The organism is Vibrio porteresiae DSM 19223 (genome assembly GCF_024347055.1).
GTDB lineage: Bacteria > Pseudomonadota > Gammaproteobacteria > Enterobacterales > Vibrionaceae > Vibrio > Vibrio porteresiae.
Map to the genome: position 1 here is coordinate 57,672 of NZ_AP024895.1, position 115,343 is coordinate 173,014.

A 115,343-nucleotide genomic window follows, 5' to 3' on the forward strand; every position below is an offset into this window, starting at 1 on the left:
TGACATCCGCCAAGGAGTGCGTTTTAGCGCGCAGCAGTCAGGGGCATTAATCGAATGTGGCATTTCAAAACAAGGATTGGAAACATTAAGTGGACAAGTGATTGTCTCAGCGCAACAAGCGATGCAGATTTTTACCGCTTTTCGCTTTGATATCGAAGAGATGGCTGAAGAGCTCATCGAAGATGAACTCTTCAGCGATGAGGGGACTATCGAGATTAACGTGTCACTGGCTTAACTGCGGTTAAGTACTCTTGGCGAGTCGCCACATAGTTTTGTGCTGACTTGAGTAGAAACTGTTTTTCTTGATCGGTTAAGGGGCGAGCCTGCTTTACTGGGCTCCCCATATAAAGATAACCACTCGTCAATGTTTTCCCTGGTGGTACCAAACTACCGGCTCCTACCATTACATCGCTCTCTATTATTACACCATCTAAAACAATCGCGCCCATACCGACTAACACGCGATCATGGATCGTACATCCGTGTAGCATCACCTTGTGCCCCACGGTTACATCGTTACCAATAATTAAAGGATAGCCGTTGGGGTTGGCTGGGCTTTTATGCGTCACATGCAGCACGCTACCATCTTGTATATTTGAACGCTCGCCGATTTGAATATGATTCACATCCCCGCGTGCCGCGACGAGTGGCCAGATACTGGCTTGAGAATCAATTCGCACATCTCCTACGATAACTGCGCTTTCATCTATATAAACATCATCTTTAATCGTTGGCTCAATACCTTTATAGCTACGGATGGGATTCATGTACGCTCCTTAGTTTATCTAGCGGCGATATTTTGCCAGTTTTTGTCTATAAATAGTGCGTTGTGGGTGAAAAGTATTCAAACAAATAAAAAATCAAAAAAAACGTAAAAAAGCGCTTGCCAATGTGAGCCTGATCTCTATAATGCCCCCTCGCTGACACGGCAAAGCTCAAAACGAGCTGAGCAAGAGTTAGCAAGGTTAGTTAGCAAGCTGAAAAGCCTAGAGAAAAAATTTAAAAAAGTGTTTGACACGAAAATTTATCTCGCTAAAATGACCGCCTCTTTCGTTGCGAAGTAACTCGCAAAGTTGAAAGAAAGCTCTTTAACAATTTAAACCTATCAATCTGTGTGGGCACTCGTTGATGATAATCATAGCTTCTTAGGAAGCAAGATGGTTTCAATGAACTGAGTGACCAATTAAGATTTCTTTTGGAAACATTAGGGGTCTTAGCACAGTCAATTTATTCAGTATTCATTGAGCCGAAAAAACTTTTAATTGAAGAGTTTGATCATGGCTCAGATTGAACGCTGGCGGCAGGCCTAACACATGCAAGTCGAGCGGCAGCACAGAGGAACTTGTTCCTTGGGTGGCGAGCGGCGGACGGGTGAGTAATGTCTGGGAAGTTGCCCGATAGAGGGGGATAACCATTGGAAACGATGGCTAATACCGCATAACCTCGCAAGAGCAAAGAAGGGGATCTTCGGACCTTTCGCTATCGGATACGCCCAGATGGGATTAGCTAGTTGGTGAGGTAAGGGCTCACCAAGGCGACGATCCCTAGCTGGTCTGAGAGGATGATCAGCCACACTGGAACTGAGACACGGTCCAGACTCCTACGGGAGGCAGCAGTGGGGAATATTGCACAATGGGCGCAAGCCTGATGCAGCCATGCCGCGTGTATGAAGAAGGCCTTCGGGTTGTAAAGTACTTTCAGCAGTGAGGAAGATGGTGAGATTAATACTCTCATCATTTGACGTTAGCTGCAGAAGAAGCACCGGCTAACTCCGTGCCAGCAGCCGCGGTAATACGGAGGGTGCGAGCGTTAATCGGAATTACTGGGCGTAAAGCGCATGCAGGTGGTCTGTTAAGTCAGATGTGAAAGCCCGGGGCTTAACCTCGGAATCGCATTTGAAACTGGCAGGCTAGAGTGCTGTAGAGGGGGGTAGAATTCCAGGTGTAGCGGTGAAATGCGTAGAGATCTGGAGGAATACCGGTGGCGAAGGCGGCCCCCTGGACAGACACTGACACTCAGATGCGAAAGCGTGGGGAGCAAACAGGATTAGATACCCTGGTAGTCCACGCCGTAAACGATGTCTACTTGGAGGTTGTGGCCTTGAGCCGTGGCTTTCGGAGCTAACGCGTTAAGTAGACCGCCTGGGGAGTACGGTCGCAAGATTAAAACTCAAATGAATTGACGGGGGCCCGCACAAGCGGTGGAGCATGTGGTTTAATTCGATGCAACGCGAAGAACCTTACCTACTCTTGACATCCAGAGAATTTAGCAGAGATGCTTTAGTGCCTTCGGGAACTCTGAGACAGGTGCTGCATGGCTGTCGTCAGCTCGTGTTGTGAAATGTTGGGTTAAGTCCCGCAACGAGCGCAACCCTTATCCTTGTTTGCCAGCACGTAATGGTGGGAACTCCAGGGAGACTGCCGGTGATAAACCGGAGGAAGGTGGGGACGACGTCAAGTCATCATGGCCCTTACGAGTAGGGCTACACACGTGCTACAATGGCATATACAGAGGGCGGCTAACTTGCGAAAGTGTGCGAATCCCAAAAAGTATGTCGTAGTCCGGATTGGAGTCTGCAACTCGACTCCATGAAGTCGGAATCGCTAGTAATCGTGGATCAGAATGCCACGGTGAATACGTTCCCGGGCCTTGTACACACCGCCCGTCACACCATGGGAGTGGGCTGCAAAAGAAGCAGGTAGTTTAACCTTCGGGAGGACGCTTGCCACTTTGTGGTTCATGACTGGGGTGAAGTCGTAACAAGGTAGCGCTAGGGGAACCTGGCGCTGGATCACCTCCTTAATACGAAGATTATTGCGATGAGTGTTCACACAGATTGATACGGTTTAGAAAGCAAAGAGTATCTTAGTGTCCCGTTCGTCTAGAGGCCTAGGACACCGCCCTTTCACGGCGGTAACAGGGGTTCGACTCCCCTACGGGATACCACGTGGGTCGTTAGCTCAGTTGGTAGAGCAGTTGACTTTTAATCAATTGGTCACAGGTTCAAATCCTGTACGACCCACCATTTCCTTCCACAGGAAATCAAATAATGTGGGCGATTAGCTCAGTTGGGAGAGCACCTGCCTTACAAGCAGGGGGTCACTGGTTCGAACCCGGTATCGCCCACCACTCTCTAAATATTTTTGGAAATCAATTCCAAACCAGTTCGGTAAAAAGAGCCTGGTTCGGATTTTTGACCGCCGAAAATCTTTAGAAAGTGCTGAAAATGTACTTTTGCTCTTTAACAATTTGGAAAGCTGACAAAACAATATTTTATTTCAATGAAATAGAAGATTGTTTGTAAAGTTCTCAATTGTCTTCGTTAAGAAGACAAACAAAAACACATTCAAGTGTTCTTGGATTTACTTTTTAAGTAAACCTTTTGCTTCTGCTTTTTCAAAGCGGAGATAAGAGGAAAATTGAGTCCGGCAATATCGAGTCTGCAACATGTATAAAAATGCAGACAAACCTTGGTGACTTGTTCATCAACTCGAAACTTTTTTGGGTTGTATGGTTAAGTGACTAAGCGTACACGGTGGATGCCTTGGCAGTCAGAGGCGATGAAGGACGTACTAACTTGCGATAAGCGTAGATGAGGCAGTAAGAGCCACTTGAGTCTACGATTTCCGAATGGGGAAACCCAACTGCATAAGCAGTTATCTTTAACTGAATACATAGGTTAAAGAAGCGAACCGGGAGAACTGAAACATCTAAGTACCCCGAGGAAAAGAAATCAACCGAGATTCCGAAAGTAGCGGCGAGCGAAATTGGATTAGCCCTTAAGCTTATTATGCGTCAGGCGAAGGCTCTGGAAAGGGCCGCGATACAGGGTGATAGCCCCGTAGCTGATAACGCACAGTAAGTGAAAACGAGTAAGGCGGGACACGTGTTATCCTGTCTGAACATGGGGGGACCATCCTCCAAGGCTAAATACTCCTGACTGACCGATAGTGAACCAGTACCGTGAGGGAAAGGCGAAAAGAACCCCTGTGAGGGGAGTGAAATAGAACCTGAAACCGTGTACGTACAAGCAGTAGGAGCCTCCTTTGTGGGGTGACTGCGTACCTTTTGTATAATGGGTCAGCGACTTATATTCAGTGGCAAGGTTAACCGTTTAGGGGAGCCGTAGGGAAACCGAGTCTTAACTGGGCGCACAGTCTCTGGATATAGACCCGAAACCGAGTGATCTAGCCATGGGCAGGTTGAAGGTTGAGTAACATCAACTGGAGGACCGAACCGACTAATGTTGAAAAATTAGCGGATGACTTGTGGCTAGGGGTGAAAGGCCAATCAAACTCGGAGATAGCTGGTTCTCCCCGAAAGCTATTTAGGTAGCGCCTCGGACGAATACTACTGGGGGTAGAGCACTGTTAAGGCTAGGGGGTCATCCCGACTTACCAACCCTTTGCAAACTCCGAATACCAGTAAGTACTATCCGGGAGACACACGGCGGGTGCTAACGTCCGTCGTGAAGAGGGAAACAACCCAGACCGCCAGCTAAGGTCCCAAATTATAGCTAAGTGGGAAACGATGTGGGAAGGCTTAGACAGCTAGGATGTTGGCTTAGAAGCAGCCATCATTTAAAGAAAGCGTAATAGCTCACTAGTCGAGTCGGCCTGCGCGGAAGATGTAACGGGGCTAAGCTATAAACCGAAGCTGCGGCAATGCAATTTATTGTATTGGGTAGGGGAGCGTTCTGTAAGCCGTTGAAGGTGAGTTGTAAAGCTTGCTGGAGGTATCAGAAGTGCGAATGCTGACATGAGTAACGATAATGGGGGTGAAAAACCTCCACGCCGGAAGACCAAGGGTTCCTGTCCAACGTTAATCGGGGCAGGGTAAGTCGACCCCTAAGGCGAGGCAGAAATGCGTAGTCGATGGGAAACGGGTTAATATTCCCGTACTTCTTACAATTGCGATGGGGGGACGGAGAAGGCTAGGTGGGCTTGGCGACGGTCGTCCAAGTTCAAGTGCGTAGGTTGGGTGTTTAGGCAAATCCGGACACCTAAGACTGAGACACGATGTCGAGCACCTAAGGGTGTGAAGTCATTGATGCCATGCTTCCAGGAAAAGCCTCTAAGCTTCAGATTGTAAGGAATCGTACCCCAAACCGACACAGGTGGTCGGGTAGAGAATACCAAGGCGCTTGAGAGAACTCGGGTGAAGGAACTAGGCAAAATGGTACCGTAACTTCGGGAGAAGGTACGCTCTCGACGGTGAAGTCCCTTGCGGATGGAGCTATTGAGAGTCGCAGATACCAGGTGGCTGCAACTGTTTATTAAAAACACAGCACTGTGCAAAATCGTAAGATGACGTATACGGTGTGACGCCTGCCCGGTGCCGGAAGGTTAATTGATGGGGTTAGCGCAAGCGAAGCTCTTGATCGAAGCCCCGGTAAACGGCGGCCGTAACTATAACGGTCCTAAGGTAGCGAAATTCCTTGTCGGGTAAGTTCCGACCTGCACGAATGGCGTAATGATGGCCACGCTGTCTCCACCCGAGACTCAGTGAAATTGAAATCGCTGTGAAGATGCAGTGTACCCGCGGCTAGACGGAAAGACCCCGTGAACCTTTACTACAGCTTGGCACTGAACATTGAGCCTACATGTGTAGGATAGGTGGGAGGCTATGAAGCGAAGACGCCAGTTTTCGTGGAGTCGACCTTGAAATACCACCCTTGTATGTTTGATGTTCTAACTTAGTCCCATTATCTGGGACAAGGACAGTGCCTGGTGGGTAGTTTGACTGGGGCGGTCTCCTCCCAAAGAGTAACGGAGGAGCACGAAGGTGGGCTAATCACGGTTGGACATCGTGAGGTTAGTGCAATGGCATAAGCCCGCTTAACTGCGAGAATGACGGTTCGAGCAGGTGCGAAAGCAGGTCATAGTGATCCGGTGGTTCTGAATGGAAGGGCCATCGCTCAACGGATAAAAGGTACTCCGGGGATAACAGGCTGATACCGCCCAAGAGTTCATATCGACGGCGGTGTTTGGCACCTCGATGTCGGCTCATCACATCCTGGGGCTGAAGTCGGTCCCAAGGGTATGGCTGTTCGCCATTTAAAGTGGTACGCGAGCTGGGTTTAGAACGTCGTGAGACAGTTCGGTCCCTATCTGCCGTGGGCGTTGGAGAATTGAAAGGGGCTGCTCCTAGTACGAGAGGACCGGAGTGGACGAACCTCTGGTGTTCGGGTTGTGTCGCCAGACGCATTGCCCGGTAGCTAAGTTCGGAATCGATAACCGCTGAAAGCATCTAAGCGGGAAGCGAGCCTTGAGATGAGTTCTCCCTGGCGCTATAAGCGTCCTAAAGGGTTGTTCGAGACTAGAACGTTGATAGGCAGGGTGTGTAAGCGTTGTGAGGCGTTGAGCTAACCTGTACTAATTGCCCGTGAGACTTAACCATACAACACCAAAAGGGTTTTGTAGGACTCGATTAAGACACTTGAATTGTGTTGAGACTTGAAACAGCTTTCTAAATTAAAGAATTTGCTTGGCGACCATAGCGATTTGGACCCACCTGATTCCATGCCGAACTCAGAAGTGAAACAAATTAGCGCCGATGGTAGTGTGGGGTTTCCCCATGTGAGAGTAGGACATCGCCAGGCTTTAATACTGCTTTTAGGTCTTAAGATCTAAAAGCGAAACTGAAGAACTAGCATTATTTAAGTAAGACTATTCTTTAGTGACAATTTGTGGAGAGATGGCTGAGTGGTTGAAAGCACCGGTCTTGAAAACCGGCATACGTTAATAGCGTATCTAGGGTTCAAATCCCTATCTCTCCGCCACATTGGAAAAGCCCGCTGAGAAATCAGCGGGCTTTTTTCATATCTACAGCAAACGCATGGGCATGAAAAAAGCCAATCGTATTGGATTGGCTGACGGTATTCTTGAGTTTGCAGAACAGAGCCTAGCTAACGATACTGCGTTTTGCAGTAACTTCCTTCCATAACGCTCTTACCAACGGGTCATCCAACTGAGAGCGCTTACAACAGACACCCAGTTTGAATGGTTTAATCGGCGCGACAGAGAGGCGCTGGATTTTGTCACGCACTGGGCTATTGTTGATTACTACATCGGGAGCGATCCCTACGCCACATCCCAACGATACCATGCTGACTAAAGCTTCATTACCGGCAATTTGAGCATAGATGTTTGGCTTCACTTTCATTTTTTTGAACCAATTATCCGCACGTTCTCGTGATGTCCCGGTTTGCGGAAGAATAAAAGGAATCTTGCTCCAGTCTGGGTGCTCTTTTTGTAACTCTTCAACAAAACTGCTGATCCCTGCAGGACCTATAAACGACAGCGGTATTTCGCTAATAGTGGCGAACTCTACTTTGGAAGGTAGTTGATCAGGCATTGCCGATATCGCAATATCAGCCTCATCAGTCAGCACCTTCTCAATGGCTAGTGCTGGGTCACCTGTGAGCAGTTTAAACTCGATAAAGGGGTGTTTGAGGCGAAATGAGCTAAGCAGTTCGGGTAGATGACTGTAACTTGCTGTCACCGAACAAAAGAGGCGAATTTCACCTTTCAAATCGGCGTCTTCATTATTAATGGATACTTGAAACTCTTTCCAGTCGTTGACGATTCGCATCGCAACAGGAAGTAACTGAGAACCTATTGGCGTTAGTTCAACACTGCGGTTATCACGAACAAAAAGCGGATGCCCTACATCTTGCTCTAACTTCTGTACTTGACGACTGAGTGCCGATGGGCTGACGTGCATCGCTGCGGCCGTTTTACTAAAGTTGCGGCTCTCACATAGATTGAGGAAGAGCTTAAGTGTCTTGATGTTCATCCTATTCCTTATCATGTTGCATTTATTGCAACAACTAATTGTGAATATATCACTTTAAGCAATCCTCTGTCTGAATTAGTATGAATTTATTCGGTGCCACATTAAGAGCACCCAGAAAGACGGAAAGTATCAAAGGAGCATCCAATTATGGCGAACTATTTCAATACCTTGAATTTACGCGAGAAGTTAGACCAACTAGGTCGTTGTCGTTTTATGGCACGTGAAGAATTTGCAAACGAAGCTGACTATCTCAAAGGTAAAAAAGTCGTCATCGTCGGTTGTGGTGCTCAAGGTCTTAACCAAGGCTTGAACATGCGTGATTCTGGCCTAGACGTTTCTTACGCGTTGCGTGCAGCTGCGATTGCTGAAAAACGTCAATCTTTCAAAAATGCGAAAGACAATGGCTTTGTGGTTGGCACTTATGAAGAGCTAATCCCACAAGCTGACTTGGTGATGAACCTGACACCAGACAAACAGCACAGCAATGTAGTTGAAACTATCATGCCGCTGATGAAAAAAGGCGCTGCACTTGGCTACTCTCATGGCTTCAACATGGTTGAAGAAGGCATGCAGATTCGTGAAGACATCACCGTTGTGATGGTTGCACCTAAATGTCCTGGTACAGAAGTTCGTGAAGAATACAAACGTGGCTTTGGTGTTCCAACTCTTGTTGCTGTTCACCCAGCGAACGATCCAAATGGCGACGGTCTAGAAATCGCTAAAGCTTGGGCTGCTGCAACTGGTGGTCACCGTGCTGGCTGTCTACAATCTTCTTTCGTTGCTGAAGTAAAATCTGACTTAATGGGCGAACAAACCATTCTATGTGGCATGCTACAAGCTGGTTCTATCGTTTGTTATGAAAAAATGATCGCTGATGGTATCGATGCCGCTTACGCTGGTAAACTACTGCAGTTCGGTTGGGAAACTATCACTGAAGCGCTGAAATTCGGTGGCATCAGCCACATGATGGATCGCCTATCTAACCCAGCGAAAATCAAAGCATTTGAGCTTTCTGAAGAGCTAAAAGGTCTTTTGAAACCTCTTTACTACAAACACATGGATGACATCATCTCTGGTCACTTCTCATCAACTATGATGGCTGACTGGGCGAATGACGATGCAAACCTACTTGGCTGGCGTGCAGAAACTGCAGAAACTGGTTTTGAAAACTACCCAGAATCTAATGTAAAAATTGCAGAACAAGAATACTTCGATAACGGTATTTTGATGGTGGCTATGGTTCGTGCTGGGATTGAACTAGCATTTGAAGCGATGACTGCTTCAGGCATCATTGCAGAATCAGCTTACTACGAATCACTACATGAACTACCACTGATTGCGAATACTATCGCTCGTAAACGTCTATACGAAATGAACGTGGTAATTTCAGATACTGCTGAATACGGTAACTACCTATTCTCTAACGTTGCAACTCCACTGCTACGTGAGAAATTCATGCCTAACGTATCAACTGATGTGATTGGTAAAGGCCTAGCTTCTGCTTCTAACCACGTTGACAACACTCGTCTAATCGAAGTGAACCATGCACTACGTCAACACCCAGTTGAACAAGTGGGTGAAAAACTGCGCGGTTACATGAAAGACATGAAACGCATCGCTGTAGGCGACTAATTTAAAGTAGCCTTATCCGCCAATGAGATAAGGCACTATCAAAATAAAAAGTAAACACAACATAGTAAGACAAAAGGCTTGGTCAATGACCAAGCCTTTTTATTTGTAGCGTTTAACGCAGATGATAAAGCGATTTTAGCGCCGCAATTATTCGTCTTTGGTGGCTAGCTTGGCTTCAATCTCAGCCAGCTTCTTTTCCATCTCGGTCAATTTTTGACGAGTACGAAGCAGCACTTGAGTTTGCACATCAAACTCTTCACGGCTGACTACATCGAGTTTGTTCAATTGGCCTTGAATCACTTGACGGACTTTTTGTTCAACGTCTGCGCCTAACTCTTTGACTGGTTGCGGCATAGATTCATGAATTTGTTTCGCAATTTGCTCTAGTTTCTTTGGATCAAACATTCGAGGTACTCCTATCCTTTATTGTTGCATTCTATGCAATTCAGAGGGGAAAGTCGTCAGTCACGATAAAAAAAAGGCCACTTAGTGGCCTTTGGAATATCACCGAGTCATTCATAAAACATCTATTTTTTATGATGGTGGGAGGCTAAAGCTTCATCAATACGCGCTAGCTTTTCGAGATCTTTATCTTCCACAAACACGGGCAGTGGTTTGTGTTTCTCAGCCAAGTAGCTATAGATGACCGGCAGAACAAACAAGGTGAAAATGGTACCAATCCCAAGACCTGCCACAATAACGATACCGATACTAAAGCGCTGTTCTGCTCCAGCACCGGTGGCGTACATCAGCGGTATCAGACCGGCAATCATGGAACCTGTTGTCATGAGGATTGGACGCAAACGTACTTTGGCGGCATGCATAACCGCATCAATACGTGAGCGTTTGTTATGTAACTGTTCTTCTTTAGCAACTTCACAGATCAAAATACCGTGCTTGGTAATCAAGCCAATTAAGGTAATCAGGCCAACCTGTGAGTAGATATTCATGGTGGCAGCTCCCCAAGCAAGCGCAATCAAGGCACCGCAAATCGCAAGTGGCACCGAAACCATGATGACCAATGGGTCGCGTAACGATTCAAATTGGATCGCTAGAACCAAGAAAATCACCGCTAAAGCGAGAGCGAATGTCGCGTATAACGCACTTCCTTCCGTTACGTATTGGCGAGCTTCACCCATGTAATCGTGACTATAGCCTTTCGGTAAATCGGTTTTAGCCACATCTTCAAACCAGCTCACTGCATCACCCATGGCAATCCCTGGTGTTGGAACGGCACCAATGGTGGCAGAATTAAGCTGATTAAAGTGTGGCAGTGAACGCGGTGCAGCCACGACATCAATCGATACTAAACTACCTAGTGAAATAAGCTCACCGTCATTGGCTCGCACGTAGTATTGCTTCATCGACTCTGGGTTAAGGCGCCATTTACGTTCTACTTGTGGAATCACTTCGTAAGAACGACCGTTCAAATCGATACGGTTAACATAGCCATCTGCCATCATAGTCGATAGCGTGGTCGCAATGTCTTGCATGGTGACACCATAGGCACCTGCTTTGTCTTTATCGATCTGAATTTTCATCGTGGCAGAGTCAAAGTTCAGATCCAGATTCGAATACACAAACTTAGGATCGCGCGATACCTTAGCCAAGATGTCGCTCGCAATCGTAAATAAGCTCTCAAATGAGTTTGGTGTGGTAATGACAAACTGAATCGGCAGCCCTGAGCCTGCACCTGGCAGTTCGGGCATTTGGAAGGCAGTTACCGCCATACCGGGAATATCTTTGATTAAGTTTGAAACACGTTGAGTGATATCACTTTGCCCGGTTTCACGCTCACTCCAAGGAACTAAAGAGGCAATACCTAGTGCTTGGTTAGTATTGGGTACGCCGGTAAACACCTGTGCAAATTGCACTTCAGGTTGTTCAGAAAGGACCTTATTGACATCGTGCATCGTATTAGACATGTAATCTAGGTTAGCGTTGGAGGATGCGGTGCCAAGCAACATCACAACGCCTTTGTCTTCTGCTGGTGCCAATTCACTAGGAATAAAACGAAACAGTAACGGCAAACTGAGAAATGCGATGGCAGCAAATCCAAGTACAACTGGACGATGTTGCATCACGGCATGCAGCATGCGATCGTAACGTTGCGTCAATTTATCTAAGGTGCGATGCACTGCTTGTTCAAAACGCGACGGCTCTGCTTTGCTGCGTAGCATTTTTGCACACATCATTGGCGATAGAGTGAGTGCGACTATCCCAGACACAAATACTGAGCCTGCCAGCGTTAATGCAAATTCCTTAAATAGCGATCCGGTTACACCACCCATTAGCGCAATCGGTGCGTACACTGCAGCCAGTGAGAGAGTCATGGCAATAACCGGAATCGCAATTTCGCGAGTACCGATGATCGCGGCTCTAAATGGCGATTGTCCTTCTTTGATATGACGGTCAACGTTTTCAAGAACCACGATGGCGTCATCGACCACTAGACCGATGGCTAGCACCATAGCTAGTAGTGTCATCAGGTTCCAAGAAAATCCTAACGCTTGCATCACCATGGCTACGCCAATCAATGACAGCGGAATGGTGACGATAGGAATCAACACGGCACGTAACGACCCTAGGAACAGGGTAATAACGATCAATACAATGACAGCGGCTTCAACGATGGTTTTAATCACCTCATGAATCGATTCATTAATAGCAATCGTTGAGTCGTACAATACGTTCATTTCGATATTGCTTGGCATGTTGCGTTTTAACTCCGGTAGAGTCTTTAGCACATCTTTAGCAATATTGATCGGGTTCGCGCTTGGCGTCGCATTGATGGCCGCTACAACAGCTTCATTGCCATTCGCACTTGCTCGATAGGTATCGTGGCTTTTAGCCAGAGAGACCTTGGCAATGTCTTGGAGACGAATCACACGACCGTTGTCGTTTCTCACCACCAGTCTTTCTAGCTCTGTCGTATCCGATACCTGCGTATTGGCATCACCGTTATACAACACGTATTCGCCAGTCGCTTGACCCGCAGCAGATTGATAGTTGTTGGCGCTAAGCACGCTCATGACATCGGTTGCTGTCAGTTTCAATGCCGCCATTTTGGCCGGATCTAACCAGACGCGCAGGGCGTATTTCATCCCGCCGTACAGGTCTATGCCACCGACACCATTAATCGAATAGAGCTGAGGGTTGACTACACGCTCTAGGTAATCGGTGATTTGACTAGAGTTCAGCTCAGGGCTGGTAAAGCCGATATACATAACCGCAGTTGTTGAACCGGTCGACATCGTAACACTCGGGTCTTCCGCTTCACGAGGTAGCTGAGAACGCACCGAGTTGGTTTTGGCCAATACGTCGGCCAAAGCTGCATTTGGGTTGGTATTGAGCTTCATCGTGACGGTGATCGTCGATAAGCCCAATACAGACTGAGATGTCACATAATCAATATTGTCTGCTTGAGCAATCGCCTGCTCTAACGGTTGGGTGATAAAACCTTGAATTAGGTCCGCACTTGCCCCGTAGTAGCTGGTTGTCACCGTAATGACCGTATTGGTCATATCTGGGTATTCTCGCACCTGCATTTTGAACACCGCTTGCAATCCCAATAACGCGATCAGAAAACTGATCGAAATTGAGAGCACGGGGCGTTTTATAAAAATATCAGTGAAACGCATACAAGCTCCTAAAGCATAGGGGTTTGGCTAGGTGTTGCTGTGGCGTTGCTCTCAACCACGTGTACTTTCACACCGTTACTAAGACGTACTTGGCCGGATGTCACGATCTGCTCGCCAGATTTCACTCCTGAGAGAATATGAGCCACGTCATGAACACGTTCACCCACTTTAACCACACGCTGCTCAACTCGTTTTACGCCTTCTTTTTCGGTGATGACGTAGATGCTATCGCCATATAGGGTGTACGTGATGGCGGTTTGCGGCAGAGAAATTTGGTCTTTTAACGCGGGGAGCAGGATGCTTGCCCGTGCAAACATGCCACTACGCAGTAAACCGTCACTGTTTGGAATGTTAGCTTGTACTTCAATCAACCCGCTTTGCTCGCTGACTGCAGGTTCAATCGCGGTAATGGCACCACGAAATGTTTTATCTGCATAGGCATCAACGGTAATGTCGATAGCTTGATCAAGATGAATTCGGGAAATATCGGTTTGTGGAACGGTGAAACGTAAACGCATCATACTGATATCTTCAAGGCGCACGATGCTTGTTCCTGGTTGGACATATTGTCCCAAAAACACATTGCGAATACCGACGATACCAGCAAATGGAGCTTGAATTTCACGACGGTCAATAGTGGCTTTTAGGCTTTCAATATCCGCATTTAGAGACAAATATTCCGCTTTAGCATCATCAAACGCTTCTTGAGATACGGCGCCACGGTCGTACAACCCTTTGTAACGTTCATACTTCGCTTTTGCTGCTGGTAAGCGCGCTTGAGAGCTAGCTAAGGTTGCTTGTTCTACCGATGAATCGAGAACGAGGAGAGGCTGGTTTGGGGTCACATTAGTGCCGGATTCAAATAAGATCTCTTTAATCACGCCACTGCTTTGTGATGTCAGCGTTACCCCTTGATTAGGTTCAATAAAACCAATGGCTTGAATCACGGGAGACCAGGCTTCCGCTTTCGCCGTTGTCATCGTAATAGGAAAGTCTGGTTCAGGTTGATTGGCCAGATAATTGCTGATCATGTGCTGTTTAAAGAGATTAAAACCTATCACGCTACCGAACAGCAGTACGGCGATAAGTAACATAATCAGGGTCCACTTTTTCATTGGAAAACTCCGATAATTGAAATAGATAAGTCTATTTACGTCCTGAACTGATCGATGACATACCGATTCGTTAGGTGAATAGGGCTCGTCATTATAGTTCAAATAACCACCTACTTTACAATACATGTGTACAGTAAAAAGTAAAAAATTATGTCAGTTCTGCATGGCAACTCCTAGCCAGTGCCATTATCATTAGCGGCCTAAGAAGAGGAATAAGTACGATATGAAGCTGAACCCAAGACAAGATGAAGCCGTGAAATACGTATCCGGCCCCTGCCTCGTGTTGGCAGGAGCGGGCTCAGGTAAGACTCGTGTTATTACCAACAAAATTGCCTATTTGGTTCAGAAATGCCGTTATAAAGCGCGAAATATTGCTGCGGTTACTTTTACCAATAAAGCGGCGCGAGAAATGAAAGAACGTGTTGCCCAGACATTAGGCAAAGCGGAATCAAGAGGCTTGATGGTCTCGACTTTTCATACCTTAGGTTTAAATATCATTCGCCGTGAATACAAACATCTAGGCTTAAAAGCTGGTTTTTCTCTCTTTGATGATCAAGACCAGATGGCTCTTCTCAAAGAGCTCACTGAAAAGCAACTCGATGGTGATAAAGACCTGTTAAAGCAGTTATTGAGTACGATCTCTAACTGGAAAAACGACATGGTGACACCAGAACAAGCGCTTGCTCAGGCGATGGGAGAGCAACAGCAGTTGTTTGCCATGTGTTTTGCCATGTACCAAAAACAGATGCAGGCTTACAACGCACTCGATTTTGATGATTTGATTTTAATGCCAGTGCAACTGCTGCGTACTAATGAAGCGGTGCGTCAACGTTGGCAAGCTAGAATTCGTTACCTTCTCGTCGATGAATACCAAGATACCAACACCAGCCAGTATGAACTGGTAAAGCTTATAGTTGGTGAACGCGGTCGACTAACCGTGGTGGGTGATGATGACCAATCGATCTATTCATGGCGCGGAGCTAAGCCACAAAACTTGGTGCTATTGGGGCAAGATTACCCTGACTTACGTTTGATCAAGCTGGAGCAGAACTACCGTTCTACCAGCCGTATTTTGCGTGCGGCTAACATCCTTATTGCGAACAACCCACACGTGTATGAGAAAGCCCTCTTCTCTGAGATTCCTGACGGTGAAAAGCTCAAAGTGATTACCGCAAAAAATGAAGATCATGAAGCAGAGCGGATCACCGCGGAAATTATCGCGCACAAGTTTCTTAATCGTACCGAGTATCGGCAATATGCGGTGTTGTATCGTGGTAACCATCAGTCTCGCTTGTTGGAAAAGAGCCTGATGCAAAACCGGGTGCCTTATAAGATCTCCGGTGGTACGTCGTTTTTTGCTCGCGCTGAAATTAAAGACATCATGGCCTACTTACGCGTGCTGGTTAATCCTGACGATGACAATGCCTTTTTGCGTATTGTGAATACGCCACGTCGAGAAATCGGCCCTACGACGCTAGAGAAGTTGGGTAGTTATGCCAATATGCGTGGCAAGAGCCTTTTTGCAGCGAGTTTTGAGTTGGGGTTAGAACAGCATCTGACTGGTCGAAGTCTCGAAAACTTAAGACGTTTTACGCAATGGCTGGTTTCGCTTGCGGATAATGCCGAGCGTGGTGATACCGTTGAAGCCGTGCGAGCGTTGGTACGAGATATTCACTATGAAGACTGGCTGCATGAAACTTCGTCTAGCCCTAAAGCGGCTGAAATGCGCATGAAGAACGTTTCTGATCTATACACTTGGATTACTGCCGACTTGCAAGGGGATAACCCTGATCAGGAAGAAAAGTCACTCAAGGAAGTTGTACAGCGCCTTACTCTGCGTGACATGATGGAGCGTGGTGAAGAGAACGATGACAGTGATGCCGTACAGTTAATGACTTTGCATGCGTCTAAAGGTCTTGAGTTTCCTTATGTGTATCTCATGGGAACTGAAGAGGGGATTTTGCCGCATCAAACCAGTATTGATGAAGATAATGTCGATGAAGAGCGTCGCCTGATGTATGTAGGGATTACACGCGCACAGCGTGAATTAACCTTTACTATGTGTAAGGAGCGTCGTCAGTTTGGTGAACTGCTCAAACCAACCCAAAGTCGTTTTCTTGATGAGTTACCCTACGACGATGTGGAATGGGAAGTGAAGAAAAAACCACTTTCCCAAGAAGAGCGAATGGCTAAAGGACAGGCCCATATCGCTAATTTACGCGCCATGTTTAAAAAATAGATACTTTTCTGGATTCTACAGTTGGAGATTTTGTGAATTTCTCTGTGGAGTCCAGTCACAAATTTGGTGTCTTGATCAATGAGTTGGGGCGAATGATAGGTGCATAAATGCATGAATGTGGTATTATTGCGCTCCATTTGACGAAAAAGACGTCAATCGGTAAAAAAAGTTGAAAAAGTACTAGACGACGTAGAGTGATATCCGTATTATTCCACTCCGCCGATAGGGCATGCGCCCGTAGCTCAGCTGGATAGAGCGTTGGCCTCCGGAGCCAAAGGTCGAAGGTTCGAATCCTTTCGGGCGTACCATTCTCGGAGGGAATATCGGTAAAAATTATGGTGGCTATAGCTCAGTTGGTAGAGTCCCGGATTGTGATTCCGGTTGTCGCGGGTTCGAATCCCGTTAGCCACCCCATTCGTCGGTGAATAGCGCAGTTTGGTAGCGCATCTGGTTTGGGACCAGAGGGTCGGGGGTTCGAATCCCTCTTCACCGACCACTATTTAATAGTTAGGCTTTTATAGCGTGACTAGTTCGGCAAGCAGCCGGTAAAACACAAATTGATGGTGGCTATAGCTCAGTTGGTAGAGTCCCGGATTGTGATTCCGGTTGTCGCGGGTTCGAATCCCGTTAGCCACCCCATTTGTCGGTGAATAGCGCAGTTTGGTAGCGCATCTGGTTTGGGACCAGAGGGTCGGGGGTTCGAATCCCTCTTCACCGACCACCATTCAAAGCCTCAGCAGAAATGCTGGGGCTTTTTTGTATCTGCAATTTTTAGTGTTTGTATTGCTTGTCCATCAGATATCGGTCGGGCTGTAGCCCAGTTGCTTGGTAGCTCGGTGCATCATCTCCCTTTGCGCCGAACACTATTCAAAGCCTCAGACTTAGGTGTCCCCAACTAAGCGTTCTTTTTATCTACGTGATCTCATTATGGTTTATTCAGCGTGAAGGGAGCTGCTGCACACTCTGAGTATTGCTCCCTCTAAGATCATCATCCCGATAATCCTCATCGCTACTCCTGTTATATGTCAATCATTATGCAACTGGCTTAATTAATAAGTGTATTGATATAAACAGTGACGTACTTTGCATAATTGTGCAATTTGAATGAATGATATTTTGTTGGTGTTAGAGCAAGATCTAGTTAGTCATTCGGTAGAGAGGAATGGTAAAAAACGGCTGTATACGCACTATTTATGCGTATGTTCTGACAATAGATATTGGGGCTTTATGTTGTTATCGATAAGTCTTGTGGTTGAATTCGCTATATCTTAACCAATGGTCGATAGGTAATTTTAAATATGAGCGATAAATTTTATTTATTGTTTTACGCTTATAAATGATTAGTGCCTCTACTCTAATGCAAAATTATCCATATTTATTCTTTTATATTGTTCGGCATTAGTGAGATTCATTAGTGATAATATCTGAGTTGTTGCCGGATTTTTCTGTGCCATAAGAAAAACCTAAAAGTTTACATATGTGTTTAATTTTGCATATATATTCGACAAAGTTCCTTTTAAATGCATCTAAATCGAGTTTTTATACTGTTGTAGTTGCTTTTATGTGAGATATTTGACAAATTGATGGGCTAATAAGTGTCAGCATATTGTACTGACAAGAATGGATTCACAAATATCTAAGCCAGTAATTATGGATAGGCTTAGATACTCAGACAGGGCAGAAAACTGTCGTAGCAGTAGAGGTCTGGTTTCAATGTCTCTTTTAGAAGTTAATAACCTACGGATTGAATATCCGTCGCGTCATGGCGTCTTTGCGGCCGTAAAGTCGTTATCGTTTTCAATTGAACGTGGCGAAATCGTCGGCGTTGTTGGAGAATCGGGCGCAGGTAAATCAACGGTAGGGAATGCCGTTATCGACTTACTTAGCCCTCCTGGCCATGTTGCCAGTGGCGAAGTGTTCCTTGATGGACAAAAGATCTCTGGCTTAAGTGATGAAGAGATGCGCAAGGTTCGTGGATCGAAAATTGGTTTCATTTTCCAAGACCCAATGACATCGCTAAACCCGCTGTTTACCATCGAACATCAATTAAAAGAGACTATTCATACCAATATGAAGGTCAGTGATAGTGAAGCGTACGAACGCGCGCTTTCTCTGATGAAGCAAGTTGGTATTCCGCAGCCAGAAAACCGTCTCAAACAATATCCTCACCAATTTTCAGGCGGCATGCGCCAACGTGTTGTGATCGCGATTGCTTTGGCTGGTGAACCGGATCTCATTATTGCCGATGAGCCTACCACCGCGTTGGATGTTTCAATCCAAGACCAGATTTTAAGCCTGATTCGTCAACTGTGTATCGAACATAACGTTGGTTGTATGTTGGTTACTCACGATATGGGTGTGGTTTCTAACGTGACTGATCGTGTTGCGGTCATGTATCGTGGTGAGTTGGTGGAGATTGGCCCAACGGAAAAAGTGCTTGGTCATCCAGAGCATCCTTATACCCGCAGTTTGATTTCAGCAGTACCACGCTCTGATATTAAGCTCGACCGTTTCCCTTTGGTGAGTTATATCGAAGAGGCGTCAGAGCACCAGCCTTTGGATATCAAGCATCACTGGTTAGGTCAGCGTGAAGAGCATCGTAAATACTCAGGTCCTCTTTTGAATGTAGAGAACGTGAACCTACGTTTTGTGACAAAAGATTCTCTATTTGAAAGCCGCCGTGAATACATCCAAGCGTCCAATAATGTGAGTTTCCAAATTCATGAAGGGGAAACGTTTGGTTTGGTAGGCGAGTCGGGTTCTGGTAAATCAACAATTGCTCGTGTTATTGCCGGGTTGTACCAACCCAATGATGGTAAAGTGACATTCGAAGGTGTGGATTTAACAGCGCTTAAATCGGAAAAAGAGCGTCGCCCACTACGCCGTGCAATGCAGATGGTGTTCCAAAACCCATATACGTCAATGAACCCGCGGATGCGCGTATTTGATATTGTGGCAGAGCCAATCCGTTTTCACCGTTTAACCAAAAATGAAGCTGAAACTCTCAGTGTCGTGAATGACTTACTGGAACATGTCGGTTTAGGTAGCGAAGCCGGGTTAAAGTATCCGCATGAATTTTCTGGCGGGCAGCGCCAACGTATTTCTATCGCGCGCGCATTAGCGACCCGCCCACGACTATTGATTTGTGATGAGCCTACATCCGCACTGGATGTGTCGGTACAAGCTCAAATACTGAATTTGTTGAAAGATTTGCAGGCTGAATTGGGCCTTACCATGTTGTTTATTAGCCACGATTTACCTGTGATTCGTCAGGTGTGCGACCGTGTTGGTGTCATGCAGATGGGACAGTTGCTAGAGGTTGCACCAACGGAGCAGCTCTTTACGCAACCGCAACATCAATACAGTAAGCATTTGATTTCACTCATGCCGGAATTTACCGGATTGAGAGAAGAAGTGAAGACCGCGGCTCGGGTCTGAGAGTCTTTGAGTCAATTTAATTGTTTCTGAACAATCAGAATAAAAACAACTTACAACAACTAGGGACGAAATCCCGCATAAGGAGTTATGCAATGAAAACCATGAAAAGCAAGATAGCTTTAGCTTTGATGGCGGCTGGACTCAGTTTCGCTGCTTTAGCGGCTGATATCACTGTTGCCTATGACGCAGATCCAGTCTCATTAGACCCTGAAGAACAGCTATCTGGTGGTACGCTTCAATTATCTCACATGGTCTTTGATCCACTAGTTCGTTATACCCAAGACATGAAATTTGAACCTCGTTTGGCAACCAGTTGGGAACGTCTTAACGACCGCACCATGCGTTTCCACTTACGTAAAGGGGTGAAATTCCATTCAGGTAACGACTTTACAGCTGATGATGTTGTGTGGACATTCAACCGTCTTAAATCTTCTCCAGATTTCAAAGGTATCTTCGACCCTTATGAAAAATTGGTTAAAGTAGACGACTACACTGTTGATTTGGTTGCAAAAGGCCCATATCCATTGGTGCTACAAAACGCGACTTACATTTTCCCAATGGACAGCAAGTTCTACTCTGGCAAAACTGCAGATGGCAAAGACAAAGCTGAAATCGTAAAACACGGTAACTCATTTGCTTCTACTCATGTTTCAGGTACAGGCCCATTTGAAGTAACTTACCGTGAACAAGGTGTAAAAACCGAGTTCAAACGTTTTAAAGATTACTGGGATAAAGATTCAAAAGGTAACGTTGATGATCTGACTTTGGTGCCAATCAAAGAAGATGCAACTCGCGTTGCTGCTTTGCTTTCTGGTGACGTAGACATGATTGCACCTGTTGCTCCTAGCGACCAACAACGTGTGAAAGATGCCCCTGGTGTGGATTTAGTCACTCTACCTGGTACCCGCATCATCTCTTTCCAATTGAACGAAGCATCTAACCCAGCACTGAAAGACAAGCGCGTTCGTCAAGCGATCGTCTATGCGATTAATAACGAAGGTATCGTGCAGAAAATCATGCGTGGTTTTGCTACCACTGCTGGTCAACAGTCGCCAAAAGGTTATGTGGGTTACAACCCAGAGTTAACTCCTCGCTACGATTTGAAAAAAGCGAAAGAGTTAATGAAAGAAGCTGGCTATGAAAAAGGCTTCAGCATGACCATGATCGCACCCAATAACCGCTACTTAAATGATGCAAAAATTGCTCAGGCAGCAGCGGCGATGTTGTCAAAAATCGGCATCAAAGTTGATCTAAAAACCATGCCTAAAGCGCAATATTGGCCTGAGTTTGATAAATGTGCGGCAGATGCACTGATGATCGGTTGGATGTCTGATACAGAAGACTCTGCAAACTTCACTGAATTCTTGACCATGACTCGTAATGAAGAGACAGGTAAAGGTCAGTACAACTGTGGTCACTACTCTAACCCAGAAGTCGATAAACTGATCAACGATTCTAACGTTGAAACTGACCCAGCTAAACGCGGCCAAATGCTACAAAAAGTAGAAGCGATTCTATACAACGATGCAGCATTCGTTCCGCTACATTGGGAAAACCTAGCATGGGCTGCGAAATCTTCTCTAGATATCAAACCTATTGTTAACCCAATGAACTTCCCTTACTTCGGCGACCTAGTGGTAAAAGAATAAGTCGAGTCAGGTGAATTCTAGCGGCGATAGTCGTTAGTCGCGTTATCATGTGCGCCTCATTTTTTCAGTCGAATGAGGCGCCCTTTTCAGACTGAAAGAATTTCTGTTACTGAAACTCAGTAACCCTGTCATGGATAGTTAAGGGGCAAGGAATGTTTTCGTTTCTGGTCAAGCGCCTGTTTCAGGCACTGATAGTGATGTTTGTGATCAGTATAGTGGCGTTTGCCATTCAGGATAACCTGGGTGATCCGCTACGCGAGCTAGTAGGGCAATCCGTGTCTGATGCCGAGCGTCAAGCATTGCGGGATGAGCTTGGTCTCAACGATCCGTTTATCACTAAATATCAACGCTTTATTGTCGGCGCGGTGCACGGTGATTTAGGTACGTCTTACTTTTATAAACGCCCTGCGTTAGATGTTATTTTAGATAAGCTGGTGGCCACACTGGAATTGGTGTTTGGTGCCTCAGTTATCATCATTGCCTGTTCGATACCGCTGGGAGTGTATTCCGCGATTCATCCGAAAAAGTGGCTTACCAAAGTGATCATGGCGGGGAGTAGTATCGGTATTTCGATCCCAGTCTTTTTGACCGCTATCTTGCTGATGTATGTCTTTTCTATTGAGTTGGGATGGTTACCGTCCTATGGCCGTGGAGACACGTCGAATTTATTAGGCTGGCAGTCGGGTTATTTCACTATTGATGGCCTCAAGCACCTCGTTTTGCCATGTATTTCACTCGCATCGATCATGTTGCCACTTTTTATCCGTTTGGTACGTTCTGAAATGTTAGAAGTGCTCAGTTCGGAATACATTAAATTCGCTCGAGCGAAAGGTTTGCCAACCAACAAAATTCATTATCAGCACGCTTTGAAAAATACCCTATTACCCGTATTAACAGTGGGTGGTGTGCAGCTTGGATTGATGGTGGCCTACACCATTTTGACCGAAACAGTATTCCAATGGCCGGGCACTGGCTTCTTGTTCTTAGAGGCGGTAAACCGCGTGGATACCCCGTTGATTACCGCTTACGTTATTTTCGTTGGGTTGATATTCGTGGTAACCAATACGGTTATTGACCTGTTGTATGGGCTAATTAACCCAACGGTGAACTTAACTGGTAAAGGAGCGTAATCATGAGTCAAGTAACTGCCGCTCCATCACGTTGGGAGCGTTTTAAACAATCCGATTTTCTCTATTATTTCTTGCATGACAAAGTGGCGATGTTCAGCTTTGCCATCTTTATGGCGTTCGTTATTTTGTCGGTGCTGTCACCCTTGATTGCGCCAACCAACCCATATGATTTAACGTCGATAGACATCATGAACTCTGAGTTACCACCTGCATGGTTAGGGGGGGATAGTCAGTTCTTGCTCGGTACGGATGACCAAGGGCGAGATATTCTTTCGACAATGCTTTATGGCTCACGTTTGTCACTGACCATTGGCTTTCTCGCTGTGGCTCTGCAGCTGTGTATTGGTGTGTTTGTTGGGTTATGTTCTGGCTATTTTGGTGGACGTATTGATAGCTTCTTGATGCGCGTAGCGGATGTGCAGCTCTCTTTCTCAACTATGATGGTGGCGATCATTGTCTCGGCGATTTTTAAAGCCAGTTTTGGTGACCAACTCTACAGTGAGTACGCCGTGGTCATGCTAGTCTTTATTATCGGCTTTGCAGAGTGGCCGCAATATGCTCGTACGATTCGTGCTTCCGTATTGGCTGAGAAGAAAAAAGAGTATGTTGAAGCAGCAAAAGTAATGGGCTTTAGAGCTCCGCGAATTATGTTCCGTCATATTTTGCCAAACTGTCTATCGCCTATTTTGGTTATCTCTACCGTGCAAGTGGCAAATGCCATCATGTCCGAGGCGGCACTTTCTTTCCTTGGCTTAGGTTTGCCGGTCGATCAACCATCATTGGGTTCGCTAATTAACATCGGCTTCTCGTACATCTTCTCAGGCTCTTGGTGGATAACCGCGTTTCCAGGGATTTTGCTGGTGGTTCTAGTGCTAGTGATTAACCTGCTTGGTGACTGGTTACGGGATGTGTTCAATCCCAAATTGTACAAAGGATAAGCGGATTTGTTTGATTTTATTAGTGAAATCTAACTAAACTAGAGCCGTAAGTGTTAATTACGGCTCTTTTTTTGCATTCTGATTTTAACCAGCTAAACACTTGCCGTTTTAAATGGAGATGAGAATGGAAAACACCCCCAGATTTCCCCTAGCATGGTTGCTTAGCTTTTCCTTAGCCGCTGCGCCATTTGCTATGCCTTCAAATGCTCAGGCTCAAGATTTTTTGTGTGATGCTCATCAGGCAAGTAGTGATGAGTTACCCGTCCTTGATAAAGCGTGTCCTATTGGTCAAGGACTGTGGGGGAACAGCAAACCCAAAGATCCCAATGCGCAGTTTTGGATTCAATGCGGCATGCTAGATGGTCGTCTGCCCCTGGAAACAGCAAAGCCTCTCTATCGTCAAATCACGACCGATATTTGGCTCAAACCAGAAGATAAAGGGACTCGTTGTCTTATTGGCCCATATAAAGAGTTTGCTGCAGCTCAAGCTGATCTTGCTCGCGTACGTTCATTACCCAATTACAAACAAGCTTTTATTCGTGAAGTCTCGCAACATGTCACGACCTCTCCTGCCGTTACCAAACCGGTAAGTGTAACGCCTGATAAGGCAAAGCCTGTGACGCCATCAAAAAAGGTGACCACCAAAATGCTCCCGGAGATTAAACCGAAAGTTACGAGAGTAGTGGTGCCGAAAACAACCGGTAAAGCTGTTGCAGCGGCTAAACCAGTGCCTAAAGTGATGCCGAGTATCCGTCGCCAAACCGAAGTCGATGGTCTTGCATTTGCGCTACCGTATCTCAATGATGAAAAAATTCAGTTTTATATGGAGTGGGATCTGCCTTGGAACCGACTCAATTATGATGACGCAGAGAAAATGTGCAGTCAGATTAAGATGCGTTTAGTCACCGAAAATGAGTGGCAACAGCTGCTGGATGCGAAAGTGATGGAAAGTGGTAAGTGGCCAATGAATCTACCTTACTGGGGATGGAATAAAAAAGGGCTATTTACCAATGGTAAGACGACGACTTTAAAAGGTTCTTCATTGCTGAACGTGATTTGTGTGGTGAAGCGTAGTTAACTCGCTGAGTCGAAAAGATACCCAACAAAAAGCCCCGCATGCGGGGCTTTGCTATTGGCATCAGAACAGTAGGATTAGTACTGATCTTTGACTTCTTTAACTGCTTCATCAACGGAAGTTGATTTCTCATGGTCTGCTGCAGTCCAACCACCACCTAATGCTTTGAATAGGGAGATACGGCTAGTAAGCAGGTTCAAGTGAGCGGATAGTTCACTTTCACGGGCACTGAACAGAGAGCGCTGAGCGTCTAACAAGTCGATATAGCTGTCGTTACCTTTCTGGTAACGCATTTGTGCTAAGTCGTAATAATCTTTGTTCGCATCTAAGTTGGCTTTCTGCGCTTTCCACTCTTCCATGTAGTATTCCTGACCTAGCAAGGCGTCAGACACCTCTTTAAAGCCAGTTTCAATCGCTTCTTGGTAAGCAATCACAGAAGATTGTTTTGCAATTTTTGCCACATCTAAGCTTGCTGAGTTGCTGCCCCAATCAAAGATTGGCAATGAGATTGAAGGTGCAAATGTCCAGTAACCAGAATCGGAGCTAAATAGGTTGCTCATTGAGCTACTCATTGTCCCTGCTCCAGCGGTTAGGCTGATAGTCGGGAAGAATGCCGCACGAGCAGCACCGATATTGGCGTTGTTAGCTTTTAACGTATGTTCAGCCGCAAGGATATCTGGGCGATGTAAAATCAGGTCTGAAGTGACACCGGTTTTAAGTTCAGACAGCATCTTGCCATCTTCATCAGGAAGACGGTCACGATTTTCCCATTTGACTGGAGCACCAACGAGCTGACGCAACGTGTTTTTCTGTTGAGCGACGGCGAGTTTGTATTGCGCTGCAGTAGCACGAGCACTGTGGAGTGCCGTTTTACTTTGTGCAAGGGTAAGTGCATCGCTGTAACCCGCTTTGTAACGAGTTTCAACCAGTTGCAACGTTTGTTGATACGCTTTTACAGTATCTTCAGTAAGTTCCAACAGCTCTTGGTCAGTAATCAATGTCATGTAAGCAGAAGCTACTTCAGCCACTAAACTAATCACTGCGCTGCGGCGACTTTCATCAGAAGATAGGTAAGACTCTAATGCTTCATCACTTAAGCTTTTCACGCGGCCAAATAGGTCAAGTTCATAGCTGGTGATGCCCAATGTCGCTTGATCGGTTGTGCTGTAGTTTTTACCAGCACCGGTATACGCATCGGATGTTCTAGTACGAGTAAAACTACCCGCTGCGTTTAGACCAGGATAACGAGCTGCATCTTGAATACGGTATTGCGCTTTTAAGGTCGCAACACTAAGGACTGTTTGCTTCAAGTCTTTGTTGTTTTTCAGCGCGGCTTCAATCAGCTGTTGCAGATGTTCATCGGCCATGAAATTGCGCCAATCTGGTAGGGCAGTTTCCGCTTCTTTTTGCGCGCTCGTTTCTGACCAACCCTGTTGCTCGGTTGTTGAGCCTGGTTGGTCATAGTCTGGTGCCATGCTACAGCCGCTAAGCGCGGCTGCAATGATCAGTGGTAACAGTTTAATTTGCATCTTTGGTCTCCTCTACCGGAGTGCTTTCACCAATTTTATGCGGTTTGGTTTTGAATAGGCGCATAACAATGACGAAGAATACCGGTACAAAGAAAATCGATAGAATCGTTGCTGAAAGCATACCACCTACCACACCCCAACCGATGGCGTTACGGCTTGCCGCACCAGCACCAGTACTCAAGGCTAGAGGTAACACACCTAAGATAAACGCAAAGGATGTCATCATGATTGGACGAAGACGCATACGACACGCATCTACCGTCGCTTTAATCAAGTCCGTACCCTCATCGTAAAGTGCTTTCGCAAATTCTACGATCAAGATGGCGTTCTTAGCTGACAAACCAATGGTGGTTAACAAGCCCACTTGGAAGTAAACGTCGTTTGATAGACTCTTCAAGGTTGCTGCCAATACCGCACCCAAGATACCTAGTGGAACCACTAGCATAACTGAGAATGGTACACTCCAGCTCTCGTATAGTGCCGCTAGAGAGAGGAATACAATCAACAATGAAATACCGTATAGCAAGCCAGAATTAGCTGCTGATTGGCGTTCTTGGTAGGAAATACCACCCCATTCAACACCAATACCTGCTGGTAACTTCGCAACGATTTTTTCAATTTCTGCCATCGCTTCACCGGAACTGCGACCTTGAGCCGCTGCACCTTGGATGTTCATTGATGGAGAACCGTTGAAACGTTCCAAACGAGGTGAACCGTAATCCCAGTGATAACTTGCAAAAGCACCAAATGGAACCATTTCACCATCACTGTTACGTACGTGCCACAATTCCAAATCTTTTGGATTCATACGGTAAGGCGCATCGGCTTGAACGTATACTTTTTTGATACGGCCATTGTCGATGAAGTCGTTAACATAACTTGAACCCCAAGCGGTCGAAAGCATCGAGTTGATGTCACTGACGGCAACGCCCATCGCCATGGCTTTTTCATAGTCAATATCTATGTTGAACTGCGGACCATCTTCCATACCGTTTGGACGAACAGAGGTCAGGATTGGATCTTGAGCCGCCATACCTAACAATTGGTTACGCGCTTGCAGCAGTTTGTCATGGCCTAAGTTACCACGGTCAACCAAGTATGCGTCAAAACCACTTGAAGTACCTAGGCTAGGCACTGCAGGCAAGTTAAAGGCGAATGCTTGAGCTTCTTTAATTGTAGAGAAGAATCCCCAAGCGCGACCAATCATGGCATTAACTGACTGATCTGGATTAGGGCGTTCACTCCAGTCTTTCAGCTTAACGAAAGCCATCCCCATGTTTTGACCGCTACCTGCAAAACTAAAGCCTGCGATAGTAAAGATAGAATCAATGTTATCTTTCTCTTTGGTGAGGAAGTAATCGTTGATCTTCTTATTCACTTCCAGAGTACGCTCTTGGCTAGCTCCAGTAGGTAAGGTAACCATTGCCATGATAACGCCTTGGTCCTCTTCAGGAAGGAATGAGGTTGGTAGGCGTTGCCACAACATCGTCAAACCACCAACGATGACCACATAGACGATCACATAACGCAGTTTTTTCGATAGGCTCTTAGAAACGAAACGTTGGTAACGGTCAGTTCCTGAGTTAAAGGCGTTGTTGAACCAAGCAAATGGGCCTTTAGTGATATGAACTTCACCTTTGCTGCGTGGTTTCAAGATGGTTGCACACAATGCTGGGGTCAAAATCATGGCCACCAACACAGATAGAATCATCGCTGATACGATAGTCAAAGAGAACTGACGATAAATCGCACCTGATGCGCCACCAAAGAAGGCCATTGGAATGAATACCGCACTCAATACAAGAGCGATACCAATCAGAGCCCCGGTGATTTGTCCCATGGATTTACGTGTGGCTTCGAGCGGCGACAAGCCGTCCTCTTCCATAACACGTTCCACGTTTTCCACCACCACGATGGCATCGTCCACCAGCAAGCCGATGGCCAGCACCAGACCAAACATGGTCAAGGTGTTAATTGAGTAACCAAAACTTGCCATAATACCGAAGGTACCCAACAGCACCACTGGTACAGCGATGGTTGGAATCAAGGTAGCACGGAAGTTTTGTAGGAACACAAACATAACGATAAAGACCAATACAACCGCTTCAATCAGGGTGTGTAATACTTCTTCAATCGAAATTTTAATGAAAGGAGTGGTGTCATATGGGTACACTACTTTCATTGAACTTGGGAAGAACTCTTGCAGCTCTGCCATTTTTGCTTTTACTAGCGTAGCGGTATTCAGTGCGTTAGCGCCACTTGACAGTTTGATAGCGATACCACTAGCGTAGTTACCATTAAACTTAGCAACTGCGGAGTAGCTTTCACCACCAATTTCTACACGACCCACATCTTTCACTCGTACTTGAGATCCATCGTTTTGTACAGTTAACAGAATGTTCTCAAACTGTTCTACTGTGCTGAGTCGGCCTTGTGCGGTAATGGTTGCGCTAATTTGTTGACCTGGAACCGCTGGAGTACCACCAAGTGAACCCACAGAGACTTGAGTGTTTTGGCTAGAAATCGCAGAGGTAACGTCACTTGGTGTTAGACCAAACTTGTTTAGTTTGTTTGGATCTAACCAAATACGCATTGAGTGCTGCGCACCAAATACTTGAACGTCACCTACCCCTTGAACACGGCTAAGTGAGTCTTTTACGTTGGATACCACGTAGTCAGACAACTCATAGTTGTTCATTGAGCCATCGGTTGAGATAAAACCAACCACCATCAAGAAACTATCGGTTGATTTGGCAACGGTAATACCATTATCTACGACAGAGTCTGGCAGAGTCGATTCCACCGCACTCAGTTTGTTTTGTACTTGTACCTGCGCAATGTCAGGGTCAGTACCAGTATTAAACGTCAACTGGATTTGGAAACTACCAGAAGAGTCACTACTTGATGACATATAAAGCAGGTTATCGATACCGTTCATGTTCTGTTCGACAACCTGGGTTACGCTACTTTCCACCGTTTTCGCTGACGCACCAGTATACGTACCGGAGATAGTCACGGACGGAGGAGCAATTTGCGGGTATTGCTCGATAGGCAAGGTTTCTACGGATAGAATCCCGCCGAGCATGATGAGAATCGCGATAACCCACGCAAAGATGGGTCTATCTATGAAAAAACGAGCCATAAAACAGAGTCCCTATTTTTTGTCTACTGCTTTCGGTGCGACTAAGCTACCGGTTTGGATTTTTTGTAGGCCTGTTACGATGACCTGTTCACCGTCTTTCACGCCACTAGTTACCAACCAGTTTTGACCAATCACTTGATCTGCCTCGACAACGCGGTCTTCAACTTTATTGTCACTGCTTACGATGTTGATGTGAGCACGGCCTTGAGTATCACGAGATACAGCGGCTTGTGGAACGAGGAAAGCATTCGCTTTGTAGTCCACAGGAACGGTTGCACGTACGTACAGGCCAGGTAGAAGAGTGTCGTCTGGGTTAGGTAACAGAGCACGGATGTTAACGGTACCAGTAGTTTCGTTAACGGTGACATCAGCAAACTGTAGGGTTGCTTCTTGTTTGATCTCTGTGCCGTCATCAAGGGTTAGCTTAATGCCGCTCAGTTTTTGGTTCTCTTGACTTGTTTCTCCGCTTTGCGCTTTAGCACGCTGACGCAGTTTCAACACAGTGCTACTAGGTTGAGAAAGGTCAACATAAAGTGGGTCTAACTGTTGAATAGTGGCTAAAGCAGTAGTTTGGCTAGCGGTAACCAATGCACCTTCAGTCACACTAGATTTACCAATGCGGCCAGAAATTGGTGCTTTAATTTTGGTGTAGTCCAAATTAATTTGCGCTGTTTTAACCGCCGCTTGAGCTGCAAGAACAGAGGCTTGCGCAGCGCGGTAAGTTGCCATCGCATCTTCGTAATCTTGCTCACTGATTGCGCGGTTTTTCACTAGGTCAGCATAGCGGTCAGCTTGAAGCTTTGATTTTTCTAGAGTTGCTTGAGCAGAAGCTAAATCTGCTTTTGCACTTTCTAGGCTCGCTTCGTAAGTCGCTGGGTCGATTTGATAAAGTACGTCGCCCTGTTTAACAGAACTGCCTTCAACAAATAGACGTTTAATGATGATCCCTTCAACTTGTGGGCGAACTTCGGCAACGCGGTAAGCACTTGTACGTCCTGGAAGTTTATCAGTGATTTCAACTGGTTGAGGGTGTAGAACCACAGTATCAACGGCGACAGCTTGTGGTTGTTGGGAAGTGACGTTTTCTGAGGTTTCCTTTTGGCAACCTGTCAATGCCAACGCTAAACCTATGGCAATCATAGAGTTGCGGTATCTAGGCAAGACTTTCGTCATAGTTTATCTCCTGATAACAATTGTTATGGTGCTCACCGCTAACTTTAGTTGCAAGTAACAACTTATAGGACAGATTAAGCACATTAGTCTTTCTAAACGTGAATTACGGTAAGTGAAGAAATTAGACAGAATACACAAATTCTAGTCGAAGGAGGGTTAATGCGTGGTTAACACTCCCTGTGACTGCCCGCTTGTATTGCATCATGCTTGTTAGTATGAAATTTAAACAGAATAACGTTTCAGATGCATTTCGCAAGGCATTTAACATCGGATAATCTGCCTGTTTTAACTGCATAACTCAATGCGCACTCTCAAAATTAATCACTTGATTTATAGTAATAACTCAGTACAAATCAAAATTGATAAGAGTATAAATCTGAAAATTATTAACATGATAAATAATTATACTGTTTACCTGTGCTGTAAAATGTTACGTAGACGATAACTCTCTTTCACTATGTTTACCGAGTGAAAACGATAAAAAAGTAAACTAGAGTAAAAATAGGAGAGAAAAGAGTAAAAAGCATGGCTAAACAGGTAGCCATGCTTGCAGAAAGGGTTGCGACTTAACGCATTGTTACAAATTCTTCAGAGCCTGTTGGGTGGATAGCAACAACAGAATCGAAGTCTGTTTTGGTTGCGCCCATTTTCATTGCTACGCCAAAGCCTTGGATCATTTCATCCATAGCAAAGCCAATGCCGTGGAGGCCAACAACTTTCTCTTCAGGGCCCGCACAAACCAGTTTCATTTTGCATGGTTGACGATGTTGAGTAACCGCTGTGTACATGGCTGTAAAGCCTGATTTATACACTTTTACGTTCGCTTCGCCATATTGAGCAATCGCTTCTGGTTCGGTTAGACCGATAGTGCCAATCGGTGGGTGACTAAAGACCACGGTTGGAACCAAGTTGTAGTCCATTTTCGCGTCTTTTTTACCGTTGAATAGGCGCTCAGATAATTGACGACCCGCTTTAACAGCGACTGGAGTCAATTCAATGCCGCCTTCCATGATGTCACCAACACAGTATATGCCCGGAACATTGGTATTTTGGAACTCATCCACTTTGATGAAACCACGGTCGTTAGTGGCAACACCAGTCGCAGATAAGTTGATGGCATCTGTGGTTGGCTCACGACCGATCGCCCAAATCAGTTGGTCGACATTTTGGCTATGGCCATTTTCAAACGTCACCGTTAGGCTGCCGTCTGCTTCTTTAACCACTTCTTTAGGAATGCTGTGGGTATGCAGTTTTGGTCCTTCAGTGTTCATCACTTCAACCAATGTTTCGATGATCATTGGATCGAATGAACGCAGAGGTGATTCTTTACGACAGAATAGGTGCGTTTCAGTGCCAAGGGCATTCAACACGCCAGCGATTTCAACCGCAATGTAACCCGCACCAATGACGGCAACGCGTTTTGGCTGTTCGTTCAAATCGAAGAAGCCATTTGAATCAATACCGTATTCTGCACCAGGAATAGCTGGAATACTTGGGCGTCCACCAACGGCAATAAGAATGTGGTCTGCGGTGTATTGTTCACCGTTCACTTCGACTGTTTTTGCATCAACAAATTTCGCAAAGCCTTTGATCACTTCGATTTTGTTGTTACCAAGAACACGTTCGTAAGATTGGTGAATACGACCAATGTAAGCTTGACGGCTTTCTACGAGTTTTGACCAATCGAACTTGTGGATTTCTACGTCGAAGCCGTAATCAGCAGCGTATAGGTTCATGGCTTCAGCCACTTGAGCACCATGCCACATCACTTTCTTTGGCACGCAGCCAACGTTGACACAAGTACCACCAAGGTCTTTAGTTTCAATCAGCGCTACTTTAGCACCGTACATGGCTGCTCGGTTTGCAGAAGCGATACCGCCGCTGCCGCCACCAATACAGATATAATCGAAATGCGTTGCCATTACTTTCTCCATTTGTTGGCTAACTTAGTTATCGCGTTGAGCACGAACTCTGTCTAAGCTGACCATTTTTCATTCATAATCTTGTGAGATTGGGGTTCTTGGGAGTAACTCAAGCGAACCCACAAATTTTCATCTCACAGCGGTTATTCGGGAACAATCCACTCTACTTTATAGTGACCAGTTGCTGGTGCAATAGCTTCTTTTAGGAAAGGTAAAATAGTTTGCATCTGGCTTTCCAGTTTCCACGGTGGGTTAATCACGATCATGCCTGATGCCGTCATACCACGTTCGTTGGTGTCTGGTGACACGCCCAGTTCAATTTGCAGGATTTTACGGATACCTAAGTTTTCCAGACCTTCGATCATGTCTTCGATATCGCAGCGGTTTACTACCGGATACCAAATGGCATAAATGCCAGTTGCCCAACGTTTGTAGCTTTGACCGATAGCGTTAACCACATCGCGATACTCACGAGCCAGTTCATACGGTGGATCAATCAACACCAAACCGCGACGCTCTTGCGGTGGCAAGCTGGCTTTTAAGCGCGCGAAACCATCTTCTTTGAAGATATGAACTTGGCGATCACGAGCAAACTCTTGTTCCAATAAAGGATAGTCGCTTGGGTGCAGTTCTGTCAGCACCATGCGATCTTGAGGACGCAGGTGAGCGCGCGCCACACGTGGCGAACCAGGGTAGTAGCGCAATTCGCCATCTTGGTTGAGTGCTTTAATCGCATCAAGATAGTCTTGAATGTCCTCTGGTGTTTGAGGTTGTTGCCAAATTCGCGCAATACCTTGTTTGTATTCACCGGTTTTTTCTGACCATTCATGAGTCAAATCGTAACGGCCAACACCTGAGTGTGTGTCGTGATATACAAAAGGTTTCTCTTTTTGTTGCAGAGATGTCAGGATAAGACTTTGCACAATGTGCTTGACCACATCGGCGTGGTTACCTGCGTGGAAACTGTGTCGATAACTTAGCAAATGATACTCTCAGAACCCCAATTGGGCGTTGATGGTTAAATCTTGCCTGATTATATACTCAAAGCATGAGATTAGTCACAGCCGGGCAGGGATTCTTCTATTTGTGACGCTATCTGATTCCCTCCCATTGAAAATTACTTAATCTACCTATATTTAAAGATACATAACGGTCATTGTTGGCCTGCCGTTTTACTGAAAAAGGAACGTAATATGTCTAATCCACTTCTTACTTTTACGGATTTGCCACCGTTCTCAGCCATCAAGCCTGAGCATGTGAAGCCGGCGGTTGAGCAAGCGATTGAAGCATGTCGTAAAAAAATCGAAGCAGTTCTCAAAGATAACACTCATCCTACGTGGGATAACCTTATCGCACCGATTGAAGAGGTGGATGATCGTTTGAGTCGCATCTGGTCTCCAGTTGGCCACTTGAACTCAGTGATGAACAGTGAAGAGTTGCGTGAAGCGTACGAAAGTTGCTTACCGATTTTGTCTGAATATGGTACTTGGGTTGGTCAGCACAAAGGGTTGTTTGAAGCTTATAAAGCGATTCGCGCGAGTAAAGAGTTTGATTCGCTGACTCAAGCACAAAAGAAAACCATTACCAACGAATTACGTGACTTTGAATTGTCCGGTATCGGTTTGCCTCCGACTGAGCAAAAACGCTACGGTGAAATCAGCAAGCGTTTGTCTGAATTGGGCTCTAAATTCTCAAATAACGTGCTCGATGCCACTATGGGTTGGACCAAGCATGTAACTGACGAGAAAGAGCTTGCAGGTATGCCCGAATCGGCTTTGGCAGCGGCTAAAGCGGCGGCGGAAGCCAAAGGTCTGGAAGGCTTCTTGCTGACATTGGATATCCCTTCTTATCTGCCAGTAATGACTTACTGTGATAACCAAGAGCTGCGTAAAGAACTTTATGAAGCGTATGTGACGCGCGCGTCTGATCGCGGTCCAAATGCTGGTAAATGGGATAACTCAGAAATCATTGCGGAAGAGTTGAAACTGCGCCACGAAATTGCGCGTATGTTGGGCTTTAACTCTTACAGCGAAAAATCACTTGCCACGAAAATGGCAGAAACCCCAGATCAAGTGCTTAAGTTCCTAAACGACTTGGCTCTGAAAGCAAAACCACAAGGTGAGCGCGAAGTTGAAGAGCTGCGCCAATTTGCGGAAAAAGAGTTTGGCGTGACTGAACTGCAATTGTGGGACATCGCTTACTACAGCGAAAAACAAAAGCAGCACCTATTCCAAATTTCTGATGAAGAGCTACGTCCTTACTTCCCTGAACAGAAAGTAGTGAATGGTCTATTTGAAGTACTGAATCGTGTCTTTGGTATGAAAGTGGTCGAGCGTAAAGGCGTGGACACTTGGCACGAGTCAGTGCGCTTCTTTGATATCTTCGATAGCAATGAACAGCTGCGTGGTAGTTTCTATCTTGATCTCTATGCTCGTGAACACAAACGTGGCGGCGCTTGGATGGATGATTGCCGAGTGCGTCGTTACACTCAATCTGGTGAGCTGCAAACCCCAGTGGCTTATCTAACCTGTAACTTCAACCGTCCAGTAGGTAATAAGCCTGCGCTGTTTACTCACGATGAAGTGGTGACTCTGTTCCACGAAACCGGTCATGGTATCCACCATATGCTGACTCAAGTCGGTGTTGGTTCTGTTTCAGGTATCAACGGTGTGCCTTGGGATGCGGTTGAACTGCCAAGCCAGTTCCTAGAAAACTGGTGCTGGGAAGAAGAAGCACTGGCGTTTATTTCAGGTCACTATGAAACAGGCGAGCCACTGCCAAAAGAGATGCTAGACAAAATGCTAGCAGCGAAGAACTTCCAATCAGCGATGTTTATTTTGCGCCAGCTGGAATTCGGTTTGTTTGATTTCACTCTGCACACGACCTACGACCCAGAAGTTGGCCCTCGCGTGTTGGAAACTTTGGCTGAAGTGAAACAGAAAGTGGCGGTATTACCAAGCCTAGAGTGGAACCGTTTCTCCCATGGCTTTAGCCATATCTTCGCTGGTGGTTACAGTGCGGGTTACTACAGCTACCTATGGGCAGAAGTACTTTCTTCAGATGCGTTCTCACGCTTTGAAGAAGAAGGGATCTTCAATAAAGAAACCGGCCAAAGCTTCTTGAACAACATCCTAGAAATGGGTGGCAGTGAAGAACCTATGGAGCTATTCAAACGCTTCCGTGGTCGTGAGCCACAAATTGATGCACTACTGCGTCATGCGGGTATTGCTGCTTAAGTAAGTGATTCTCTCGAATGCAAAAAGCCCCGTTTAAATTACGGGGCTTTTTTATGAGCGATGCGCTACGCCTTGATTATGCAGCGCTTGGTGAAACAGTGACGCTCATTGATGTATCGGTATAGCTCACGCTAATGTCGTAAGCGTTACCTTGCGCATCGGTTGCGGTCACGCTACCAAAATCACCACTCAGCTCATCTCCAGCTGACAACAGTGTGTAGGTTTGTGCCGCTGTCAAAGTTGGAACAATGAGGTTCAATACACCTGCAGTTTTGATTTGTCCTGATGCTGAGATTTGAGCATGTTTTGACAGGTCGAGAATCAAAGTGCCAGATTCCATCACATAGTCAGATACGTTCAACACACCTTTATCACTATCGCTGCTGCCTGCCGTGATGGCGACTTTCACCGTGCCCGCATTTTGGTAGAGCGTTGAAGAGCCAAACGCGTTGGCTGAGGCTGCAACCAGAGTGCCTTCATCAAGTAATGTACCGCCAGAGTAGGTGTTGTCGCCTTCTAAAGAAAGTGCACCTGTCCCCGTTTTATGTAGGCGACCTGCTCCGGAAATGTCATTGCGCCAGCGGTCAAATGAATAAAAACCACCTTGGCTGCCATCCATATACAGCTCAACGTCACCAGTAAATTTGCCATAGCCATCAGCAGCATCGACTAAGTTGATGCGACCCCAGCCACGAGATTTGTTGATTACTGGGTAGTTGGAATCGATTTCTGTGGTCGCTAGAACTGCACGACGCTGTGCAGCTGAAAGGTAAGGTAGGCGACTTGCTAATAACACTTCTGCACCTTTTGGTACTTCCACATCATTGCTCTCTTCGTCTAACTTACTGAAACCATAGGTAAGATACGCACGATAACGCTCTTTCATCGCTGAGTGGTCTGAATACGCGTCGGTTGCAGAACATGGATTGGTACTGTCGGTGCTGCAATGAGCATAGTCGTACAGGGAATCGTAATCTGAGCCCATTTTTTCTGTGAAATAAGCATTTGCTTGTTCAACAGCAGCTTGAGCGATAGCGCTATTATCGCTGTCATACAGTGTTGCTGCCGTCACTGCTGTGCCCATAATACGCCCCCCGATCACATCCAGAGGAGAGTGCATTGCTGCCACGATGCGGTTTTCTCCTAGATCGGCGGCTCGTGCCACCATCTCTTGGAAACGCTCAGGCATCGCATAAGCAAACCCAAGACCACGGTCGAAGGCTTCAGTGGTGTGTCCACTTGGGAATGCACCATCTTTGGCGCGCCCAGACACCCAGTCAGTTCCCGCAACCCCAGATGTCGCGCCTGAGTAACCTTCGCTATAGCTAGTGGTACTGTTTTTGGTGTAAATGGTGCGCGCGGCACACAGTAAGCCTTTCATCGGTGTCACGATGGCCGATGTTGGGCGGTCGTAATATTTGGTCTCATCAAGGGTCGTGCCATCTGCTGCTACACAGCTGTCGGTCTGCAATTCACTTGCCGTCGTGAAGGCCGCAACCGAGTAATCACTCTCCATGCGCCAAGGACGCGGTGACTCAAAGTGGTATTTAGGTGCTTCTGTTGATGCGCCGTAGGCTGCAATGGTGTTCAGTAAAGTGACGACAGAGCTTAAGTCGGTGTCAGACGTGCTGCCATAGCCTGTTCTTAGGCTGCTAACCCCTTCAACATCATACAATTCATTTTGATAAGTGGTATTGATGACATCAAGGGTTTTGCCGTTGATCACCACGTTGTCGTTACTGTCGGTACTGTATGGAGAGGTCGAGCCTGCGCCCGTGCGATACTCGGTAGCCCAAGGTCCTAAGCCGGAGGTAAGGCTGTAGCCTTTATCGCGTTGGTCATCAAGGTAGGCGAGTGTCATGGCGGCTTTGTCACTGCGATCAATATCGGCAGTGGTTTGCCCTTGGCGAGTGAGGCTAGCAACGTAGTCGAAGTTTTCTTGCCAAATCGTTGAGTCCAACGTGGCTTCATTCGCAAAGCTCAGTTGCAGCGCAATACCGGTACTATTCGATGCGCCACCAGACACACCGGCTATCCCATTCACTGAAGTTAATGCGCTATTGCCGTTATTGGCCCAAGTGTCATCACCTAGATACCAAATCGAATCGAATCCGCTCAGAATTTGCAGAATAGGGTTGTAGTCTTGCATGTAAGCGACGGTGTTCGCTTTGTTGTTGGTTGTTGGAATATCACCATCGACAACCGCTACCTCAGTACCGGTGAGTGTTGGTTCTGCAACCACTTGTTCTCCCAGCAGTGATTGAGGGGCTGAAGGTAAAGTGGTGTCATCGTTATTACATGCAGTAATCGCACAGGCGATCGCCGTCATAGTGAAGAGGCGCGCAGGAGTCATTTTCATCATTGGTCCACGTATCCTTACGAAATAGGAGTAAATCAGTGTAAAAATGTCAGCATTTACGCTGACATTGTCTGACAAAGTGCGGGGAAAAATAGCAATTTGAAATGACGCTAATGTGACTTTGCAGGGAAAGAGTATGTTGTCATGTAAATTTAATTATTTGTTTATATTGAACATTTAAGTTTCACGTTTTTGTCATGATGTTGAGGTGGTTAGAATCAGTGATGTTTGATAAGGGAATCTGGGCTGACGAGTGATAAGCAACTAGGATATTTGCGGGGTTTGACCTGCATGGTCATTCTATAAACAATATCTTAGTAAAAATAGATCACTGAATAGGAGTGATACGATGAAAACATGTATTAAAGGCGTATTGCTGTTGGCCGTTCTATTGTCGATGTCAGGTTGTATTCCAATGCCGGGAATGCCTGGTGGTGGCGGTCCACACTTTGGACATCTAATGCCAACTAACGCACCTTCTATGCCTCATTAGTAGGCAAACTCGTTTATGTTCACACTTTCGTTATACGAAGGTGTGAACGACACACCTCGTTAAAAACACGACTCAACAAAAAGAAATTGCCTACAAGGCGAGCATCTTGCGGTTATTTGGGGTTATAATCTTCTCCATTATGTATAAATAACCAGTAGCCTTAGCCATGATGGATCCTTCTCTTTTACTCGACGGTTTAAATGACAAACAACGCGAAGCGGTAGCTGCTCCACTGGAAAACATGTTGGTGTTAGCTGGCGCGGGTAGTGGTAAAACCCGTGTTTTGGTGCACCGTATCGCATGGTTGTTGTCAGTTGAACAAGCCTCTCCTTTCTCGATTATGTCGGTGACGTTCACCAACAAAGCGGCTGCAGAAATGCGTGGGCGTATTGAAGAGCTGATGCAAGGCAACGCTTCTGGGATGTGGAATGGTACATTCCACGGTATTTGTCACCGTATTCTCCGCGCCCATTACCTTGACGCTAAGTTGCCAGAAGATTTTCAAATCATCGATTCTGAAGACCAGATGCGTTTATTGCGTCGTTTGATTAAAGCGCAGAATCTCGATGAGAAGCAGTGGCCTGCTCGCCAAGTCTCTTGGTGGATTAATGGCAAAAAAGATGAAGGGTTACGCCCATCTCACATCGATGCGTATCATGATCCGGTGACGCAAACTTACCTCAAGATCTACAGCGCTTATCAAGAGGCGTGTGATCGCGCCGGGCTGGTGGATTTTGCCGAAATCCTGTTGCGTTCTTTAGAGTTACTGCGTGATAACAAATTTATTCGCGAACATTACCAAGCGCGCTTCAAACATATCTTGGTGGACGAATTCCAAGATACTAACAACATTCAATATGCTTGGTTGCGTACCATTGCTGGTAAAGATTCCCATGTAATGATTGTCGGTGATGATGATCAGTCTATTTATGGCTGGCGCGGGGCGAAAATCGAAAATATTGAGAAGTTCACCTTAGAGTTTCCAAGCGTCAATACCATTCGTTTGGAGCAAAACTATCGTTCAACCAAAACCATTTTGGAAGCATCGAATACCCTGATTTCCAATAACACGGAACGTATGGGGAAAGAGTTGTGGACGGACGGTACTCAAGGGGAGCCGATCTCAGTTTACTCAGCGTATAACGAACTGGATGAAGCCCGTTTTGTCGTCAATAAAATCAAAGATTGGCAAGATAAAGGGGGAGCACTGCAAGACTCCGCCATTTTGTATCGTAATAACGCCCAGTCGCGTGTGCTTGAAGAAGCCCTAATTCAATCGAATCTCGCGTATCGCATATACGGCGGCATGCGATTCTTCGAGCGCCAAGAAGTGAAAGATGCCCTGAGTTACTTGCGTTTGATGGCTAACCGCCATGATGACACGGCATTTGAGCGTGTGGTGAATACGCCAACACGTGGCTTAGGTGATAAGACGTTAGACACCGTTAGAATGGCGGCTCGCGATCGCGGTTGCACTTTATGGGATGCGAGCGTGGCGTTGCTTAATGAGCAGGTTCTTGCCGGTCGTGCAGCTTCCTCATTAAGTCGCTTTATTGAGCTGATCAATGCACTTGAAGATGACACGGCGGAGTTACCGCTGCACGAGCAGACCAACAAAGCTATTCATGCATCGGGTTTGTACACCATGTACGAACAAGAAAAAGGTGAAAAGTCCAAAGCGCGTATTGAAAACTTGGAAGAGTTGGTGACTGCGACGCGTCAGTTTGAAAAACCGGAAGAAGCTGAAGACATGACCCTGCTGACCGCGTTCTTGACCCACGCAGCGCTTGAAGCGGGTGAAGGTCAGGCGGATGAGTTTGATGATGCGGTGCAGTTAATGACCTTGCACAGTGCAAAAGGTCTAGAGTTTCCACTAGTCTTTATGGTCGGTGTCGAAGAAGGCATGTTCCCAAGTCAAATGTCTGCTGAAGAAGCAGGACGTTTGGAAGAGGAGCGTCGCCTTTGTTATGTAGGCATGACTCGCGCGATGGAAAAACTCTACATTACTTACGCAGAAATGCGCCGTCTGTATGGTCAAGACAAATACCATAAACCGTCGCGCTTTATCCGTGAGTTACCGGAAGAGTGTTTGGATGAAGTGCGCATGAAAGCCCAAGTCAGTCGCCCAGCAACCGGCGGACGATTTAGCCAGACTGCAGTGAAAGAGAACTTTAATGAAACAGGGTTTACTCTAGGTTCTCGCGTTAAACATCCTAAGTTTGGTGAAGGCACTATCATCAATTTTGAAGGCAGTGGTCCACAAAGCCGCGTACAGGTTGCCTTTAATGGTGAAGGGATTAAGTGGTTGGTGACGGCTTACGCCAAATTAGAACGTGTGTAAGCCTATTACGCTAACTAACTGAACAGTGAATAGTCTAAAAACGTCAGTCCTAGTGGCTGGCGTTTTTTATTGCCGTTAGACCACCCTAATCGAGAAGTTCTATCTGATAGTAAATACGAGGCAAAGAAAAACCCCGAGGGCAAAGCCCATCGGGGTTATAGTCTTACTTGCAGCAATCCGGCTACTAAGTTGCTCCCTGCATCAATTCCTTGATAAGTGCGCTGTATTCCGTCAGCTTAATCCTTTCATCGCCTTCCTAGCGGTGTCCTTGTTTGACCTGTCCTGGTCTGCTAACTATCCCAATTAGCTCTCATCACTTGTTCCCTGAGCGGTGTCCCTTTACATCTTCCTGATGTTAAGTCCTTGCCTCGTCCAGAGGTGTTCCATTGTCTTTCCCTAGTAGCTACCATCCTAGTAACTAATGAGTCCATTCAATGTTCCACTTTGCTATCCGTGCCGATCGTTCATCCTGAGCAACCGAATCTTCTTCCTGAAGATGACCAAATCCTTGGTGATTTCCTGTTCCGTGTCAGCATCCTACCGACGAGATTCATCTTACTCAATTCCCTAAAACGAACAACGGCAGTTTGAGAGATTGTTTGATGTGAAATCGAATACATTTAACGTGTTTTTATATTTTTCAGTAACTTATAAAATATAGAGGCAATTAACCCCATGTAAAAAGAGATATTTCCTCACACCTTTGTAAGAGATCTCTCACAAAGGTGTGGGACGATCTGCCATTACTCAGTTATTCACCAATCGAGATACCTTCACGGCGAGGATCGGCAGCGCCTTCCAAACCGTGATCTGTCACACGAATTGCATGTAAACCGGAGTTGAGATCTTGCACTTTAACCTCATAACCTTGGGCTTCAAATTGAGGAACCCATTTTTCTGCCGATGTGCCTTTCTCGATTTCCATTTGACCAAAGCGGTTGAGAATGTGCGGCAGGCTCACTGCTTGTTGAATATCCATTCCCCATGCTAGGTGGGCAACCAGAGATTCCGCTACATAACCAATGATGCGACTGCCACCAGGTGAACCAATCGCCATGTAAGGTTTTTTATCATGCAGAATGATCATGGGTGACATAGAGGAGCGAGGACGTTTACCCGGTTCAACTCGGTTAGCCACTGGCTTGCCATCGACTTGCGTACGGAACGAAAAGTCGGTCAGTTCGTTATTCAGGATAAAACCATGCACCATCAAGCGTGAGCCAAACACGTTTTCAACGGAAGTGGTCATAGAAACGACGTTGCCATCGCGGTCGATGATGTTGAAGTGGCTGGTACAAGGTAGCTCAATCGATTCATCAGGGCTACGAACTTGGGCTTGCTGCCATTCTGGTTTACCTGGTTCCACTTTGGTTAGCGCTTTACCCGGTTGAATCAGCTCAGCACGTTGCTTGAGATAATCACGATTAAGCAGCCCTTCTTTAGGAACAGGAACATAATCTTCATCAGCGATGTATTGGTCGCGGTCAGCGAAAGCAAGACGGGAAGCATCTGCAATCACTTGCCATGAACGAGCATCATTTGGCCCCCATTTCGGCAAATCGAAATATTGGGTCATCGCCACAATCTGTCCAACAGTCATACCGCCAGAGGTAGGTGGCCCCATGCCGCAGATATCATAGCTTTCGTAACCGGTACAAACCGGTTCACGCTGCTTAACTTGGTAAGTGTCGAAGTCTTTTTGGCTTAATACGCCAGGGTTACCTTTGGCTGTTTGCACATGTTCAACGATATCTTGTGCAATTTTGCCCTGATAGAAAGCATCCGCACCGCCTTTGGCGATGGCTTTTAAGGTTGCTGCGTATTCAGGGTTTTTCAGCAATGTCCCTTCGGTTTTTGGTGACCCATCAGCATTAAAGAAGTAGCGACGGGTATCTGGATAACGACTGAGTTTCTCTTGGTCGCCAGCAATCAATTGCGCGAGACGAGGACTGATTTTAAAACCGTTTTCTGCCACTTTCGCGATCGGTTCAATCAGTTTTTCCCAAGGAAGTTTGCCATAGCGTTGATGTGTTTCCCACAGTAGTTTCACCACACCTGGGGTTCCTACCGAGCGGCCACCGACAACGGCATCATAAAATTTGAGAGGCTCGCCTTTCTCATCCAGGAACAAACTTGGTTTGGCATCTAAAGGGGCAGTCTCCCGGCCATCAAACGAGGTTAACTTCTGTTTTTTGGCATCCCAATACACCATAAATGCGCCACCACCAATACCAGAGGATTGAGGCTCAACTAACCCTAGCATCAGTTGCATTGACACCATGGCATCAATGGCATTGCCCCCTTCTCGCATAATTTGTGCGCCCACTTCTGAAGCGTGAGGGTTAGCGGCGTTCACCATCCAGTGCTTTGATGTCACCAGTGATTTGTGTTCAGTACCAGTACTTTGCTCAGGCGCAAAAGCATCGGTCGCTTGACCAACAGCGTACGCTGTTGAGGTGATGGCTAGTCCGGATAGAGCAAGCCATTTCATCATCCACTGCATGTGTATCTCCTTGTTTTGATAAGACTTGGAAGATTGACAGCGGATGAGAAAAAGGTCTAGAGCCAAAATGATAAATAATCGTTCTGGTTCATATTCTTTGGCTATATCAGATAATCGACATATACAGAATGATCGCGCCTACCGAGGTAAAGAGTAGTCCGCACAGCCCATCAATGTACTTCGCCACTTTGTGCAATTTTTGTTGTAATTTGGCGGTGGAAAGTAGCCAAGCTAACAGACCAAACCACCCAAGTGACAGGCTCCAAAGAATGACTAAAGCGGCGCCTTTGCTGGGTAATGACATATCGCTAGGAATCAAACTGGAGAGCAAGCTGATAAAAAACACTAATGCTTTGGGATTGAGTAAATTGGTCATGTAGCCACGAGTAAAGGCGATACGACGACTTGATACGCCACTTTGGGTTGAAATCGCTGTTTGTGCCGTTGGCGAATACCAATGACGAACTGTGCCATAGAGCGCGGTAAGTCCAAGATAAAGCAAGTAGCTGCCACCCGCAAAACGCACTAAAGAAAATAAAGTGGGATGCAGATGAACCAAATAACTCACGCCAGTAAGGCTTAAGATCGAGTGGGTTAAAATGCCAAATGACAACCCTAAGGCGATGTAGAATCCGGTTTTTCTTCCGTAACGAGTGGCATTTTGTACCACCAAAGCAAAGTCCGGCCCTGGGCTTAGCAAAGCAATAAAGTGGACAGTAGCAAGAGTCAGTAAAGCGTGTAAGTCATTCATCGAGTTTCTCCTAATGAGCGGACATTGTGTCATTCAGAGAAAAAGGGGGATTGTAAAAAAGTGACTGTTTTACGCGCTAGGGGTGAAGGATGAAAACAGAAAATGTCGGGTTTGATTAACGAACATCAGAAGGGCGAACGCCAAAAGAGTGTTTAAACGCTTTACTAAAATGGGCTTGGTCATAAAAACCGACTTGCAGCGCAACATCGGTGCCAGCGACTTTGGATTTTAATAGTTTCATTGCTTGCTCCAAACGTAACCGTGATAGCCAAGCATAAGGTGTCATGCCTGTGGTTGCTTTGAAGTGGCGTTGAAACTGAGTGGGCGTGAGATGGCAAATATCCGCTAATTGCTTTAGTCGAATCGGTTGATCTAAATGCGCCATAAGATACTCGCGCAGTGAGTCTAACGTCTTTTTGCCTAAACGATGGGGCCTCTTAGGGACAATTTTTCCGTAGCGGTTAACCAAGTCACCAAAGCCCTCTAGTGGTAAACAATCTTGTGCGAGCTGGCAAATGTCACCGCAATGATGACCAAGTAATTGATGAATCGTTACTAATTTTGCAAACAGTTCAGGATCGCGCACAATCGATGATTGAAAACTCACCAAGTTATTTGGGCTGGTTAAGTCGAGTTGTGTATCAAACCAATCTGGATGAATGGCGAACACACGAACGTGATAGCCAGAATCTAAAACAGAATAGCCATCGTGCAATTCGTCGGGAGGCATGATGATCAGCTCACCACCACCAGCACACTGCGTTGTGCCGCGATATTGAAATTTCTGCTGACCGCTAGTGATGAGACCGAAATGATAGTCGAGATGGTAGTGACGTGAGAAAGCAAACTTCTCATAGTTGCCTTCGATGAGGCTAATGGCGTCATCTTCTGTGCTCAGATAATTGACTTGGTCCATTGCGTTTTATCACCCTGCTTCACTATCGAAATGGTTTTCGTAAGCCTAGCAGGGTGAAAGAGTCTCGTCTTGTAAAAAACGATCACTTCATTGGTGTAGCGACAATCGGTGCACTGCGACGGCTTTTCACCAATCCATCGATACTGAAAATCACCAAGGCACCCCAAATAAAGGCAAACGTAATGGCTTTACTGAGGGCAAACTCTTCGCCGTACACGACCACGGCAAGCAAGAACATTAAGCTTGGGCCAATGTATTGGAAAAAGCCGAGTGTGGATAAACGTAAACGTGTGGCTGCGCCAGTAAAGCACAGCAGCGGTAAGGTGGTTAGTACACCTGCAAACACCAATAAGGCGTTCAGTTGCCAAGCATTACTGCTTAAGTCACTGGTAGGTGAATCAGCAAAACAGAGCAAGTAAATTGCAGCGACAGGGAACAGAATCAGTGTTTCGATAAACAGTCCAGTTTTCGCATCGATGCTGACTTTTTTACGCAGTAAACCATACACCGCGAATGTTGCTGCAAGAGAGAAGGCGACTAATGGTACAGAACCAAAAAGTGCGATTTGAATGCCCACGCCAATGGTAGCGAGTGCTACCGCAAACCATTGTAAGCGGCGCAATCTCTCGCCAAGGAACACCATGCCCAACAGAACGTTTAACAGAGGGTTAATGTAATAACCTAAACTCGCTTCCAGCATATGCCCAGAATTAACCGCCCAGATGAAAATCAGCCAGTTACTTCCTACAAGCAGTGAAGTGATGGTGAGGTAAAGCATGGTGGTGGGTTGGCGCAGTAGGCGCACCACTCGAGCCCAGTTGCGTCCAACATGGATAAGACCCGCGAGCAGGAAGAATGACCAAACTACGCGATGACTCAAGATTTCTAATGGTGCAACCTGCTGAATGGATTTGAAGTAAATCGGTGCAATGCCCCATATGACATAGGCAGCAATAGCAAGCAACGCGCCTTGGCGAGTTGACTGTTGTTCGGGAGTCATAAATAAGTGATCTCGAGTAAATAAAAGGGGAAAAACTGTGCGACGCGGGGCAATTATATCGTGGCGGATCGAAACCGCTACTAATTTGCGGTTTTATTCACCATCGAACCCCACTACAATATTGAGCCTTATATCTTGAGTGAACCCTTTTTGCTCAGGCGAACAACAGAGACTTCCATGACTGCCACTTTATCTGCTGAACATCCTGATTCCTCATTTTCTCCTGAGTCGGTACTGCGTGACGTATTTGGTTACCAAACTTTCCGTATCGGCCAAAAAGAGGTGATTGATGCAGCGGTGGCGGGACAAGACAGCTTAGTCATTATGCCAACGGGTGGTGGTAAGTCGCTCTGTTATCAAATACCAGCGTTGGTGCGTGGTGGGTTAACTCTCGTTATTTCGCCTTTGATCTCTTTGATGAAAGACCAAGTCGACCAGCTCAAAGCCAATGGTGTGGCTGCTGAATGTGTCAATTCCACCATGTCTCGTGAGGCGCTGATTTCGGTCTATAACCGTATTCATACCGGTCATCTCAAACTGTTGTATGTGTCCCCTGAGCGTGTGCTGACCAATGAGTTCATTGAGCGCTTGCAGTCGATTAATCTGTCGATGATTGCGGTTGATGAGGCGCACTGTATCTCACAATGGGGTCACGATTTTCGCCCTGAATACGCCGCATTAGGACAGCTAAAACGTCTGTTTCCTCAAGTACCGATGATGGCGCTAACCGCAACCGCTGATGACGCAACCCGCAGCGACATTTTAAGTCGTTTGAATCTGCAAGAACCGCATGTCTATTTGGGCAGTTTCGACCGTCCGAATATTCGCTACACCTTGATGGAAAAGCACAAGCCAGTGGCGCAAGTGGTGAAGTATCTCACCACGCAACATGGTCAGTGCGGCATCATTTATTGTGGCAGTCGCAAGAAAGTGGAAATGCTGACGGAGAAACTGTGCAACAACCACATTCGTGCCGCGGGCTATCATGCCGGTATGGATGCGGATGAGCGGGCATGGGTACAAGAAGCGTTTCAACGGGATGATCTTCAAATCGTCGTGGCAACCGTGGCCTTTGGTATGGGCATTAACAAACCCAACGTGCGCTTTGTGGTTCATTTCGATATTCCACGTAACATCGAATCGTACTATCAAGAGACGGGCCGAGCCGGTCGTGATGGTTTACCTGCGGAAGCAGTCATGCTTTATGACCCAGCCGATATTATTTGGCTGCGCCGCATGCTAGATGAAAAAGACGATGGTCCACAAAAGCAGGTGGAAACCCATAAGCTCAATGCGATGAGCAGTTTTGCCGAAGCGCAAACTTGTCGCCGCCAAGTTTTGCTTAATTACTTTGGTGAGTATCGTGAAAAGCCTTGTGGTAACTGCGATATTTGCCTCGATCCGCCGAAACATTTTAATGCTACGGTTGAAGCACGAAAGGCACTCTCATGTGTCTATCGCGTCACTCAAAACTTCGGTATCGGCTATGTAGTGGAAGTGTTGCGTGGTATGCAAAACATCCGTATCCGTGAAAATGGCCACGATAAGATTTCCACTTATGGCTTAGGTCGCGACCACAGTCATGATTATTGGGTGAGTATTTTCCGTCAGCTTATCCATAAAGGCATGCTGCATCAGAACATTACGCGTAACTCAACCTTGCAACTCACCGAAGAAGCTCGGCCTCTGCTGCGTGGTGATGTGGAACTTGAACTGGCAGTGCCACGTTTAGATACCGCAGCAAGAGCAGCAAAATCAGACAAGTTAACCAGTAAAAATTACGACAAGAAGCTATTTGCCAAATTGCGTAAGCTGCGTAAATCGATCGCCGATGAAGAAGAGATTCCACCTTACGTGGTGTTTAGCGATGCGACCTTAATTGATATGGCGGAAATATTGCCGACGTCGTATGGGGAGATGTTAGCAGTCAATGGTGTCGGTCAGCGCAAATTGGATAAATATGCCGATCCATTCTTGGATTTGATTCAGGAGCATTTGACCTATCATGGCTGAGTTTGCACTTAAAGCGTACCACGCTGAGCAAGGTGTCGTGGAAGTGGCAGTTGCCAATGTTTCTGTCGAAATGCTTCCCCAATTAGGCGAGCAGTTGGTTGGTTATCTGGATGCGCGAATTGTCGACCAGCAGCAGGACGCCGATCTCTACACTTTGCTGGTGGATTTTGAAGGCACTCAGCTTTTCCTCAAAGCGGAACACTACAGTGAATCTGTCTGGTTTGAGGCGCTAGCGCCGCAGAGCGCTCAGGAAGAACTCGCGTTTATTGCTCAGTTACTGCAGCGTAATCAATAAAAACGCCTCGAGTTTCGAGGCGTTTCTTAAGAATAAACAGTTTCTTACAGGCTACCGATAAATCCACCGGTTTGATGGTTCCACAACTGAGCATACACACCGTTGAGGGCTAACAACTCTTGGTGAGTTCCTTGCTCAATGATTTTACCCTCATCCATTACGATCAGACGGTCCATTGCCGCAATGGTCGATAGGCGGTGAGCAATCGCAATCACGGTTTTGTCTTCCATCAACACTTCCAAGTTTTCTTGAATGGCGGATTCCACTTCAGAATCGAGCGCGGAAGTGGCTTCATCCATGATCAAAATAGGTGCGTTTTTCAGTAGCACACGAGCAATGGCAATACGCTGTCTTTGGCCACCAGACAATTTCACACCACGTTCACCCACTTGAACGTCGTAGCCGTTATTACCCATCTCATCTTTCAAATCTTCAATAAACTCATGGGCATGAGCTTGTTTGGCTGCTTCAATAATCTGTTCCATCGACGCGCTTGGATCACCATAAAGGATGTTGTCTTTAATTGAGCGATGCAGCAAAGAAGTATCTTGGGTGATTAAACCAATCTGACGGCGCAGTGATTCTTGGGTAACGCCCGCAATTTCTTGTCCATCAATGGTAATCGCGCCCGATTGGATATCGTAAAAACGCAGGAGCAGATTCACCAGACTGGATTTGCCTGCGCCTGAACGACCCACAATACCGACTTTCTCTCCCGGCTTGAGTTGCAAATCCAACTGATTAAAGATGGCTTTACGTTCGTTATAACGAAAATCGACCTGATGAAAACCAATCGCACCTTGCGTCACTTGCAGTGGTTTCGCCTGCTTAGCATCGGTAATTTCAATGTCATTCGAGATGGTACGAATACTGTCTATCACGGTACCAATACTTTCAAACAGAGCGCGAATCTCCCACATGATCCATTTGGACATGCCCTGTAAACGCAAAGAAATGCTGATCACAATCGCAATCACACCTACGGTGACCGACTCATGTAACCACAGGTGAATGGAGAGGGCTGCAACAGAAAACAGCAGTAAGTAGTTGATGATATCGACACTATAAAGTAGCGCCGTTAGGGTGCGCATTTGACGATATACCGTCTGTAGAAACTGCTTCATACCTGATTCGGCATAGTCGGTTTCACGCTCTGCATGGGAAAACAGTTTAACGGTGGTGATGTTGGTGTACGTATCGACAATACGGCCAGTCATGGTCGACTGAGCATGAGCTTGTGCTGTGGAAATTTCTTTCAGGCGAGGTAAAAAGTACATCTGAATCAGGGCGTAAATCACCATCCAAATCAAGATAGGTACAACCAACACCTTATCGGCTTGACCAATCATCACTAGCATCGAAATGAGATACACCACAATGTACACCGTGAGATCGACCAGTTTCATCACGGTTTCTCGTACTGCGTTAGCACTTTGCATGACCTTAGTGGCGACTCGACCGGCAAAGTCACGTTGAAAGAAACCAATACTCTGTTTTAGCAGGTAACGGTGCACTAACCAACGAATCGACATTGGGTAGTTGCCCAAAATAGTTTGGTGCAGCAGCATCGAATGGACGAAAGCCAAGATCGGCATACCCACTAACACCAACAGCGCCATCATGGTCAAGGTGTGGCCTTGCTCTGCCCAGAAGTTATCGCGGCTTTGGGTGCTAAGGATATCAACAATATCCCCCATGTAACGAACTAAAGTCACTTCAGCAATAGCGACACAGGCACTGAGGATCGACATTGCCAGAAGGGGCTTTTCAAAACCACGCGTGTAGTAACGACAAAATCCAAAGAGGGTACGGGGCGGTTTCTGCGGGTCCCGTTGTGGAAACGCTTCAGTAAGACTTTCAAACCATTGGAACATGAGTGGACCTTTGTTTTGCATCAAATCGATGCGAAGTATTGGGTTACTGACTTTTCATCAAAGCAATAATCAGTAAAATAACGAATTCCGTATAGTAATGATAATTAAAACAGTTCTCAATATTGCCGACGAGGTGCGGGAGCTGGGAGGTCTAATCGATGTATACGTTGTCAAACGTAGAAATGATACGTGGCGGCAGAGTAATTCTCTCTGTTGATCAACTCTCAATTCCCACAGATAAATTAACCGTTGTTCTGGGCCACAATGGCTCAGGTAAGTCGACGTTAATGAGTTTACTCTCTGGCCAACAAGCACCTGATGCAGGACAAGTTCAACTTAATCAACAAGATGTAACTAAGTTTGATGCTAAGTCTTTAGCTAAACAGGTGGCATTTTTGCCGCAGAAGCTGCCTGCCAGTGCGGGATTAACGGTACGTGAGCTTGTTCGTTTAGGGCGTTTCCCATGGCGTGGCGCACTCGGTCGTTGGCGCAAAGAAGATGCTCAGATTATTGACACCGCGATGGAAAAGACGGGTGTAACCCCTTTCGCTGATACGTTAGTGGATGAACTCTCTGGCGGTGAACGGCAACGAGCTTGGGTTGCGATGCTACTTGCACAAGAATCGCCAGTGTTGATTTTAGATGAGCCGACCTCTGCGCTCGATATTCAACACCAATATCAGCTGATGGCATTACTAGCGGAACTAAACCAACAGCAGAACTGTGGCATTATCGTTATTTTGCATGACCTTAACTTAGCCTTGCGTTACGCCACTCATATTGTTGCCTTGAAGCAGGGGCGTATTGCGTTTTCTGGCGCTGCCGATGAGCTCAATGATGAAGAACGCTTATCCGATCTGTATCAAACACCGATTAGACTGATTCCTCACCCTCGTCCTGCGGATGATTCAACCACGAACAAGGTAGCGATAGTATGCGCGTAATGAAAAAACTCTCCATCCGTATGATGTTGCTGTGCTGTTCTATGGTTCTGAGTGCTCAAGTCTTTGCTGCGCCTATTACCGTTACCGATAGCCTTGGTCAACATACATTGCCTGGTATTCCGAAGCGAGTTGCGGCTTTAAACTGGGATATTCTAGAGCAAGTTATTGAGTTGGGTGTTACGCCCATTACTGCTACGGATATCGATTCCTATAAAGATTGGGTTGTCAAACCAGAGATTCCTGACAGCACTGAGAGTGTAGGGACTCGAGCAGAACCTAATTTAGAAAAAATCGCTCAGTTAAAGCCTGATGTGATTTTAATCTCTGATGCACAAAAAGAGCTGATGCCACGGTTACAGCAAATTGCGCCAGTCTTGCTGTATGCCAATTTTTCTGAGCAAGACAACCAAGGTGAAGTGGCGATCAAAGAATTTAAACAGCTTGCTCATCTGTTGGGTAAAGAAGCGGTTGCTAAACAGAAGCTTGAGCAGATGGATCAGCGCTTTACTGAGCTTAAAGCCCAATTGCATGACCATTTTGGACCTAAACTACCATCAGTGGTCACCATGCGTTTTGCCAATATGACATCAACCTTTATTTATACGCAAAACTCCATGGCTGATTATGTTTTAACGAAGCTCGGTTTAACCAATGCCATGCCCCTGCCTCCAGCCAAATGGGGTATCACGCAAAAGCCGATTGCTGATCTGCAGCATGTGACTCAAGGCTATGTGCTCTACATTCTGCCATTTGCCCAAGAAAAAGAACTGCAAAAGTCCTTTTTGTGGCGTGCTATGCCTTTTGTGCGCAATCATCACATCCAGTCGGTTGAATCGGTGTGGAGTTACGGCGGTGCGATGTCTTTGATGTTCACTGCTGAAGCCTTTACCGACAGCTTATTGAAGATGGCGCCGCAATCATGAATTGGAAAACACTCAGTGTTGGGGTGATGTTGGTCTTGTGTGCCACCCTAGCCAGTGTACAGATTCAGCAAGCCTTACCTTGGTTTACTCAATGGCATCTGCTGATGAATCCGCAAGATGCAGAATCGTTTAATGATTTCAATTTTGTCTATGCCCAATTGCCCCGAGCGGTCATGACATTAATGGTCGGCGCTATGCTGGGTCTGGTTGGTAGTTTGATGCAGCAGTTGACGCAAAACTCGCTCACGTCACCATTAACCATGGGAACCTCATCTGGTGCATGGTTGGGATTGATCATTTTAAATATCTGGTGGCCTGAAGCGGCGAAAGATTCCAGTGCGATTGTTGCGATGGCTGGCTCTTTGATTGCGTTTGGTTTGATTTTGTTGATCGCTGGCATGGAAAACATGACTGGTTTGCCGTTGGTTATCTCCGGTATGGTGATCAACATTCTGCTGGGTGCTATCGCTAGCGCAGTAGTTTTGTTGCATCAAGAATACGCGCAAAACGTCTTTATGTGGGGCGCTGGCGATTTGGCACAAAATGGTTGGGAGTGGATTGAGTGGTTGTGGCCACGTTTGCTACCGGCAGTTTTACTCTTAATTTTTGCTCCGCGTATTTTGACGCTATTACGCCTTGGTCACGAAGGGGCACAAGCTCGCGGTTTGTCAGTCATTCCGGCTTTCTTCATTTTAATGATCGTTGGTATATGGCTGGTATCGGCTTCAATTACTGCTGTAGGACTGATTGGATTTGTTGGCCTTCTCACACCAAACTTTGTTCGTGCTCTTGGCGCCAGAACGCCGCAACAAGAACTGCTTGGCAGCTTGGTTTTCGGTGCGCTACTGCTGTTAGTGACCGATATTTTGGCCCAGTCGATGAGCATGTGGCTTGGACAAGTAGTACCTAGCGGTGTAACAGCCGCAGCCATTGGTGCTCCAGCATTGATTTGGTTTAGCCGTCGTAAACTGAAAGCCCAAGATGGGCTAGCTGTGCAATTACCGGGGTCACTAAGCGCAATGAGTTGGCGATTAGTGACGTTATTCATCGCTCTTTTTGTGGTGGGCGCACTTTGTTATTTCATGGTGCAACCTAGTGATGCCACGTGGCAGGTGGCGCTACCGTCAGAATATCAATGGATACTGCGTTGGCCACGGGCACTGACGGCAATAGGAACCGGTATTGGCTTGGCGTTAGCTGGCACGATTTTACAGCGGATGATCTACAACCCGCTCGCCAGCCCAGATATTTTAGGGGTTTCCTCTGGTGCGACTTTCGCTTTAGTGTTCTCAAGCTTGTTCTTTGGTCAATCACTGTTGTCTATGCAGTGGGGCACAGCGTTAGTAGGCAGTATGGTGGTATTGGCCATTATGTTGTTCCTTGGTCGACGCCATCAATATGCGCCCTCAAGTGTGATTTTAACTGGTATTGCTCTTTCCGCTTTACTGCAGGCGTTTGTGCAGTTCTGTTTGGCGAAAGGCAACCAAGATAGCTACCAAATACTGCAATGGTTGGCGGGGTCAACCTATCGTGTGACGGGTTCGCAAGCACTGCTATTGGTTGGGCTAATTGCGGTCATGTTGGTGCTGAGTTTAGCGTCATCGCGCGGTTTAACATTACTGTCGATTAGCCGTGAATTTGCTCAAGCTCGCGGTCTGAATACCTCGTTAATGTCATTGTTATTGCTCACGTTAGTGGCCCTTTTGTGTGCTGTGGTCACTGCCACCATGGGACCTGTTTCCTTTGTTGGCTTAGTGGCGCCGCACCTAGCGCGAATGCTGGGGGCGCAGCACTCGCGGTCACAGCTGTTATTAGGCAGTTTGATTGGTGCAACGGCTATGTTGTGGGCGGATTGGTTGGGGCAAGTCATGCTTTATCCGAACCAAATTGCGGCAGGAACCCTCGTTGCGATTATAGGTGCGCTATACTTCTTAGGACTGCTGATATTTAATCGTGTTCGGCAGCGATTAGCGTTTTAATCCCCAGATAAAAAGGAGAAACACGGACTGTTTCTCCTTTTGTTTTTTTTGCGGTTCCATAAATCCTACCTATTTTATGCTCAGCGTTCTTATCCCATTGATAATGCGTGGTTATTCTACATGTTGCATTGTTGAAAACCATTCTCATTACCATTAATATAATTGGTAATACAAATTATTATTATTAACAATTCATTCATAATTATTCTCAAGCAGGGGTTACCATGTCATCTTTTCGTCTATCTCGTGTCGGGATGGGAGTGCTTATGGCGCTTTCTCTCGGTTCAACCGTTTCTGCTCAAGCGGCGGATGCAACTACAGATAAAACAACGTCTTCAAGTGATCAGGTAGAAACCATTACGGTTCACGGTTCACAAGTTGATATTGGTGGCGAATATCAGGGTGGTCAGGTAGCTCGCGCGAGTCGCGCTGGATTGTTAGGTAATGTGGACATGATGGACTCGCCATTTTCCACAACCAGTTACACATCTCAGTTAATCGCAGATCAACAAGCGAAAAGTGTTGCGGATGTTTTGCAAAACGACCCAACAGTACGTGTTGCTAAGGGCTTTGGTAACTTCCAAGAACTGTACATGATTCGTGGCTTTAACGTTTACTCAGATGATATGACGCTAAATGGCGTCTACGGTATTTTGCCACGCCAGTTTGTTGCCGCAGAAATGATGGAACGTGTTGAAGTGTTCCGTGGTGCTAATACCTTCCTCAATGGTGCCGCGCCTGGTGGCAGTGCGATTGGTGGATTGGTGAATATCGTTCCTAAGCGTGCCGGCAGTGAACCGCTAAACCGAGTTACATTGGGTACCCAAACCGGTGGTCAAGGTTATGCTGCGATGGATTGGAGTCGCCGTTTTGGTGCAGAACAATCAGATGGTCTGCGTATTAACATTGTTGGTCGTGATGGCGAAGATGGTGTTGATGATCAAGATACTCAATTGGGCGCGATGAGCATTGGATGGGATCACCAAGATGATAAACTGCGTTTATCTGCTGACTTTGGTTATCAAGACAGTCATATCGACAGTCCTCGTCCAAGTGTAACGCCAAGTGGTAGTGCTCCTTCTACACCGAATGCATCATCAAACTATGCTCAAGATTGGACCTACACTGATGAAAAACAACTGTTTGGAGTGGTTCGCGGTGAGTACGATTTATCTGACACTACGACAGCGTGGGTAGCGGTTGGTGGTCGCCACGGCAAAGAACACAACTTGTTGGGGAACCCAACATCCGACAGTTCTGGAAATGTCACGATTTATGCTTATGAAAACGTACGTGAAGACAACATTATTTCCGCAGACTCTGGTATTCGTCATGAGTTTGAAACCGGGGATATTGGTCACTCTCTCGTACTTTCAGCCTCTGCTTATCACGCCGCATTGGCGAATGCTTATACTATGACTAGCTCATACAGCGCTGGTTCACTTTATGATTATTCGCAATCTGCTCAGTCAACGTCTGTCGCATACAGTGGTGGCGATCTGGATGATCCAGAAGTGACTGAGCGAGACAACTATTCCAGCCTTGCTTTGGCTGATACGTTGTCCATGTTCGATGATCAAGTCAAATGGACGATCGGTGGACGTTATCAGCGTATCGATGTCACAACGTATGATTACAATGGGAAAAATGGCGATCAATACGCTAAAAATGCGGTAACTCCGTTCACTGGTGTTGTTTATCAGCCAACGTTGGAATGGTCACTTTATGCAAACTATGCAGAGTCACTATTACCAGGTGATACGGCTCCTACTACGCATACCGTAAGTGGGTCTGCAGTGCCTGTTACCAACGCTGGTGAAGTCATGTCACCATTACGCTCTAAACAGTACGAAACTGGTGCAAAATACGATAACGGTTCATATGGCGCAACCGTCAGCCTATTCCAAATCAGCAAACCTAGTTACCGTTACTCTGGTAATACTTATACTGACAATGGCGAGCAGCGTAACCGAGGAATTGAGCTATCTGGATTTGGTCAAGTCTTTGACCAGGTGAAAGTGTTAGGTGGCGTAACGTTGATCGATGCTGAACTTGTTAAAACAAGTGATGGTTCTGATGAAGGCAACAATGTGATCGGTGTGCCTGAAGTCACCGCAAACTTGAACTTAGAGTGGGCGACGCCATTTGTTGATGGTCTGACTTTTGAAGGCCGTACTGTTTACACCGGTTCTCAATATATTGATGAGTCAAATGATAATAAAATCCCATCTTGGACGCGTTTTGACCTAGGTGCTCGTTACAAAATGACGGTAGATAAGAAACCACTGACATTACGTGCACGTGTTGAGAACGTGACCGATAAAGATTATTGGGCATCTGCTGGTGGTTACCCAGGCAGTAACTATCTAGTACAAGGTGCTCCTCGTACAGTCATGATTTCAGCAAGTTACGATTTCTAATCGCTTCTCAAATATTCAAGCCAGTCCAAGTGACTGGCTTTTTTATGGGTTGTATAGAGCTGATATTCTGAAGTTGGAATCGTTCTCAAAAAATGACAGAACAAAATGCTGTAAATGTGATTTTCTATATAAAACATAATGTTGTAATGTGATTTTTATCCAACAAATAGTAACCGTAAAACCATTCATGTTATTTATCATTTATCTTGCGTCAGCCATTAATTGTGATGGTAATGAGTAGAGATCACAGGATGAATAAACAGTCTATTTTTCGCTTAACTGCATTGGCGTCGGGCATGATGGTTTTACCGAATGCTTGGGCTGGTGTAGAGGGATATGCTTCGCTAAACGGTGGCACAACTGGCGGCGAAGGCGGTCAAGTGGTGTATGCCACCACAGGGACAGAAATCAATGAAGCAATGTGTAATCGCGCGAGTGATGATACTCCGCTGATCATTTATGTCACTGGCACTATCAATCATGCGAACACTGAAAAAGCTTCTGGAAGTTGCAGCACGTCGGATACTGCTATCCAATTTAAAGGGGTGAGCAATATCTCTTTGATTGGTAAAGGTGAAGCTCTGTTCGATGAGATTGGTATTCACCTGCGTGAAGCGTCTAACATCATTATTCGTGATGTACACGTGCGTAATGTGAAAAAATCTGGCTCACCAATCTCTAACGGTGGTGATTCAATTGGTCTAGAGAAAAACGTGCATAACGTTTGGATTGATCACAATGAACTTGAAGCGTCTGGCGGTGAAAAAGATGGCTATGACTCTTTGATTGATATGAAAGCGACAGTGCAATATGTCACTGTGTCGTATAACTATTTACACCATTCAGGACGTGGTGGTTTGATTGGTTCTAGCGATAACGATACCGAAAATACTTTTATTACGTTCCATCACAACCGTTATGAGGATATCGATTCTCGCTTGCCCCTTTTACGTCATGGAACGGTACACGCTTACAACAACTACTATAAAAATGTCTCAAAGTCTGGGATGAATCCGCGTATCGGTGGGCAAATCAAAGCGGAACATAATGTCTTTGAAAATGTGCAAAACCCGATTGGTACTTTCTATACCGACGATATGGGCTATTGGGATATCAGTGGTAACAAGTTTATTGACGTGACTTGGTTGGATAATTCGACCAACCATCCTGCTGGCCCAGATCCTGTTTCCACCACCTCAATTTCAGTTCCATACAGCTACGATGTCGATAACGCAGATTGTGTCGTCTCAGTTGTGTTGGCAACAGCGGGTTATGATAAAGACGATGCGGTTTCATCGGGTACATGCAGTACTGATTCCCAAGCGAGTAATGCTTCTGATCAATCCACTGAAACGGGAACGGAACCAGCGGATAGCTCGGCTACCGATGACAGTGATTCATCTGCGACAGCGACCAGCACCAAAGAGCTAGGTGATAATCTATCGTTGAATGCCAGCTCTGATGGTAACGGCAAATCTCATGGTAGCTATGGCGATGTGCGTGATGGTGATATCACTACTTATTGGGCTCCTAAAGGTAAAACTGGCCGTGTATCAATTAAGTGGGATAGCCAACAAACCATCAATACTCTTGTGATTACGGAAGCGAGTGACTTTGCAGAGCAGATTACCGGATGGCAAGTCGTCAACAACGATACTGGTGATGTATTAGCGACTGGCACTGCAGCGGGCACTATCACCTTTGCTGATGTGAGTTTAAAGAAAGTGAACTTTGTGATTACGTCAAGTTCAGGTAAGCCAACTGTGGCTGAGTTTGAAACTTACTACGCTAAATAACCTCATCTTTACTTAAGTATTTGGAGCGGAGAATCTGGTGTTTTTCATCAAATGCTCTGCTCTATTCCTTTTTTTGAACCTATCTATCAATGACTCAGTGGTATTGTTCCTGTTTTGGGAACTCCATTCCGTATCTCAATATTCTGACACTTTCTCGATGTTCAAATGACATCTGGCTGTTTAGGATCGTTCCCGATTTGTACCATGTTTGCTCTATCAGAGTCTCAATGGTGCATCTGTAGCTATGGATGATATGTAAGCAATGCCATATGATATAACATAACAATTTGTAGGGTTATGCTACAGAAAGCTATGTTGATGTAGGTGAATGAAACACAAATCGCGTTGCTAATTCATTTCATCATGTGTGTATTTAACGTCGACCGACACTTACTCAGGTGAGTAACGGGCGCCTTTTCTTCTGATAATCATGAACCATTTTATTGAACATCAAAACGATGAATGTGTTGTTTATAATGACAGTGGTGAGGTATTACTTGCCTTAATGGGCTCGCTACAACCCGTCTATGGGATTGATAGAACGAGTGTTTACTGCTTTGAATATCTCTCTGAAGTGTCATTCAACCGTGGTGAAGAATACGGGTTCGGTAATCCATTTCTTGAGATGGATGAACGGAGTATGCGTAATCTTGTGTTATGTCAGTTAAAACATGGCGCTAAGTTTGTTGAGCAATACCATCAGAAAGTCGCATTCAATGTCGACACAGAAGATCTCAGTAATGATGAATTTGTCGCTCAGCTAGTCAAGCTATGTCCTGCTAATTTGATTTTGGAATTGAATGGATATTATCTCGACTCGAGCGAAGCCCCATCCTTTATCACTAATGTCAAAGCACTAAAACGACAAGGGATCGAGCTTTGGCTGGATGGTTACGATCCAAGAAACTCACGTCATAACCAGTTTTTAAAGCTGAAGCTGTGGGATGGCATTAAGCTTGATGCGGATTTTTCTTCTCCTCTTATGCAAACGAAAGCACCTCTGAGTATTCTCGATAAGCTAAAGACTTACGCCGAAAAAGTGATTTTAACTGGCGTATCCCGTCCAGGTGGAGAGCTGTTTGCTAAAGGTCGTCAGCTTTATTCGCAAGGTAACTTTTATGGTTATCCAATCGCGATTGGGGATATCGAAGAATTTTTTGTCGCTGAGAGATGCTATTCCTAATAATAGTGATAGTTTTTATTTTTAGAGCTATTACTCTGAATAAAATTCAACGATACGGTTAATTTGTTAATTTCTATAAAATTATTAAATGCAGCATATGTTCCTAAATTAGTTGAATCAATTATATAAGTTTACGATCTGCAGAAAATTATCGAGGAGAACAAGCTACCCAAGTTGCGAAAGAGTGTGGATTTAAACACTACTCCTATTTTTCACGGGTATTCAAAGAACACTATGGCATAGCACCTTCTGAGATAAAAAAGCAGAATTTCCTTTTCTCTGAATAACCCATAGAAAAAGCCCTTGTAAACAAGGGCTCGATTTTAAACTCGATTATCCTAATCTTATTCGATGTTCTGGATCTGCTCGCGCATTTGCTCGATAAGCACTTTGAGTTCAACACCAGATGCTGTGATATCAGTGCTGATGGATTTTGACGCTAGCGTGTTCGACTCACGGTTAAACTCCTGCATCATGAAATCTAAGCGACGACCACATGCGCCACCTTTTTTCAGGATGTTGTGTGCTTCTTTCACATGAGAGTCTAGGCGGTCTAACTCTTCTGCTACGTCAGATTTTTGTGCTAATAGGATCATCTCTTGTTCAATACGAGTTGGATCCATTTCCACTTTTGCTTCTTCGAACTTAGTCACTAGACGTTCACGTTGCCAATCAATAATTTCTGGCATGCGAGCGCGCACTTTTACGACTTCTTCGCTAATCGCAGTCAGACGTTGTTCGATCAGCTCTTTCATGTTCGCGCCTTCACGACCACGAGTTTCAATAAACTCAGTGACTGCACTATCGAATCCATCCAATAAAGCCTTATTGATCACATCCATATCTTGTTCAGGGGTTTCCATTACGCCTGGCCATTGCATAACTTGGAATGGATTGATGCGGCTAAGCTCACCAGTCATATGCATGATTTGGTTAGCGGCTTTAATGACTTGCTCTGCGAGTGCTTCATTAATGATCAGATCACTTTGTGCGGCTTGGTTTGCTTCAAATCTCAAGCTGCATTCTACTTTACCGCGAGCTAAGCGTTGACGAAAACGCTCGCGCAGCACAGGCTCTAGACCGCGGAACTGCTCTGGTAAACGGAAGTAGGTTTCTAAATAACGCTGGTTAACCGAACGAATTTCCCAAACGGCACTGCCCCAGTCACCTTTCACTTCTTTGCGTGAATACGCGGTCATGCTGTAAATCATCAATGTGTCCTTAGCTTCAAACTTAAAAGGCAATTTCTAAACTTGGCTCATAGTAACATAGAATAAGGCCAAGGAATTAGCTTACCGATTTGGAGTGGATAAAGGGAAAAGGTTTTCTACCATATAGTGATAGTTGATGGGGTAGGAAGCGATAGGAAATTCCGCTATAATCTGCGCCCAATCGATTACATCTCACCCAACTAAGGCAGAGAAATATGCGTCCAAACAACCGTGCGGCTGATCAAGTTCGTCCTATTAAAATCACTCGCAATTACACCGCTTATGCAGAAGGTTCTGTATTAGTCGAGTTTGGTAATACTAAAGTGTTATGCAATGCCACGGTTGAAGAGAGCGTGCCACGTTGGCTTAAAGGCCAAGGTAAAGGTTGGGTGACCGCTGAATACGGTATGTTGCCACGTGCAACGCATTCACGTACACGCCGTGAAGCAACCAACGGTAAACAGGGCGGCCGTACGATGGAAATCCAGCGCCTGATCGCACGTAGCTTGCGTGCTGTGGTTGACCTTGAAGTCATGGGCGAAATCATGATTACCGTTGATTGTGATGTGATTCAAGCGGATGGCGGCACTCGTACTGCATCGATTACTGGTGCATGCGTTGCAATGGCCGATGCGTTTGCTTTGCTGGTGAAACAAGGCAAATTGAAAAAGAACCCGATGAAAGGTTTAGTGGCTGCCGTTTCTGTAGGTATTTTAGGTGACGATGTTCTGTGTGATTTAGAGTACGTTGAAGATTCTAATGCAGATACCGATATGAATGTGGTGATGACCGAAGAAGGTAAGATGATTGAAATTCAGGGTACCGCAGAAGGTGAACCGTTCAGTCACGAGCAGTTAATGCAATTATTAGAGAGCGCCAAGAAAGGCATCGCTGATATTGTTCAAGTGCAAAAAGAAGCACTGGCCAGTTAGTTTTTAAAATAGCTCCTTATTTAAGGGGCTATTTTTTTGCGTTTTTCTCACCACCAGGGGGAAATGGTTTGGACGCCATCCGGTGGTGGGAACACATTCAAAAGAGCACATTAGGTAGGAAGAGAGAGATTAAAATGAAAGCGTACCAGCGTGAGTTTATTGAGTTTGCCCTAGAGCGTGAAGTGCTGAAATTTGGTGAGTTTACTCTGAAATCCGGACGTAAAAGCCCATATTTCTTTAACGCTGGTCTGTTTAATACCGGAAGTGATTTGGCTCGTCTAGGCCGTTTTTATGCAGCAGCGTTGGCTGATTCTGGCATTGAGTTCGATGTGCTATTTGGCCCTGCGTATAAAGGGATTCCAATAGCGACAACCACAGCAGTCGCATTGGCGGATCACCACAACATCGATACACCATACTGTTTTAACCGTAAAGAAGCGAAAGACCACGGTGAAGGCGGCAACTTGGTGGGGAGTGCTTTGGCAGGACGTATCATGCTGGTTGATGATGTGATTACCGCAGGTACCGCCATTCGTGAATCGATGGACCTTATTCAACATCATGGCGCAGATTTGGCCGGCGTACTTGTGGCGATTGACCGCCAAGAAAAAGGCAAAGGCGAATTGTCAGCGATTCAAGAAGTGGAACGTGACTTTGGCTGTAGTGTGATTTCGATTGTTAGCCTAACGGATTTGATCGCTTATCTAGAAGAGCGTGGCACCAATGCTGAGCAGCTAGAAGCAGTAAAAGAGTACCGTGCTCAATACGGTATTTAATGATCTAAGTTGAATGGTTTATTCTGTATTCAGAATAAAGTGCACTAAGACAAAGCGCCCAGTAGGGCGCTTTTTTTGTTCGATGGTCATCGCCTATTTATAACGGCGTCCAACTTTGTAATCAGGATTGGATTCGTGTTTAAAGCGGCGGTGCAGCCACATCCATTGTTCTGGTGCGCGCAGAATAAGCTCTTCTACAAACTTATTCATGTAACCTGCAGCGGCAACTGCGTCTCTTTGAGGAAAATCAGCATCGATGGCTTTGTCGGCCATGATGTCGTATTTCCCTTGTTGGTTTCTGAAACCAGAGCCAATTACAATGCCGCACTTACTGAGTTTGGCCAAAATACTGGTCCCCGTTGTTGTGCAGGCATCTTCTACCGCAAATAACGGCACATAAGCCGCGTTCTTTTTGCCATAGTCATGATCAGGTAAGTAAAACAGGCGGTCTCCTTCACGCATCACACGCACCATCTGTTTTAGATCTTTACGGTCAACGACGCGATTACCATTGTGAGTACGCCCCCAATACTGAATAAAGTTATACGCTGGGTTATCGTGTGGGCGAAAAACACCATAACCAGATAAACCAATCACAGCGAAAGCGCGAGCCGTGATCTCTAGATTCAAAGCGTGGACACAGCAGAGAAGCACGCCCTTACCCTGTTCTTCATAGTCACGTAGAGGCTGAGTGTTATGCTCGATGATATGACGTTTAAAACGGCATGTCGGCCAAAACCAAGCAATGCCGGTTTCAACCAAACCAGCGCCCGTATTTTTGAAGTTCTCTAGGACAAAGCGATCAATTTCAATCTGGCTCATCTCGGGGAACGCCAATTCAAGATTTCGTCTTGCTGTGCGCACACGGCCTTTAGCAAAGCGCATCGAGAATTTACCCAATCCTCTCCCCATCGCGAGTAGCCATGAATAAGGCATTGCATTCACAAAGAGTGCCAGCAGGCCAAAGCCAATCCATACTCCCCAGTACTTTGGAGCTAATAGCGCATAGGTGAATTTGGGATTGTCTAAATTTACGTTTTGATTCATTCGTGTTACTTACATATTGAATTCTTAAATTTGAACAAATTTCGTTCTATTTCGGGGTTCTTACAAAAGTTGAGCGCTAAGTAGTGCCCAATACTGGTCGAAGTTTTCAGTAGGAAGGTATTTAAAATCGGAGCGAACAAAACGGTTGAGGCTACCTTCTACTTGACCAAGCAATTGTGCTGCAAGAATGCTTTCATCGACAGGAAATGACTTGCCTTCACGAATTTTACGTTCACGTAAAATTTGGCGTAGTGAGGTTTCAATCCGTTCAAAAAGCTGGTTAATGCGTTCACGTAAGCGCTCATTTTCAAACATTAGAGCATGACCAGAAAGTATTCGTGTTAAGCCTGGGTTACGTTCAGCGAATACCAGCAATAGCTGCAGTACGAGACGGATACGATTTAATGTGTCTTTTTCTTCATCAAAAATACGGTTAATTCGGGTCATTAACGACTCTTCGATGAATTCTATGAGCCCTTCAAACATGCGGGCTTTGCTTGGAAAATGGCGATAAAGAGCCGCTTCGGATACACCGACTTGTTTTGCCAGTTTGGCGGTTGTGATGCGCGATGCACCTTCATGTGACTCCAACATCTCAGCTAAGGCTTGGAGAATTTCTTCACGACGATTCGATTTCTTAGTGCCGGCCATAACCCGATTTTTCCTTATGCTTACCACTACGTTATCTTGAGAACTTTGATCGTTGATAGGACGTATTGAGCTCAATACGTCCTGCGCTGTTACTCTAAAGCTTGTTATTAATTAATAGCATCAGGGACTGCGCGAGTTGTGCTTTACTTGCTAAAGGCAAGCTTTGCTCACAATCACGACCATAAATGGTGAGCGCGTTATCGTTACTATTGAACCCCTGACCTGCAATAGAAACATCGTTCGCACAAATCATGTCGAGATTTTTCTTAAGCAATTTGCTGCGAGCGTATTTTTCTACGTCCTGCGTTTCTGCAGCAAAGCCAACCGTAAACGGTCGGTTTTCTGTCATCGCACCAACGGAGGCAACGATATCAGGATTTTTTACCATAGTAATGACAAGGTTATCATTCTCGTCGGTTTTTTTGATTTTGTGCTCAGCAATCGACTCAGGGCGATAATCCGCCACTGCGGCGCAGCCGATGAAAATATCGTACGATGCGGCATGATTCATCACCGCTTGGTGCATGTCGACTGCCGAGATGACATCTATGCGCTGCACTCCAGCCGGGGTTGCAAGAGACACTGGACCTGCGATAAGTGTGACTTTGGCACCTAGGTTTGCCGCTGCCTCTGCAATGGCAAAGCCCATTTTGCCTGAACTGTGGTTCGACAGGTAACGAACGGGATCGAGCGCTTCACGAGTTGGGCCAGCCGTGAGCAACACACTTTTTCCGTCAAGAGGCTTTGGGCCGAAAAAGGCCTCACAGCGATGGACTAATTCCATTGGATCGAGCATACGACCAGGACCTACATCACCACACGCTTGTTCACCGGCATCAGGACCCCAAATGGTGTAACCGCGGCGAGTGAGTGTTGCGAGATTCTCTTGCGTTGCCACATTGCGATACATCTGCTGATTCATCGCAGGAGAGACAACCACTGGCGCATCCGTTGCAAGCACTAACGTCGATAATAGGTCATTGCCCATCCCCGCACTGACACGCGCAATTAAGTCAGCTGTTGCTGGTGCGAGTAGCACTAGGTCTGCCCATTTCGCGAGCTCAATGTGACCCATGGACGCTTCCGCTGCAGGATCAAATAAGCTATCAGAAACAGGTTTTCCTGATACCGCTTGCATGGTTAATGGAGTGATAAAGGCTTCCGCTGCTTTGGTCATAACCACGCGGACTTCTGCACCGCGTTCAATCAGGCGGCGTGTTAACTCTGCACATTTGTAAGCAGCGATACCGCCGCTGATACCAAGCAGAATTTTCTTTCCTGCTAATGTTTGCATTCTGGGTTCCTCAAAAATTCTGAGCGCTATGCTAGCACAACTCCCAAAATATGTCAGAGCCAGGCTAACTCCTCATCAGAAAACAAAAAAGATCGCTAATTGAGTAAAACATAAACGACGTCAACCTTATTGAATCTCGAATGTGAGATAGTTACTTATAAACAACTCGTTGCATTTGAGCCGATTCACGCCTGTTGCAACGAAACGCTGCTACCTTCCTTAGCTCACCGCTATCGTAAGGACATAATAAGAACAGAGAATTCAAAGGAAATTGTATGGCGATCTCGTTACGAAGTAAGACCAAATTGCTGCTGTTGACCGTTATTCCGCTGGTGATCATCACTTCGATTGTCACATGGGTGTTTTATCGCAGTGGCGTGCAAAATCTAGAGCAAGAGTTAACGCAATATCGTCATGACCTTATTGAAACGCGCAAAGCGGAACTGAAATCTTACATTCTGATGGGCGTCACAGCAGTGAAACCTTTATACGATGCCGATCAGCATGGTGAAAACCAGGCACTGGCAAAACAAATACTCAAGGCGATGCGATTTGGTGAAGATGGCTATTTCTTTGGCTATAACTCGCAAGGTGTCACGGTATTGCATGGGATGAATGTGAGTTTAGAGGGCAAAAACCTATACGGGCTAAAAGATGAAAATGGTTTACTGGTGATTCAAGAGATTATCAAAACCGCCAAAGAAGGTGATGGTTACCTTGAGTTCTCTTGGAATAAGCCCTCGTTACATAAAGCAGTACAAAAATTGGGTTATCAACAATATCTATCTAAGTGGGATTGGATTTTAGGGACGGGCGTCTATATCGATGATATCGACCATCAAGTAGCCTCCTATCGTGCGAACCGAGAAGCGCAGCTTTATTCTCAAACTTGGTATGCGATTGGCTTATCTGTGTTCGGTTTAATCATTACGATTATTGTGGTGAGCTGGATAATATCCCGTGGCGTTAAACCACTAAAACACATTGCTGAATCTTTACAAGATGTAGCAACAGGTGAGGGAGATTTAACCGCTCGTTTAGCCGTAGAAAGCCAAGATGAAATTGGTGATGCTGCGCGAGCCTTTAACCAGTTTATGGATAAAATTCACTCGATGATCAAAGAAGTAAGTCGCGCTGAAACAGGCATCGCGCAAGCGGTGGTATCACTCAATCAACAAAATGCTCAAGCCAATCAACAGATGAGCGAGCACAGCTTAGAAACCGATAAAGTCGTGACGGCCGTGACCGAAATGAGTGCCACTGCGCGAGAAGTGGCACAGAACACCAACTCTACGGCACATGCGATTGAATCAGCCAACGAGCAAATATCGGCAGCACAACATGAAGTAAATGATGCCGTCAAAGGTATCGATGCGTTAGTCAAAGAGGTCAATACCACATCGGATGCGATTGCTGAATTGAGTGCGCAAGCAAGCCAAATTACCAAGATTCTCAGTGTGATCGGTGATATTGCTGAGCAAACCAATTTGCTTGCTCTTAATGCCGCAATTGAAGCGGCGCGTGCAGGTGAGCAAGGAAGAGGTTTTGCTGTGGTTGCAGATGAGGTGCGTTCTCTTGCGGGAAGGACGCAAGTCAGTACCCAAGAAATCGGTGATATGTTAGGTACACTAAATCACGGTGTAGAAAAAGCAGTGAAGAGTATGCAGGTGAGCCAAGAGCGTGGTGAGCAAACAGCTAAGGATTCTCAAGCGATTCGCAGCAGTTTATCGGGGATCGCACAAGTCGTGAGCACGATTCAAGAAATGGGTATCCAAACCGCCTCCGCAGCTGAAGAGCAAAGCTTAGTGGCGGAAGACATTAATCAAAACTTGGTTCACATTCAGCAAATCGTCAATGAATTAGGTGAGGGTGTGCATCAGTCGGTCGAGATTGGTGAATCGCTTGCCGCCTCAGGGAATGAAATGAGTGCATTGGTCGGACACTTTAAGATCTAAGTTAAGTGAAGTGACTCGAAAGGATCGCCAGGTGTCATTGAGCTTCTAGCATATTTTTGTCCTGATAGGGCTTCTTTTTAAGGAGCCCTTTTTTATGAAATTAAAACAGTTGCCCAGCGATTCGCTTCCACGGGAAAAATTGCTTAAGCGAGGCGCTCATTCATTATCTGATGCTGAGTTATTGGCCATTTTTTTACGCACAGGAACGCCGGGCATGAATGTGCTAACGTTGGCCGATCACTTACTGAATGATTTTGGCTCACTTCGCGCGCTCTTCTGTGCTTCTCAAGAACAATTTTGTTTACGTAAAGGCTTGGGGGTTGCAAAGTTTGTCCAACTCCAAGCGGTAGTGGAGATGACGCAGCGCTTTCTCGCGGAAACCTTGCAACGGGGTGACGCTTTGACTAGCCCTGAACAAACCAAGCTCTATCTTTCCAGCGTACTGCGCGATCGCCAACGAGAAGCCTTCTATTTGCTGTTTCTCGATAATCAGCATCGAGTCATCCAAGATGAGATTCTCTTTGAAGGTACTATTGATTCCGCCTCTGTTTATCCGAGAGAAGTGGTGAAGCGTGCGCTGCACCATAATGCCGCTGCAGTTATTTTGGCTCATAACCACCCATCAGGTATTGCTGAGCCGAGCCAAGCCGATCGCCGCATTACGACTCGGTTAATTGACGCGCTTTCATTAGTGGATATTCGGGTATTAGATCATTTCGTGGTTGGGGATGGAGAAGTTATCTCATTTGTTGAACGCGGTTGGATTTAAATAAAAAAGAATGGAATGATTAAAATCTAACCGAAACAAAAAATTTCTACGAAAAATTCTGAAAATTTTCATGATCAAATTTATCCATATCACTAAGGATTAAAGATCTGGTTATAAAAGAGGGAATTTTTACAAAAAATCGGAGACTATCCCACCGTTAACCCCAGTAATAACAGTCATTCTAAGTGGCGTTTTTTTCAACAAACTAAAAATCTGTAGCCAAAAAAATGTTGGAGTTAGGCTAAATAAATCCTAAAAAACAACGAGCTTGGCAGATAATCTCCATTTTGGTAGCGATATAATTAACTTTGTAAAGCGCGTCATAGTATTAGCTTATGTGACTCTATTACTTTTTCCCTTGTTAGTTGGCTAAAATCTGATACTATTCGCAAACATTTTTAAACCCCAACTCAGCTCGCCAGAGAAAAAAGATCAGTGAATCCTGCAAAAAGGATCTGTTCGGGTCTTGAGCAATGCATGGCAAGTTAGTATAATGCGCGACCTTTGATAGCCTTGTATGGATTTACCATAATGGTTTTTACCTCTGAACGAGGTTCGGCCAAGCAAGGTTGATATCGAGCTGAAACGATTTGGAGAAGACATTCATGTCCCGAGTATGCCAAGTAACTGGTAAGCGTCCAGCAACGGGTAATAACCGTTCACACGCAAAAAATGCTACTAAGCGTCGTTTTCTGCCGAACCTACAAACTCATCGTTTCTGGGTAGAGAGCGAAAAACGTTTTGTTAAATTACGCCTATCTGCTAAAGGCATGCGTATCATCGACAAGAAAGGCATCGATGCTGTTCTTGCTGATATGCGTGCAAACGGCGAAAACGTTTAAGAGGAAATAGACCATGGCAAAAGGCATTCGTGAGAAAATCCGCCTAGTATCTTCAGCAGGTACTGGCCACTTCTACACTACTGACAAAAACAAACGTAACATGCCAGGCAAATTTGAGATCAAAAAATTTGATCCAGTAGTTCGCCAGCACGTTGTGTACAAAGAAGCTAAAATCAAGTAATTGGTTAAAGCCTCTTTACAGAGTGTGTAAAAAAACCCAGCCTTACGGTTGGGTTTTTTATTATCTGGACTTCACTCTTTACCTTTCGCTATAGTTTCAGGCAGTACGTCTGTCGTGAACATTATCCAATTCAAAGACGTATGGCTGTGTTTAGGAGCGAGGATTCCCCATGCGTGTATCACCATCAAGACGACGCCGCTGGAACAATATTATGATTGTTTTGGTGATTGTATTTATTGGTGTTCTTAATTTGCCCACATTCATCAAAGCCTACTTGCTCGATCCACCTAAAGCAGAGGTATCCACTTATCCTTATGTACTTAATCATGATAAGCCTCTCCAGCAGCTTAACTTTGCCCAGTTTTCGTTAACCAAAAACTCTCAGGGAGAGTGGCAAGCGAGTCAAACACTCTCTATCACACCAAATGAGCTTGTCGCACATTGGCAAGAGCTCAAAGGTACAATTATTGATGACAAGACCATGAAATCACTCGAAACCAAACTAGGTAATCCTGCAACGGTGGAAGTGTGGTATCAAGGTCAGGAAGAACCACAAAGGGTCACCTACTATCAGTCTGATAAGTTTTGGCTTTTTAATACTTGGCAAGGTCAATGGGTTGCGATTTCTGTAGCGAAAAGTTATATCATTCCTCATCAAGCTAAATAGTTGTGCACTGTTGTGTTTACATCGGTATGTGTTTTTGCCTAAGGATATACAATGCCAGAATTGCCTGAAGTTGAAGTTAGCCGCCAAGGTATTTCACCTTACTTAGTTGGAGTGAAAGTGAAATCCATCGAAGTGAGAACGCCCAAACTCAGATGGGAGATTCCTTACGACTTGAAAAAGCTTGAAGGGCAGGTGATTCGCAATATTTCACGTCGAGCAAAATACCTATTACTATCAACAGACGTGGGGACTGCGATTGTGCATTTAGGCATGTCCGGTTCTTTACGGGTACTCGATGCGCCGATGGCTCCTGGTAAACATGATCACGTTGATCTCTTTATGAGTAATGGCAAAGTTTTACGTTATAACGATCCGCGCCGGTTTGGTGCGTGGTTATGGTGTGATAATGGTCAAGAACATGCGGTACTCGCCAATCTTGGACCGGAACCATTAAGCCATGATTTTACTGCTGACTATATGATAGAACGAGCGAAGAACAAGCGCGTGACGATTAAGCAGTTTATTATGGATAACAAAATGGTGGTTGGTGTTGGCAATATCTACGCGAACGAGTCGCTGTTTACTTCGCACATTTTGCCTTATAGAGAAGCCGGTTCTTTAAGCCAAACCGAGTGGCAAACCTTAGTGCAAGAAATCAAAGCGGTATTGGCCCATTCGATTAAACAAGGTGGAACTACCTTGAAAGATTTTGCTCAAGCAGATGGTAAACCTGGGTATTTTGCCCAAGAGTTGCGAGTCTACGGAAAAGCTGGTCAGCCATGCCCAGAATGCGAATCTGAGATAGCAGAGCAAAAAATCGGACAAAGAAATACCTTTTTTTGCCGTGTGTGCCAACGATGAACCATTAGTGGTAACTTTTGAGAGGGATTTTTCATGAAGTATTTGGTGACTGGTGCGGCTGGTTTTATTGGTTCTGCTGTTGTTCAGCGTCTCTGTACGTTAGGTCACCAAGTAGTAGGAATCGATAACTTAAACGATTACTACCCAGTTTCTCTTAAGATGGATCGCTTAAAACGCATTGAGCATGAACTCTTTACCTTTAAAGAATTGGATCTTGCCGATAGAGAAGGAATTGCTGCGCTATTTGCTACCGAGCAATTTCATCGTGTTATTCACCTTGCGGCTCAAGCAGGTGTGCGTTATTCCATTGAAAATCCAATGGCGTATGCCGATAGTAACCTAGTGGGACACTTAACGATTCTGGAAGGTTGCCGCCACAACAAAGTGCAGCATTTGGTGTATGCCTCTTCTAGCTCTGTTTATGGTTTAAATCGCAAGATGCCATTTGATACCTCTGATTCTGTGGATCACCCAGTATCTCTTTATGCGGCAACCAAAAAAGCCAATGAGATGATGGCCCACAGTTATTCTCATCTGTATAACTTGCCAACGACAGGCCTACGCTTTTTTACAGTTTATGGCCCGTGGGGACGTCCAGATATGGCTCTGTTCAAATTCACCAATGCGATTGTCAAAGGTGAGGCGATTGACGTCTACAACAATGGTGACATGCAGCGCGACTTCACTTATATCGATGATATCGTTGAAGGCATTCTACGTATTCAAGATGTTATCCCTACTCGCCAAGAGAATTGGAGTGTTGAGGAAGGATCGCCAGCCAACAGTTCAGCACCTTATCGGATTTACAATATTGGTCATGGTAGCCCAGTAAAACTGATGGATTATATTGAAGCTCTGGAAGAGTCATTAGGTGTTGAAGCGAAGAAAAACTTTATGCCGATGCAGCCTGGTGATGTGTATGCCACTTATGCCGATACCGAAGATTTGTTTGAAGCGATCGATTATCGACCACAGGTGAAAGTCAAAGAAGGCGTTCAAGCCTTTGTCGATTGGTATAAAGAGTATTACCACTGCTAAAAACCGATTAAACTTCATCGTTTATTTCTTTCAGTTGATGTTCCTATCATCAACTGAAAGAGCATCGCTAAGATATCCACTTTCCAGACTTTTTGGTAACATAGCTTAAGTTCTTTTCTTACTTATAGTTATGAAATCATGAAATTTCCTAAGCTCGCAAAGTCACTTGATAGAAAATTTGGCGCTCTGAGAAAACAGTCTAATTTTTTGAACAGATTGTACAACCATCTTTCAGATATTAACGTTGAGCATAGTTTTCACTCGGCAAAGACCCAGGCTGAAATCAAGAAATTGGCCGATGATGCGGTCGCCAAACTTCTTGAGCCGACGGCCGCTGTATCCTCATCGAACTATTTACCCAAAATTGTCTGGATGTTCTGGCATTCTGGGTTTGATAATGCCCCTGAGGTGGTCAAGCTCGGCGTGATGTCTTGGCAGAAAATGAACCCAGACTATGAAGTAAGGTTGCTCGATAACAGTAATATTCACGAATACCTCGGATTCGATTTACTTCAAGCATTCAGAAACACATCGGTAAGATGTTTGCTGCCGATTAAAGCGGATATTTTGCGGTTATATCTACTTAGTCGTTACGGTGGTATTTGGGTGGATGCAACAACATTCTGCTTAAAGCCATTGAGTGAGTGGTTACCAACAGCATTAGCTCCGTGTAATCTGTTTAATTTCAAGCAAAAGAACAACCCAACTCGTCCAATTGAAGTATGGTTTATTGCTGCACCTAAAGGGTCACCGATCATTAATGATGTTCTAAAGCAGTATATTGGCTATTTGACGAAACCACGCCAATTGACCTTGTTTATTTCCGGCAAAGTCCCTCTATTGGAAAAAGTGATTACAGAAGATGAAAAACAGAAGCCACTCGATGGCTCTGTATCGGAAAGAGCAGAGGTTTTTGGGTTTATGCCTTATTTTTCAATGGGATATTTCTTTTATCAAGCTTTGGCGAAACATCTGTCAGCAGAGCAATTGACTATTTATCTTCGTAACGATGAAGACGGCAGAATGACAAACAGTTATGCATTAACCAAAGACCCGTTTCCGGCATTTGAAAATGCGTATGTTTCAAAACAAACCTACCTATCGTCTTACATGAGCAGTGAGTTGTTTGCGCAACGAAAAGCGGTTTTATTCGAAAAATTGAATAACACCGAATCAGAATAATTCCGTTGTTTATTGCCTAACTATTTGAAAGCACCTGCATCTTCAATGGTGCTTTCGTCCATTTATTTTCTTTCATTTATTTGTAATAATTTGCGACCTAATTAGCTCATAGTTAAAGTTTTTCAGATAGAATTATGAGATGTCATACAAACGTCATTGCGCGTGCAAATGAAAATCTAATGGTAGAGAAATAGAAAACTATGACAAAAATAGCGATTTTCAACGTTGGTCGTAAGTGTTTTGGTAATACCGTATTGCAATTACCTTTTTTTATTGCATTGAAGCAGCACTACCCAGATTGCCATATCACGTTATTTACGTCTCAACAAACGAGCCAAGTCCTGCTTTTTAATGGTTGTGTCGACCAAATCATCTCAGATAGAAAAGTCTCACCAGTGCGGTTAGCGTCACTGCTCAAATCGGGTGGGTATGATCTTTTATTTAATTTAAGACGAACCAGTGGGCGTATCCATTTAAGTTGCGCTCTCAGTGGTATGAGCAACAAGTATGCTTATACAACCAATCGTTTCCATGATCTTTATTACCGAAAAAATGTGGTGTTTGACAAATGCACCATGTACCCAGCGGTGGCGTACTTATCCTTATTAAACGATGTGACCGATAGCCAATACAAAACGGATATTATTCGAACCCTAATTCCTGCGTCTGACCAACGCCCTAATGCGCTTACATTGCTTCCAGGGGGAAGCTCTCATCCGAAAAAATGGCCGATTGGGCATTATATTAAAGCGGCAGAATTGCTGGTTTGTGATGAGCAGATGAGGAACAAAATAAAGCAGGTCAACATTGTCTTAGGTCCTCAAGAAGAGGAATACCTAAGCCAAATTCCAGAGAGTATTGGTGCTATCCCTGTGTGCATTCACAAACAACCTAACGTAAAACAACTGGTTGAGTTGGCTTCACAAAGTGTACTTGCATTATCGAATGATTGTGGCCCTGGACATATATTCCAAATGAGTAAAGTTCCAATGGTGGTGTTATTTGGTTGGATTGACGGTGTCTCCCCATACCATGTTATTCAGGAATGGTTTTTAAGCCATGATAACTCATGTGCAGTAACTCCTGACTCCGACCAAAAGAGCATAGAAACCATACCTGTCAATAAAGTTGTAGGTATGGCTAAAGTGGTGGCTACTATAAAAACTAACAGTACAAACTAAAAAAGCCTATCAAATGAAAAGCAATCGATAGAAGAGTATTTTAGTTAATACTCTTTTACGAAGTGAGAATATGTTGAAAAGCACGATTGATGCGTTTTAGGGTCTGCTTATAGGTATAGGTTGGGAAAAGAATCCCCACTTTGATAAAGTTGGCGAACCCGATACCATCAATCAAAATGAGTTCGTATTCTCCAAGAGCATTAGATCGTAAGCAGATGTTTTGTAAACGTAAATCCGTTACAGAAACCGGTACTGCTAACATTCTGTCGCGAAAGCGAATGGCCGCATCGCGAATCTTACTCATATCCAACGAGATATCACTGTCTAATAATGTCAGTAAGTTATTCGCCACACTGCCATCTTGTTCTAACACTAATTCGCAGACTAAACCTGGGCCTTGATTGGTCTCAACCCATTCAAGAGGTTTCGCGACAGGTGCCTCTTTATTCGCAAGATAGCGACGTGCATAGCGATACTCACGCACACTTTCATCGACTCTGCGTTTTTGGTGATAACGGACTTTGATGCATCGGTCGGGGAACTCTGGATGTTGATAACAGATTCGTTCTGAGCCCTTCCCGATGATGTTTGCATGGGTTAGGTCAATCATGATTGCACCTTTTTCTCGATTGCCTCCGCAATGAACTCAGGGACAAAAGAGCGGATATCACCACCGTGGATGGCTACTTCTCTCACAATGGTCGATGAAAGAAACATGTATTGTTCAGTCGGCGTAAGGAAAATGCTTTCTAAATTGGGTTGCAGATGACGATACATGTTAGTTAGACCAAACTCATACTCAAAATCGATCGTAGTGCGCAAGCCGCGAATCAATACATCCGCTTTTTCTTGCTTTACAAAATCGATCAGTAGACCAGAGAAACCTTTCACTGAAACATTTGGCATATGCTTGGTCACTTCGGTCGCTTGCTCTACGCGTTCTTCTAAAGTGAACATGGTCTTTTTAGAAGGGCTTGCGGCAATACCAATCACCACATCATCAAAAAGATTAGCGACACGTTGAATGATATCGAGATGACCGTTGGTCAATGGGTCAAAGGTACCCGGATAAACGACTTTCTTAATCATAATGAGTCAATTCTTTCGTAAATGTCCTGATAAAGCTTCGCAGTATGTTCGATCCTAAACTCCTGCAGCTTTTCTAAAGCACCTGTCGCCAATGTTTCACGTAACTGAGCATCCTCTTTGATAGTCAGAATAGCATCGGCTAATGCTTGATAATTACCTGGTTCAATAAGCAGACCAGATACGTGGTCTTCAATAATATCTGGAATACCTCCTGCGCGACTGGCTGCAACGGGTAATCCGCTGTGTAAACCTTCTAAGATGACAGAGCCTAAACCTTCAGTATAAGAAGGATGAACTTGCATATCTGCCGCAGCAAACCAAGTTCCCATATTGCTCTGTTTGCCCATAAAGGTCAGATTGGAGAGAGAGCCTGCTTGCTGTTCTAAGTCAGCTCGTTCTTTGCCATCACCGAGTAGAGCAAAATGGATATCTGGATGTGTCTTTTCTAGCAGTTTTGCTGCACCAATAGTCACATCAAACCCCTTGTGTTTCAGCATATTGGCTGCGTGAATCACGAGAAATTTTCCGGAAAATTGCGTTTGAATTTTCTCTAAAGCGACAGCATCAACCGGATAGGTAACCGGAGAGCTGGGTATTTTAAATGTCTGAATATTCGGGTAAGCGTCATGCACTTTTTGTACTATGTCACTGCTTAACCCAATCACCGCATTGGCATTTGAATAAGCCTGTGTCGCTAACCATTTCTTTTTCATCACGTTATCGATTCGACGCGTCACAATATACGGAATCTTAAACAGTAAATGCTGTAGCCACGCCCAATAAATTGCTCGCCCCTCATGGACATGAATGAGCTGACAATCCTGAGTGATATCGCGGCGATGAGAGCGCAAATAATGCGTGGCTAACACCAAGCGACAATCCAATTGCCGAATGGCTTCCGCAAAAGGGCTTTTGGGATTGGCGACGACAGTCAGTTCATATCCCATCGCGATTTGTTGCTTAATCAGCTGCAAGGTTTGGTTTTCACCACCATGATAACCAGACGCCAGATTGACGTGACAAATCTTCATTGGGTTTACCAAACTTTATTAAAGTCTTCTTGGGCGAGGACTTTAGGATCACGTTGATATTCAAGTAGTTTTGCGTATTTCAGATAACTATTCACTGCAGAACTCAATGCGACTGTCATGCCATCAACACCACCGAGAAACCCACGTTGTAGAATGTATTTACGAAAGAAGGCGCTTAAACCGTGGGTAAAAGGAGACAATGCGGTTGCGCGTTTGCCTTTTTGGTACATGATTTTGGCTGCGCGACCACTAAAGTTGCGTCCTGGCTTAGCAAACAGTTGGCCAAGATTCTCAAATGAGTAGTGGATTAAGTCACAGTTTAAATGTTTCGGATTGCTGGCCTGAACAGATGCGTGCTGTTTCACTTCAGAGAATTTGGTTTTCTGACGATTATAGAGACGAATACAGTAGTCAGGATACCAACCGCACTGTTTAATCCAGCGGCTACCAATGTAATTGCGGCGGCGAAAAGCAAACGCATCATGCTCGGTATGAGTAAGATCGAGTTTTTTGATCTGCTCAATGGCTTCTGGAGTTAAGCGTTCATCGGCATCAATGCTCAGAACCCAATCATTACTTGCGTGCGGAAGACCCACGTTTTTTTGAAAACCGTCGCCTAAGTAGGATTGCTCAACCACAATCGCTCCCATTTCACGGGCAATTTCTTGAGTTGCATCGGTACTTAATGAATCCACAATAATTACTTCAGAGCAAACGGTCTGGAGTGATTCAATACACTCTTTGATGTTCTTTGATTCATTCAGTGTAATGACAATGCCTGTAATCATTTTTATTCTCTCTAATTTCCAGTGAAAAGCCCGCCAAGGCATGGAGATTGGTCGGCAATATTAGCGATTTTATCGCCACAAGTCTTGCATAACCTTGTCAAACATTGCTTTGACCTGCTCTACGGATATTCTTTCCATGGCTCGTTCATCTTTGACTCGTGTCCGCCAATCAAGCTCTTCGAGTGGCGTATTAGGGTGTTCTATGGCTATCGCTTCTTGATAGGCCGAAACAACATAATGACGAAAACAGTACGGGCCAGTTCGTTCAGGATTATGGTGAGCATAGAGACCTATCACCGGAGTTCCCATCGCATTCGCCATGTGGGTTGGGCCAGTATCTGGAGCAATCACTAAATCTGCTTTATCCAATAAGGCTAACATCTGCTTAATCGAGCTTTTGCCCACCAAATTAGTCACTGGGCTTTGAATTTGCGCTAACACAGCATCGCACAGCTGGGTTTCAACCGGTGATGGACTGCCAGCAATAATGACGTTGAAATCATGAGCTGCCGCGTAATCCACTAATTGTGCATAGCCTGTTGCTGTCCAGTTTTTATAGGCCTTACTTGCGCCGGGAACCATAATCAAATTGCGCTTAGTCGAGTTTAGCTGTGCTTTGGCCCATTCACCGTCTTGCTGTGAGTAAGATAGCTGCCAAGTGGGCGTCATATCGGTCACACCCAAGGTATGACCAAAAGCCAGTAACCCATCAAGCACGTGTGGTGTTGATGGCGAAGGCACTTTGACGTTGGTAAACCATGTTTGGAAATCTTGGCTTCTCACTGCATCAAAGCCTAATTTGTATCGGGCTTTTATGCCTAACGTCGCAACGCTAGCACGTAAGGCATATTGCATGTGTAACAGTGCATCAAATTGGCGACCTTTTAGGTGGCTCCAAAGCTTACGATACCCTTGCCAGCCTTGTTTTTTATCAAATACCACCACTTCTACTCCTGGAAGATCGCAGATTAATTGCGCTTCCAGTTTTCCGGTTATCCAAGTGATCTGCGTTTGTGGCCATGTACGTTGAATCGCCTGTACTGCTGCGACGGTATTACAGACATCACCAATAGCGGAAAGACGCAAAATACACAGCGATTGTGGTGCAGAAGTAAACAAAGTCATGGTGTCTCACTTGAAAATCAATCTAATGGCAACAGGGTATTTAAGCAGTACGCTTTTATTTTCATATAAGGGCGTTGATTTTATTGCGCGCGTTACTAAGCGTCTACTCATTTACCCTTAAACTATGGCAATAATGACCAGCAATGCTTTGATTGTATTAGATGAAAAATCCTTTGTGGACTAAAAATAACCGAACGGAAGTTAATTTACGGTTAAGCTAGACACTTGTATAGCAAATTTTTCGTTCAACAAAGATAAGATAGTGACGAGCTTGTTGAGTTTTAGGTAAACTGCGTTACTTCTTGACCAATAAGGAAAGAGTGAGCCTGTGAAAAGAGTGCATCCTTCGGCGAACCAACAAATTTGGTATGACGAAAATCTATTTAGTGGTGACCCACTGCAAGCATTTGACCCGAGTTATTGGCAGCAGCAACAAAAAGTGACCGGCAGCGCGCAAGGTCGAGGAACCACGTGGTTTGTCGAGTTAGCCAATATTGAAGGTGCACTGCGCCACTATCGTCGTGGAGGGTTGTTTGGCAAAGTGGTCAAAGACCAATACTGGTTTCATTCATGGGAACAAACGCGTAGTTATCAAGAATTCATTTTATTACAAAAGCTTAGCCAAGCAAATGTTAATGTACCTCGCCCGATTGCCGCTCGAGCTGTTAAAAATGGTCCTTTTTATCGCGCCGATTTACTCAGTGAAAAAGTACCTAATGCCAAAGACTTGGTGGATTTACTTTGTTCACAGCCGCTTAATCGAGAGATTTATCAAAAGATTGGACAGATGGTGCGTCGTATGCACAATGCTGGAGTAAACCATACCGATCTCAATATTCACAACATCCTACTCGATGAGAACGAGAAAGTTTGGATCATCGATTTTGATAAATGTGGCTTTGCTTCGCTAGGTGGTGAATGGGCAGAGCAAAACTTGGCTCGTCTTAAACGCTCATTTCTTAAAGAGCAGCCAAAATTTCCTACTCATTGGTCTTTAGAATGCTGGCAATGGTTGCTGGAAGGTTATCAGCAGTCCAAGGAAAATAGTTAGTTTCTGAGTTGTTTCTCTCTACTGAGCTTGTCTTTGGGCAGGCAAATGAAAATAGGTTTCTGTTATGAAAGACGTTAAGGGTAAGTACACAACCTTAGGGTTGTTTGCTCTGGTTAACGCGTTGATAGCGATTGCAATCTCGACGCGCTATTTCCAATATTTGCCTGTGATACCTACCGATAGTGTTGGCTTTACCTATTTGATAACGGCGGTTCTTGGCCATGTCTCTATGTTGGCTGGTGTGATTGCTCTGATCGGTTTAGTGGTGATGTGGCTGCCATTCGGGTTGGCACGTTGCCTCATTGCACTGCTCGCTACCCTCGCGTTGGCGACGCTAACCATCGATACCTTCGTGTTTGCCCAATACCGTTTTCACATTAACGCGGTTGTGCTCAACATGGTGCTATCTGGGCAGATCGTTGAATTCGCGCTACCCACTTGGCTAAAAGTGATCGGTGGCTTTGTCGCATTGTGGTTGGTGCAATGGTGGCTAGTTGGCTTTACTCATCGTTATCTCACGCCAATTCGTTGGCGATTTGGTAAAGCATTTAGCTGGTTGATGGTGATCTGCCTGCTAGTGGCAAATGGTATTCATGTCTGGGGTTCAGCGAATGGTCGTCAATCGGTTCTGATGACGGATCGTTACTTACCACTGTTTTATCCGTTAACGGCTAACTCACTGATGAAAAAAATGGGGTGGGTTGATCTGCAGGCGTTAGAGAACGAGAAGTCACTGAAAAACAGTAAGAAGCGTAGTGATCTCAATTACCCGCTGACTCCACTACAAACTCAGCCTGTCACTAAGCCACTCAATATTGTCTTTTTGGTTATTGATTCATGGCGTTACGATAGCTTCACTCCTGAAGTCGCTCCTAACTTATGGCGTTATGCACAGCAAGGCCGTATTTATCAGCATCATATTTCTACAGGTAATGCGACTCGCGCAGGTATTTTCGGCTTATTCTACGGCATCCCGTCTACTTATTGGCAGGCGTTCTTGGCAAACCAACGTTCACCAGTGTTGATGGATCGTTTGCAACAATTGGGTTACGACATCCAAGCCTTTGGTTCGGCAAAAATTACGAACCCAGAGTTTAACCAAACGGTATTTCGCAATGTGCCAAATTTGCGCTTAGAGTCCGATGGTGATTCACCTTACCAACGTGATGAGGATGTGAATCACGACTGGATGCAATGGTTTGAACATCGTGATACGTCTAAACCAAGCTTTTCATTCTTATTCTATGATGCTCCGCATGGCTACGATTTCCCTGCTGATTATTCTCCGACCTTTGAGCCAATGCTTAAAGATGTCGATTATCTGAAGCTTAACAATGACTTTGATCCAAAGCCATTTATGAACCGTTATAAAACCTCTGTTCATTTTACCGATGGCTTAGCGGGGAAAGTATTGGATAAACTCAAAGCCAGTGGTCAGTTAGACAATACGGTAGTGATTATCACCGGTGACCACGGCCAAGAGCTCAACGACAATAAACTGAATTATTGGGGTCACAACAGTAACTTCACCAACTATCAGGTTCACGTACCGTTTGTGGTCATTGCTCCAGGAGTTAAACCGGGTGAAGAACTGAATTTGACCAGTCACCAAGATGTAGCCCCAACGCTATTGCATCACTTCCTTGGTGTCACTAGTCCAATTCATGATTATTCGACAGGCGTTGATTTACTCGACCCTGTAGCAAAACGAGATTGGATTATCTCAGCCAAATACAGCGGTTATGCAGTGATTACGGATAAAACGATTTTGGAGGTCTCTTCGGCGACTGGGACCTATGAGTTGCTGGATAAAACGAATCGACCGATCAGCAATGAGCAGCCCAACTTCTCACAACTGCAAGCGGCTTTGGAAGAAATCAGTCGTTTTAGTAAGTAAATCACGCAGCCCGACACGCTTTGCATGTCGGGCATTTTTTCTTTTGTGGTAAAGTGTGGACCTAAATCAGACGAACCATGAATGAAACATCCTTATGTTCCGTATTTTCTATACCTTACTGATTACCTTAATTTCGCCTTTGGCGTTGTACTCCTTACTGAAAAAACGCAGTGATAAACCAGCTGTTGGAGAGCGTTGGAAGGAGTATTTCGGCTATGTTTCCCCACTGATACTCGACGAGTCCAACCAAGCGATAATTTGGTTGCACACCGTCTCTGTGGGAGAAGTGCTTGGTGCCACCGCCTTTGTCCGCACACTAAAACAGCGTTATCCGCACCTTAAAGTTGTTATGACCACGACAACCACGACTGGCGCAGAGCAAGTCAGTAAGTTAGGTGATTTGGTTGAACATCGCTTTATGCCACTCGATTTTCCTTGGGCGATTCGTCGCTTTATTCGCACCATTAAACCGACTCAGTTGCTGATCATGGAGACAGAGCTGTGGCCAAACACCTTAGCCGTCGCTAAACAAATGAACGTTCCTGTCTCAGTGATTAATGCTCGTTTGTCGCAGCGTTCTGCTCAGCGGTATCAAAAAATAGCTGCGATTGGCCGTTTCCTTGCCCGTCATATCGAACATATTTACTGTTTGCATCAAGATGATGCTGAGCGTTTTCAAGGATTAGGCTTTGCTGCTGCGCAGGTGACAGTCACGGGTTCATTAAAATTTGATATTCAAGTGTCAGAGCAAGTGATTGAGCAAGGGATTCAATTAAGAGCGGAATTAGGCGCGAATCGTCCTGTATGGGTTGCTGCAAGTACCCATCAAGGGGAAGACGAACCGTTACTCGAAGTACATCGTCAAGTATTAGCCACAGTACCTAATGCATTGCTGGTGTTGGTTCCCCGTCATCCTGAGCGGTTTAAAAGTGTTGCTGAGCTGGTTTCATCTCAAGGGATGAGGTGTGTTCGACGCACCAGTTCACAGCCAGTGGATGAGCATACTCAAGTATATTTGGCCGATACCATGGGTGAGATGATGACGGTGCTCAGTGCAAGCGATGTGTGCTTTATGGCCGGTAGCCTACTGGGTGATAAGGTCGGGGGACATAATTTGCTTGAACCTGCCGCACTGGGTTTACCAACGATTACCGGACCAAGCTATTTTAACTTCACTGACATTACCCAGCAGCTCTTGCAAGCAAAAGCGACCACGGTGTGCGAAACACCTGATCAAATCGCTACCACTTTGATTATGCTATTGAACAACCGATCTGCGCGGACAATACAGGGGCAAAGTGCCCAGCAGGTGGTTAACAAAAACCGTGGTTCAATTGATAAAACGTTAACAGGATTATTTCCCCATGAAGCAGCTTGATTACCAATATCCACTCGCGCCGGATTGGCAACTTCCTGTAACGATTGATGCCAGTGGTCGTCTCGTTTTTAACAAAGATGAAGTGCCTGAATTGGATACGATGACTGTATTGCTAGAGTTTGGCTATGCAGCGAAAAGTAAGAAGAAGATGGGCGTGATCTTGTTGTCCCAACCCAACTATCAAGCCGAAGGGCGAGAGTGCGAGCAGTATTTTGAACCTGGCCAATCAGGCAAGCGCTATGTGAACTTGTCGGCTTTTGATCATCTCGATGAGTTAATCCTTAAAGCCAATGATTGCCTGATGGGTGAACAAGCGCGTTTAGTCGGCTTTCGTAATCCCGATTTAAAGCAAGGACCGATTTTGATCGTGGCTCCTCATGCTGATGATGCTGAGTTAGCGGCTTATGGTCTGTACGCGAAGCATCATGAGAACGTGTGGATCGTGACCTTGTATGCAGGTGAAACCCTGCAAAAACTGGATAAGCAGTATATCCCTAATCTTGATACAAAACGTGATGAGGGTATTGCTCGTAAGGCGGCTATTCGTCATTGGAACAGCATGACCACGCCGTTACTTGCCAATGTGCCATCTAAGCAATTAGTTAACTTGGCGTATACCGGAGTAACGGTAGATAACCTTCATTCTGCGCCACACACTGAAATTCCTTACGGTGTATCAGGTTGTAATCCAAGCCACTTTCGTCAATGGAACGGCGTACCTCTTGCCAATGATACCAAAGGCGAAAATTCGCCTCAGGCAATGATCGATGATTTAGCGCAGCTGCTTAATATCATTAAGCCCACGACTGTACTGGTTACCGACCCTGAAATCGATCCTCATCCTGAACATCGCGCTGCCGCAAATGCGTTAGCACTTGCTATCGCTCAAAGTGGTGACGCACCAGAGCAGGTTTTGCTTTATATCAACCACTTAAAAGATATCCACGATTTTCCTTATGGACCAGAGCATGTGACGAGCGCTCTTGCTCCCAATTATCAAGAATTTCGCCAGCTCAAAACAGTGAAAGTGTTCAGCCAGTCATTATCGCTAGCGACTCAGAAAGACAAAGTCGTGGCGTTAGATTCAATGCATGACTTACGTGCAAAAGACCGATTTGAGAAGAAACTAAAACGCTGGTGGAAAGAAAAACGCTTTGGTTACGGCTACCGTTACTATGGTAATCATGCGTATTTCCAAACACACATCAAAGCGGCGGAAGTGTTTACAGTGGTTACTGGTAAGGACTTTAGTGAGCAGTTACTAGCGCGGTAATGCTGTAATCTGTTTTACCTTCTTTAAAAGGATGGTCGTGAAGGGAGCTGTTGCGCGCCGAAATTACTGTATTCGTGGTATTTTTCTGGTCTTTGGTTTTGAAGCGTTTGTATTAGCTTCAGTGGAAGCCAAATAAAATACGCAGGGATTAAAATTTTATTTATTAATTTTAGTTTATTGTTTTACAAGGATAAATTAGGTTTGTGCGCATAATCCCCCCTCTAACTCCCCCCTTAAAACCAAGGGGGGAGAACCGGATCGAGCATGTTGTGATTTTAGCGCTCACCGTCACGTTCTAGTACTGGATTTATTTGTAGTAATTGCTTGAAATGGCATCAATTTTGATAGCTGAGGTGGTCGCAGTTTCAAGCATATCTGAACCCAGTGCTCTGGCGCATATCTCGATCTGGCTTCCTCCTTTTTTAGAGGGAGGGCTGGGAGTTAGCGCGCGATTAAGTTGATTTAATTTAATAAAAACAATTAGTTATAAAGGGCTTTAGCAAACTCACGAATAAAGGAATTGACGATTTGCTTGCCATCAAATTGGGCTAGCGAACGAGCCACGCAGTCATTATAAGAATCGCTTTGGATTGCATTAAGACCAAACCACATTTTTTCCGCTAAAGCTTCAGGTGTCATATCGGCCAAGTACTGGTCCAGTTCTCCCTGCATAATTTGAGAAACACCGCCTGGGCAGCGGGTGGCAACAACGGTTGTACCACAAGCAAGCGCTTCAATGATTACCATACCAAGCCCTTCAGACTTAGAGCTGAGAACAAATAAATCGGCATGATAAAACCACGCATAAGGGGGATTTTGTGCCCCTTTGAAAAAAACACGATCGCGAAGTTGCAGTTCATCAACTAGTTTCTCTAAAGAGTCTCTTTCTTTACCATCCCCAACCAAAACCAAATCTTGAGTGACCTCATGGGATTGAACTAACCGATGATAAGCTCGAATCAAAAGAGGGAAGTTTTTGACAGGGTTTAGTCGTCCAAGTCCTAACAGATAAGGTCTAGGATGAAGTGCATCACGAGACCCCATAGGGTGTTCAGCTATACGGTCAAATTCGATTGGATTGCTGATCAATGCAGTTCTCTCGGGCACAAATTGATAACGTTGTACCATTTGCTGGAAGTTATCCATTACGCCTTGAGAAATGCATACCATCTTGCGTTTGCCATACAAACGAGAAAAAGCCCAGCGGGAAAGAAAACCATAATGCTCTTGGGCTTGCACACTTTCACACACAAACACAAAACGAGAATCTTGTAATGGCCAGACATGTTCAAAAGTGCCATGACCACGAAAGATAATTAAATCAAAAGGTTTTCCTGCTTCTTGCTCCATCTGAGCCAATTTGTTCGCAAACACTTTTGCTTCAGCATAAGCAAAAAAGAGCGAATACGTTTTACGCATCAAAAGGTTAGATAGGCGACAAAGGATCAACCATAAAATGCTGATACCAGTCTGCAATACACCTTTTTTTACGTCTATCAAAGAGACAGGAATCGCTGGGTTTTCTGGCCTCAACTCGACACGACGATTTTTGAGATAGATAAGATCAACCTCATGACCATCATCATGGCAGGCGCTCGCTAGGTTGACTGCGACACGCTCCATTCCGCCGATTTTAAGACTGTTAACGACCACAGCTATTTTCATAACATATTACTCTGCTTGATGATTTTTCTTGAGTGAGGAAGCTAAGTAGAAGGTATACAAACACCCAAAAATGATATTGTGAGTGTAGACACCAAACGTCCGTGAGCTGAAGGTTTCAAAGAAGTTAACAACCAACCAGAACGCCATAAACATCATGGCAAAGACGGTAAATGATGTTAGCTCTGGGCGTTCTCTCTGCACGATAAATAACGAACGGATAAGCCAGTAGTACATGGTATAAATCAACAATAGACCGACAATCCCATAAGAGACCAAGGTTTCTATATGAAAATTATGTAAGTGGCCGAATTCTGCTTTTAGCTCAGGAGGAAATTTATCTGACTGCTGAATCACTTGTTTAATAGCGGAGGCGCTGTTGCCTAAAATTGGATGCTCACCAATCCAATGTGAAGCTTCAATCCAAGAGTTGACCCTGATGCCGATACTGGTCATTGGAATATGTTGCCAATCACCCGAAATAATGGTGCTTATCACCGAGTTTTCAGTATCAACACGTTTTTCAACGATTGACGACGTACAAAACAGCCCAATCAATAAAGCAATGGTTAAATACAGGCCGACGAGGACTTTGCCTCGACAGCGCTGACTATGAAAAGAGAGAAATATAGGAAGGACAACTAAAGCAACAGTTAGGGCTAACCAAGCTTGCCTTGATTGAGAGACGACCAATAACCAGGTTAGACCTGATAGAGCAAATGTATTCAATATGAGTAAAACAATCTTATGCAGTTTTTTAAGGTCACTGGTTGCTCCCCAGTAATAGTTAAAGCCACACACTATCATGCCAACGCCAGCAAACATCGAAGTGAACTGAGCGTTTTTAATATCAAAATCTGCGCGAATACCAGATAGTGCTCTTAGCATATCCTGATGGAAATCAGGAGCAAAAAACAATGCGACGTAGATACCTAGCACAAAAGTACCAAGCAGAGTTAAAACGCGACGAGTGGACCCTTTTAACCAATACGCAATAAACACAAAACTAAACAATTTGGCAAGGCGATCTAATGTTGGGATATCTCTAGCAAATTCTGGGTGTGTATAGAGAGCATTAGCCCAACTGAGAATCTGCGCAATCAGCACTAATCCGAGTAACTTCACCATAGGATCACGCATCAGCGTTTTTCTTTCGGTGATTAATAAGGGAGCCGAAAAAATCATAAAAAGGGTAAATAGGTTTCTACCAATACTTTCAAAACCAACAGAGACAAAAGCGATAACACAAAGCAGTACCAAAATGGTCTGGTGTACCGTTCTATGTCGATAAAAACGTTGAAGAGTATTTAGATAACTCTCTGGCCGAGGCGATTTATTCATGGTGTCAGATGGGTTCATTATTTAAACATTACTTAGTAAAACGGATTGATTTGCCTTGTTGTTATTGTATCGGCAGCAATCATAATTTATTCAATAGGAACGATTAAAGAAATCACATGCTGACTACTCAAATCGGTTAAACAGCGCAAATGCCCAAGCGGACATTGACGTTGAAAGCAGGGGCGACACTCTATATCGGTACTAACGATATTCACCTTATCGGTGAGTGGTGGAGTGTAATCAGGAGAAGTGGATCCATAAATGCCGATAACGTGACAACCGACAGCAGCAGCAACGTGCATTAACCCCGAATCGTTGCTGACTACGGTTTTGCATGCACCAAGAAGATCCACAGCTTGAATCAAGCTGGTAGCTCCTGCCAAATTATGCAGTTTTGTTCGTTGTTCTTCGCCAACGAATTGAACGATCTCTTCACACGTCGCATGGTCTTTTTTTGAACCAAACAGCCAAACTTGATAGCCTTGTTTAACTGCGTGCTGGGCGACTTCTGCGTAGTGTTTCGTTGGCCACTGTTTCGCTGGGCCAAATTCTGCACCAGGGCAAAGGCCAATCACTGGGTTATCCAGGTTCAATGCCAATTGATGTAGAGCCTGTTGCTGAGTCTCTTGGTTCACTGTGAGCTTAGGTATTGGCAATGTTGATAACCCACCTAATGAACTAGAATCGACCATTTCTTTTTTAGGATGAGCTAATGCGACTAGTCGCTCTACCATATATTTAAATAAGTTACGATTAGGGCGAATATCATTCAATAAGCCATAGCGCATTTCCCCTTTCCAACCAATACGTTTTGGAATTCGAGCAAAGAAAGGGACCAATGCGGATTTGGCTGAACGAGGTATAACATAAGCTCGGTCATACTGTTCTGTACGTAACTGACGACCAATGCTGTAACGAGTTTTGATATCAAAAGCACCATGTTCCAGAGGCATTTCTAATGCATGGCGAACTTCTGGCATGCGCTCAAGGATCGGTTTGCACCAACCTGGAGCTAATACATCAATGATAAGTTCCGGATCTTGTTCCTTTAGGCGCTTAAATAGCGATTGTGACATCACCATATCGCCGACCCATGAAGGGCCAATAATTAACACTTTGCTCATTTTGTATCACTTTTTTGTAATTGAGCCTTTGCTTCTCTATAAAAGTCGCGACCGTCAGGTTGAGTTTTCAACAAACGCAACGTCCACATATATTGCTCTGGTGACTGAGAAACCGTCTGTTCGATAAACTGGTTCATCATGCGAGCATCTTGCTCTTCAGATTGCGTAGGAAAATCACCAAAAGCTGGGTAAATATCCACGGCGTATCTCCCAGTTTTTGCGTCTATTGAAGTAAACACAGGGACAATAGCTGCTCTTGAGAGTTTAGACAATTTTCCTAGTCCTTTCAGAGTTGCTTTGGTTGTCGCAAAAAAATCCACAAAAACACTGACATCGGCACCGTGGTCTTGATCGGGCAAATAGTAGCCAAGATAGCCGTCACGAACCGATTTAATAAAAGGCTTCACTCCATCGTCACGTTCGTGCACTTTGCCACCATATTGGACTCGTTGACGATGCATAAGCCAATCTTGAACTTCGTTTTTTTGTTTTTTAGCCATTGCGGCAACGGGCAAGTCTAAAGAGGCGAGCAGAATAGCGGGAATATCAATGGTCCAATAGTGTGGTACCAATAGAATGACATTCTTACCTTGCTCTTGTGCGGCTTGGATATGCTCTAGACCGCGAATATCACATTGTTGCCGTAACCAGTTACGACTTTTTAGTGTCAGTAAGCCAAAACCAGTAAGGAATACACCCGCAGTAATCAAGGTGTTGAGCAGTATCTGCTCTCGCTCTTCAACGCTTTGTTCTGGGAAACAATGCGCTAAGTTTGTGCGTGCATTAAGCATCGTGCCTGTTTTCTTTTTGATCATCTTATTGGCTAACTTGGTTGATAACCAATAGCGAAACTGATGAGGAAGTAAAGAGAACGGGATCCACACAACCAAAGTTAACCAGGTACCCCAGTATTTAGGCGCGAAAAAACGCCAAGTTAACCGCGGGTTATACGCTTTAGGGTCGAAATCATCACGAGCAGAAGAAGGCATGTAAATCTCAAATCTATAACTAGTTACACTAATAAATGAGTCGGTAGTATAGCAGTCAGGTACTGAGAAGGAAGATAAGTTGATTAAACAAGAGGCTATTTTTGCGTAAATAGTCGCTTTAGATATTGAACAATGGGGTTAGTGGGAATAGCGGCTAGCGAACATGTCACTAACCGCAAGTTTAGATCAGTTAGTCGTTACCAAACAAATCACGGGTATAGACTTTGCTTTCAACATCAGCCAACTCTTTTGCCATGCGGTTTGACACGATGACATCGGCTTCTTGTTTGAACGCGTCTAAGTCACGAACGACACGAGAGTTAAAGAATTGGTCTTCTTTTAGCACTGGTTCGTAAACGATAACTTCAATACCTTTTGCTTTAAGGCGTTTCATAATGCCTTGGATAGAAGAAGCACGGAAGTTATCTGAGCCTGACTTCATGATCAGACGATAAACACCAACCACTTTAGGTTTGCGTTTGAGAATGCTATCCGCAACGAAATCTTTACGGGTACGGTTAGCTTCTACAATCGCATTAATAAGGTTGTTGGGAACGTCATGATAGTTAGCTAATAACTGCTTAGTATCTTTAGGTAGGCAGTAACCGCCATAACCAAATGAAGGGTTGTTGTAATGAGAGCCGATGCGAGGATCTAAACCAACACCTTCAATGATTTGACGAGCATCGAGGCCGTGAACTTCAGCATAAGAATCTAGCTCGTTAAAGTAAGCAACACGCATCGCCAAATAGGTATTGGAGAACAGCTTAACGGCTTCGGCTTCCGTTGAATGAGTAAAGATGACTGGAATGTCCTCTTTCTCAGCGCCTTCAACCAGTAAATCAGCAAAAATTTTTGCCCGTTCACTTTGTTCGCCAATGATAATACGAGATGGGTAAAGGTTATCGTATAGCGCTTTTCCTTCACGCAAAAACTCTGGCGAGAAAATAATGTTGTCGCAGTTCAACTCTTCTTTGATACGAGCGGTATAGCCTACTGGTACAGTAGACTTAATGATCATGGTAGCGTGAGGGTTAATGGCCATCACGTCTTTGATCACTGCTTCTACTGATGACGTATCAAAGTAGTGAGCTTCTGAGTCATAGTTCGTTGGAGTGGCAATAACGACGTATTCGGCATCGACATAAGCTTCATTTTTGTCTGTCGTTGCTACGAAGTTTAGCTCTTTGGTACTTAAAAAACGCTCGATCTCTGAATCAACTATTGGAGATTGCTTTTTGTTAAGCATTGCCACTTTTTCTGGAATGATATCCAGAGCCACTACTTTATGATGCTGAGATAGAAGCATGGAGATTGATAACCCCACATACCCAGTACCTGCTACTGCAATTTTCATATTATTAAGCCTTAAGATATTGAAAATTAATTTGTATCGCTTCTAGCCATTAATGATTTTCATGTATTCAGCGACACCTTCAGCTACGGTCTTAAATTGAACGTCGCACCCAGAAGCGCGCAGTTTTGTTAAGTCCGCTTGTGTAAATTCTTGGTACGCACCTTTTAGATGTTCTGGGAATGGAATAGTTTCAATCGTGCCTTTACCGTGATGCTTAATCACTGCGTTAGCCACTTCCTCGAAAGATTCCGCATTACCCGTACCACAGTTAAATATGCCGGAAACACCATGTTCCATAAACCAAAGGTTTACTGCGGCTACGTCACCCACGTAAACAAAGTCACGTTTAAACCCTTCACTACCTGCAAAGAGCTTTGGATTTTCGCCTGCATTCATTTGATTATTCAAATGAAACGCGACAGAGGCCATTGAACCTTTATGGTTCTCACGTGGACCATAAACATTAAAGTAACGGAAACCAGTAACTTGCGACAGAGTTTCGTTATGCTCTTGGGCATCTTGCCACAAACGACGCACATAATTATCAAATTGCTGTTTGGAATAACCATAAACATTTAGAGCACCTTCATATTGAGGTTCCTCAATAAACGTAGTGGTTTCGCCATAAGTGGCAGCAGAAGAGGCATAAAGGAAAGGAATTTCACGATCTAAGCAGTAGTGCAATAGCTCTTTAGAGTACTCATAGTTATTGAGCATCATGTACTTACCATCCCACTCAGTGGTGGCTGAACAAGCACCTTCATGGAATACCGCATCAATCGGACCAATATCATCGCCGGCCATGATTTGAGTAATAAAATCATCACGATCCATATAGTCTGCTATCTTTAAATCGACCAGATTTTTAAATTTACGGCCGTTTTTAAGGTGATCCACCACGAGAATATCAGTGATGCCACGAGCGTTGAGTGCTTTTACAATGTTGCTGCCAATCATGCCAGCGCCGCCAGTTACTATAATCATAGAGATTCCTAAGTCCGTTGAGTGATGAAAATAGAGGCATTATATCGACTAAAAAAAAGCATGTAATCACAAAACTCATGGTTTCAGTGCTTTAGACTCGCCCAATAAAATGTAATCAGTTACAATTAAAACAGTTAAATATCGATGATAAATCAAACTAGATAGCTTTTGGAGTGCTAAGTTCCAAGGGCGGTAGCGTTCCCAATCAGGGAAACCGCATGAACATCCTTGATTTTAAAGGGCTGAACTAAGCACAGAATTCTTTATATCACCACGATTTTTATTGACCTTTCTCGCATGTTTTTACATTTACAAAGGAGCGATTTGTAGATCATTTTCATTGTCAGGGCAAACGCATGAAACCCCTTGGTTTTAAAGGCCTGTAGAAAAGGTTATTTTTGGAAGAGCCGTTCGGTTTACCATCATTACATAAACCTTAAATCACAATAAGTTAATCGATCATGATGATCAACAAGTTCCTTATTATGACTTTGTGATCTGATAGCCTCACTATCAATCACTTAGTTTAACTCATGGATAAAAAATCGTTGTTTGAGCATCTTTCTATCGTAAGAGATTTTCGTCAAGACTGGAAAGTCGACCATAAATTGACAGATATTTTGTTCCTAACCGTTTGTGCCGTGATTGGCGGAGCAGATGGTTGGGATGAGATAGAAGATTTTGGTCGAATTCACGAGTCTTGGTTTAGAGCCAGAGGAGAGTTTGAGCAAGGCATACCGAGTCGAGATACCATTCGGCGGGTGATGAGTAAGATTAATCCATCGAAGTTGCAACAAGCCTTCATTGCTTGGATGAAAACGTGTCATGAGCTAACGGGCGGTGACATTATTGCCATTGATGGTAAGACATTGAGGCGCTCTTTCTCAAAAGAACACAGTGCCATTCATATGGTCAGTGCGTTCTCGGTGAAAAATTCGATTGTGTTAGGACAAGTAAAAACAGAAGAGAAGTCGAATGAGATCACCGCCATCCCAGAGTTATTGGAGCTACTTGATATAAGCGGTTGTTTAGTGACGTTAGATGCGATGGGTTGCCAAACAAAAATAGCCAATAAAATCATCGAGTCCGGAGCGGACTATTTTCTGGCGGTCAAAGGGAATCAAGGTCGATTGGAAGAGGCATTTATAAAGCACTTTCCGATGCCCGCAATCCTGACATGGCGCGGAGACAGTTACGTGACCACGAACAAAATCGAGCATGGACGGCAAGAGCAGAGGCTTTATATCACCAGTGACTTATTTGATGACTTTGTAGACTTGGGCTTTGAATGGCGAGGCATGAAGACATTGGGAGTCTCGATGTACATGCGCAGCAATCCTGGTGAAAAACCGAATGCAGATGAGATATTTATTCGTTATTACATCAGCTCAAGGACATTGAGTGCAGAGCAATTTGCCGAGTCTATCCGTAGTCGTTGGCATGTAGAAAATAAGCTGCATTACAAGTTGGATGTGGGGTTCAACGAAGACCAAAGTCGGATACGAGCAGACGATGGATCAGAAAATTTTGCTAGGATCCGCCATATGTGTATTTCACTACTTTCGAATGAAAAGACGTTCAAAGGAGGAGTGAAACGCAAAAGGAAAATGGCTGGGATGAGCGAAGCGTATTTAGAGAAGGTACTTGCAGCCCTTTAGGGATGGGCCAGGGAAACCGCATGAACATCCTTGATTTTAAAGGGCTGAACTAAGGATAGAATTCTTTATATCACCTGGATTTTTATTGACTTTTCTCGCATGTTTTTACATTTACAAAGGATCGATTTGTAGATCATTTTCATTGTTTTCTAATGGTTTCGTATTAAAAAACGGAGCCTTTTCATGACCAGTTTAGCGAACCCATTTATGCATTTTTCAGCCTTAACCGATTACCGACAAACGGGGAAAGTCACCCACAAATTATCAGACATTATTTTGCTGACAGTTTGTGGTGTTTTATCGGGACAAGATACATGGGAAGGCATCGTTGATTTTGGTGAAATGAGACGAGATTTTCTCAATCATTATGGCGATTTTTCAGCGGGTATTCCGTCAGCAGATACAGTGGCAAGAGTGGTGGGTTTACTCAATCCGAAAGAGTTTCAATCGGCCTTTATTGATTGGATGAAAGACTGCCATGAACTCACGAAAGGAGAGGTTGTCGCTGTTGATGGAAAGACGGTGAGAGGGTCTTACAATAAAGCCAAGGGTAATCAAGCGATCCATATGGTTAACGTGTTTGCGACAGCGAATGGAGTTTGCTTGGCGCAATCCAAAGTGAACGAGAAAACCAACGAGATCACGGAGATACCTAAGCTACTGGAAATGTTAGATATTGCTGGTTGTTTAATCACAATCGATGCGATGGGGTGTCAACGAAAAATAGCCCAGAAAATCGTGGATAAAAGCGCGGATTACTTGCTGGCAGTGAAAGGAAATCAGGGTAGTTTAGAGCAGGCATTTAACGACTACTACAAGCCTTCGATGTTGATGAAGTTTGATGGTGATAGCTACTCAAGTCAGGACAAAAGTCATGGTCGATTAGAGACTCGATGTGCACTGGTGAATGAAGACTTGAGTGTGCTAGGTGACCTTGAGTACGAATGGCCGGAATTGAAGTGCATGGGCATCATGGTGAACGTTAGACAAGAAAGCGAGCACGCTTCAGAGAAAGAGGTGTCAGTCCGCTACTATATCAGCTCAAAAAAATTGAGTGCAGAAGAACTGCATAATGCGAGCAAAAGTCATTGGTTAGTGGAGTCAATGCACTGGCAATTAGACGTGGGTTTTAGAGAAGATAAATGCCGCATCAGAGTAGATGATCGAGCCGAGGAATTATCGAGGATCCGTCAAGCTTGTTTTAACTTATTGAAGCAAGAAACGAGTGCGAAAGGTGGCATCCAGCGTAAGAGAATGCGTTGCGCGATGGATGAAAATTACTTAAGTAAGGTTCTCGGAAGCCTTGAATGACGGGGATGTTCATGCGGTTTCCGTGAGGGATGGGCACCTTCATGCTTTTGCCCTGTTCACTTACAAAGGAGCAATTTGTAAATTATTTTAATTGTTTTTAAATGGTTTCATACTTTAAACGGGGGTTACAGACAGGGCAAACGCATGAAACCCCTTGGTTTTAAAGGCCTGTAGAAAAGGTTATTTTTGGAAGAGCCGTTCGGTTTACCATCATCAAATAAACCTTAAATCACAATAAGTTAATTGATCATGATGATCAACAAGTTCCTTATTATGACTTTGTGATCTGATAGCCTCACTATCAATCACTTAGTTTAACTCATGGATAAAAAATCGTTGTTTGAGCATCTTTCTATCGTAAGAGATTTTCGTCAAGACTGGAAAGTCGACCATAAATTGACAGATATTTTGTTCCTAACCGTTTGTGCCGTGATTGGCGGAGCAGATGGTTGGGATGAGATAGAAGATTTTGGTCAAATTCACGAGTCTTGGTTTAGAGCCAGAGGAGAGTTTGAGCAAGGAATACCGAGTCGAGATACCATTCGGCGGGTGATGAGTAAGATTAATCCATCGAAGTTGCAACAAGCCTTCATTTCTTGGATGAAAACGTGTCATGAGCTAACGGGCGGTGACATTATTGCCATTGATGGTAAGACCTTGAGGCGCTCTTTCTCAAAAGACCACAGTGCCATTCATATGGTCAGTGCGTTCTCGGTGAAAAATTCGATTGTGTTAGGACAAGTAAAAACAGAAGAGAAGTCGAATGAGATCACCGCCATCCCAGAGTTATTGGAGCTACTTGATATAAGCGGTTGTTTAGTGACGTTAGATGCGATGGGTTGCCAAACAAAAATAGCCAATAAAATCATCGAGTCCGGCGCGGACTATCTTCTGGCGGTCAAAGGGAATCAAGGTCGACTGGAAGAGGCATTTATAAAGCACTTTCCGATGCCAGCAATCCTGACATGGCCCGGAGACAGTTACGTTACTACGAACAAAATCGAGCATGGACGGCAAGAGCAGAGACTATATATCACCAGTGAGTTATTTGATGATTTTATAGACTTAGGCTTTGAATGGCGAGGCATGAAGACATTGGGAGTCTCGATGTACATGCGCAGCAATCCTGGAGAAAAACCGAATGCAGATGAGATATTTATTCGTTATTACATCAGCTCAAGGACATTGAGTGCAGAGCAATTTGCCGAGTCTATCCGTAGTCATTGGCATGTAGAAAATAAGCTGCATTACAAGTTGGATGTGGGGTTCAACGAAGACCAAAGTCGGATACGAGCAGACGATGGATCAGAAAATTTTGCTAGGATCCGCCATATGTGTATTTCACTACTTTCGAATGAAAAGACGTTCAAAGGAGGAGTGAAACGCAAAAGGAGAATGGCTGGGATGAGCGAAGCGTATTTAGAGAAGGTACTTGCAGCCCTTTAGGGATGGGCACCTTCATGCTTTTGCCCTGGGGTTACAGAGGTTTTAGACTAGTTAGAAAGTGCTAAAGGCCTTTTAATGATTTGCTCCTTAATACCTTAGCCGTTTTTTGTTGGGTTCTGGTTTACCCTAAGTTAGTTATTGCCACTGGATATTTATGAATTATATTTACGGGGTATTATATTTAGTACCTAACTTTCTTCTACCCATAGTGTTATATCCTTATTTAGCAAGAACTATAGGTTCTGCTGGGCTTGGAGAAGTAGGGACAGCCGTCGCCATCGTAATGATGTTCTCTTCTATTGCGCAGGCTGGTCTTCCAGTTTATGGTGTAAAAGCGATTTCAAAGTTAGACATAAGCAGTAGTGACTATAATAAGAAGAGAGATAAATTATTAGGTGAGTTAGTGTCGATCCAGGCTATAGTACTCCTGGTCCTTTTGCCTATCATCTATTGGTTTTGTTTTTTTACATTAAACCAATCTACTGAACGTTATCATTATTTAGTAATCATATATTATGCTTCCTGGGTTTTTAATTTGGAATGGATATATAGAGGGCTAGGAAAGTTTAAATATTTGGCTTTTAGGATGTTATTGATTAGATGTGCAGTTCTGATTCCTGTTGTTTATTTTTTAATTGATAATAAAAATGAGTCTTGGATATATTTTTCAGCACTAACATTTGTGTCAATATTAGGTGCAGCCATAACTTTGCGTAAGTATAAAAAATACTTGATTTTATCAAAAAAAAATATAGCAAATGCATTTAAATCTCATGGCAAAAGTTTATTTTGGCTAGGGTTATCAAGTGCATTTGGTTCATGTTATGTTAATTTGGATATTATTGTGTTAAACCATATTGCTGGTGATGCCTCCTCTGGGGTTTATATGCTTAGTAAACAACTAACAGGAATCTATCTCGCAGTTTTTGGTGCTTTATTAACAGTCTTTTTATCAAGGAGTTCAAAGTTAAATGCGAAGATTGATGCCAAAGATGTAGTTATATCTGTAATATCCATTTGGTTCATGCCATATTGTTTCATATCTTTATTTGCAGATGTAATTTTACATCTATTCGGTGGGGATGATTTTAAGGGAGGTGGTGACATTCTTAGAATCATATTCATGCAAGCATTAGTGACTAGCCTTGCTATGTGTTTAGGCTATTTATTCTTAATTGGAGAGCAGAAGGAGAGAATTCATTTTAAATCGACATTGCTGGGATGTGTGATAAGTTTAGTTTTATTTATTATTTTGGTTCCTAAATATTTTGCTGAAGGTACAGCAATAGCATTGTTCTTTTCTGAGTTGTTTGTGTCATTATTTCTTCTTTACTTCTGTATTGGATTAAAATTGTTCGTAAAACTATCAATATGGCTAATATCAATAGCCGTTTCTCTGGGGGGTATGTCAAGTTTTATCTTGTCTTATATTGATGCTGTTAATTTTAATTTAAAAGACGTTGCTTTTTCTATGCCATTATTTTTTATCATTCAAGCTTTGGTTCTATATGTTGTTTATATTAAAATAATGAAAAAATATACGAAGGTTGGAGATTAATTTGAGTAATAATATTTTTTTGTTTTATGACAACCCCTGTTTAGATGAGGTCCACTATAAGAAAGATATTGGTCTTATTTTAGAGGAGCTAGCGTTACAATTAGATAGTAAGGGTACTATTTTAGTTAGGCGTAATGCTGTATCACCTAATGTGAAAAATATAAGAACATCACTTATAACTAAAGTCTGGGAAGATAAAGCTTGGTTACCCGAAGGTCTAAATCGATGTCTGTTTTTTCTTACAGAATCGCTAAAAGTTTTACGAAATCGTGATATTATTTTATTATTTCATATCAAATCGATTTACATTATCCCCATTCTATTTAATGTATTTATTTTTCGTAGTGAAGGGAAAATAATTTGGAAGTTGGACGCTGATAGGAAAGCAATAGAAGCTTTATCTGAACTTACCCAAGGTAATATATTTTATGGTGTCAAATATAGAATATTAAAATGGATGATGAGTCGGTGTAGCCTTGTCTCAACAGAAACTAAAGAAGGATTTAATAAGCTAAAAAAGTTGTATCCAGTTAACTACTTTCCGAATGGATTTGATTTTAAAAGACACGCCATTATTTCTCCTAGATCTGAAAAAAAACCAATTATTTTACATTGTGCAAGAATGGGAAGTTATCAAAAAAATACGGATCTACTTTTTAAAATTTTATCCAAGGTGGATTTAACGGGCTGGGAAGTTAGATTAGTAGGTCAGGCTACACCAAAAGTTAAAGAAAGTATTAAAGAATTAAACACCATGTATCATGATAGTAACCCTATTACGTTTGTTGGTGAGTTAAATGACGAAACTAGCCTATTAAGTGAATTTAGAGATGCTTCAATTTTTATTTTGACATCAAGGTTCGAAGGTTTTCCTTTGGTTTTTACCGAGGCGGCAGCTTATGGTTGTTATATTCTATCTATGGAAGTGGGGGCAGATAAAGATATTGTTGGAAGCTATAAATATGGAGGTGAAGTCTTCACGCAAGATTCTGATTCAAAATTTGTTCAGGCATTACAAGAGGCAATGATTAAGCTTCCTAACAAAGATGTATCCAATGCAATAATAGAACGAGCAAAGATAGAATTTAACTGGGAATCTATCGTGAGTAATATGCTAAAGATATTGAGTGATCAGAAATCTTAAATGATATTTTTTCTTTAGTATTAATTTCTTGAGGATTGGATGAAAAAAATAATACTAATTATATTTGCAATTGTTTTGACGATTTTAGAATATAGTTTATTAGATAAAATGTTATCTAAAGACCTAATCAAAATTGAATTTAGCATTAATAGAGAAGGAAAACCAGCGGGAAAAGGTTTTTCAGATGTTTCTGTTGGTTATTTAAAATATTTACGAAATGAATACAGAAAATCTATAGATAAAGTAAACATGGGATGTGGTTATTTTAATGTGAATCTTTTGGTAAGAGATTACACTAATATGATATATTTGGAGGCTTACTGTACTTTAGACAATATAGATGAAAGCTCAGTGATAAGCCTTCTTGCTAAACCAATGGAGAATATTCTAGAAAATTCAAATAATATAATGGGAGAGGTAGTTATTCATGATATATCGTTCATTAAAAAACCTAAAGACTCTAAGATGTTTGAACTGAAAATTTTGTTTTTATCTATATTCTTCACCATATTAGTTTTTATATGTTTTTCTTCACTTTGCATAAATAAATTATGAGAGCAATTAAACTCCTGTCTTTATGGTGGATTTTTTGGCTGTTATCTGCACTTTTAAATACAGGATTAACCTATGCTCCTAATTCATCAATAATCCCTACATTAATATTTGTTGGTGGTATGATTTTTGGAGGAAAATTAAGCTCGTTGACGCCAGGAAATAAAGTTCATTACGATCTAGATAGTAAAATAGTAGTTCATATAATATCATTATTAATAATTATCTCTATGTTTTTATTGTTACCAACAATATACATAGTAGCAAAAGGTTTGATTTCAGGAGTAAGTTTTTTACATATCCGTCATATGATATTTTCTGGAAATGAAATTGGTGTATATGAAAAATTCATCTTTAATGTTTCATCAGCGTTGATTTTAAATCTATCAATGGTATTGTCAGTAATTACCTGTTTTTTATATAAAAATAATAAAGTGTTTTTTTTATGTCTGCTGTTAATTTGTACTTTAGGGCTAATTAGAGTCGGTCGTGTAGAGATATACCAGTTTTTAATGGTCTATCTATTTATGTTTTTTATATTAAATCCTGGAAAAATTTTGTATTTTCTAAAAATAAAATTTAAGAAAATACTAATAATGATGACTCTTGTTATTGTTGTCATGGCTTGCATAAGTCTAGGAAGAGGGCATGATATTATCACCGGATTCATAAACTACCATACAGTTGGTTTTTATCTTTTTAGTAAATACATAAATGGACTTCCAGATGTAGTAGTAGATACAAAAAGTTATGGAGTAAGTTATTTTGGTGGGATTGATTATGTAGTTGGCTTGTTGGGTAAGCTTTTTTTCAATATGGGTGATTCATTTTCTTACCATAATTCAATAATAGAATCAGTCGATAGAGTTACTCATACGCGCGAAATGATAACTTCTAATGGAATTATGTATGCAATGTCGGGGCACAACACATATTATACATTATTAATGTCAGGATATCTTTCGTTTGGTCTCTTCGGGGTTTTGTTACTAGGTTGTGTTCTAGGATTTTTAATTACTGAACTTTCAAAAAATTCAGCTGATGGATGTATATTATCGGTCATATTTCTTACAATGTTAGTCTCTATGGTTTTTATGGGAATATTTTATAATCCATTGAACACTATAGGATTTTGGATAACTATCCTAATATTAAACATGGCGCTTGTTACAGCTAGAATTATTAAGTTGCGCTTATGATTAAATTCCCCAAGGATAAATTAATTAAATGAAACATATTGTATTTCTAACAGAAAATTACTATCCCAATTATTCAGCAGTGAGTAATTGTGCGGAAAAAATAATTGATTTACTCAAAGAAAGATATGATATAAGTGTGATTTCTGTTATAGATAATTCTGAGTTAAGTTCGCACGAATATTTCAATAATTACCAGATATATAGAATTAATAGACCATATCAGGATAAGTTAAATATAATCCGGTATAATGAGAATAATAAATCTAAATTTGTTTTAAAAGGAAAGTTATTTCTGACGAGGCTTGTTAATTTAGTTAAATTCTTATTTAAAAAGGAAAGTATAGATAAAGATTTCATTAAAGCTTATTTTGATAAGATTTCGGAAATACATAAAAATAAAAAAGTTGATATTGTTGTGCCATTGGTTTTTCCTTTTGAGACGGTATTGTCTTCCATTGAATTTAAAAAAATAATTCATTCTAATGTGATAATAGTTCCTTACATTTTTGATAATTTTTCTAACTCAGTAAGTCTTCATCGTTTTAATTTAAATAGAAAGATAAAATTTAGAGCCAATTTAAACCTTGAGAGATCTATGGTAAAATTTTCTTCGAAAATACTAGCGATGCACCCTTTGAGGGAACATTTTCTGAAAAATGGCCTGGATGATTCGAACAAAATTGTATATCTTGAACATCCTTTATTAGAAGATAAATCTTGCAGTATATCTCGCGAAAATAAAAAAGATATTATTACGAGGGTTACTTATACTGGAGGACTTTTTCGAGGCGTTAGAACAGCTGATATTTGTTTGAAATTATTAGATGCTATATCTAAGGAAATATTTTTGAAAGTAGATTTTTACTGTTTCGGTAATGATATGAGATCAGTGAAATCGTATTCACAGTCAAACCCAGAGGTTTTTTTTAATCATGGACGTGTTTCAAAAAGTGAGGCAGAACAAGCTATCTCAATATCAGATTTTTTAATTAGTATTGGTGATGTTGAAGGTAAGCAACTATCAAGCAAAATATTTGATTATTTGTCAATGGGTAAACCGATAATTCACTTTTCATATGTAGAAGATTGCGTTAATGCTCAGTTTCTGAAAAAATACCCGTTATCGTTTGTTATTTATCAAAGAGATTTAGAGTTAAACTTCAAAGAGACTGCAGTCAAAGCGACTAATTTTTTCACTAGAGTAAAAAACGAGAGGTGCGAATTTTTTGAAGTGTCTAAAATTTACCCAGAGGCTCTACCTCAGTATACAGTCAATACAATAGTTGAGATAGTAGAGAGTGATATATCTTTCAGTGAGGTTCATTAATGATTGTTGTAAATGCGACAGCATTGAGAGAGGGGGGGGGGCTTTCTATCCTTAATCAAATGGTGGAATTTATAAGCAATAGGGATGAATATTTTATTTTTTTTATTCATCCTTCTGTGAATATACATTTAACCGGGAATAATATCAAATTAATTAGAGTGGAAAAAACATCATTCATATCAAGAATATGGTGGGATTTTCATGGTTTAAAATCTTATTTAAAACGTAAGAAATTAACGCCTTCGGTTGTTGTATCATTGCAAAATACATCTGTTAGAATAAATAGTGATTGTAAACAAGTTATTTATTTACATAATATTATCCCATTTTCTGACTATAAGTGGGACTTTTTTAGGAAAAAAGAGTACATTCAGTTTGTTTACAAGTATTTGTATCGTTTTTTTATTTTTTGCTATGCAGATTTTGGTACTTATTATGTTGTTCAGGCTAATTGGTTTAAAAAGATACTTTTAGATAAAGAAGGAATCAATTCTGATAAGATTCTTGTTTCTAGGCCATATGTAAAAAAACTTTGTATCAAAGAAAAAATAAATCTTGATTGCACTAAGAAGCATATATTTTATCCAGCGCTTAATTTTAGTTATAAAAATCATATTGAAATTGTAAACGCGTTGATATATATGAGGCTTAATAAATTGGATTATTCTAACTTAATATTCTATTTTACTTTGAATGAAGATACTAGTAATTACTTATTGAGTATTATAGAGGAATATGATTTATCTAATTCCTTTATCTTTTTAGGTCCTTTAGCTTTTGATGATGTACAAAAATATTATAATTCAGTCGACTTGATAGTTTTTCCTAGTCGACTTGAAACCTTCGGTTTACCTTTGATTGAAGCGGCAGCCTTAGGAAAGCCCATCGTTACTGTTGATAGCGCCTATTCTAGAGAGGTATTAGGCGATTATAGAGGGGCCTCATTTTGTCAGGTAGGAGATTCCGCTGGCTGGAGTGAAAGTATATTGAAGGCAATCAATAAAGACCATTTTACGCCTTTAGAAGTAAATAATAATGGTTGGTTGGACTTCTATAACTTATTGGTTAGATTGAGAGAAATGTGATGTTTGATAAGAAAACCTTGTTAATTACAGGCGGAACTGGTTCGTTTGGTAACGCAGTTTTAAAACGATTTTTGAAGACAGATATTAAAGAAATTCGCGTGTTTTCAAGAGATGAGAAGAAACAGGATGACATGCGAAAGCTATATAATAGCGATAAGCTAAAATTCTACATTGGTGACGTTCGAGATGCACAAAGCATATCTAACGCTATGCGTGGTGTAGATTTTGTGTTTCATGCTGCAGCTTTAAAACAGGTTCCATCTTGTGAATTTTATCCGCTAGAGGCAGTGAAAACGAATGTAATTGGTACTGAAAACGTGTTGGAGAGTGCAATTCACCATCAAGTTTCTCGCGTTGTTTGTCTTAGCACTGACAAAGCTGTTTACCCGATTAATGCAATGGGTATTTCTAAGGCTATGATGGAAAAAGTGATCGTAGCGAAAAGCCGAAACTTAGAGCAAACGAACACCACGATTTGTTGTACACGATACGGTAATGTTATGGCATCTCGCGGTTCAGTGATTCCCCTATTCATCCGTCAAGTGGTAAATAATGCCCCTATCACTATCACGAATCCGGAAATGACTCGTTTTATGATGACGCTAGATGATGCTGTTGATCTTGTCCTTTATGCTTTCCAAAATGGTAATAATGGTGACACTTTCGTTCAGAAAGCGCCAGCTGCAACTATTGATGTGCTTGTGCGTGCTATATTGGAACTGATGAACAAGAAAGATCATGATGTGAGAATCATCGGAACTCGACACGGAGAAAAGCAAGCAGAGGCTTTATGCAGTCGCGAAGAAATGTTTGTGGCTCGAGATGAGGGAGGCTACTACCGCGTTCCGGCAGATAATAGAGATCTTAACTATTCAAAATATTTTGAGAATGGTGACAAAGAGTTATCTGTAATAGAAGATTACAATTCTAATAATACAGTTATTCTTGATGTAGAAGGAATGAAAAAGCTTCTTATGAAATTGGACTTTATGAAGGAAATATCTGAAGGTAACTGGGTTATACCTGAAGGAGTGTAAGAAATGAAAGTTCTCATATTAGGCGCTTCTGGAATGCTTGGTTACAGTTTATTCTGTAATTTACAGAAATATAAAAATTTAGAAGTATATGGAACTGTTAGAAACGTCAGTGATTATATGTCGGCTTTTGATGGGTTTCGAAATAAATTAATATCAGAAGTTGATATTGCTGATTTATCTAATATTAGAAAAATAGTCAATGAAGTAATTCCTGACGTTGTAATTAATTGTATTGGCATTATAAAGCAACATAGCAATGATGAAAACTATCACATAGATAATATTCGTGTTAATGCTTTGTTTCCATATGAAATTGCTAAAATATGTGATGAAAGTAGTATACGACTAATTCATTTTTCCACAGATTGTGTTTTTTCAGGTGAAAAAGGTCTCTATTGTGAATTGGATACTCCAGATGCCTATGACGTTTATGGTAAAACAAAAAACCTTGGTGAAGTGTCATACGGAAAACATTTGACATTACGTACTTCTATTATTGGGCATGAGCTTAAAAATCATGTTAGCCTAGTCGATTGGTTTTTGAGCCAAAAAGTGAGCGTGAAAGGTTTTAGTAACGCTGTTTTTTCTGGTTTTCCTACGGCTTATATTGCTAAGATATTAGGAGATAATATCTTAAATAGTGAGTTGCATGGTCTATATCATCTAGCATCAAGCCCAATTGATAAATTTCAGCTTCTTAATTTGATTAAATCTCAATATAAGAAGGATATTGAAATAGTAGACTCTTCTGAGTTAAAAATTGATCGTTCGCTAGATGCTTCAAAGTTGAATAATAAAATAAATGTTTCTATTCCAAATTGGAGTGAGTTAGTGGAATTCATGCATAAAGATTTTGAGATGAGATATCAAAAATGAATAAGTTGAAAGTTGTCACTGTAGTTGGTACTAGACCAGAAATTATTCGATTGTCTAGAATTATAGAAAAGCTTGATAGTTATTGTGATCATGTACTAGTGCACACTGGTCAAAACTATGACTACGAGTTAAACCAAATATTTTTTGATGATTTGGAAGTGCGTTCACCAGACTTTTTTTTAGAATGTGCTGGTAATACAGCGGCAGAAACTATCGGGCAAGTGATATCGGAAACGGATAAGATCTTCTCAGATCTCAAGCCTGATGCTGTGCTGATTTTGGGCGATACGAATAGTTCTATGGCTGCTATTCCTGCTAAACGACGCAAAATTCCTATTTTTCATATGGAAGCCGGCAATCGTTGTTTTGATCTGCGTGTACCAGAAGAAATCAATAGAAAGATTGTAGACCATATAGCTGATGTCAATATGCCTTATAGCCATATTGCTCGTGAATACTTATTAGCCGAGGGCTTGAATCCAGATCTTATCATTAAGACAGGTAGTCCGATGGATGAGGTTTTGGCTTACTACTCAGATAAAATTGAATGCTCTCCAGTATTAGCGAATCTTGGACTTAAGGCCGGTAGTTATTTTGTTGTAAGTATTCATAGAGAGGAAAATGTAGATTTTGAAAATAATCTCTACGCATTTTGTGATACTTTACGAAAAATATCGGAACTCTATAATTTGCCTATTATCGTTTCGACACACCCAAGAACAAGGAAAAAACTTGATGCATTAGGTATCAAATTTGATGATGAGAACATTCGTTTAATGAAGCCTCTCGCCTTTAGTGACTATGTTAGCCTTCAGAAAAATGCCAAAGTGGTATTGAGTGATAGCGGTACGATTACAGAAGAATCATCAATATTGAACTTTCCAGCAGTGAATGTTCGTGAGGCTCATGAACGACCTGAAGGATTTGAAGAAACTTCAGTTATGTTTACGGGAATGAATACTGATCGTATTTTGCAGGCTATTGAAATATCTAGCACTCAATCTCGAGGTGCTGAACGTCAACTTCATAAAGTTAAGGATTATATATCTGATAATTTATCTGATAAGGTTCTTCGTATAATCATTAGCTATGTAGATTATGTTAATAGAGTCGTTTGGAAGAAGTATTAATGCATTTGGCTTTAGTCATTGATGATTATCTTCCCCATAGTACACGGGTTGGCGCAAAAATGTTTCACGAATTGGCTGTTGAGCTGATTCGACAGGGACATCAAGTTACCGTAATTACTCCTCAATTTACCAATCCAAAAACTTTTTATAAGTCATGTATTGATGGTGTCACAGTATGGTATTTCCGTTCAGGCCCAATCAAAGACACTAAAATGTATAAAAGAGCGTTAAATGAAACGCTCTTATCTTTTAGAGCGTGGCAAGCTATAAAGTGGGAATGTAATGAGGTTAAATTTGATGGGGTAGTATATTATTCTCCTTCTATATTTTTTGGGGGGTTAATATCTAAAATAAGAGGTAAGTTTAATTGCCGATCATATTTGGTGCTAAGGGACTTTTTCCCTCAGTGGGCTATTGATTACGGAATAATTAAAGAGTCTTCATTAGTTAGTAAGTATTTTAGATTTTTTGAACAAGTTAGTTATAGACAAGCCGATAAAATAGGGGTCATGTCTGATGCTAATTTGATTAATTTTAATAAAATAAATAAAGGTAGGTTTTCAGTAGAAGTTTTATATAACTGGGCTAATTTACAGTCTCATGTAGTAACTAAAGGAAAAAAGACAATTAGAGATAAATTGTCATTACATGATCGAATTATTTTTTTCTATGGTGGGAATATAGGCAAAGCCCAAGATATGGCCAATCTTATGCGCTTAGCGAGATCTATGCAGATGTATCCTAAGGCACATTTTTTATTTATTGGGCAAGGTGATGAAGTTGAGTTGGTCAAACACTTAGCTTTAGAATGGAATCTAACTAATTTCGACTATTTTCCTTCAGTATCTCAAGACGAATTTAAAGAGATATTAGCATCTATAGATGTCGGTCTTTTTTCGTTATCAGCCCATCATAAGACTCACAATTTTCCAGGTAAGTTATTGGGATATATGGCATATTCTATTCCGATCTTGGGTAGCGTGAATGATGGTAACGACTTGATGCCGATAATTAATAATTGCGAAGCGGGATTGATAACTTTAAATGGTGATGATAAAACCTTATTTGAGCATGCTGTCAGATTGTATAATGATGAAAGCATCAGGAAGAAAATAGGGGAAAATGCTTTTACTTTGTTAGCTGAAAAGTTTTCTGTACAGAATGCATCAGATAGAATTTTGATGTCTCTAAGGAACGATTTATGAAATCTATATCTTCGGCAGATTTGGAACGGTTATTTGAGGAAGCAAGGAAATCGGACAGAAAGCGTTCTCATCTACTATTGCATGCATCGCATGCCGATAAAGTACAACGATTATGTATTGGTTTATTAGAGGGCAGCTACGTAGAGCCTCATTATCATGAGCTTGATTCTCAATGGGAAATGTTCGTTGTATTAGAAGGTCGTTTACAAGTCACTGTTTATTCAATCGATAGTAAAGAAGTATCACAGGATTTTTATGTGGGTGATGGTGAGGTAATAAAGTTTGTTGAATTTAAACCAATGGAGGCCCATAGCGTTAGATGTGTAAGTCAGAGGGCATTAATGTTAGAAGTTAAGGAAGGGCCATTTGATCCTGCTTTTGCAAAGAGTTTTTTATTCTAAATTTTAAGAGATTTTTCGCAAGAGCCGCAAACCAAAGGGCATTATTCATTCCTATGTTATTTTTCACCGAACTGTGAATAGATATTTTTCCTTTCACTTTCGGTGTTTTACTAACTTAGTAGTGCAATTATAAGACCATATACCTGTTTTTATTACGGTTCGCCTTTAATTTTTTATTTTTGACTCTATCCAATTTTTTTAAAAAAATGACATTGTTGTTTTAAAAAAGTAATAATTCGCCATATATAGCTCAATATAATTGTATACAAACAGAATAGGGATAAAAACGTATAAAACATAATCGCTTCACTTAGCTCATAAATTTCACCAAATACTCCAAATGCAGAACACATTACAGCAATTATAAAAATTATAATTACAGTCTGTGATGAGGAAAAACCAATACGCTGAAATATGTGGTGCAAGTGTTCCCTATCTGGTTGAAATGGAGAGTGGCCTTTTCTGATTCTTCGAAGCATCACTGATGCCATATCCATCAATGGAACAGCTATAAGCCATAGTGCTGTTACGGGGCGCAGAGGTGGCGCTTTACCATTTTGACTCGACAGAAGCAAAAACCAAATCATTGTAAAACCAATGAGCATGCTACCTGCATCTCCCATGAATACTTTTCGTTTTAAACCAAAGATACCTAAATTTAAAAAGAGGTACGGTATAATAATAACGACAATAACTAAACATAAGTACGATAGGGAAACTTGACCATCGTGAAACAGCATTATTCCTAAGCCACCAAATGAAGCTATCGATACCCCACCAAGAAGTCCATCCAGGCCATCTATCATATTGAATGCGTTAATGGCACCAACAACCGCTAGTATAGTAACAAGGTAGCCAAGCCATCCCAGGTTTATATCACCAATGCCTAATATATTGCCTAAGGTGAGGAGCTGAATCTTACCAATAATCATCATTATTACTGACAATAATGCTTGTACCAGAAAACGGACTTTAAAACTAATATCGAATTTGTCGTCGATAGCACCAATAGTCACTAAGGTAACTAAACAAACTGTATAAATTACAGTATGGGGAATGATTGTTGGGTTATTAAACAGGTAATAAGAAAGGGTTATACATATGGATATTCCTCCCACTAGTGGGATCTCGCCTCTGTGCTGCTTACGACCTTGGGGTTTATCTACCAGACCTATTCTTTTCGCTACTTTGCGAAGCACAAAAAGAGTTGTGAGCGATATAAAAAAAAGGTAAGCCAATTCGATAAACGATGTTAACACGATACTTCCCAAAATTTAGACTAATTAATTGATTATATTTGTTTTTTCTATTGGTAGTAAATCCAGCTCTTTAAGCTGAAGTAGAAAAATGCCACATGCTACCTTTTTTATCAATGCGTATCCACTTAAAGTGCTAAAGCACTTTCATTTTATGCACTATATTGATTCAGGGCTCACGCATGAGTTAACGTTTTGTTAATTTCCAAATAAAACATCCTCTCTAAATTCTGTATTCAGTGCACATTTGAGCTGCCGACGTTTTAATGTCCCTTTCATCTCTACCAACTTGATAAAGTTCATACATATCTTTCTTATCCGTGACAAGTTTTCGGCTGTATACGCATAGATTATCTTACTATCGTCCTCTCGCATCACTGAATCTAACCGCCAGTGCATACTTTCCACGCCCCAATGCCCTCGACACAATGCTCCAAAATATTCACTCGACAGCACTTTCGAAGAGATAAAATAACGTATCCCTAAATGCTCTCCTGTCTCGCTATTCTTTTTCTGGTATGTCATTGCTATAAATAAGTTTTTAGCTCTTTCCAATCTACCGCAAAGTCACCAAACGTCTCATTAAAAGACACTGTAATGTAGGTTCTTATCATTTTTCTTCCCCCTCAGCCCTACTTCCTCTTCTTCTACCGCGTGAGATGAATAGTCTTAGAGTTTTTCAAATGAAAAGTTTGATTGAAATAGCTCATGTAATCGGGGTTGGTTTTCCTTTACTGACATTAAATAATCGCCACCTCTTAACACTATATCTTCTGCTATTGAACGTTGGCATACCATCGCATCTAAGCTAATCGCTCTACCTTGAACTTTAATTAGCTTTAACAGTTTGCGGGATTATCGTTATCTCATTCGACTTAACGTCTGTTTTTACTTGTCCAAGAATCAAACCCGTGTCAACAGAATAGGCATTGACCATATGAACTAAGTGCTTGTTGTTACTGTGGTCATAGGTGCCTCTTAATGACTTGCCATCAGTTGTTTCAAGCTGTTTGTCTCGTTGAATATCATTACACCGAGGCACAAAACACAATAAAAACTCTTCTGGATCAACCAATCCTACAATGCGCGCTATTGTGTCATGGCTTGAAACACCGTTTGCATAACCACTGAATGTTCTAAACCAAGCCATGTTTTCTTCACCGAAGGCTTCTATCTCGTCCCGAGTCTTCATTCCTGACAACATGGCCGTTACAACCTGGAACATAACATTAAAGAAATTATAGGTCGTTTTTCTTTCCTGATGTGTATCACTCAATATGCTAAAATGCTCTTTAAATTCAACGTATTCCATGTATGTCTTATCCTGATTCTTAATAAACAGTATAAGATCACGTCATAATCGCCAATTCCACTTTTTTCTTAAAATTTTATCCCGAAATTTCAGGAAGGAATGCGGAAATAACATGCGCGAGCCCTGTATATTGATTAAGGATAGACCAATTTTTTAGAGCTGTTACCGTCGATGTAAAAATGAATCACTGACGCTAACTTAAAATTGTCCCATCTGATGCAAAATGTCCGTTCGTTATCATGGATAAAGTGGCGGACAAGATCACTCAACAGTAAAATGTGGCTCCAGTGCTGTCGACCACATTTGATATGTCAATGCGGTGGTAGGGGATGTTGGCTGAGCAAGCAGCTAAAAATTGTAAACAAAACTGTCATGTGCTTCACGAAAAATCTAAAGGAAATATCTGAAGCAGATCAGATTAACAGACCCAGGTGTCCGTTGTGCTTCACTTTTAATTAATAGGATTTGGCTAATTGACTTTCAACATTTGTTGGACTCCAAGTCAACACGCTATCCTTGCTTTGGTAGAAGTTGTCTACTTCACTGTTCAACCAATCTTTCACAAAGTTCAGTGAAACGAACAAGCTTAGACGGTCATATGGTAGTTTCTCACCATTTGCTAAACGAGTGTTACGCTTGCTCGCTATTGCTGCGATTATGCCGATTAATTCACCTTTCTCGTTGAACGCACCACCTCCGCTCATTCCTTCACGAATCGGAGCGTCGGTAATGCTTGCATTACATTTCTTAAAATAGCTGTTGTTAGAGAAGTGAAGGTCAGTGTGGTATACGCCTTTACCTTTAAGCATATTGCCAAAACCATCCTTTCCGTAAGTAATTACCGTCTCATTGACGTATACCAATCCCAAGTCAGGAAAGTTTTCAACTTTGCTGTTATCCGATTTGATAATAGCGATATCGCAGTCTGGGTGGTAGGCCACGACTAAATCCCAGTTGAATTTTGCTACATGCGCGGCTGTTAAACTTAGCTCTTTCGTGATCGGTACACTCGAGCCAAACCCCTGATACAGTAAAGGAATACCAATCATTTCATAGTCAATTGCTGGCTGATTAGAGTCTGTGCTTTCGAGAGTGATTAAAGGGCCATTACTCATCGCACAGCCAGTGGTAATAAAGGCTAACAATCCGATTGAGAAGGATTTTAAAAGTTTAGTTACGAGTGAGCGAAAGCAAGCCATAGTAGTGCCTCATATATTCTGCAATACATTAGTAAAACAACTAAATATGTGAGAGATGCGCGTCTCGCCCAAAGAGCAGGTGAAAGCTTCCTTGGTGTTGAGGAGAGTTTAATTCAACCACTATTCATTGCAATTGGTCACATAAAAATCACCTATTTAGGATTAGATGATTCAATTATGAGAAATCTCTCTTTTGAGATGGCTTATTTTTCTGAAATTAATTAACTGATTGATTATTAGATTAAATTAATACTCTTCTTTCTCGAGTAGTATGGATTATGTCATGTCGATCAAATTAATTCGAATTAAAAATTCCTCCAAAGAGGTATCGAAATATAGATTGACCATAAGAGTAGGATGATTTTGTTAAAAATGTCTTGTTTGTCGACATTATAGTTATTTAAGTAAAATATTAACTAATATTAAATCTTAAATTGGTCTTCAGTAATATTTTTATCGCATCTTATTTTTATAAGATATTAAATAAATATTTTATTTGTTGGCTTTTTATTGCCAAATATTTTCATAGAAACTATTTGTGTCTATTTTTTGAGATGGAGGTTTTTATGCTGACTGGAACAGGTATCAAATTAAAATAATAAACAAAACAGTATGATACGCTGATGTGTCGTGGTTTTCTATAAAAGGTGATCTCTACCCAATAAAATTGAATCAACAGTGAAAGTTAATTTTAGGTCAGGATTATAATTATTTAGTGAAATTTTCATCTGGCACTTGTTTTAATAAGAAAAAGAGCGTTAATTAAAAAAGATATCATTATTTCAATATCCCTTTCATTTAAAGGGAATCGTAAAGTTCAGGAGAGAGCACTTGATAAAACAAGTTGTGCCATTAGCTTTCCTGTCATTCTCCTTGGTTGGTTGTACCATTATTCCCGGTGGTGGGCTATCCACATATGACAAGCATGTGGTTGAGGAGACTGATGGAGGTGGGCCGATTTCATCACGAGTTAGCGTCTATCGCTTAACCCCTAAGTTAGTTAATGAGCTAAAGTACAGCCAAGTCGTTCCAACTGGTAAATCGAATTCTGAATTGGCCAACAAGATATCTCAATATCAATATCGTATTGGCCCTGGTGATGTACTCAACGTAACAATTTGGGATCACCCTGAGCTTACCATTCCAGCTGGGTCATATCGCAGCTCGGCAGAGGCTGGTAACTGGGTTCATGCTGATGGAACCATTTTTTATCCATACATTGGTAAGCTCAAAGTGGTAGGGAAGACTGTCAGTGAAGTCCGAGAACTCATAACCCAGCGTATTCAGAAATACATAGAAGACCCTCAAGTTGACGTGAATATTGCTGCATTTCGTTCGCAGCGTTGTTACATCACAGGAGAGGTGAATAGTCCTAGTGAACAATCCATTTCAAATATTCCGTTAACTCTGATTGATGCAATCAATAAAGCAGGTGGTATTACTGAAAATGCGGATTGGAAGAACATCACATTAACCCGTAATGGTGTTGAGCAACGAATTTCACTGTATGCCTTAATGCAGAAAGGCGACTTGACACAAAACCGACTTTTAGAGAATGGAGACATTGTCCATATTCCTCGTAACGATTCCCAAAAAGTATTCATTATGGGTGAAGTCGGTGAGTCACAGGTTCTTAAGATTGATCGTACAGGGATGAGCTTAACGGAAGCTTTGGCTAAAGCTGGTGGTATCGATGAGAAAGAAGCCGATGCGACCGGTATCTTCGTGATCCGCAGTACTGGTGTTCCTAAAGATAACAAAGATAAAAATGCAGCTATAGCCAATGTATATCAGCTAAATATGCAAGATGCCACCGCATTAGTGATGGGCACCGAGTTTGAGTTGAAGCCTTATGACGTGGTGTATGTTACTGCTGCGCCCGTGGCAAAATGGAATCGTTTAATCGACCAATTGACACCTAGCATCACGAACTTCAATGACCTGACAGAAGGCACATTGCGCGTACGTAATTGGCCATAAGGATAGCTATGTTCGAGTCAATATTAGTTGTTTGTGTTGGCAATATATGTCGCTCCCCATTTGGGGAGCGGTATCTCCAACAGTTACTCCCTAACAAACATGTGTCATCTGCTGGGCTGGGAGTAAAAGTAAGTCGATTGGATAGCAAACCAGCAGATCTAACCGCACTGAAAGTGGCTGAAAGTTACCATGTGGATCTATCAGAACATGTGGCTCGTCAAGTTACTCCTGAAATATGTAAAGAAGTGGACTTAATTTTGGTGATGGAAAAGCAGCATATTTCTAAGTTATGTGAAATTGCACCTGAGGCAAGAGGTAAAGCCATGTTATTCGGTCATTGGAATGGCGGTGTTGACATTCCAGATCCTTATAGAAAGAGTGAAGAATTTTTTAATCTTTCATTTTCTATGATTGAAAAATCATCGCAAGAGTGGGCAAAAAAAATATAGTTTTTTCTAATTGAAAATAGTAATTCAAACTCAATGGCATGTGCGAAAGATATGGTTAGCAAACAGAAAAACGTAAGTAGCTCATCAAGTGATGAAATCAATTTGAGCAAGGTAATTGGTTTATTGTTCGACGAGAAGTGGCTGATTGTTTTGATAACATCAGTATTCATTATTTTAGGTGTCACCTATGCAATTCTCGCAACTCCAATTTATAAAGCTGATGCATTAATCCAAGTTGAAGATAAGACAGATGGCGGTTTCTCTTCTCTTATTGGTGATATGGGAGACATGTTTTCTTCTGAGTCAACAGCGATGACTGAAATTGAGTTAATCACTTCACGAATGATCTTGGGCCAAACAGTTGATAAGTTTAATTTAACTACGGTAGTTAAACCTGATTACTTTCCTGTGGTAGGTAAAGGATTAGCCCGTTTGATGGATAAAGAAGAACATTTGAATGTAAGTCAGTTTGATGTTCCCAAATATGCAAAAGACTTGACGCATCAGATAGTAATCACTGACCCAGCTCAACAGACATATGATCTTGTTCGTGATGATGGACAAGTTATCCTACAAGGTAAAGTGGGTGAGTTAGAAAATTCTGATGATGGATATCGAATTTTCGTATCCTATATGGAAGCTACTAAAGGATTTAAATTTGATATTGCTAAACGAAGCGAATTAGATGCAATTAACTGGGTCAATCAGAACCTCAATGCAGCAGAAAAAGGCAAACAAACAGGTGTCATAAAAATTACTTATCTAGATTCTGATCCTGATAAAGCCAAAGATATTTTAAATGATATTGCCCAAAACTACTTCTTACAGAATGTAGAGCGAGATTCTGCTGAAGCTGAGCAAAGTATTAAGTTTTTGCAAAAACAGTTGCCACAAGTTAAAGATAAATTGAACAAATCTGAAGATAAATTGAACGACTATCGTCAGGAAAAAGAGTCTGTAGATTTAAATCTTGAAGCGCAATCAACTTTAAAAGTGATGGTAGATATTGAATCGCAGTTGAATGAGTTAACGTTTAAAGAAGCAGAGATTAGTAAGAAATATACCAAAGATCACCCTGCATATAAGGCTTTATTGGATAAACGTAAAACCTTGCTAGAAGAGAAAGATAAGGTAAATAAAAAGGTTCAAAACTTACCAGAAACACAACGTGAAGTTCTTAGAATGAAACGTGATGTTGAGGTGGATCAACAGATTTATGTGCAGTTACTTAACAAAATTCAAGAATTGAACATCGTTAAGGCCGGTACCGTTGGTAATGTTCGCATCATTGATAATGCAGAAACCTACTTAAAACCAGTTTCACCTAAGAAATTTATGATTGTTGTCATCTTAACTCTTATGGGGGGAATGGTAAGCGTCGGTTTGGTATTGCTCAAAGCCATTTTAAATAGAGGTGTGGAAAGCCCTGATGATATTGAAGCTCTTGGCTTGTCTGTCTATGCCACTATTCCAAAATCAGATCTACAAGCAAGTTTATTTGATAGACGCAACTCAAAAGATAAAAAAATCAAGTTATTAAGTGAAATTGACCCGACTGATTTAGCTGTTGAGGCATTGAGAGGCTTAAGAACTAGCTTGCATTTCGCCATGATGGAAGCGGAAAACAATATTGTGATGATTTCAGGTTCCACGCCAGGAATCGGGAAGTCATTTGTATCAACTAACTTCTCTGCTATTTGTGCTCATGCAGATAAAAGAGTGGTATTGGTGGATGCGGATATGCGCAAAGGTTCTGTTAACCGCTTCTTTAGTGTCCACAATGGTGTTGGATTGTCTGATTATTTATCTGGCAAGGAACCAATTGAGAACATCATTAATACCAGCAAAGTAACGAATCTAGATGTGATTCATCACGGTCAAATACCGCCAAACCCATCTGAATTGCTCATGCATTCGAGATTTAAGGAACTGATGGACCAATTATCAAAGCAGTATGATCTTGTTATCGTTGATACCCCTCCGGTTCTAGCGGTGACAGATGCAAGCATTGTGGGCCGAAGTGCTGGTACAGCCTTAATGGTTGCGCGCTTTGGTGTTAACACAACCAAGGATATTGAAGTGGCTTGGGGTCGATT

The 115,343-nt window shown here is 43.3% G+C and carries 87 protein-coding genes, 9 tRNA genes and 3 rRNA genes (2 of these 99 cut by a window edge); 64 read left to right on the top strand and 35 right to left on the bottom strand.

Translation table 11 applies throughout. The features are described from left to right. Nucleotides 1-235 carry the 3' portion of a DUF1488 family protein gene (locus OCV11_RS00295; RefSeq protein ID WP_261894234.1) on the top strand. The gene continues 41 nt to the left of window position 1, outside the view, so only the last 235 of its 276 coding nucleotides appear in the window; its start codon lies off the left edge, out of view; its stop codon occupies nucleotides 233-235. On the opposite strand, the gene OCV11_RS00300 is transcribed toward OCV11_RS00295, so the two are convergent. After that, nucleotides 216-767 carry a gamma carbonic anhydrase family protein gene (locus OCV11_RS00300; protein WP_261894235.1) on the bottom strand — a complete coding sequence of 184 codons (552 nt, stop codon included), beginning with the start codon at nucleotides 765-767 and terminating at the stop codon, nucleotides 216-218. The genes OCV11_RS00295 and OCV11_RS00300 overlap by 20 nt on opposite strands. Before the next feature lie 492 nt (nucleotides 768-1,259). Here OCV11_RS00300 and OCV11_RS00305 point away from each other — a divergent pair. The 7 genes from OCV11_RS00305 to OCV11_RS00335 all read left to right on the top strand — a co-directional run bounded on the left by OCV11_RS00305 (nucleotide 1,260) and on the right by OCV11_RS00335 (nucleotide 6,781). Then, nucleotides 1,260-2,802: ribosomal RNA gene (locus tag OCV11_RS00305) — 16S ribosomal RNA — on the top strand. 68 nt (nucleotides 2,803-2,870) lie between these two features. After that, nucleotides 2,871-2,946 (top strand) — tRNA-Glu (locus OCV11_RS00310). Nucleotides 2,947-2,949: 3 nt separating this feature from the next. Further along, a tRNA-Lys gene (locus tag OCV11_RS00315) sits at nucleotides 2,950-3,025 on the top strand. A gap of 28 nt (nucleotides 3,026-3,053) precedes the next feature. After that, nucleotides 3,054-3,129 (top strand) — tRNA-Val (locus OCV11_RS00320). Between the two features lie 383 nt (nucleotides 3,130-3,512). After that, nucleotides 3,513-6,399: ribosomal RNA gene (locus tag OCV11_RS00325) — 23S ribosomal RNA — on the top strand. Between the two features lie 86 nt (nucleotides 6,400-6,485). Further along, a 5S ribosomal RNA gene (rrf, locus tag OCV11_RS00330) occupies nucleotides 6,486-6,601 on the top strand. The 16S, 23S and 5S rRNA genes sit together here with 4 tRNA genes alongside, the layout of an rRNA operon. 89 nt (nucleotides 6,602-6,690) lie before the next feature. Beyond that, a tRNA-Ser gene (locus OCV11_RS00335) sits at nucleotides 6,691-6,781 on the top strand. 122 nt (nucleotides 6,782-6,903) lie between these two features. On the opposite strand, the gene ilvY is transcribed toward OCV11_RS00335, so the two are convergent. Continuing rightward, nucleotides 6,904-7,797: an HTH-type transcriptional activator IlvY gene (gene ilvY, locus OCV11_RS00340; protein WP_261894236.1), complete on the bottom strand. Its 894-nt coding sequence runs from the start codon at nucleotides 7,795-7,797 to the stop codon at nucleotides 6,904-6,906. Between the two features lie 147 nt (nucleotides 7,798-7,944). Between ilvY and ilvC the strand changes: the two genes are divergently transcribed. Continuing rightward, nucleotides 7,945-9,429 carry a ketol-acid reductoisomerase gene (gene ilvC, locus OCV11_RS00345; protein ID WP_261894238.1) on the top strand — a complete coding sequence of 495 codons (1,485 nt, stop codon included), beginning with the start codon at nucleotides 7,945-7,947 and terminating at the stop codon, nucleotides 9,427-9,429. A 147-nt stretch (nucleotides 9,430-9,576) separates the two neighbouring features. On the opposite strand, the gene ubiK is transcribed toward ilvC, so the two are convergent. The 3 genes from ubiK to OCV11_RS00360 all read right to left on the bottom strand — a co-directional run bounded on the left by ubiK (nucleotide 9,577) and on the right by OCV11_RS00360 (nucleotide 14,185). Continuing rightward, entirely contained in the window at nucleotides 9,577-9,834 is a 258-nt protein-coding gene (gene ubiK / locus OCV11_RS00350) for a ubiquinone biosynthesis accessory factor UbiK (RefSeq protein WP_261894240.1), read from the bottom strand. 122 nt (nucleotides 9,835-9,956) lie between these two features. Continuing rightward, on the bottom strand, nucleotides 9,957-13,070 hold the full coding sequence (locus OCV11_RS00355; protein ID WP_261894241.1) for a multidrug efflux RND transporter permease subunit: 3,114 nt from the start codon (nucleotides 13,068-13,070) through the stop codon (nucleotides 9,957-9,959). Nucleotides 13,071-13,078: 8 nt separating this feature from the next. After that, nucleotides 13,079-14,185, bottom strand: coding sequence for an efflux RND transporter periplasmic adaptor subunit (locus tag OCV11_RS00360; protein ID WP_261894243.1), 1,107 nt, complete (start codon nucleotides 14,183-14,185; stop codon nucleotides 13,079-13,081). Nucleotides 14,186-14,408: 223 nt separating this feature from the next. Between OCV11_RS00360 and rep the strand changes: the two genes are divergently transcribed. The 11 genes from rep to OCV11_RS00415 all read left to right on the top strand — a co-directional run bounded on the left by rep (nucleotide 14,409) and on the right by OCV11_RS00415 (nucleotide 24,657). Continuing rightward, the gene (gene rep, locus OCV11_RS00365; protein WP_261894245.1) at nucleotides 14,409-16,424 is read left to right on the top strand and encodes a DNA helicase Rep; all 2,016 of its coding nucleotides are present in this window, start codon (nucleotides 14,409-14,411) and stop codon (nucleotides 16,422-16,424) included. A gap of 231 nt (nucleotides 16,425-16,655) precedes the next feature. Next, nucleotides 16,656-16,732: transfer RNA gene (locus OCV11_RS00370), tRNA-Arg, on the top strand. Nucleotides 16,733-16,762: 30 nt separating this feature from the next. Beyond that, a tRNA-His gene (locus OCV11_RS00375) sits at nucleotides 16,763-16,838 on the top strand. Nucleotides 16,839-16,843: 5 nt separating this feature from the next. Continuing rightward, nucleotides 16,844-16,920: transfer RNA gene (locus OCV11_RS00380), tRNA-Pro, on the top strand. A 67-nt stretch (nucleotides 16,921-16,987) separates the two neighbouring features. Beyond that, a tRNA-His gene (locus tag OCV11_RS00385) sits at nucleotides 16,988-17,063 on the top strand. A gap of 5 nt (nucleotides 17,064-17,068) precedes the next feature. Further along, a tRNA-Pro gene (locus OCV11_RS00390) sits at nucleotides 17,069-17,145 on the top strand. A 992-nt stretch (nucleotides 17,146-18,137) separates the two neighbouring features. Beyond that, nucleotides 18,138-19,862 (top strand): ABC transporter ATP-binding protein, encoded by a 1,725-nt coding sequence (locus tag OCV11_RS00395; protein ID WP_261894246.1) that lies wholly within the window; start codon nucleotides 18,138-18,140, stop codon nucleotides 19,860-19,862. 92 nt (nucleotides 19,863-19,954) lie between these two features. Beyond that, nucleotides 19,955-21,511, top strand: coding sequence for an ABC transporter substrate-binding protein (locus OCV11_RS00400; protein WP_261894248.1), 1,557 nt, complete (start codon nucleotides 19,955-19,957; stop codon nucleotides 21,509-21,511). 152 nt (nucleotides 21,512-21,663) lie between these two features. Next, nucleotides 21,664-22,641, top strand: coding sequence for an ABC transporter permease (locus OCV11_RS00405; RefSeq protein WP_261894249.1), 978 nt, complete (start codon nucleotides 21,664-21,666; stop codon nucleotides 22,639-22,641). 2 nt (nucleotides 22,642-22,643) lie between these two features. Next, the gene (locus OCV11_RS00410; protein WP_261894251.1) at nucleotides 22,644-23,579 is read left to right on the top strand and encodes an ABC transporter permease; all 936 of its coding nucleotides are present in this window, start codon (nucleotides 22,644-22,646) and stop codon (nucleotides 23,577-23,579) included. A gap of 124 nt (nucleotides 23,580-23,703) precedes the next feature. After that, entirely contained in the window at nucleotides 23,704-24,657 is a 954-nt protein-coding gene (locus OCV11_RS00415) for an SPOR domain-containing protein (protein ID WP_261894253.1), read from the top strand. 74 nt (nucleotides 24,658-24,731) lie between these two features. On the opposite strand, the gene OCV11_RS00420 is transcribed toward OCV11_RS00415, so the two are convergent. The 5 genes from OCV11_RS00420 to OCV11_RS00440 all read right to left on the bottom strand — a co-directional run bounded on the left by OCV11_RS00420 (nucleotide 24,732) and on the right by OCV11_RS00440 (nucleotide 33,403). Then, a complete protein-coding gene (locus OCV11_RS00420) occupies nucleotides 24,732-26,183 on the bottom strand; it encodes an efflux transporter outer membrane subunit (RefSeq protein WP_261894255.1) in 1,452 nt (483 codons plus the stop codon). Continuing rightward, nucleotides 26,173-29,325, bottom strand: coding sequence for an efflux RND transporter permease subunit (locus tag OCV11_RS00425; RefSeq protein ID WP_261894256.1), 3,153 nt, complete (start codon nucleotides 29,323-29,325; stop codon nucleotides 26,173-26,175). The genes OCV11_RS00420 and OCV11_RS00425 overlap by 11 nt, the downstream gene beginning before the upstream one ends. A 12-nt stretch (nucleotides 29,326-29,337) precedes the next feature. Beyond that, nucleotides 29,338-30,498, bottom strand: a complete 1,161-nt coding sequence (locus tag OCV11_RS00430) for an efflux RND transporter periplasmic adaptor subunit (RefSeq protein WP_261894257.1) — start codon at nucleotides 30,496-30,498, stop codon at nucleotides 29,338-29,340. Nucleotides 30,499-31,064: 566 nt separating this feature from the next. After that, on the bottom strand, nucleotides 31,065-32,420 hold the full coding sequence (gene gorA, locus OCV11_RS00435) for a glutathione-disulfide reductase (protein ID WP_261894259.1): 1,356 nt from the start codon (nucleotides 32,418-32,420) through the stop codon (nucleotides 31,065-31,067). A gap of 143 nt (nucleotides 32,421-32,563) precedes the next feature. Then, a complete protein-coding gene (locus OCV11_RS00440) occupies nucleotides 32,564-33,403 on the bottom strand; it encodes a 23S rRNA (adenine(2030)-N(6))-methyltransferase RlmJ (RefSeq protein WP_261894261.1) in 840 nt (279 codons plus the stop codon). A 210-nt stretch (nucleotides 33,404-33,613) separates the two neighbouring features. Here OCV11_RS00440 and prlC point away from each other — a divergent pair, with 210 nt between their 5' ends. Next, nucleotides 33,614-35,656: an oligopeptidase A gene (gene prlC, locus OCV11_RS00445; RefSeq protein WP_261894262.1), complete on the top strand. Its 2,043-nt coding sequence runs from the start codon at nucleotides 33,614-33,616 to the stop codon at nucleotides 35,654-35,656. Between the two features lie 76 nt (nucleotides 35,657-35,732). Here the strand turns inward: prlC and OCV11_RS00450 are convergent, their stop codons facing one another. Next, complete coding sequence (locus OCV11_RS00450; protein WP_261894264.1) at nucleotides 35,733-38,018, bottom strand: phosphatase PAP2 family protein; 2,286 nt, start codon at nucleotides 38,016-38,018, stop codon at nucleotides 35,733-35,735. Nucleotides 38,019-38,364: 346 nt separating this feature from the next. On the opposite strand from OCV11_RS00450, the gene OCV11_RS00455 reads away from it, so the two are divergent. Both OCV11_RS00455 and uvrD read left to right on the top strand, forming a co-directional pair. Continuing rightward, nucleotides 38,365-38,508, top strand: coding sequence for a hypothetical protein (locus OCV11_RS00455; RefSeq protein WP_261894265.1), 144 nt, complete (start codon nucleotides 38,365-38,367; stop codon nucleotides 38,506-38,508). Between the two features lie 166 nt (nucleotides 38,509-38,674). After that, entirely contained in the window at nucleotides 38,675-40,849 is a 2,175-nt protein-coding gene (gene uvrD / locus OCV11_RS00460) for a DNA helicase II (RefSeq protein WP_261894267.1), read from the top strand. Nucleotides 40,850-41,600: 751 nt separating this feature from the next. On the opposite strand, the gene ggt is transcribed toward uvrD, so the two are convergent. The 4 genes from ggt to rarD form a co-directional block, all read right to left on the bottom strand. After that, nucleotides 41,601-43,352 (bottom strand): gamma-glutamyltransferase, encoded by a 1,752-nt coding sequence (ggt, locus tag OCV11_RS00465; protein WP_373332798.1) that lies wholly within the window; start codon nucleotides 43,350-43,352, stop codon nucleotides 41,601-41,603. Between the two features lie 106 nt (nucleotides 43,353-43,458). Beyond that, complete coding sequence (locus OCV11_RS00470; protein ID WP_261894269.1) at nucleotides 43,459-44,103, bottom strand: LysE family translocator; 645 nt, start codon at nucleotides 44,101-44,103, stop codon at nucleotides 43,459-43,461. 115 nt (nucleotides 44,104-44,218) lie between these two features. Further along, on the bottom strand, nucleotides 44,219-45,019 hold the full coding sequence (locus tag OCV11_RS00475; RefSeq protein WP_261894270.1) for an AraC family transcriptional regulator: 801 nt from the start codon (nucleotides 45,017-45,019) through the stop codon (nucleotides 44,219-44,221). Nucleotides 45,020-45,101: 82 nt separating this feature from the next. Then, nucleotides 45,102-46,019, bottom strand: coding sequence for an EamA family transporter RarD (gene rarD, locus OCV11_RS00480; RefSeq protein WP_261894272.1), 918 nt, complete (start codon nucleotides 46,017-46,019; stop codon nucleotides 45,102-45,104). 177 nt (nucleotides 46,020-46,196) lie between these two features. Between rarD and recQ the strand changes: the two genes are divergently transcribed. Next, entirely contained in the window at nucleotides 46,197-48,032 is a 1,836-nt protein-coding gene (gene recQ, locus OCV11_RS00485; RefSeq protein ID WP_261894274.1) for an ATP-dependent DNA helicase RecQ, read from the top strand. Further along, complete coding sequence (locus OCV11_RS00490) at nucleotides 48,025-48,327, top strand: DUF3630 family protein (RefSeq protein WP_261894276.1); 303 nt, start codon at nucleotides 48,025-48,027, stop codon at nucleotides 48,325-48,327. Before recQ ends, OCV11_RS00490 begins: the two co-directional genes overlap by 8 nt. A 44-nt stretch (nucleotides 48,328-48,371) precedes the next feature. Here the strand turns inward: OCV11_RS00490 and OCV11_RS00495 are convergent, their stop codons facing one another. Further along, nucleotides 48,372-50,201, bottom strand: a complete 1,830-nt coding sequence (locus OCV11_RS00495; RefSeq protein ID WP_261894278.1) for an ABC transporter ATP-binding protein — start codon at nucleotides 50,199-50,201, stop codon at nucleotides 48,372-48,374. A 158-nt stretch (nucleotides 50,202-50,359) separates the two neighbouring features. Between OCV11_RS00495 and OCV11_RS00500 the strand changes: the two genes are divergently transcribed. The 7 genes from OCV11_RS00500 to OCV11_RS25025 all read left to right on the top strand — a co-directional run bounded on the left by OCV11_RS00500 (nucleotide 50,360) and on the right by OCV11_RS25025 (nucleotide 59,733). Then, entirely contained in the window at nucleotides 50,360-51,145 is a 786-nt protein-coding gene (locus tag OCV11_RS00500) for an ABC transporter ATP-binding protein (RefSeq protein WP_261894279.1), read from the top strand. Next, a complete protein-coding gene (locus tag OCV11_RS00505; protein WP_261894280.1) occupies nucleotides 51,136-52,068 on the top strand; it encodes an ABC transporter substrate-binding protein in 933 nt (310 codons plus the stop codon). Before OCV11_RS00500 ends, OCV11_RS00505 begins: the two co-directional genes overlap by 10 nt. Next, a complete protein-coding gene (fhuB, locus tag OCV11_RS00510; RefSeq protein WP_261894282.1) occupies nucleotides 52,065-54,047 on the top strand; it encodes a Fe(3+)-hydroxamate ABC transporter permease FhuB in 1,983 nt (660 codons plus the stop codon). The genes OCV11_RS00505 and fhuB overlap by 4 nt, the downstream gene beginning before the upstream one ends. Before the next feature lie 224 nt (nucleotides 54,048-54,271). Continuing rightward, on the top strand, nucleotides 54,272-56,467 hold the full coding sequence (locus OCV11_RS00515) for a TonB-dependent receptor (protein ID WP_261894283.1): 2,196 nt from the start codon (nucleotides 54,272-54,274) through the stop codon (nucleotides 56,465-56,467). Between the two features lie 251 nt (nucleotides 56,468-56,718). Then, nucleotides 56,719-58,263, top strand: coding sequence for a pectate lyase family protein (locus OCV11_RS00520; protein WP_261894284.1), 1,545 nt, complete (start codon nucleotides 56,719-56,721; stop codon nucleotides 58,261-58,263). Nucleotides 58,264-58,693: 430 nt separating this feature from the next. Further along, nucleotides 58,694-59,446, top strand: coding sequence for an EAL domain-containing protein (locus OCV11_RS00525; RefSeq protein WP_261894286.1), 753 nt, complete (start codon nucleotides 58,694-58,696; stop codon nucleotides 59,444-59,446). 125 nt (nucleotides 59,447-59,571) lie between these two features. Continuing rightward, nucleotides 59,572-59,733 carry a helix-turn-helix domain-containing protein gene (locus OCV11_RS25025; protein ID WP_373332809.1) on the top strand — a complete coding sequence of 54 codons (162 nt, stop codon included), beginning with the start codon at nucleotides 59,572-59,574 and terminating at the stop codon, nucleotides 59,731-59,733. Between the two features lie 57 nt (nucleotides 59,734-59,790). Here the strand turns inward: OCV11_RS25025 and OCV11_RS00530 are convergent, their stop codons facing one another. Beyond that, entirely contained in the window at nucleotides 59,791-60,657 is an 867-nt protein-coding gene (locus OCV11_RS00530; RefSeq protein ID WP_261894287.1) for a YicC/YloC family endoribonuclease, read from the bottom strand. A 215-nt stretch (nucleotides 60,658-60,872) separates the two neighbouring features. On the opposite strand from OCV11_RS00530, the gene rph reads away from it, so the two are divergent. Beyond that, entirely contained in the window at nucleotides 60,873-61,589 is a 717-nt protein-coding gene (gene rph / locus OCV11_RS00535; protein WP_261894288.1) for a ribonuclease PH, read from the top strand. 134 nt (nucleotides 61,590-61,723) lie between these two features. Then, on the top strand, nucleotides 61,724-62,365 hold the full coding sequence (gene pyrE / locus OCV11_RS00540; protein WP_261894289.1) for an orotate phosphoribosyltransferase: 642 nt from the start codon (nucleotides 61,724-61,726) through the stop codon (nucleotides 62,363-62,365). A 93-nt stretch (nucleotides 62,366-62,458) separates the two neighbouring features. Here the strand turns inward: pyrE and lpxL are convergent, their stop codons facing one another. From lpxL to coaBC, 3 genes are all read right to left on the bottom strand, one after another. Then, nucleotides 62,459-63,412, bottom strand: a complete 954-nt coding sequence (lpxL, locus tag OCV11_RS00545; RefSeq protein ID WP_261894290.1) for an LpxL/LpxP family Kdo(2)-lipid IV(A) lauroyl/palmitoleoyl acyltransferase — start codon at nucleotides 63,410-63,412, stop codon at nucleotides 62,459-62,461. Between the two features lie 60 nt (nucleotides 63,413-63,472). Further along, nucleotides 63,473-64,063 (bottom strand): nucleoid occlusion factor SlmA, encoded by a 591-nt coding sequence (gene slmA, locus OCV11_RS00550; RefSeq protein WP_261894292.1) that lies wholly within the window; start codon nucleotides 64,061-64,063, stop codon nucleotides 63,473-63,475. Between the two features lie 94 nt (nucleotides 64,064-64,157). Further along, a complete protein-coding gene (gene coaBC, locus OCV11_RS00555; protein ID WP_261894294.1) occupies nucleotides 64,158-65,357 on the bottom strand; it encodes a bifunctional phosphopantothenoylcysteine decarboxylase/phosphopantothenate--cysteine ligase CoaBC in 1,200 nt (399 codons plus the stop codon). A 275-nt stretch (nucleotides 65,358-65,632) separates the two neighbouring features. Here coaBC and OCV11_RS00560 point away from each other — a divergent pair, with 275 nt between their 5' ends. From OCV11_RS00560 to OCV11_RS00600, 9 genes are all read left to right on the top strand, one after another. Next, on the top strand, nucleotides 65,633-67,312 hold the full coding sequence (locus OCV11_RS00560) for a methyl-accepting chemotaxis protein (protein WP_261894295.1): 1,680 nt from the start codon (nucleotides 65,633-65,635) through the stop codon (nucleotides 67,310-67,312). 94 nt (nucleotides 67,313-67,406) lie between these two features. Beyond that, complete coding sequence (radC, locus tag OCV11_RS00565) at nucleotides 67,407-68,081, top strand: RadC family protein (RefSeq protein ID WP_261894297.1); 675 nt, start codon at nucleotides 67,407-67,409, stop codon at nucleotides 68,079-68,081. A 605-nt stretch (nucleotides 68,082-68,686) separates the two neighbouring features. Then, nucleotides 68,687-68,923, top strand: coding sequence for a 50S ribosomal protein L28 (gene rpmB, locus OCV11_RS00570; RefSeq protein WP_068711438.1), 237 nt, complete (start codon nucleotides 68,687-68,689; stop codon nucleotides 68,921-68,923). Between the two features lie 13 nt (nucleotides 68,924-68,936). Beyond that, a complete protein-coding gene (gene rpmG / locus OCV11_RS00575; RefSeq protein ID WP_004728408.1) occupies nucleotides 68,937-69,104 on the top strand; it encodes a 50S ribosomal protein L33 in 168 nt (55 codons plus the stop codon). 169 nt (nucleotides 69,105-69,273) lie between these two features. Then, a complete protein-coding gene (locus OCV11_RS00580; RefSeq protein WP_261894299.1) occupies nucleotides 69,274-69,771 on the top strand; it encodes a hypothetical protein in 498 nt (165 codons plus the stop codon). Between the two features lie 51 nt (nucleotides 69,772-69,822). After that, the gene (gene mutM / locus OCV11_RS00585; RefSeq protein ID WP_261894301.1) at nucleotides 69,823-70,632 is read left to right on the top strand and encodes a bifunctional DNA-formamidopyrimidine glycosylase/DNA-(apurinic or apyrimidinic site) lyase; all 810 of its coding nucleotides are present in this window, start codon (nucleotides 69,823-69,825) and stop codon (nucleotides 70,630-70,632) included. A gap of 33 nt (nucleotides 70,633-70,665) precedes the next feature. After that, entirely contained in the window at nucleotides 70,666-71,670 is a 1,005-nt protein-coding gene (locus OCV11_RS00590; protein ID WP_261894303.1) for an NAD-dependent epimerase, read from the top strand. Between the two features lie 207 nt (nucleotides 71,671-71,877). Then, complete coding sequence (locus OCV11_RS00595) at nucleotides 71,878-72,852, top strand: capsular polysaccharide synthesis protein (protein ID WP_261894305.1); 975 nt, start codon at nucleotides 71,878-71,880, stop codon at nucleotides 72,850-72,852. 200 nt (nucleotides 72,853-73,052) lie between these two features. Beyond that, nucleotides 73,053-74,033 carry a glycosyltransferase family 9 protein gene (locus tag OCV11_RS00600; protein ID WP_261894307.1) on the top strand — a complete coding sequence of 327 codons (981 nt, stop codon included), beginning with the start codon at nucleotides 73,053-73,055 and terminating at the stop codon, nucleotides 74,031-74,033. Between the two features lie 55 nt (nucleotides 74,034-74,088). Here the strand turns inward: OCV11_RS00600 and OCV11_RS00605 are convergent, their stop codons facing one another. The 5 genes from OCV11_RS00605 to OCV11_RS00625 all read right to left on the bottom strand — a co-directional run bounded on the left by OCV11_RS00605 (nucleotide 74,089) and on the right by OCV11_RS00625 (nucleotide 78,066). Then, the gene (locus OCV11_RS00605) at nucleotides 74,089-74,643 is read right to left on the bottom strand and encodes a YrbL family protein (RefSeq protein WP_261894309.1); all 555 of its coding nucleotides are present in this window, start codon (nucleotides 74,641-74,643) and stop codon (nucleotides 74,089-74,091) included. Beyond that, complete coding sequence (coaD, locus tag OCV11_RS00610) at nucleotides 74,640-75,122, bottom strand: pantetheine-phosphate adenylyltransferase (protein WP_222754035.1); 483 nt, start codon at nucleotides 75,120-75,122, stop codon at nucleotides 74,640-74,642. Before coaD ends, OCV11_RS00605 begins: the two co-directional genes overlap by 4 nt. Further along, nucleotides 75,119-76,153, bottom strand: coding sequence for a glycosyltransferase family 4 protein (locus tag OCV11_RS00615; protein WP_261894310.1), 1,035 nt, complete (start codon nucleotides 76,151-76,153; stop codon nucleotides 75,119-75,121). The genes coaD and OCV11_RS00615 overlap by 4 nt, the downstream gene beginning before the upstream one ends. 5 nt (nucleotides 76,154-76,158) lie before the next feature. After that, nucleotides 76,159-76,941 carry a glycosyltransferase family 2 protein gene (locus OCV11_RS00620; RefSeq protein ID WP_261894311.1) on the bottom strand — a complete coding sequence of 261 codons (783 nt, stop codon included), beginning with the start codon at nucleotides 76,939-76,941 and terminating at the stop codon, nucleotides 76,159-76,161. 69 nt (nucleotides 76,942-77,010) lie between these two features. Continuing rightward, nucleotides 77,011-78,066: a glycosyltransferase family 9 protein gene (locus tag OCV11_RS00625; protein ID WP_261894312.1), complete on the bottom strand. Its 1,056-nt coding sequence runs from the start codon at nucleotides 78,064-78,066 to the stop codon at nucleotides 77,011-77,013. Between the two features lie 337 nt (nucleotides 78,067-78,403). On the opposite strand from OCV11_RS00625, the gene OCV11_RS00630 reads away from it, so the two are divergent. From OCV11_RS00630 to OCV11_RS00645, 4 genes are all read left to right on the top strand, one after another. Continuing rightward, complete coding sequence (locus tag OCV11_RS00630) at nucleotides 78,404-79,117, top strand: 3-deoxy-D-manno-octulosonic acid kinase (RefSeq protein ID WP_261896199.1); 714 nt, start codon at nucleotides 78,404-78,406, stop codon at nucleotides 79,115-79,117. Nucleotides 79,118-79,181: 64 nt separating this feature from the next. Next, nucleotides 79,182-81,014 (top strand): DUF3413 domain-containing protein, encoded by a 1,833-nt coding sequence (locus OCV11_RS00635; RefSeq protein WP_261894313.1) that lies wholly within the window; start codon nucleotides 79,182-79,184, stop codon nucleotides 81,012-81,014. Between the two features lie 94 nt (nucleotides 81,015-81,108). Then, the gene (gene waaA / locus OCV11_RS00640) at nucleotides 81,109-82,392 is read left to right on the top strand and encodes a lipid IV(A) 3-deoxy-D-manno-octulosonic acid transferase (RefSeq protein WP_261894314.1); all 1,284 of its coding nucleotides are present in this window, start codon (nucleotides 81,109-81,111) and stop codon (nucleotides 82,390-82,392) included. Beyond that, nucleotides 82,379-83,665, top strand: a complete 1,287-nt coding sequence (locus tag OCV11_RS00645; RefSeq protein WP_261894316.1) for a PIG-L family deacetylase — start codon at nucleotides 82,379-82,381, stop codon at nucleotides 83,663-83,665. The genes waaA and OCV11_RS00645 overlap by 14 nt, the downstream gene beginning before the upstream one ends. 480 nt (nucleotides 83,666-84,145) lie before the next feature. Here the strand turns inward: OCV11_RS00645 and OCV11_RS00650 are convergent, their stop codons facing one another. The 6 genes from OCV11_RS00650 to rfaD all read right to left on the bottom strand — a co-directional run bounded on the left by OCV11_RS00650 (nucleotide 84,146) and on the right by rfaD (nucleotide 91,122). Continuing rightward, on the bottom strand, nucleotides 84,146-85,330 hold the full coding sequence (locus OCV11_RS00650; RefSeq protein WP_261894317.1) for a glycosyltransferase: 1,185 nt from the start codon (nucleotides 85,328-85,330) through the stop codon (nucleotides 84,146-84,148). Between the two features lie 6 nt (nucleotides 85,331-85,336). After that, nucleotides 85,337-86,686: an O-antigen ligase family protein gene (locus OCV11_RS00655; protein ID WP_261894318.1), complete on the bottom strand. Its 1,350-nt coding sequence runs from the start codon at nucleotides 86,684-86,686 to the stop codon at nucleotides 85,337-85,339. Nucleotides 86,687-86,754: 68 nt separating this feature from the next. After that, the gene (gene waaF, locus OCV11_RS00660) at nucleotides 86,755-87,792 is read right to left on the bottom strand and encodes a lipopolysaccharide heptosyltransferase II (protein WP_261894319.1); all 1,038 of its coding nucleotides are present in this window, start codon (nucleotides 87,790-87,792) and stop codon (nucleotides 86,755-86,757) included. Then, complete coding sequence (lpxM, locus tag OCV11_RS00665) at nucleotides 87,789-88,781, bottom strand: lauroyl-Kdo(2)-lipid IV(A) myristoyltransferase (RefSeq protein WP_261894320.1); 993 nt, start codon at nucleotides 88,779-88,781, stop codon at nucleotides 87,789-87,791. Before lpxM ends, waaF begins: the two co-directional genes overlap by 4 nt. 190 nt (nucleotides 88,782-88,971) lie before the next feature. Beyond that, nucleotides 88,972-90,138: a nucleotide sugar dehydrogenase gene (locus OCV11_RS00670; RefSeq protein ID WP_261894322.1), complete on the bottom strand. Its 1,167-nt coding sequence runs from the start codon at nucleotides 90,136-90,138 to the stop codon at nucleotides 88,972-88,974. A 42-nt stretch (nucleotides 90,139-90,180) separates the two neighbouring features. Next, entirely contained in the window at nucleotides 90,181-91,122 is a 942-nt protein-coding gene (rfaD, locus tag OCV11_RS00675; protein WP_261894324.1) for an ADP-glyceromanno-heptose 6-epimerase, read from the bottom strand. Between the two features lie 533 nt (nucleotides 91,123-91,655). Between rfaD and OCV11_RS00680 the strand changes: the two genes are divergently transcribed. The 14 genes from OCV11_RS00680 to OCV11_RS00745 all read left to right on the top strand — a co-directional run bounded on the left by OCV11_RS00680 (nucleotide 91,656) and on the right by OCV11_RS00745 (nucleotide 107,051). Next, nucleotides 91,656-92,780 carry an ISAs1 family transposase gene (locus tag OCV11_RS00680; RefSeq protein ID WP_261894325.1) on the top strand — a complete coding sequence of 375 codons (1,125 nt, stop codon included), beginning with the start codon at nucleotides 91,656-91,658 and terminating at the stop codon, nucleotides 92,778-92,780. Between the two features lie 183 nt (nucleotides 92,781-92,963). After that, entirely contained in the window at nucleotides 92,964-94,091 is a 1,128-nt protein-coding gene (locus tag OCV11_RS00685; RefSeq protein WP_261894326.1) for an ISAs1 family transposase, read from the top strand. 321 nt (nucleotides 94,092-94,412) lie between these two features. Continuing rightward, on the top strand, nucleotides 94,413-95,537 hold the full coding sequence (locus OCV11_RS00690; protein ID WP_261894327.1) for an ISAs1 family transposase: 1,125 nt from the start codon (nucleotides 94,413-94,415) through the stop codon (nucleotides 95,535-95,537). 154 nt (nucleotides 95,538-95,691) lie between these two features. Beyond that, nucleotides 95,692-97,095, top strand: coding sequence for an oligosaccharide flippase family protein (locus OCV11_RS00695; RefSeq protein ID WP_261894328.1), 1,404 nt, complete (start codon nucleotides 95,692-95,694; stop codon nucleotides 97,093-97,095). A 1-nt stretch (nucleotide 97,096) separates the two neighbouring features. Then, nucleotides 97,097-98,239, top strand: a complete 1,143-nt coding sequence (locus OCV11_RS00700) for a glycosyltransferase family 4 protein (RefSeq protein WP_261894329.1) — start codon at nucleotides 97,097-97,099, stop codon at nucleotides 98,237-98,239. Between the two features lie 39 nt (nucleotides 98,240-98,278). Then, a complete protein-coding gene (locus OCV11_RS00705) occupies nucleotides 98,279-98,794 on the top strand; it encodes a hypothetical protein (protein ID WP_261894331.1) in 516 nt (171 codons plus the stop codon). Then, nucleotides 98,791-99,990, top strand: a complete 1,200-nt coding sequence (locus OCV11_RS00710; RefSeq protein ID WP_261894333.1) for an O-antigen polymerase — start codon at nucleotides 98,791-98,793, stop codon at nucleotides 99,988-99,990. The genes OCV11_RS00705 and OCV11_RS00710 overlap by 4 nt, the downstream gene beginning before the upstream one ends. A 28-nt stretch (nucleotides 99,991-100,018) precedes the next feature. Next, on the top strand, nucleotides 100,019-101,317 hold the full coding sequence (locus OCV11_RS00715) for a glycosyltransferase family protein (RefSeq protein WP_261894335.1): 1,299 nt from the start codon (nucleotides 100,019-100,021) through the stop codon (nucleotides 101,315-101,317). Beyond that, complete coding sequence (locus tag OCV11_RS00720) at nucleotides 101,317-102,402, top strand: glycosyltransferase (RefSeq protein ID WP_261894337.1); 1,086 nt, start codon at nucleotides 101,317-101,319, stop codon at nucleotides 102,400-102,402. Before OCV11_RS00715 ends, OCV11_RS00720 begins: the two co-directional genes overlap by 1 nt. After that, nucleotides 102,402-103,439, top strand: a complete 1,038-nt coding sequence (locus tag OCV11_RS00725) for a polysaccharide biosynthesis protein (protein ID WP_261894338.1) — start codon at nucleotides 102,402-102,404, stop codon at nucleotides 103,437-103,439. Before OCV11_RS00720 ends, OCV11_RS00725 begins: the two co-directional genes overlap by 1 nt. Before the next feature lie 3 nt (nucleotides 103,440-103,442). Further along, nucleotides 103,443-104,315, top strand: a complete 873-nt coding sequence (locus OCV11_RS00730; RefSeq protein ID WP_261894340.1) for a dTDP-4-dehydrorhamnose reductase family protein — start codon at nucleotides 103,443-103,445, stop codon at nucleotides 104,313-104,315. Then, nucleotides 104,312-105,445 carry a non-hydrolyzing UDP-N-acetylglucosamine 2-epimerase gene (wecB, locus tag OCV11_RS00735; RefSeq protein WP_261894342.1) on the top strand — a complete coding sequence of 378 codons (1,134 nt, stop codon included), beginning with the start codon at nucleotides 104,312-104,314 and terminating at the stop codon, nucleotides 105,443-105,445. The genes OCV11_RS00730 and wecB overlap by 4 nt, the downstream gene beginning before the upstream one ends. Then, a complete protein-coding gene (locus OCV11_RS00740) occupies nucleotides 105,430-106,650 on the top strand; it encodes a glycosyltransferase family 4 protein (RefSeq protein WP_261894344.1) in 1,221 nt (406 codons plus the stop codon). The genes wecB and OCV11_RS00740 overlap by 16 nt, the downstream gene beginning before the upstream one ends. Continuing rightward, a complete protein-coding gene (locus tag OCV11_RS00745; protein WP_261894346.1) occupies nucleotides 106,647-107,051 on the top strand; it encodes a WbuC family cupin fold metalloprotein in 405 nt (134 codons plus the stop codon). Before OCV11_RS00740 ends, OCV11_RS00745 begins: the two co-directional genes overlap by 4 nt. A 185-nt stretch (nucleotides 107,052-107,236) precedes the next feature. Here the strand turns inward: OCV11_RS00745 and wecA are convergent, their stop codons facing one another. From wecA to OCV11_RS00760, 4 genes are all read right to left on the bottom strand, one after another. After that, entirely contained in the window at nucleotides 107,237-108,310 is a 1,074-nt protein-coding gene (gene wecA / locus OCV11_RS00750; protein WP_261894348.1) for a UDP-N-acetylglucosamine--undecaprenyl-phosphate N-acetylglucosaminephosphotransferase, read from the bottom strand. 195 nt (nucleotides 108,311-108,505) lie between these two features. After that, entirely contained in the window at nucleotides 108,506-108,832 is a 327-nt protein-coding gene (locus OCV11_RS25030; RefSeq protein WP_373332810.1) for a transposase, read from the bottom strand. 304 nt (nucleotides 108,833-109,136) lie between these two features. Then, nucleotides 109,137-109,619, bottom strand: coding sequence for an ISAs1 family transposase (locus OCV11_RS00755; protein WP_261894350.1), 483 nt, complete (start codon nucleotides 109,617-109,619; stop codon nucleotides 109,137-109,139). A gap of 455 nt (nucleotides 109,620-110,074) precedes the next feature. After that, nucleotides 110,075-110,818 (bottom strand): S1 family peptidase, encoded by a 744-nt coding sequence (locus tag OCV11_RS00760; protein ID WP_261894351.1) that lies wholly within the window; start codon nucleotides 110,816-110,818, stop codon nucleotides 110,075-110,077. Between the two features lie 831 nt (nucleotides 110,819-111,649). On the opposite strand from OCV11_RS00760, the gene OCV11_RS00765 reads away from it, so the two are divergent. The 3 genes in view from OCV11_RS00765 to OCV11_RS00775 are tightly spaced (at most 33 nt apart) and all read left to right on the top strand, a layout consistent with a single transcriptional unit that may run on beyond the window. Further along, nucleotides 111,650-112,798 (top strand): polysaccharide export protein, encoded by a 1,149-nt coding sequence (locus tag OCV11_RS00765; RefSeq protein ID WP_261894353.1) that lies wholly within the window; start codon nucleotides 111,650-111,652, stop codon nucleotides 112,796-112,798. Nucleotides 112,799-112,806: 8 nt separating this feature from the next. Next, the gene (locus OCV11_RS00770) at nucleotides 112,807-113,247 is read left to right on the top strand and encodes an arsenate reductase/protein-tyrosine-phosphatase family protein (RefSeq protein WP_261894355.1); all 441 of its coding nucleotides are present in this window, start codon (nucleotides 112,807-112,809) and stop codon (nucleotides 113,245-113,247) included. 33 nt (nucleotides 113,248-113,280) lie between these two features. Then, a protein-coding gene (locus OCV11_RS00775) for a polysaccharide biosynthesis tyrosine autokinase (protein WP_261894357.1) crosses the window boundary here: on the top strand, nucleotides 113,281-115,343 show its 5' portion. 97 nt of this gene lie beyond the right edge of the window; only the first 2,063 of its 2,160 coding nucleotides appear in the window; its start codon is at nucleotides 113,281-113,283; the stop codon falls past the right edge of the window.

Bases quoted from the DNA above. Each gene is read 5' to 3' on its own strand.
- OCV11_RS00720 (WP_261894337.1), top strand. From the start codon at position 101,317: ATGATTGTTGTAAATGCGACAGCATTGAGAGAGGGGGGGGGGCTTTCT.
- OCV11_RS00455 (WP_261894265.1), top strand. From the start codon at position 38,365: ATGAAAACATGTATTAAAGGCGTATTGCTGTTGGCCGTTCTATTGTCG.
- OCV11_RS00745 (WP_261894346.1), top strand. From the start codon at position 106,647: ATGAAATCTATATCTTCGGCAGATTTGGAACGGTTATTTGAGGAAGCA.
- wecB (WP_261894342.1), top strand. From the start codon at position 104,312: ATGAATAAGTTGAAAGTTGTCACTGTAGTTGGTACTAGACCAGAAATT.
- OCV11_RS00710 (WP_261894333.1), top strand. From the start codon at position 98,791: ATGAGAGCAATTAAACTCCTGTCTTTATGGTGGATTTTTTGGCTGTTA.
- slmA (WP_261894292.1), bottom strand. From the start codon at position 64,063: ATGGCCGGCACTAAGAAATCGAATCGTCGTGAAGAAATTCTCCAAGCC.
- waaA (WP_261894314.1), top strand. From the start codon at position 81,109: ATGTTCCGTATTTTCTATACCTTACTGATTACCTTAATTTCGCCTTTG.
- OCV11_RS00500 (WP_261894279.1), top strand. From the start codon at position 50,360: ATGTATACGTTGTCAAACGTAGAAATGATACGTGGCGGCAGAGTAATT.
- OCV11_RS00730 (WP_261894340.1), top strand. From the start codon at position 103,443: ATGAAAGTTCTCATATTAGGCGCTTCTGGAATGCTTGGTTACAGTTTA.
- fhuB (WP_261894282.1), top strand. From the start codon at position 52,065: ATGAATTGGAAAACACTCAGTGTTGGGGTGATGTTGGTCTTGTGTGCC.
- OCV11_RS00770 (WP_261894355.1), top strand. From the start codon at position 112,807: ATGTTCGAGTCAATATTAGTTGTTTGTGTTGGCAATATATGTCGCTCC.
- lpxM (WP_261894320.1), bottom strand. From the start codon at position 88,781: ATGCCTTCTTCTGCTCGTGATGATTTCGACCCTAAAGCGTATAACCCG.
- OCV11_RS00600 (WP_261894307.1), top strand. From the start codon at position 73,053: ATGACAAAAATAGCGATTTTCAACGTTGGTCGTAAGTGTTTTGGTAAT.
- OCV11_RS25030 (WP_373332810.1), bottom strand. From the start codon at position 108,832: ATGACATACCAGAAAAAGAATAGCGAGACAGGAGAGCATTTAGGGATA.
- prlC (WP_261894262.1), top strand. From the start codon at position 33,614: ATGTCTAATCCACTTCTTACTTTTACGGATTTGCCACCGTTCTCAGCC.
- rpmB (WP_068711438.1), top strand. From the start codon at position 68,687: ATGTCCCGAGTATGCCAAGTAACTGGTAAGCGTCCAGCAACGGGTAAT.
- rep (WP_261894245.1), top strand. From the start codon at position 14,409: ATGAAGCTGAACCCAAGACAAGATGAAGCCGTGAAATACGTATCCGGC.
- OCV11_RS00515 (WP_261894283.1), top strand. From the start codon at position 54,272: ATGTCATCTTTTCGTCTATCTCGTGTCGGGATGGGAGTGCTTATGGCG.
- uvrD (WP_261894267.1), top strand. From the start codon at position 38,675: ATGATGGATCCTTCTCTTTTACTCGACGGTTTAAATGACAAACAACGC.
- coaD (WP_222754035.1), bottom strand. From the start codon at position 75,122: ATGATTAAGAAAGTCGTTTATCCGGGTACCTTTGACCCATTGACCAAC.
- ubiK (WP_261894240.1), bottom strand. From the start codon at position 9,834: ATGTTTGATCCAAAGAAACTAGAGCAAATTGCGAAACAAATTCATGAA.
- OCV11_RS00725 (WP_261894338.1), top strand. From the start codon at position 102,402: ATGTTTGATAAGAAAACCTTGTTAATTACAGGCGGAACTGGTTCGTTT.
- OCV11_RS00490 (WP_261894276.1), top strand. From the start codon at position 48,025: ATGGCTGAGTTTGCACTTAAAGCGTACCACGCTGAGCAAGGTGTCGTG.
- OCV11_RS00685 (WP_261894326.1), top strand. From the start codon at position 92,964: ATGACCAGTTTAGCGAACCCATTTATGCATTTTTCAGCCTTAACCGAT.
- OCV11_RS00695 (WP_261894328.1), top strand. From the start codon at position 95,692: ATGAATTATATTTACGGGGTATTATATTTAGTACCTAACTTTCTTCTA.
- OCV11_RS00655 (WP_261894318.1), bottom strand. From the start codon at position 86,686: ATGAACCCATCTGACACCATGAATAAATCGCCTCGGCCAGAGAGTTAT.
- OCV11_RS00410 (WP_261894251.1), top strand. From the start codon at position 22,644: ATGAGTCAAGTAACTGCCGCTCCATCACGTTGGGAGCGTTTTAAACAA.
- OCV11_RS00415 (WP_261894253.1), top strand. From the start codon at position 23,704: ATGGAAAACACCCCCAGATTTCCCCTAGCATGGTTGCTTAGCTTTTCC.
- OCV11_RS00525 (WP_261894286.1), top strand. From the start codon at position 58,694: ATGAACCATTTTATTGAACATCAAAACGATGAATGTGTTGTTTATAAT.
- rarD (WP_261894272.1), bottom strand. From the start codon at position 46,019: ATGACTCCCGAACAACAGTCAACTCGCCAAGGCGCGTTGCTTGCTATT.
- ggt (WP_373332798.1), bottom strand. From the start codon at position 43,352: ATGCAGTGGATGATGAAATGGCTTGCTCTATCCGGACTAGCCATCACC.
- OCV11_RS00645 (WP_261894316.1), top strand. From the start codon at position 82,379: ATGAAGCAGCTTGATTACCAATATCCACTCGCGCCGGATTGGCAACTT.
- OCV11_RS00635 (WP_261894313.1), top strand. From the start codon at position 79,182: ATGAAAGACGTTAAGGGTAAGTACACAACCTTAGGGTTGTTTGCTCTG.
- coaBC (WP_261894294.1), bottom strand. From the start codon at position 65,357: ATGCAAACATTAGCAGGAAAGAAAATTCTGCTTGGTATCAGCGGCGGT.
- OCV11_RS00405 (WP_261894249.1), top strand. From the start codon at position 21,664: ATGTTTTCGTTTCTGGTCAAGCGCCTGTTTCAGGCACTGATAGTGATG.
- rph (WP_261894288.1), top strand. From the start codon at position 60,873: ATGCGTCCAAACAACCGTGCGGCTGATCAAGTTCGTCCTATTAAAATC.
- OCV11_RS00450 (WP_261894264.1), bottom strand. From the start codon at position 38,018: ATGATGAAAATGACTCCTGCGCGCCTCTTCACTATGACGGCGATCGCC.
- OCV11_RS00580 (WP_261894299.1), top strand. From the start codon at position 69,274: ATGCGTGTATCACCATCAAGACGACGCCGCTGGAACAATATTATGATT.
- mutM (WP_261894301.1), top strand. From the start codon at position 69,823: ATGCCAGAATTGCCTGAAGTTGAAGTTAGCCGCCAAGGTATTTCACCT.
- OCV11_RS00420 (WP_261894255.1), bottom strand. From the start codon at position 26,183: ATGCAAATTAAACTGTTACCACTGATCATTGCAGCCGCGCTTAGCGGC.
- OCV11_RS00300 (WP_261894235.1), bottom strand. From the start codon at position 767: ATGAATCCCATCCGTAGCTATAAAGGTATTGAGCCAACGATTAAAGAT.
- OCV11_RS00530 (WP_261894287.1), bottom strand. From the start codon at position 60,657: ATGATTTACAGCATGACCGCGTATTCACGCAAAGAAGTGAAAGGTGAC.
- OCV11_RS00495 (WP_261894278.1), bottom strand. From the start codon at position 50,201: ATGTTCCAATGGTTTGAAAGTCTTACTGAAGCGTTTCCACAACGGGAC.
- pyrE (WP_261894289.1), top strand. From the start codon at position 61,724: ATGAAAGCGTACCAGCGTGAGTTTATTGAGTTTGCCCTAGAGCGTGAA.
- OCV11_RS00625 (WP_261894312.1), bottom strand. From the start codon at position 78,066: ATGACTTTGTTTACTTCTGCACCACAATCGCTGTGTATTTTGCGTCTT.
- OCV11_RS00560 (WP_261894295.1), top strand. From the start codon at position 65,633: ATGGCGATCTCGTTACGAAGTAAGACCAAATTGCTGCTGTTGACCGTT.
- rpmG (WP_004728408.1), top strand. From the start codon at position 68,937: ATGGCAAAAGGCATTCGTGAGAAAATCCGCCTAGTATCTTCAGCAGGT.
- OCV11_RS00470 (WP_261894269.1), bottom strand. From the start codon at position 44,103: ATGAATGACTTACACGCTTTACTGACTCTTGCTACTGTCCACTTTATT.
- waaF (WP_261894319.1), bottom strand. From the start codon at position 87,792: ATGAGCAAAGTGTTAATTATTGGCCCTTCATGGGTCGGCGATATGGTG.
- OCV11_RS00615 (WP_261894310.1), bottom strand. From the start codon at position 76,153: ATGAAGATTTGTCACGTCAATCTGGCGTCTGGTTATCATGGTGGTGAA.
- OCV11_RS00425 (WP_261894256.1), bottom strand. From the start codon at position 29,325: ATGGCTCGTTTTTTCATAGATAGACCCATCTTTGCGTGGGTTATCGCG.
- OCV11_RS00605 (WP_261894309.1), bottom strand. From the start codon at position 74,643: ATGATTGACCTAACCCATGCAAACATCATCGGGAAGGGCTCAGAACGA.
- rfaD (WP_261894324.1), bottom strand. From the start codon at position 91,122: ATGATTATAGTAACTGGCGGCGCTGGCATGATTGGCAGCAACATTGTA.
- lpxL (WP_261894290.1), bottom strand. From the start codon at position 63,412: ATGAATCAAAACGTAAATTTAGACAATCCCAAATTCACCTATGCGCTA.
- OCV11_RS00360 (WP_261894243.1), bottom strand. From the start codon at position 14,185: ATGAAAAAGTGGACCCTGATTATGTTACTTATCGCCGTACTGCTGTTC.
- radC (WP_261894297.1), top strand. From the start codon at position 67,407: ATGAAATTAAAACAGTTGCCCAGCGATTCGCTTCCACGGGAAAAATTG.
- OCV11_RS00670 (WP_261894322.1), bottom strand. From the start codon at position 90,138: ATGAAAATTGCAGTAGCAGGTACTGGGTATGTGGGGTTATCAATCTCC.
- OCV11_RS00590 (WP_261894303.1), top strand. From the start codon at position 70,666: ATGAAGTATTTGGTGACTGGTGCGGCTGGTTTTATTGGTTCTGCTGTT.
- OCV11_RS00395 (WP_261894246.1), top strand. From the start codon at position 18,138: ATGTCTCTTTTAGAAGTTAATAACCTACGGATTGAATATCCGTCGCGT.
- OCV11_RS00620 (WP_261894311.1), bottom strand. From the start codon at position 76,941: ATGATTACAGGCATTGTCATTACACTGAATGAATCAAAGAACATCAAA.
- OCV11_RS00715 (WP_261894335.1), top strand. From the start codon at position 100,019: ATGAAACATATTGTATTTCTAACAGAAAATTACTATCCCAATTATTCA.
- OCV11_RS00705 (WP_261894331.1), top strand. From the start codon at position 98,279: ATGAAAAAAATAATACTAATTATATTTGCAATTGTTTTGACGATTTTA.
- ilvY (WP_261894236.1), bottom strand. From the start codon at position 7,797: ATGAACATCAAGACACTTAAGCTCTTCCTCAATCTATGTGAGAGCCGC.
- OCV11_RS00355 (WP_261894241.1), bottom strand. From the start codon at position 13,070: ATGCGTTTCACTGATATTTTTATAAAACGCCCCGTGCTCTCAATTTCG.
- OCV11_RS00430 (WP_261894257.1), bottom strand. From the start codon at position 30,498: ATGACGAAAGTCTTGCCTAGATACCGCAACTCTATGATTGCCATAGGT.
- recQ (WP_261894274.1), top strand. From the start codon at position 46,197: ATGACTGCCACTTTATCTGCTGAACATCCTGATTCCTCATTTTCTCCT.
- OCV11_RS00650 (WP_261894317.1), bottom strand. From the start codon at position 85,330: ATGAAAATAGCTGTGGTCGTTAACAGTCTTAAAATCGGCGGAATGGAG.
- OCV11_RS00505 (WP_261894280.1), top strand. From the start codon at position 51,136: ATGCGCGTAATGAAAAAACTCTCCATCCGTATGATGTTGCTGTGCTGT.
- OCV11_RS00400 (WP_261894248.1), top strand. From the start codon at position 19,955: ATGAAAACCATGAAAAGCAAGATAGCTTTAGCTTTGATGGCGGCTGGA.
- OCV11_RS00755 (WP_261894350.1), bottom strand. From the start codon at position 109,619: ATGGAATACGTTGAATTTAAAGAGCATTTTAGCATATTGAGTGATACA.
- OCV11_RS00760 (WP_261894351.1), bottom strand. From the start codon at position 110,818: ATGGCTTGCTTTCGCTCACTCGTAACTAAACTTTTAAAATCCTTCTCA.
- OCV11_RS00690 (WP_261894327.1), top strand. From the start codon at position 94,413: ATGGATAAAAAATCGTTGTTTGAGCATCTTTCTATCGTAAGAGATTTT.
- ilvC (WP_261894238.1), top strand. From the start codon at position 7,945: ATGGCGAACTATTTCAATACCTTGAATTTACGCGAGAAGTTAGACCAA.
- OCV11_RS00680 (WP_261894325.1), top strand. From the start codon at position 91,656: ATGGATAAAAAATCGTTGTTTGAGCATCTTTCTATCGTAAGAGATTTT.
- OCV11_RS00475 (WP_261894270.1), bottom strand. From the start codon at position 45,019: ATGGACCAAGTCAATTATCTGAGCACAGAAGATGACGCCATTAGCCTC.
- OCV11_RS00520 (WP_261894284.1), top strand. From the start codon at position 56,719: ATGAATAAACAGTCTATTTTTCGCTTAACTGCATTGGCGTCGGGCATG.
- gorA (WP_261894259.1), bottom strand. From the start codon at position 32,420: ATGGCAACGCATTTCGATTATATCTGTATTGGTGGCGGCAGCGGCGGT.